Source organism: Streptomyces canus (assembly GCF_030815415.1).
GTDB classification, from domain to species: Bacteria; Actinomycetota; Actinomycetes; order Streptomycetales; family Streptomycetaceae; genus Streptomyces; species Streptomyces canus_F.
On sequence record NZ_JAUSWW010000001.1, the window covers coordinates 6,143,037 to 6,255,999 of the forward strand.

General features: G+C 70.3%; 106 protein-coding genes, 2 tRNA genes and 4 pseudogenes (2 of these 112 only partly in view). 70 read left to right on the forward strand and 42 right to left on the reverse strand.

The annotated features are described in order from the left end of the window. A protein-coding gene (locus QF037_RS28480) for a glycosyltransferase (RefSeq protein WP_307029980.1) crosses the window boundary here: on the forward strand, positions 1–2,120 show its 3' portion. 76 nt of this gene lie to the left of the window's left edge; the window shows 2,120 of its 2,196 coding nt (coding positions 77–2,196); the start codon falls outside the window, past its left edge; its stop codon occupies positions 2,118–2,120. Further along, entirely contained in the window at positions 2,117–3,370 is a 1,254-nt protein-coding gene (locus tag QF037_RS28485; protein WP_373463825.1) for an acyltransferase family protein, read from the forward strand. Before QF037_RS28480 ends, QF037_RS28485 begins: the two co-directional genes overlap by 4 nt. A 149-nt stretch (positions 3,371–3,519) precedes the next feature. Here the strand turns inward: QF037_RS28485 and QF037_RS28490 are convergent, their stop codons facing one another. Further along, positions 3,520–3,756, reverse strand: a complete 237-nt coding sequence (locus QF037_RS28490; protein ID WP_307029985.1) for a helix-turn-helix domain-containing protein — start codon at positions 3,754–3,756, stop codon at positions 3,520–3,522. After that, the gene (locus tag QF037_RS28495) at positions 3,756–4,379 is read right to left on the reverse strand and encodes a DUF2975 domain-containing protein (protein WP_307029987.1); all 624 of its coding nucleotides are present in this window, start codon (positions 4,377–4,379) and stop codon (positions 3,756–3,758) included. Before QF037_RS28495 ends, QF037_RS28490 begins: the two co-directional genes overlap by 1 nt. A gap of 271 nt (positions 4,380–4,650) precedes the next feature. On the opposite strand from QF037_RS28495, the gene QF037_RS28500 reads away from it, so the two are divergent. The 3 genes from QF037_RS28500 (at position 4,651) to QF037_RS28510 (ending at position 8,446) form a co-directional block, all read left to right on the forward strand. Further along, the gene (locus tag QF037_RS28500; RefSeq protein WP_307029988.1) at positions 4,651–5,568 is read left to right on the forward strand and encodes a hypothetical protein; all 918 of its coding nucleotides are present in this window, start codon (positions 4,651–4,653) and stop codon (positions 5,566–5,568) included. A gap of 214 nt (positions 5,569–5,782) precedes the next feature. After that, positions 5,783–7,168, forward strand: coding sequence for a nitrate/nitrite transporter (locus QF037_RS28505; protein WP_307029990.1), 1,386 nt, complete (start codon positions 5,783–5,785; stop codon positions 7,166–7,168). Between the two features lie 123 nt (positions 7,169–7,291). Next, entirely contained in the window at positions 7,292–8,446 is a 1,155-nt protein-coding gene (locus QF037_RS28510) for a uroporphyrinogen-III synthase (RefSeq protein WP_266826338.1), read from the forward strand. Between the two features lie 124 nt (positions 8,447–8,570). On the opposite strand, the gene QF037_RS28515 is transcribed toward QF037_RS28510, so the two are convergent. Then, the gene (locus QF037_RS28515; RefSeq protein ID WP_307029992.1) at positions 8,571–9,173 is read right to left on the reverse strand and encodes an anthrone oxygenase family protein; all 603 of its coding nucleotides are present in this window, start codon (positions 9,171–9,173) and stop codon (positions 8,571–8,573) included. A 198-nt stretch (positions 9,174–9,371) separates the two neighbouring features. Here QF037_RS28515 and QF037_RS28520 point away from each other — a divergent pair, with 198 nt between their 5' ends. The 6 genes from QF037_RS28520 to QF037_RS28545 all read left to right on the forward strand — a co-directional run bounded on the left by QF037_RS28520 (position 9,372) and on the right by QF037_RS28545 (position 16,471). Then, on the forward strand, positions 9,372–9,968 hold the full coding sequence (locus tag QF037_RS28520) for a CGNR zinc finger domain-containing protein (protein WP_307029994.1): 597 nt from the start codon (positions 9,372–9,374) through the stop codon (positions 9,966–9,968). Between the two features lie 318 nt (positions 9,969–10,286). After that, positions 10,287–10,808 carry a sigma-70 family RNA polymerase sigma factor gene (locus QF037_RS28525; protein ID WP_010039908.1) on the forward strand — a complete coding sequence of 174 codons (522 nt, stop codon included), beginning with the start codon at positions 10,287–10,289 and terminating at the stop codon, positions 10,806–10,808. Then, positions 10,808–11,635, forward strand: coding sequence for a zf-HC2 domain-containing protein (locus QF037_RS28530; protein ID WP_307029995.1), 828 nt, complete (start codon positions 10,808–10,810; stop codon positions 11,633–11,635). The genes QF037_RS28525 and QF037_RS28530 overlap by 1 nt, the downstream gene beginning before the upstream one ends. 69 nt (positions 11,636–11,704) lie before the next feature. Then, complete coding sequence (locus QF037_RS28535; protein WP_307029996.1) at positions 11,705–14,146, forward strand: HelD family protein; 2,442 nt, start codon at positions 11,705–11,707, stop codon at positions 14,144–14,146. Positions 14,147–14,444: 298 nt separating this feature from the next. After that, the gene (locus QF037_RS28540; protein ID WP_307029997.1) at positions 14,445–15,857 is read left to right on the forward strand and encodes an NAD-dependent malic enzyme; all 1,413 of its coding nucleotides are present in this window, start codon (positions 14,445–14,447) and stop codon (positions 15,855–15,857) included. Positions 15,858–16,189: 332 nt separating this feature from the next. Continuing rightward, positions 16,190–16,471 carry an HU family DNA-binding protein gene (locus QF037_RS28545; protein WP_007382399.1) on the forward strand — a complete coding sequence of 94 codons (282 nt, stop codon included), beginning with the start codon at positions 16,190–16,192 and terminating at the stop codon, positions 16,469–16,471. A 100-nt stretch (positions 16,472–16,571) separates the two neighbouring features. On the opposite strand, the gene QF037_RS28550 is transcribed toward QF037_RS28545, so the two are convergent. Beyond that, positions 16,572–16,700 (reverse strand): hypothetical protein, encoded by a 129-nt coding sequence (locus QF037_RS28550; RefSeq protein WP_307029999.1) that lies wholly within the window; start codon positions 16,698–16,700, stop codon positions 16,572–16,574. 10 nt (positions 16,701–16,710) lie between these two features. Further along, positions 16,711–18,057 carry a UDP-N-acetylglucosamine 1-carboxyvinyltransferase gene (gene murA / locus QF037_RS28555; protein ID WP_046258926.1) on the reverse strand — a complete coding sequence of 449 codons (1,347 nt, stop codon included), beginning with the start codon at positions 18,055–18,057 and terminating at the stop codon, positions 16,711–16,713. A 254-nt stretch (positions 18,058–18,311) separates the two neighbouring features. On the opposite strand from murA, the gene QF037_RS28560 reads away from it, so the two are divergent. From QF037_RS28560 to QF037_RS28610, 11 genes and pseudogenes are all read left to right on the forward strand, one after another. Next, on the forward strand, positions 18,312–18,884 hold the full coding sequence (locus QF037_RS28560) for a YqgE/AlgH family protein (protein ID WP_266826350.1): 573 nt from the start codon (positions 18,312–18,314) through the stop codon (positions 18,882–18,884). Between the two features lie 29 nt (positions 18,885–18,913). Beyond that, positions 18,914–19,219 carry a DUF3039 domain-containing protein gene (locus QF037_RS28565; RefSeq protein WP_307030001.1) on the forward strand — a complete coding sequence of 102 codons (306 nt, stop codon included), beginning with the start codon at positions 18,914–18,916 and terminating at the stop codon, positions 19,217–19,219. A gap of 205 nt (positions 19,220–19,424) precedes the next feature. After that, positions 19,425–20,726, forward strand: a complete 1,302-nt coding sequence (locus tag QF037_RS28570) for an extracellular solute-binding protein (RefSeq protein ID WP_307030004.1) — start codon at positions 19,425–19,427, stop codon at positions 20,724–20,726. A gap of 41 nt (positions 20,727–20,767) precedes the next feature. After that, positions 20,768–21,727 carry a carbohydrate ABC transporter permease gene (locus QF037_RS28575; RefSeq protein WP_373463826.1) on the forward strand — a complete coding sequence of 320 codons (960 nt, stop codon included), beginning with the start codon at positions 20,768–20,770 and terminating at the stop codon, positions 21,725–21,727. Continuing rightward, a complete protein-coding gene (locus QF037_RS28580; RefSeq protein ID WP_307030008.1) occupies positions 21,724–22,581 on the forward strand; it encodes a carbohydrate ABC transporter permease in 858 nt (285 codons plus the stop codon). The genes QF037_RS28575 and QF037_RS28580 overlap by 4 nt, the downstream gene beginning before the upstream one ends. Position 22,582: 1 nt before the next feature. After that, positions 22,583–24,202, forward strand: a complete 1,620-nt coding sequence (locus QF037_RS28585; RefSeq protein WP_307030010.1) for a beta-N-acetylhexosaminidase — start codon at positions 22,583–22,585, stop codon at positions 24,200–24,202. A gap of 242 nt (positions 24,203–24,444) precedes the next feature. Further along, positions 24,445–25,338 carry an FAD binding domain-containing protein gene (locus tag QF037_RS28590; RefSeq protein WP_307030012.1) on the forward strand — a complete coding sequence of 298 codons (894 nt, stop codon included), beginning with the start codon at positions 24,445–24,447 and terminating at the stop codon, positions 25,336–25,338. After that, on the forward strand, positions 25,335–26,900 hold the full coding sequence (locus QF037_RS28595) for a 2Fe-2S iron-sulfur cluster-binding protein (protein ID WP_307030014.1): 1,566 nt from the start codon (positions 25,335–25,337) through the stop codon (positions 26,898–26,900). The genes QF037_RS28590 and QF037_RS28595 overlap by 4 nt, the downstream gene beginning before the upstream one ends. Next, complete coding sequence (locus QF037_RS28600) at positions 26,897–29,206, forward strand: xanthine dehydrogenase family protein molybdopterin-binding subunit (RefSeq protein ID WP_307030015.1); 2,310 nt, start codon at positions 26,897–26,899, stop codon at positions 29,204–29,206. The genes QF037_RS28595 and QF037_RS28600 overlap by 4 nt, the downstream gene beginning before the upstream one ends. Before the next feature lie 373 nt (positions 29,207–29,579). Then, a pseudogene (locus QF037_RS28605) lies at positions 29,580–29,851 on the forward strand (phosphotransferase); the annotation flags it as partial. 167 nt (positions 29,852–30,018) lie between these two features. Further along, positions 30,019–31,182: an SUKH-4 family immunity protein gene (locus tag QF037_RS28610; protein WP_307030017.1), complete on the forward strand. Its 1,164-nt coding sequence runs from the start codon at positions 30,019–30,021 to the stop codon at positions 31,180–31,182. A gap of 498 nt (positions 31,183–31,680) precedes the next feature. Here QF037_RS28610 and QF037_RS28615 read toward each other — a convergent pair whose 3' ends face one another. After that, complete coding sequence (locus tag QF037_RS28615; protein ID WP_307030019.1) at positions 31,681–32,361, reverse strand: hypothetical protein; 681 nt, start codon at positions 32,359–32,361, stop codon at positions 31,681–31,683. Between the two features lie 367 nt (positions 32,362–32,728). On the opposite strand from QF037_RS28615, the pseudogene QF037_RS28620 reads away from it, so the two are divergent. Next, positions 32,729–33,418, forward strand: a pseudogene (locus QF037_RS28620) (tyrosine-type recombinase/integrase); the annotation flags it as partial. Between the two features lie 54 nt (positions 33,419–33,472). Here QF037_RS28620 and QF037_RS51050 read toward each other — a convergent pair. Further along, positions 33,473–34,141, reverse strand: a complete 669-nt coding sequence (locus QF037_RS51050; RefSeq protein WP_373463827.1) for a DUF6082 family protein — start codon at positions 34,139–34,141, stop codon at positions 33,473–33,475. A gap of 142 nt (positions 34,142–34,283) precedes the next feature. Here QF037_RS51050 and QF037_RS51495 point away from each other — a divergent pair. Next, a protein-coding gene (locus tag QF037_RS51495) for an IS630 family transposase (protein ID WP_444972119.1) occupies positions 34,284–35,359 on the forward strand; the annotation gives its coding sequence in 2 pieces (ribosomal slippage) (positions 34,284–34,743 and positions 34,743–35,359; 1,077 coding nt in all). A gap of 104 nt (positions 35,360–35,463) precedes the next feature. Here the strand turns inward: QF037_RS51495 and QF037_RS28635 are convergent. Further along, a tRNA-Cys gene (locus QF037_RS28635) sits at positions 35,464–35,538 on the reverse strand. 194 nt (positions 35,539–35,732) lie between these two features. On the opposite strand from QF037_RS28635, the gene QF037_RS28640 reads away from it, so the two are divergent. Together QF037_RS28640 and QF037_RS28645 are read left to right on the forward strand one after the other, a co-directional pair. Beyond that, the gene (locus QF037_RS28640; protein WP_307030024.1) at positions 35,733–35,960 is read left to right on the forward strand and encodes a hypothetical protein; all 228 of its coding nucleotides are present in this window, start codon (positions 35,733–35,735) and stop codon (positions 35,958–35,960) included. Beyond that, positions 35,957–36,241 carry a hypothetical protein gene (locus QF037_RS28645; RefSeq protein ID WP_307030026.1) on the forward strand — a complete coding sequence of 95 codons (285 nt, stop codon included), beginning with the start codon at positions 35,957–35,959 and terminating at the stop codon, positions 36,239–36,241. The genes QF037_RS28640 and QF037_RS28645 overlap by 4 nt, the downstream gene beginning before the upstream one ends. 61 nt (positions 36,242–36,302) lie before the next feature. Here the strand turns inward: QF037_RS28645 and QF037_RS28650 are convergent, their stop codons facing one another. Together QF037_RS28650 and QF037_RS51055 are read right to left on the reverse strand one after the other, a co-directional pair. Further along, on the reverse strand, positions 36,303–36,533 hold the full coding sequence (locus QF037_RS28650) for a hypothetical protein (protein ID WP_307030028.1): 231 nt from the start codon (positions 36,531–36,533) through the stop codon (positions 36,303–36,305). Positions 36,534–36,583: 50 nt separating this feature from the next. Further along, positions 36,584–36,742: pseudogene (locus QF037_RS51055) on the reverse strand (hypothetical protein); the annotation flags it as partial. 128 nt (positions 36,743–36,870) lie between these two features. Here QF037_RS51055 and QF037_RS28655 point away from each other — a divergent pair. Together QF037_RS28655 and QF037_RS28660 are read left to right on the forward strand one after the other, a co-directional pair. Continuing rightward, positions 36,871–38,104, forward strand: a pseudogene (locus QF037_RS28655) (RNA-guided endonuclease InsQ/TnpB family protein). Positions 38,105–38,183: 79 nt separating this feature from the next. After that, positions 38,184–38,318: a hypothetical protein gene (locus QF037_RS28660; protein ID WP_307030030.1), complete on the forward strand. Its 135-nt coding sequence runs from the start codon at positions 38,184–38,186 to the stop codon at positions 38,316–38,318. Between the two features lie 9 nt (positions 38,319–38,327). Here the strand turns inward: QF037_RS28660 and QF037_RS28665 are convergent, their stop codons facing one another. The 7 genes from QF037_RS28665 to QF037_RS28695 form a co-directional block, all read right to left on the reverse strand. Further along, positions 38,328–40,604 (reverse strand): non-ribosomal peptide synthetase, encoded by a 2,277-nt coding sequence (locus QF037_RS28665; RefSeq protein WP_307030031.1) that lies wholly within the window; start codon positions 40,602–40,604, stop codon positions 38,328–38,330. Positions 40,605–40,675: 71 nt separating this feature from the next. Continuing rightward, positions 40,676–41,416: a thioesterase II family protein gene (locus tag QF037_RS28670; protein ID WP_307030032.1), complete on the reverse strand. Its 741-nt coding sequence runs from the start codon at positions 41,414–41,416 to the stop codon at positions 40,676–40,678. A gap of 40 nt (positions 41,417–41,456) precedes the next feature. Further along, positions 41,457–42,749, reverse strand: a complete 1,293-nt coding sequence (locus QF037_RS28675) for a M18 family aminopeptidase (RefSeq protein WP_307030034.1) — start codon at positions 42,747–42,749, stop codon at positions 41,457–41,459. Positions 42,750–42,753: 4 nt separating this feature from the next. Next, positions 42,754–49,428 (reverse strand): MupA/Atu3671 family FMN-dependent luciferase-like monooxygenase, encoded by a 6,675-nt coding sequence (locus tag QF037_RS28680; protein ID WP_307030036.1) that lies wholly within the window; start codon positions 49,426–49,428, stop codon positions 42,754–42,756. After that, the gene (locus QF037_RS28685) at positions 49,425–49,913 is read right to left on the reverse strand and encodes an acyl carrier protein (RefSeq protein ID WP_307030038.1); all 489 of its coding nucleotides are present in this window, start codon (positions 49,911–49,913) and stop codon (positions 49,425–49,427) included. Before QF037_RS28685 ends, QF037_RS28680 begins: the two co-directional genes overlap by 4 nt. Further along, complete coding sequence (locus QF037_RS28690) at positions 49,910–53,035, reverse strand: type I polyketide synthase (RefSeq protein ID WP_307030040.1); 3,126 nt, start codon at positions 53,033–53,035, stop codon at positions 49,910–49,912. The genes QF037_RS28685 and QF037_RS28690 overlap by 4 nt, the downstream gene beginning before the upstream one ends. Positions 53,036–53,099: 64 nt before the next feature. Next, positions 53,100–54,419 (reverse strand): MFS transporter, encoded by a 1,320-nt coding sequence (locus tag QF037_RS28695; protein WP_307030042.1) that lies wholly within the window; start codon positions 54,417–54,419, stop codon positions 53,100–53,102. Between the two features lie 232 nt (positions 54,420–54,651). Here QF037_RS28695 and QF037_RS28700 point away from each other — a divergent pair, with 232 nt between their 5' ends. The 5 genes from QF037_RS28700 to QF037_RS28720 all read left to right on the forward strand — a co-directional run bounded on the left by QF037_RS28700 (position 54,652) and on the right by QF037_RS28720 (position 59,775). Continuing rightward, positions 54,652–55,572 (forward strand): LuxR C-terminal-related transcriptional regulator, encoded by a 921-nt coding sequence (locus tag QF037_RS28700; RefSeq protein ID WP_307030044.1) that lies wholly within the window; start codon positions 54,652–54,654, stop codon positions 55,570–55,572. A 160-nt stretch (positions 55,573–55,732) separates the two neighbouring features. Then, entirely contained in the window at positions 55,733–57,523 is a 1,791-nt protein-coding gene (locus QF037_RS28705; RefSeq protein WP_307030046.1) for a DEAD/DEAH box helicase, read from the forward strand. Between the two features lie 352 nt (positions 57,524–57,875). Next, the gene (locus QF037_RS28710; protein WP_046259016.1) at positions 57,876–58,517 is read left to right on the forward strand and encodes an IclR family transcriptional regulator; all 642 of its coding nucleotides are present in this window, start codon (positions 57,876–57,878) and stop codon (positions 58,515–58,517) included. 87 nt (positions 58,518–58,604) lie between these two features. Beyond that, positions 58,605–58,979 carry a hypothetical protein gene (locus QF037_RS28715; protein WP_307030049.1) on the forward strand — a complete coding sequence of 125 codons (375 nt, stop codon included), beginning with the start codon at positions 58,605–58,607 and terminating at the stop codon, positions 58,977–58,979. Between the two features lie 4 nt (positions 58,980–58,983). Continuing rightward, a complete protein-coding gene (locus QF037_RS28720; RefSeq protein ID WP_307030052.1) occupies positions 58,984–59,775 on the forward strand; it encodes a YlbL family protein in 792 nt (263 codons plus the stop codon). 16 nt (positions 59,776–59,791) lie between these two features. On the opposite strand, the gene QF037_RS28725 is transcribed toward QF037_RS28720, so the two are convergent. The 5 genes from QF037_RS28725 to QF037_RS28745 form a co-directional block, all read right to left on the reverse strand. Beyond that, entirely contained in the window at positions 59,792–60,679 is an 888-nt protein-coding gene (locus QF037_RS28725) for a glycine betaine ABC transporter substrate-binding protein (RefSeq protein ID WP_307037412.1), read from the reverse strand. Positions 60,680–60,753: 74 nt separating this feature from the next. Then, on the reverse strand, positions 60,754–61,554 hold the full coding sequence (locus QF037_RS28730; RefSeq protein ID WP_373463974.1) for an ABC transporter permease: 801 nt from the start codon (positions 61,552–61,554) through the stop codon (positions 60,754–60,756). 2 nt (positions 61,555–61,556) lie between these two features. Beyond that, the gene (locus tag QF037_RS28735) at positions 61,557–62,789 is read right to left on the reverse strand and encodes a betaine/proline/choline family ABC transporter ATP-binding protein (RefSeq protein ID WP_307030054.1); all 1,233 of its coding nucleotides are present in this window, start codon (positions 62,787–62,789) and stop codon (positions 61,557–61,559) included. Further along, positions 62,782–63,429: an ABC transporter permease gene (locus tag QF037_RS28740; protein ID WP_307030055.1), complete on the reverse strand. Its 648-nt coding sequence runs from the start codon at positions 63,427–63,429 to the stop codon at positions 62,782–62,784. The genes QF037_RS28735 and QF037_RS28740 overlap by 8 nt, the downstream gene beginning before the upstream one ends. An 18-nt stretch (positions 63,430–63,447) precedes the next feature. Continuing rightward, positions 63,448–63,927, reverse strand: coding sequence for an Lrp/AsnC family transcriptional regulator (locus QF037_RS28745; protein WP_307030057.1), 480 nt, complete (start codon positions 63,925–63,927; stop codon positions 63,448–63,450). 126 nt (positions 63,928–64,053) lie between these two features. Here QF037_RS28745 and hppD point away from each other — a divergent pair, with 126 nt between their 5' ends. The 5 genes from hppD to nthA all read left to right on the forward strand — a co-directional run bounded on the left by hppD (position 64,054) and on the right by nthA (position 67,327). Beyond that, a complete protein-coding gene (gene hppD, locus QF037_RS28750) occupies positions 64,054–65,199 on the forward strand; it encodes a 4-hydroxyphenylpyruvate dioxygenase (RefSeq protein WP_307030059.1) in 1,146 nt (381 codons plus the stop codon). 117 nt (positions 65,200–65,316) lie between these two features. Then, a complete protein-coding gene (locus QF037_RS28755) occupies positions 65,317–66,171 on the forward strand; it encodes a phage baseplate protein (protein WP_307030061.1) in 855 nt (284 codons plus the stop codon). A gap of 20 nt (positions 66,172–66,191) precedes the next feature. After that, a complete protein-coding gene (locus QF037_RS28760) occupies positions 66,192–66,473 on the forward strand; it encodes an SH3-like domain-containing protein (RefSeq protein ID WP_307030063.1) in 282 nt (93 codons plus the stop codon). Further along, positions 66,466–66,753: an SH3-like domain-containing protein gene (locus QF037_RS28765; protein WP_266891786.1), complete on the forward strand. Its 288-nt coding sequence runs from the start codon at positions 66,466–66,468 to the stop codon at positions 66,751–66,753. The genes QF037_RS28760 and QF037_RS28765 overlap by 8 nt, the downstream gene beginning before the upstream one ends. Then, positions 66,743–67,327, forward strand: a complete 585-nt coding sequence (gene nthA, locus QF037_RS28770; RefSeq protein ID WP_307030066.1) for a nitrile hydratase subunit alpha — start codon at positions 66,743–66,745, stop codon at positions 67,325–67,327. Before QF037_RS28765 ends, nthA begins: the two co-directional genes overlap by 11 nt. Here the strand turns inward: nthA and QF037_RS28775 are convergent. Next, positions 67,324–68,775 (reverse strand): tetratricopeptide repeat protein, encoded by a 1,452-nt coding sequence (locus QF037_RS28775; protein WP_307030068.1) that lies wholly within the window; start codon positions 68,773–68,775, stop codon positions 67,324–67,326. The two genes, nthA and QF037_RS28775, sit on opposite strands and share 4 nt — an antisense overlap. Before the next feature lie 92 nt (positions 68,776–68,867). On the opposite strand from QF037_RS28775, the gene QF037_RS28780 reads away from it, so the two are divergent. Next, entirely contained in the window at positions 68,868–70,274 is a 1,407-nt protein-coding gene (locus tag QF037_RS28780; RefSeq protein ID WP_307030070.1) for an FAD-binding oxidoreductase, read from the forward strand. A 13-nt stretch (positions 70,275–70,287) separates the two neighbouring features. Here QF037_RS28780 and QF037_RS28785 read toward each other — a convergent pair whose 3' ends face one another. Continuing rightward, on the reverse strand, positions 70,288–70,761 hold the full coding sequence (locus QF037_RS28785) for an SsgA family sporulation/cell division regulator (RefSeq protein WP_307030072.1): 474 nt from the start codon (positions 70,759–70,761) through the stop codon (positions 70,288–70,290). 209 nt (positions 70,762–70,970) lie between these two features. Here QF037_RS28785 and QF037_RS28790 point away from each other — a divergent pair, with 209 nt between their 5' ends. After that, entirely contained in the window at positions 70,971–72,581 is a 1,611-nt protein-coding gene (locus tag QF037_RS28790; RefSeq protein ID WP_307030074.1) for an RDD family protein, read from the forward strand. A gap of 89 nt (positions 72,582–72,670) precedes the next feature. Beyond that, positions 72,671–73,351: an RDD family protein gene (locus QF037_RS28795; RefSeq protein WP_307030076.1), complete on the forward strand. Its 681-nt coding sequence runs from the start codon at positions 72,671–72,673 to the stop codon at positions 73,349–73,351. A 21-nt stretch (positions 73,352–73,372) separates the two neighbouring features. On the opposite strand, the gene QF037_RS28800 is transcribed toward QF037_RS28795, so the two are convergent. Beyond that, complete coding sequence (locus tag QF037_RS28800; RefSeq protein WP_307030078.1) at positions 73,373–73,663, reverse strand: hypothetical protein; 291 nt, start codon at positions 73,661–73,663, stop codon at positions 73,373–73,375. Between the two features lie 345 nt (positions 73,664–74,008). Between QF037_RS28800 and QF037_RS28805 the strand changes: the two genes are divergently transcribed. Together QF037_RS28805 and QF037_RS28810 are read left to right on the forward strand one after the other, a co-directional pair. Beyond that, complete coding sequence (locus QF037_RS28805; protein WP_307030080.1) at positions 74,009–76,348, forward strand: immune inhibitor A domain-containing protein; 2,340 nt, start codon at positions 74,009–74,011, stop codon at positions 76,346–76,348. 121 nt (positions 76,349–76,469) lie between these two features. Further along, positions 76,470–76,820: a hypothetical protein gene (locus QF037_RS28810; protein WP_307030082.1), complete on the forward strand. Its 351-nt coding sequence runs from the start codon at positions 76,470–76,472 to the stop codon at positions 76,818–76,820. Between the two features lie 18 nt (positions 76,821–76,838). Here the strand turns inward: QF037_RS28810 and QF037_RS28815 are convergent, their stop codons facing one another. Together QF037_RS28815 and QF037_RS28820 are read right to left on the reverse strand one after the other, a co-directional pair. Further along, entirely contained in the window at positions 76,839–77,432 is a 594-nt protein-coding gene (locus QF037_RS28815; protein ID WP_307030084.1) for an isochorismatase family protein, read from the reverse strand. Between the two features lie 75 nt (positions 77,433–77,507). Further along, a complete protein-coding gene (locus QF037_RS28820; protein ID WP_307030086.1) occupies positions 77,508–78,854 on the reverse strand; it encodes a nicotinate phosphoribosyltransferase in 1,347 nt (448 codons plus the stop codon). Between the two features lie 137 nt (positions 78,855–78,991). On the opposite strand from QF037_RS28820, the gene clpS reads away from it, so the two are divergent. The 8 genes from clpS (at position 78,992) to QF037_RS28855 (ending at position 84,988) form a co-directional block, all read left to right on the forward strand. Continuing rightward, positions 78,992–79,309 carry an ATP-dependent Clp protease adapter ClpS gene (gene clpS, locus QF037_RS28825; protein ID WP_142152253.1) on the forward strand — a complete coding sequence of 106 codons (318 nt, stop codon included), beginning with the start codon at positions 78,992–78,994 and terminating at the stop codon, positions 79,307–79,309. Positions 79,310–79,323: 14 nt separating this feature from the next. Next, complete coding sequence (locus QF037_RS28830; RefSeq protein ID WP_307030088.1) at positions 79,324–79,926, forward strand: DUF2017 domain-containing protein; 603 nt, start codon at positions 79,324–79,326, stop codon at positions 79,924–79,926. Between the two features lie 348 nt (positions 79,927–80,274). Beyond that, positions 80,275–81,705: an amino acid permease gene (locus QF037_RS28835; protein WP_307030090.1), complete on the forward strand. Its 1,431-nt coding sequence runs from the start codon at positions 80,275–80,277 to the stop codon at positions 81,703–81,705. Positions 81,706–81,906: 201 nt separating this feature from the next. Beyond that, a complete protein-coding gene (locus QF037_RS28840; protein ID WP_307030092.1) occupies positions 81,907–82,329 on the forward strand; it encodes a M67 family metallopeptidase in 423 nt (140 codons plus the stop codon). A gap of 40 nt (positions 82,330–82,369) precedes the next feature. Further along, positions 82,370–83,392 (forward strand): LacI family DNA-binding transcriptional regulator, encoded by a 1,023-nt coding sequence (locus QF037_RS28845; RefSeq protein WP_307030094.1) that lies wholly within the window; start codon positions 82,370–82,372, stop codon positions 83,390–83,392. Between the two features lie 116 nt (positions 83,393–83,508). Beyond that, positions 83,509–83,604: a putative leader peptide gene (locus tag QF037_RS51060; protein ID WP_310736469.1), complete on the forward strand. Its 96-nt coding sequence runs from the start codon at positions 83,509–83,511 to the stop codon at positions 83,602–83,604. A gap of 149 nt (positions 83,605–83,753) precedes the next feature. Next, positions 83,754–84,032, forward strand: coding sequence for a MoaD/ThiS family protein (locus QF037_RS28850; protein WP_171144370.1), 279 nt, complete (start codon positions 83,754–83,756; stop codon positions 84,030–84,032). A gap of 5 nt (positions 84,033–84,037) precedes the next feature. Beyond that, on the forward strand, positions 84,038–84,988 hold the full coding sequence (locus tag QF037_RS28855; RefSeq protein ID WP_307030096.1) for a PLP-dependent cysteine synthase family protein: 951 nt from the start codon (positions 84,038–84,040) through the stop codon (positions 84,986–84,988). Positions 84,989–85,012: 24 nt separating this feature from the next. Here the strand turns inward: QF037_RS28855 and QF037_RS28860 are convergent, their stop codons facing one another. Next, positions 85,013–85,468 carry a type II toxin-antitoxin system PemK/MazF family toxin gene (locus QF037_RS28860; RefSeq protein WP_307030098.1) on the reverse strand — a complete coding sequence of 152 codons (456 nt, stop codon included), beginning with the start codon at positions 85,466–85,468 and terminating at the stop codon, positions 85,013–85,015. Positions 85,469–85,706: 238 nt separating this feature from the next. Here QF037_RS28860 and QF037_RS28865 point away from each other — a divergent pair, with 238 nt between their 5' ends. Further along, on the forward strand, positions 85,707–86,459 hold the full coding sequence (locus QF037_RS28865; RefSeq protein WP_307030100.1) for an MBL fold metallo-hydrolase: 753 nt from the start codon (positions 85,707–85,709) through the stop codon (positions 86,457–86,459). 74 nt (positions 86,460–86,533) lie between these two features. Here the strand turns inward: QF037_RS28865 and QF037_RS28870 are convergent, their stop codons facing one another. Both QF037_RS28870 and QF037_RS28875 read right to left on the reverse strand, forming a co-directional pair. Beyond that, on the reverse strand, positions 86,534–87,781 hold the full coding sequence (locus tag QF037_RS28870; RefSeq protein ID WP_307030102.1) for a PTS transporter subunit EIIC: 1,248 nt from the start codon (positions 87,779–87,781) through the stop codon (positions 86,534–86,536). Between the two features lie 111 nt (positions 87,782–87,892). Beyond that, a complete protein-coding gene (locus tag QF037_RS28875) occupies positions 87,893–89,185 on the reverse strand; it encodes a PTS transporter subunit EIIC (protein WP_307030105.1) in 1,293 nt (430 codons plus the stop codon). Between the two features lie 125 nt (positions 89,186–89,310). On the opposite strand from QF037_RS28875, the gene QF037_RS28880 reads away from it, so the two are divergent. The 4 genes from QF037_RS28880 to rdgB all read left to right on the forward strand — a co-directional run bounded on the left by QF037_RS28880 (position 89,311) and on the right by rdgB (position 91,539). After that, positions 89,311–89,544 carry a glucose PTS transporter subunit EIIB gene (locus tag QF037_RS28880; protein ID WP_171144364.1) on the forward strand — a complete coding sequence of 78 codons (234 nt, stop codon included), beginning with the start codon at positions 89,311–89,313 and terminating at the stop codon, positions 89,542–89,544. A gap of 78 nt (positions 89,545–89,622) precedes the next feature. Further along, positions 89,623–90,360, forward strand: a complete 738-nt coding sequence (gene rph, locus QF037_RS28885) for a ribonuclease PH (protein ID WP_307030107.1) — start codon at positions 89,623–89,625, stop codon at positions 90,358–90,360. 143 nt (positions 90,361–90,503) lie between these two features. Further along, positions 90,504–90,902: a hypothetical protein gene (locus QF037_RS28890; RefSeq protein ID WP_307030109.1), complete on the forward strand. Its 399-nt coding sequence runs from the start codon at positions 90,504–90,506 to the stop codon at positions 90,900–90,902. A gap of 34 nt (positions 90,903–90,936) precedes the next feature. Then, positions 90,937–91,539: an RdgB/HAM1 family non-canonical purine NTP pyrophosphatase gene (gene rdgB / locus QF037_RS28895; protein ID WP_307030111.1), complete on the forward strand. Its 603-nt coding sequence runs from the start codon at positions 90,937–90,939 to the stop codon at positions 91,537–91,539. A gap of 53 nt (positions 91,540–91,592) precedes the next feature. Here rdgB and QF037_RS28900 read toward each other — a convergent pair. The 3 genes from QF037_RS28900 to QF037_RS28910 all read right to left on the reverse strand — a co-directional run bounded on the left by QF037_RS28900 (position 91,593) and on the right by QF037_RS28910 (position 92,998). Next, positions 91,593–91,677 (reverse strand) — tRNA-Leu (locus QF037_RS28900). Then, positions 91,677–92,351, reverse strand: a complete 675-nt coding sequence (locus QF037_RS28905; RefSeq protein ID WP_307030113.1) for an HNH endonuclease signature motif containing protein — start codon at positions 92,349–92,351, stop codon at positions 91,677–91,679. Before QF037_RS28905 ends, QF037_RS28900 begins: the two co-directional genes overlap by 1 nt. Next, positions 92,348–92,998, reverse strand: a complete 651-nt coding sequence (locus tag QF037_RS28910) for an HNH endonuclease signature motif containing protein (RefSeq protein WP_307030116.1) — start codon at positions 92,996–92,998, stop codon at positions 92,348–92,350. Before QF037_RS28910 ends, QF037_RS28905 begins: the two co-directional genes overlap by 4 nt. 160 nt (positions 92,999–93,158) lie before the next feature. Between QF037_RS28910 and QF037_RS28915 the strand changes: the two genes are divergently transcribed. Further along, entirely contained in the window at positions 93,159–93,686 is a 528-nt protein-coding gene (locus QF037_RS28915) for a GNAT family N-acetyltransferase (RefSeq protein WP_307030118.1), read from the forward strand. Here the strand turns inward: QF037_RS28915 and bcp are convergent. Beyond that, entirely contained in the window at positions 93,683–94,150 is a 468-nt protein-coding gene (bcp, locus tag QF037_RS28920; protein WP_307030120.1) for a thioredoxin-dependent thiol peroxidase, read from the reverse strand. The genes QF037_RS28915 and bcp overlap by 4 nt on opposite strands. Positions 94,151–94,245: 95 nt before the next feature. Here bcp and QF037_RS28925 point away from each other — a divergent pair, with 95 nt between their 5' ends. Genes QF037_RS28925 through QF037_RS28935 form a run of 3 tightly spaced genes read left to right on the forward strand, consistent with a single transcriptional unit; the run spans position 94,246 to position 95,196 of the window. Further along, a complete protein-coding gene (locus tag QF037_RS28925; protein ID WP_307030122.1) occupies positions 94,246–94,575 on the forward strand; it encodes a DUF3618 domain-containing protein in 330 nt (109 codons plus the stop codon). A gap of 44 nt (positions 94,576–94,619) precedes the next feature. Further along, positions 94,620–94,970, forward strand: coding sequence for a GroES family chaperonin (locus tag QF037_RS28930; protein WP_266826473.1), 351 nt, complete (start codon positions 94,620–94,622; stop codon positions 94,968–94,970). Between the two features lie 46 nt (positions 94,971–95,016). Then, positions 95,017–95,196 (forward strand): hypothetical protein, encoded by a 180-nt coding sequence (locus QF037_RS28935; RefSeq protein ID WP_307037832.1) that lies wholly within the window; start codon positions 95,017–95,019, stop codon positions 95,194–95,196. On the opposite strand, the gene QF037_RS28940 is transcribed toward QF037_RS28935, so the two are convergent. Further along, entirely contained in the window at positions 95,190–97,565 is a 2,376-nt protein-coding gene (locus QF037_RS28940) for a transglycosylase domain-containing protein (protein WP_307030124.1), read from the reverse strand. The genes QF037_RS28935 and QF037_RS28940 overlap by 7 nt on opposite strands. A 212-nt stretch (positions 97,566–97,777) precedes the next feature. Here QF037_RS28940 and QF037_RS28945 point away from each other — a divergent pair, with 212 nt between their 5' ends. The 4 genes from QF037_RS28945 to QF037_RS28960 are packed head-to-tail and all read left to right on the forward strand — an operon-like array spanning position 97,778 to position 101,294. After that, positions 97,778–98,578 (forward strand): ABC transporter permease, encoded by an 801-nt coding sequence (locus QF037_RS28945; protein ID WP_307030126.1) that lies wholly within the window; start codon positions 97,778–97,780, stop codon positions 98,576–98,578. Further along, positions 98,571–99,464 carry an ABC transporter permease gene (locus tag QF037_RS28950; RefSeq protein WP_373463828.1) on the forward strand — a complete coding sequence of 298 codons (894 nt, stop codon included), beginning with the start codon at positions 98,571–98,573 and terminating at the stop codon, positions 99,462–99,464. Before QF037_RS28945 ends, QF037_RS28950 begins: the two co-directional genes overlap by 8 nt. An 18-nt stretch (positions 99,465–99,482) precedes the next feature. Beyond that, positions 99,483–100,448 (forward strand): ABC transporter ATP-binding protein, encoded by a 966-nt coding sequence (locus tag QF037_RS28955; RefSeq protein WP_307030128.1) that lies wholly within the window; start codon positions 99,483–99,485, stop codon positions 100,446–100,448. Between the two features lie 33 nt (positions 100,449–100,481). Continuing rightward, positions 100,482–101,294, forward strand: a complete 813-nt coding sequence (locus QF037_RS28960; RefSeq protein WP_307030130.1) for a DUF1707 SHOCT-like domain-containing protein — start codon at positions 100,482–100,484, stop codon at positions 101,292–101,294. 42 nt (positions 101,295–101,336) lie between these two features. Here the strand turns inward: QF037_RS28960 and QF037_RS28965 are convergent, their stop codons facing one another. After that, positions 101,337–102,704, reverse strand: a complete 1,368-nt coding sequence (locus tag QF037_RS28965; protein ID WP_307030132.1) for an SGNH/GDSL hydrolase family protein — start codon at positions 102,702–102,704, stop codon at positions 101,337–101,339. A 188-nt stretch (positions 102,705–102,892) separates the two neighbouring features. Here QF037_RS28965 and QF037_RS28970 point away from each other — a divergent pair, with 188 nt between their 5' ends. Continuing rightward, complete coding sequence (locus tag QF037_RS28970; RefSeq protein WP_307030134.1) at positions 102,893–104,269, forward strand: DUF445 domain-containing protein; 1,377 nt, start codon at positions 102,893–102,895, stop codon at positions 104,267–104,269. Positions 104,270–104,438: 169 nt separating this feature from the next. Then, a complete protein-coding gene (locus tag QF037_RS28975) occupies positions 104,439–105,923 on the forward strand; it encodes an MFS transporter (protein ID WP_307030135.1) in 1,485 nt (494 codons plus the stop codon). A gap of 781 nt (positions 105,924–106,704) precedes the next feature. Here the strand turns inward: QF037_RS28975 and QF037_RS28980 are convergent. After that, the gene (locus QF037_RS28980; RefSeq protein ID WP_307030137.1) at positions 106,705–108,183 is read right to left on the reverse strand and encodes an alginate lyase family protein; all 1,479 of its coding nucleotides are present in this window, start codon (positions 108,181–108,183) and stop codon (positions 106,705–106,707) included. 93 nt (positions 108,184–108,276) lie between these two features. Here QF037_RS28980 and QF037_RS28985 point away from each other — a divergent pair, with 93 nt between their 5' ends. Then, positions 108,277–108,636 carry a VOC family protein gene (locus tag QF037_RS28985; protein ID WP_046263735.1) on the forward strand — a complete coding sequence of 120 codons (360 nt, stop codon included), beginning with the start codon at positions 108,277–108,279 and terminating at the stop codon, positions 108,634–108,636. Here QF037_RS28985 and QF037_RS28990 read toward each other — a convergent pair. The 4 genes from QF037_RS28990 to QF037_RS29005 form a co-directional block, all read right to left on the reverse strand. Next, positions 108,633–109,307, reverse strand: coding sequence for a hypothetical protein (locus QF037_RS28990; protein WP_307030140.1), 675 nt, complete (start codon positions 109,305–109,307; stop codon positions 108,633–108,635). The genes QF037_RS28985 and QF037_RS28990 overlap by 4 nt on opposite strands. A gap of 110 nt (positions 109,308–109,417) precedes the next feature. Further along, on the reverse strand, positions 109,418–109,720 hold the full coding sequence (locus QF037_RS28995) for a hypothetical protein (RefSeq protein ID WP_307030141.1): 303 nt from the start codon (positions 109,718–109,720) through the stop codon (positions 109,418–109,420). Between the two features lie 109 nt (positions 109,721–109,829). Beyond that, positions 109,830–110,138 (reverse strand): hypothetical protein, encoded by a 309-nt coding sequence (locus QF037_RS29000; RefSeq protein WP_307030144.1) that lies wholly within the window; start codon positions 110,136–110,138, stop codon positions 109,830–109,832. Beyond that, positions 110,135–110,338 carry a hypothetical protein gene (locus tag QF037_RS29005; protein WP_307030146.1) on the reverse strand — a complete coding sequence of 68 codons (204 nt, stop codon included), beginning with the start codon at positions 110,336–110,338 and terminating at the stop codon, positions 110,135–110,137. The genes QF037_RS29000 and QF037_RS29005 overlap by 4 nt, the downstream gene beginning before the upstream one ends. 147 nt (positions 110,339–110,485) lie before the next feature. Between QF037_RS29005 and QF037_RS29010 the strand changes: the two genes are divergently transcribed. Both QF037_RS29010 and QF037_RS29015 read left to right on the forward strand, forming a co-directional pair. Then, the gene (locus tag QF037_RS29010) at positions 110,486–111,277 is read left to right on the forward strand and encodes an alpha/beta fold hydrolase (protein ID WP_307030148.1); all 792 of its coding nucleotides are present in this window, start codon (positions 110,486–110,488) and stop codon (positions 111,275–111,277) included. A gap of 31 nt (positions 111,278–111,308) precedes the next feature. After that, positions 111,309–111,863: a GNAT family N-acetyltransferase gene (locus QF037_RS29015; RefSeq protein ID WP_307030150.1), complete on the forward strand. Its 555-nt coding sequence runs from the start codon at positions 111,309–111,311 to the stop codon at positions 111,861–111,863. 13 nt (positions 111,864–111,876) lie between these two features. Here the strand turns inward: QF037_RS29015 and QF037_RS29020 are convergent, their stop codons facing one another. Next, positions 111,877–112,605: a hypothetical protein gene (locus QF037_RS29020; RefSeq protein ID WP_307030152.1), complete on the reverse strand. Its 729-nt coding sequence runs from the start codon at positions 112,603–112,605 to the stop codon at positions 111,877–111,879. 220 nt (positions 112,606–112,825) lie between these two features. On the opposite strand from QF037_RS29020, the gene QF037_RS29025 reads away from it, so the two are divergent. Continuing rightward, a protein-coding gene (locus QF037_RS29025; protein WP_307030154.1) for a hypothetical protein crosses the window boundary here: on the forward strand, positions 112,826–112,963 show its beginning. It continues 201 nt past the right edge of the window; 138 of the gene's 339 nt are visible here — the first part of the coding sequence; the start codon lies at positions 112,826–112,828; its stop codon lies beyond the right edge, outside the window.

The window sequence follows — 112,963 nt, forward strand, 5'->3', positions numbered from 1 at the left end:
TGCTGCTGCCCTGCCTGATCCTCGTCGCCATGATGGCGATGCTGATGCTGCGCGGCTACGTCCACAGCGAGATCCTCGCCGACCACCGCGTCCAGGCCCCCGCCGCCTCCGACCGGGTCCCGGAGGAGATCCTCGAGGGCGGACCGGTCATCGACACCCGCAGCGGCCGCACCCAGAGCCTGAGCCTCCGGGACCACCGCCTCGTCCTCACCTTCGACGACGGTCCGGACCCGCAGTGGACCCCGAAGGTCCTGGACGTGCTGAAGGAGCACGACGCCCACGCGGTCTTCTTCGTCACCGGCACCATGGCCTCGCGCTATCCGGACCTGGTGCGGCGCATGGTCGAAGAGGGCCACGAGGTCGGCCTGCACACCTTCAACCACCCCGACCTGTCCTACCAGTCGAAGAAGCGGGTCGACTGGGAGCTGTCCCAGAACCAGCTCGCGATCACCGGCGCCGCCGGGATCCGCACCTCGCTCTTCCGCCCGCCGTACTCCTCCTTCGCCGACGCCATGGACAACAAGTCCTGGCCGGTCACCGAGTACATCGGCACCCGCGGCTACATCACCATCGTCAACAACACCGACAGCGAGGACTGGCGCAAGCCCGGCGTCGAGGAGATCCTCCGCAAGGCCACGCCCAAGGGCGGCAAGGGCGCGATCGTCCTGATGCACGACTCCGGCGGCGACCGCCACCAGACCGTGCAGGCGCTCGACCGGCTGCTGCCCCAGCTGAAGGCCGACGGCTACGAGTTCGACAGCCTCACCGAGGCCCTCGGCGCCCCCAGCGCGCACACCCAGGTCACCGGAGCCGAGCTGTGGAAGGGCAAGGCCTGGGTCTTCCTGGTCGGCGCCTCCGACAACATCACCGCCGTACTGGTGGTCGCCCTCGCGATCATCGGCTTCCTCGTCATCAGCCGCTTCGTCCTGATGCTCCTCCTGTCCGGCGTCCACGCCCGCCGGGTGCGGCGCCGCGGCTTCCGCTGGGGCAACCCGGTCTTCGAACCGGTGTCGGTGCTGGTACCGGCGTACAACGAGGCCAAGTGCATCGAGAACACCGTCCGCTCCCTGATGGCGAGCGAACACCCCATCGAGGTCATCGTCATCGACGACGGCTCCAGTGACGGCACCGCGCGGATCGTGGAGGCGATGGGCCTGCCGAACGTGCGGGTGGTCCGCCAGCTGAACGCGGGCAAGCCCGCCGCGCTCAACCGCGGTCTCGCCAACGCGCGTTACGACATCATCGTGATGATGGACGGCGACACCGTCTTCGAGCCCTCCACCGTCCGCGAACTGGTCCAGCCCTTCGGCGACCCGCGCGTCGGAGCCGTGGCCGGCAACGCCAAGGTCGGCAACCGGGACTCGCTCATCGGCGCCTGGCAGCACATCGAGTACGTGATGGGCTTCAACCTGGACCGCCGTATGTACGACATCCTGCGCTGCATGCCGACCATCCCCGGCGCCGTCGGAGCCTTCCGGAGGTCGGCTCTGGAGCGGGTCGGCGGCATGAGCGACGACACGCTCGCCGAGGACACCGACATCACCATGGCGATGCACCGCGACGGCTGGCGGGTCGTCTACGCCGAGAAGGCGCGGGCCTGGACCGAGGCGCCGGAGACCGTCCAGCAGCTGTGGTCGCAGCGCTACCGCTGGTCGTACGGCACCATGCAGGCGATCTGGAAGCACCGCAGGGCGCTGGTGGAACGGGGACCCTCGGGCCGCTTCGGCCGGGTCGGCCTGCCGCTGGTCTCGCTCTTCATGGTCCTGGCACCGCTGCTGGCCCCGCTGATCGACGTGTTCCTGATCTACGGCCTGGTCTTCGGCCCCACCCAGAAGACCGTCGTGGCCTGGCTGGGCGTCCTGGCGATCCAGCTGGTCTGCGCCGCCTACGCCTTCCGCCTCGACCGCGAACGCATGACCCACCTCATCTCGCTGCCGCTCCAGCAGATCCTGTACCGCCAGCTCATGTACGTCGTCCTCCTCCAGTCCTGGATCACCGCCCTGACCGGCGGCCGGCTGCGCTGGCAGAAGCTGCGGCGCACCGGTGTCGTCGAGGCACCCGGCGGCGCGGTACCGCGCCAGCGCGCGGGCAGCGGAAGCGACCGGAGGCCGGTGGGATGACCCAGGGAGCCAGTGGGATGACCCACGGACACACACAGCCGTACGAGGCACCCGCCGCGCCCGCGCCGACGGTGCCCGCACCTGCCGGGGCCGCCCCGAAGAAACCGGGCCGCGACCGCTATCTGGACCTGCTGCGCTCGATCGCCCTGGTCCGCGTGGTCGCCTACCACCTGTTCGGCTGGGCCTGGCTGACGGTCCTGTTCCCCTCCATGGGCGTGATGTTCGCGCTCGCGGGCTCGCTGATGGCGCGCTCGCTGAAGCGTCCGGCGTGGGGAGTGATCCGGGGCCGGATCAGGAGGCTGCTGCCGCCGCTGTGGGCGTTCAGCGCGGTGGTGCTGGCGCTGCTGTTCGCGGGCGGCTGGGACCTGTCGAAGGACCCGGACCACAGCGGGGCCTGGGGTCTGATCGAGATGGTCAACTACGTCATCCCGCTCGGCGCCCCGCCCTTCCCGTGGAGCATCGGCTCCCAGTCCGGGCTGCTGGAGAACACCTGGGCCGTACAGGCGGCGGGACCGCTCTGGTATCTGCGGGCCTACCTCTGGTTCGTCGTCGCCTCCCCCCTGCTGCTGTGGGCGTTCCGCCGGGCGCCGTGGCCGACACTGCTCGCCCCGCTGGGGCTGACGGCCGTCGTGGGTACGGGACTGGTCTCCATCCCGGGCGAGACCGGCAACGCGGTCACCGACTTCGCGGTCTACGGCGGCTGCTGGGTCATGGGCTTCGCCCATCACGAGGGTCTGCTGGCCAAGGTCCCGCGCTATCTCGCGGTCTCCTGCTCGGTGCTGCTGATGGCGTTCGGCCTGTGGTGGGCCTCGGGCCATCTGGGCCCCGACGGCTGGGACCTCAACGACATCCCGCTGGCCCAGGCCACCTGGTCCTTCGGTTTCGTGGTGATCCTGCTCCAGTACTCCCCGTCCTGGCAGGAGCTGCCGGGCCGGCTGGCGAAGTGGGACAAGCTGGTCACGCTCTCCAACAACCGCGCGGTCACGATCTACCTCTGGCACAACATGCTGATCATGGCCACGGTCCCGATCCTCGACCGGCTCTACGAGCTGCCGTTCATGCAGGACGACCGTGCGGTGTCCGCGCTGGACTCGACGTACATGATCTGGATGTTCTTCCTGGTCTGGCCGCTGATCGCGCTGGCGATCCTCGGTGTGGGCTGGATCGAGGACCTCGCGGCCCAGCGGAAGCCGCGGTTGTGGCCGGACGGGGCGAAGAAGAAGCGGGCACGGGCGGGGCACCGGGCCTGACCGGGTGCGCCCTTCCTCACCGGTCCGTGTGGCTCAGCGGCGCCTGAGCCACACGGCCGCTGCGACCAGCAGGGCGATCGGGGCGGTGGCGAAGACCGCGACGGCGGCGGCGGTGGCGGTGTCCATGGTGCTGAACATATGGGCCTCCTTCAGGGCTTGCGGTAGCTGAGCAGGTCGCCCGGCTGGCACTGCAGCACTTCGCAGATACGGGTGAGGGTGGTGAAGCGGATCGCCTTGGCCCGGCCGTTCTTGAGAACGGAGAGGTTGACGTTGGTGACGCCCACGCGCTGGGCGAGTTCGGTGACGGTCATACCGCGATCGCTGAGGAGCTTGTCGAGGTGGACCTCGATGTGGTGGTCCTCGTGGTCGTCGCCCGGGCCGGCCATCAGACGACTCCTTCGAGGTCCTCGCGCATGGCCGTGCCCGCGCGGGTGATCCGGGCGAAGGTCAGCAGACCGAGGCCGGTCAGCACGGCGAGGTAGGGGAAGTCCCACATCTGCAGCCAGGAGCCGGCCGAGAAGTCCGCGTCCTTGGACAGTTCCGCGAGCACGGCCGCCTGGGTGTTCGCCTGGACGAGTGCGACGACCAGGCTTCCGGCGAGCAGCCACCAGCCGAGCAGACGGAGCCGGGATGCCGTCAGGGTCGTGTGGACGCCGTCGCGTCCCGCTCCCTGGAGCAGTCGGTGCAACAGGAACAGGCTGCTGATCAGCAGAAGCGTCGAGGCTGTCGTGCCCAGTTCGGCCACGAGACGCAGGGCGGCGCCGGGGTTCTCGGCGCAGTAGTAGGGGACCGAGGCGATCTGCGCCCCGGGCTCGGGGGCGAAGCTGCCGGGGGCGACCGAGCTGGTGGTGGACTCGTCGGTGATGCAGACGCTCCCGCTGCCCCAGCTTCCCCGGACCACCGAGAGGATGAGCCCCGCCGTCGCGAGGCCGACCAGGATGCGCAGCGCTATGGACACCACCGTGGCCATGGGCTCGAGCATCTTGCGGTCATCGGTCACTTCGGTCATGGTTCCCCCGTCGGCTTATCGTTTATCGATGTTATCGAGAAACGATAAGCGCGAGGGGTGCGGGAAGCAAGCCCTGCCCGTTGTGGGTTACTTGTCGAGTGTGCTGACGTCCAGCACCTTCGCAGGCGGCCGGCCTGCCCTCGGTGCGCCGGACGGGCGTGCCAAGGTCCTGTAAACGCAAGGGGGCAGCGGTTTCCCTGCGCCGTACGGGCGTGCGAGACTGCGTCGGTTGCGGAAGTGAACGGGGTGGCCCGGTGGGGAGCGTACGGCTATGAGTAAGCGGCAAGTGCAGAAGATGCTCCGGTTGATGGCGAGCGGAGAGCCCGTGGAGCTCACCAGCGCCATGGCCTCCGTGAAGAAGCTCGGTCGACTTGCCTTCATCGCGCAGCAGTTCGGGTACGAGTACGCCGACGTACGGCAGAGCTCCGGACGCAACGGCGCGCTCATCATGCTGCTCGTCCCGGACCCCAGCCCGCAGGCCCGCACCCGGGCCGCCCAGAACTGGGCCCAGTATCCGAACGCGAGCGACGGGGTCTCCGTGCCGCCGCTCGTGCCGGACGCCTTCGAGCTGCTCAAGGCCCGCATCAACTTCGACCTCACCGGCAAGAACGCCGAGAAGCGCATGGGGTACGGCGCCCTCGGCGTCACCATCGGATGCGTGATCCTCGCGTTCCGGCTCGGCGGAAGCCCCGGCGACCTCGTCGCGGCGGCCGTCACCTGGGTCGTCTTCATGGCGATCTTCGGGATCGGTCTCCTCGTCACCCGTAAGCGCAACGCCAAGTTCGCGGCCCGGCTGCACGCCGCCGGGTTCACGCCCGTCAGCGACGAGAGCGGTCGGGTGCGGTATCTGCCGCCGGGGGCGCAGTACCCCGGGCAGCAGGCCAACCCCTTCGCGGCCGGCCAGTACGCCGGCGGTCCGTACGGCAACGCTCCGGCCGCACCGCCCGCCCCGGGCTACGGCCAGCAGCCGTACCCCCAGCAGCAGCCGCAGCCCTACGGCGCCCAGCCCGCGGCCGCCGCTCCCTACCCGCCGCAGCAGCCGTACCCCCAGCAGCCCCCGGCCCCCGGCCCGTACGCCGCCCAGCCGCCGTATCCCCAGCAGCAGCAGCCGTACCCGCCGCAGCAGCCCTACCCGCCGCAGCAGCCCTACCCCCAGCAGAACCCGAACTGGCAGTCCCCCCAGCACTGACCCGGCACGGCTTCCCACGACCGGCGACCGGCCCGGTGGGAGCTGTTCGTAACGTAAGACGACAGAACCTCTCATCCCGTGCTCGCGCGGGGTGAGAGCAAAGTTCCTTTCCGGTCACCGGGTGCCACAGCCAGGAAACGCGCCCTCCCTACCTTCGGGACATCACCGCTCAGCACGAACGCACCAGAGAGCCCCGGAGCCCCGTGGAGGCGCAATGACAGCCCCTAGCACCGTCCCCGCACCGCCGACCAGGGGCGGCCGTTGGATCCAGCAGTGGGATCCTGAGGACGAGACCTTCTGGAACGAGGGCGGAGAGAAGATCGCCCGCCGCAACCTTTTCTTCTCCGTCCTCTCCGAGCACATCGGCTTCTCGATCTGGACCATGTGGTCCGTGCTCGTCCTGTTCATGGGCCCGGAGTACGGCCTGACCCCGGCGGACAAGTTCCTGCTGACCTCGATGGTCACGCTGGTCGGCGCCGTCGTCCGGGTTCCCTACACCTTCGCCGTGGCCATCTTCGGCGGCCGGAACTGGACGATCGTCTCGGCCGCCCTCCTCCTCATCCCGACCGTCGCCGCGTTCACGGTGATGGAGCCCGGGACCTCGTTCAACACCTTCCTCCTGGTCGGCCTGCTGGCCGGTATCGGCGGCGGTAACTTCGCCTCCTCCATGACCAACATCAACGCCTTCTTCCCGCTCCGGAAGAAGGGGTGGGCTCTCGGGCTCAACGCCGGCGGCGGCAACATCGGGGTGCCGGTCATCCAGCTGATCGCGCTCGCCATCATCGGCGCCAGCGGCGGCCCGCGTGTGCTGCTGGGCATCTACATCCCGCTGATCGTGGTCGCCGCGGTCCTCGCCGCCCTCTTCATGGACAACCTTGCCTCCGTGAAGAACGACACCGGCGCCGCCAAGGACGCCGCGCGGGACGCCCACACCTGGATCATGTCCTTCCTCTACATCGGCACCTTCGGCTCCTTCATCGGCTACGCCTTCGCCTTCGGCCAGGTCCTCCAGGTCCAGTTCGGCCGTACGCCGCTGGAGGCCGCGTACGTCACCTTCATCGGCCCGCTGCTCGGCTCCCTGATCCGCCCGCTGGGCGGCTGGCTCGCCGACAAGTACGGCGGCGCCCGGATCAGCCTCTACAACTACGTCGCCATGGGCGTGGCGACCGCGGTCCTGATCTTCGCCAGCATGGAGAAGTCGCTGCCGCTGTTCGTCACCGCGTTCGTGATCCTCTTCGTCCTGACAGGTCTGGGCAACGGGTCGACGTTCAAGATGATCCCCGGCATCTTCCAGGCCAAGGCCCTCGCCAAGGGGCTGCAGGGAGAAGAGGCCGCCGCCTACGGCCGTCGCCTCTCCGGTGCCTCCATGGGACTGATCGGTGCGGTGGGCGCGCTCGGCGGTGTCGGCATCAACCTGGCCTTCCGCCAGTCCTTCCTCTCCAACGGCTCCGGCACCGGCGCCTTCGTGGTCTTCCTCGCCTTCTACGCCGCCTGCTTCGTGGTCACCTGGGCCGTATACCTTCGCCGCTCGGCCTCCCGGATTCAGGCCTCCTCGGCCACCTCCGAGGCGAAGTCGCAGCTCAGCTACGTCGAGGTGTGACGTAACACTGGCGACATCAAGTCGAACCGAGCCTGTCACGCACCGTTGACAGGCTCGCTCGGCATGCAGGTGCCATCACACCCGGTGTAGGTGCAAACGACTCGAGTGCGGGACGAGAGTTATATGTACGACGAACAGCAGCGACCAGAACAACACGGCCCCCTGGCCGGTTTCACGGTAGGCGTGACAGCCGCGCGCCGGGCCGACGAGCTGGGCGCACTGCTGCAGCGACGGGGAGCCGCCGTCCTGCACGCACCTGCCCTGCGGATCGTGCAGCTCGCCGACGACAGCGAGCTCCTCGCCGCGACCAAGCAGGTCATCGACGAGGTACCGGATGTCGTGATCGCCACGACCGCCATCGGCTTCCGGGGCTGGGTCGAGGCCGCCGACGGGTGGGGTCTGGGCGAGGACCTGCTGGAGCGCCTGCGCGGGATCGAGCTGCTCGCACGCGGACCGAAGGTCAAAGGCGCGGTACGGGCCGCCGGGCTGACGGAGAACTGGTCGCCGGAGTCCGAGTCGATGGCCGAGGTGCTCGACCGGCTGCTGGAGGAGGGCGTCGAGGGCCGCCGTATCGCCATCCAACTGCACGGTGAGCCGCTGCCCGGGTTCGTGGAGGCGTTGCGGGCCGGGGGAGCGGAGGTGCTCGGAATCCCTGTCTACCGGTGGATGCCGCCGGAGGACATCGGGCCCGTGGACCGGCTTCTCGACGCGACGGTCTCCCGTGGCCTGGACGCGCTGACCTTCACGAGCGCGCCCGCCGCGGCGTCCCTGCTGAACCGGGCGGAGGAGCGCGGACTCCTGCCGGAGCTGCTGGCCGCCCTGAACCACGATGTCCTGCCGGCCTGCGTGGGCCCCGTCACCTCGCTGCCGCTCCAGGCCCGTGGCGTCGACACGGTCTCACCCGACCGCTTCCGTCTCGGCCCCCTGGTCCAGCTCCTCTGCCAGGAGCTCCCGGCCCGGGCCCGGTCCCTCCCCATCGCCGGCCATCGCGTCGAGATCCGCGGCCACGCGGTCCTCGTCGACGGTGTCCTGCGCCCCGTGCCGCCGGCCGGTATGTCGTTGCTGCGCGCCCTGTCCCGCCGGCCCGGCTGGGTGGTGGCCAGGGCGGAGCTGCTGCGTGCGCTCCCGGGCGCGGGTCGCGACGAACACGCGGTGGAGACGGCGATGGCTCGCCTCCGCACGGCACTCGGCGCACCGAAGCTCATCCAGACGGTTGTGAAGCGCGGCTACCGCCTGGCCCTGGACCCGGCGGCCGACGCGAAGTACTCGGACACGTAGGCCACGGGCCTGTTCCTCGCCCCTGCCGCCCCTACCCGTCCCGTCCCTGGGGGCTGCCGCCCCCAGACCCCCGCTGTCGGCCCTGAAGGGGCCCAGTCCTCAAACGCCGGACGGGCTGGGTTTCTCAGCCCCTCCGGCGTTTGAGGAGCGGGGGTCCAGGGGGCAGCGCCCCCTGGGAGCGGGGTCGATGGGGCAGCATGCCCCTGGGGATGGGAATGGGCAGGGGCGGCGGGGGCGAGATCAACGAGACGTCAGGCGGGCGTACCGCACCCCCCAGCGCCCGTGCCAGGCACCCCATCGCCACCGTCGACAGCACCGCCCGCACCACGTTCCAGGCCACCCACGCGTCCTCGAACTCCTCCCGGGCCGCAGCGGAGTCCGTCGCACGGTCGAGGGCGTCGTTCAGCGGGATGTTGAAGGCGACCGTCACCAGGAAAGCAAGGGCGTAGGCGACCAGCCCCGCCCACACCCACCGGCGGTACCCCGCACCCCGAGCCTGCCAGGCCGCCACCCCCGTGAGCACCAGCGCCCCGAGGAAGCTGAGCATGAACACCGGGTTCTGGATCACGTCGTTGATGTTCCGCATCACCTCGACGTAGACCTCGTCGTCGCTGCGCGCCAGCCCCGGCATCACCGCGCAGGCGAAGACGTAGAAGGCCCCGGCGATCAGGCCCATCGCGACCGTGGCCGCCCCCAGTACGGTTCCCGCGCTCTTCTTCGTCGTCATGCCCTCCAGTCAACGGCCGGCACATCCACCGGAACATGGTCCAAAGGCGCATCCCCATACGCACACGTCCACGCCTCACCGGTACGAGGGGTTCCGACGGCGAGAGCGGGAAGGCACTGTTGAGAGGGAACCTTTTTTCTCCCGGCCCCTTCTCACCGGCCCCTCACGCGCAGGGCACCTCTAGGCGGTGACAGGCACATGGCACTGGGTACGGCCACGGCCCCGTACGAGCTGCGGTTCGACGCGGGACGGATCTGCCTCGATCTCCTCGCGACCACCCACCCCGTCGAACGGCTCGACTCGACCGAGGCACTGTTCGCCTGGATCACCGGAGCCGGGCTCGTACCACCGGACACCCCGCTGGCCCACGCCGATGCGTCCTGGCTCGTGGGGTTTCGCGAACTTCGCGGGCAGACAGGCCAATTGGTACGCGCGAGACTCGTCCCCGAGCCCCGGCCGTCGTACGACCTCGCGCTCGCCCGCGTCAATGACCTGGCCCGCACCGCACCCCCGGCACCGCGTGCCGTGCAGGGTGAGGACGGCTCGCTCGTCAGGGAGTTGGCGAGCCCTCCCGAACTCGCCGCGCTGCTCGGCGCGATCGCCCGGGACGCCGTGGAACTGCTCACCGACCCCGTCGCGCGGGCGTGTCTGCGGCAGTGCGCCGGCGACAACTGCCCGATCGTTTATCTCGATACGTCCCGGGGTCGCAGGAGGCGCTGGTGCTCCAGTGAGGTCTGCGGGAACCGGGAAAGGGTGGCCCGGCACCGGCGCCGGGCCGCGCTCGCGCGGGCCTGAGGGGACGTTATGTCCCTTCTGTGGAACGGGTGTCGAAGTGATTTCGATTACATGCCGTTTACTCGCGGCGGCACGCGGGCAGTCCCGGCGTTCGAGCCAATGTGGCGGAAATGTAAAGATCGAGGGGTGGGTATGTGCACCCATGTCCCCCTAGTCTCGGCATCCTGAAGAAAACTGTCATGTCACTTTGAACACTCAACGGCCCGCGTCCGTACCCCGTGTTGAGCGACCGGTCGGGGGAACCCCCGGACATCGGAGGTGGGCGTGCGCAAGGATTCCGTCGTGGCCAATGAACGTGGATCGAGGGCCCGACATCGCATGTCCCAGCCCTCGGAACCTGATGAGGAGCTCATGCGTGCTCTGTACAGAGAGCACGCAGGACCCCTGCTCGCCTATGTACTGCGGCTGGTCGCCGGAGACCGCCAAAGAGCAGAGGACGTCGTGCAGGAGACGCTGATCCGTGCCTGGAAGAACGCCGGTCAGCTCAATCGAGCGACCGGATCTGTACGCCCCTGGCTGGTGACGGTCGCCCGGCGCATCGTCATCGACGGCCACCGAAGCCGGCAGGCCCGGCCGCAGGAGGTCGATCCGTCGCCGCTGGAGGTCATCCCCGCGGAGGACGAGATCGACAAGGCGCTGTGGTTGATGACGCTGTCGGACGCGCTCGACGACCTGACTCCCGCACACCGGGAGGTGCTCGTCGAGACGTACTTCAAGGGGCGTACCGTCAATGAGGCGGCCGAGACGCTCGGGATACCCAGCGGCACCGTTCGCTCAAGGGTCTTCTATGCCCTGCGGTCGATGAAGCTGGCACTGGAGGAGCGGGGGGTGACGGCGTGATGAGTGTTTACGGGGGAAACCAGGGATTCGGTAGTGGTGGTTCGGGTATGTCTGGCTCCATGCAGGGTTCTCCGGTGCCGAACGAGCACGAGACCGTCGGCGCCTACGCCCTCGGGATTCTCGACGACGCCGAGGCAACCGCTTTCGAGATGCACCTCGCGACCTGCGAGTGGTGCGCCCAGCAGCTCGACGAGCTCGCCGGGATGGAACCGATGCTGGCCGCGCTCGCGGACCTGCCCGGCTCCGGCACCCCCGCGATCGGCGAGTCGCTGTCCGCCAAGCCCAGTCCGCGGCTGGTGAACAAGCTCGTCGACGAGGTCGCCGAACGCCGCGCCCAGAAGCGCCGGCGCGCCTTCTACATGGTGGCCGCGGCGGCCGCCCTGATCATCGGCGGTCCGCTGGTGGCCGTGGGGGCGACCGGCGACGACTCCGGCGGAAACGTCTCCGCGCACACGACGAGCAGCAGCCCCGCCAAGGAAGCCTTCGACGCCATGGACGACAAGCTGACGGCGACCGACCCCAGCACGGACGTCAGTGCGACCGTCGCCGTGGAGGAGAAGGCCTGGGGCACCCACGCCGTCCTCCAGCTGAAGAACGTCAAGGGCCCGGAGAAGTGCTCCCTCATCGCCGTGGGCAAGAACGGCGAGCGTGAGACGGTCACCTCCTGGTCCGTCCCGACCTGGGGTTATGGCATCGCCAACGCCAAGACCGAGCAGGCCAAGGAGCCGCTCTACGTCCACGGCGGCGCCGCTTTCGACCTGAACGACATCGACCACTTCGAGGTCATGACCTTCGGCGGCAAGCGACTCGTCGAAGTCGACGCGTAGCCGACGTAGCTGCATCGGGTCCCCTTCGCGTACGGTTGACGGCTGCCCAGCACGTCAGAAGGGGGCCCGGTGGCCGCTCAGGCTCAACAGACTGCGGTCGACTCGATTCACGACTCGGTTCGGGATCGAGAGATCAGCGTCGAACAGGAACACCTTGACCGGGTGTACCGGCGTCTCGAGGAGAAGATCCACGAGGCGGAGTTCCTGATGAACGACGCGGCCAAGCGTGGCCAGGTCGGCACCCCCGGCGCACTCGCCGAGCGGGACGCGCAGGTTTTCCGGGCGGGGGTGCACCTCAACCGCCTCAACAACGAGTTCGAGGACTTCCTCTTCGGCCGGATCGACCTGCTCCTCGGCAAGGACGGCAAGAAGGGGCCCGACGGCGCCTACACCGCCGTGGAACCCGCCGACGGCGCCGTGCGGGACGACAACACCGCCGACATCGCCGAGACCCTGCACATCGGCCGGATCGGAGTCCTGGACTCCGAGTACGCGCCGCTCGTCATCGACTGGAGGGCCCCGGCCGCGGCGCCCTTCTACCGCTCCACCCCGGTCGACCCCGGCCGGGTGGTGCGCCGACGGGTCATCCGCTCCAAGGGCCGCCGCGTCCTCGGTGTCGAGGACGACCTCATGCGCCCCGAGCTCAAGGCCCTCCTCTCCGGCCAGGAGCTGGCCGTCATCGGCGACGGCGCCCTGATGGCCGCCCTCGGCCAGGCCCGCAGCCACACCATGCGGGACATCGTCGCCTCCATCCAGGCCGAGCAGGACCTGGTCATCCGGGCGCCCGCGGCCTCGGTGACCTACGTCGAGGGGGGCCCGGGGACGGGCAAGACCGCCGTGGCACTGCACCGCGCCGCCTATCTGCTCTACCAGGACCGGCGCCGCTACTCCGGCGGCATCCTCATCGTCTCGCCGACCCCGCTCCTGGTGGCGTACACCGAGGGCGTGCTCCCCTCGCTGGGCGAGGAGGGCCAGGTCGCCATCCGGGCGATCGGCTCGCTCGTCGACGGCGTGGAGGCCACGCTGTACGACTCCCCGTCCACGGCCCGCGCCAAGGGCTCGTACCGGATGCTCAAGGTGCTGCGGAAGGCGGCACGAGGGGCGCTGGAGGCCGGCTCGGGCAGCAGCGGGTCCGCGGGCGACGCGGGCGGCTCAGGGAGGCGGCGCCGTCGCGGCGAGGCGTCCGGCCAGCTCGCCTTCGGCGCCGGCGACGCGGACCAGCTCGCCTTCGGTGACGACGACACCCCTGACCGGGCCCCCACGGGCCCGGCCTCCCGCCTGCGTGTGGTGGCCTTCGGGCGCCGCCTGGAGCTGGAGGCGCCGGAGCTGGAACGTATCCGCCACACCGCGCTCAGCGGCACGGCCCCCGTGAACCTGCTGCGCCCCCGGGCCCGCAGGCTCCTCCTGGACGCCCTGTGGGCCCGCTCAGGCGCCGGCGGCCGGCACACCGACCCGGAGCTCGCCGCCGAGCTGCGCTCCTCCTTCGACGAGGACGTCAGCAGCGAGGACAGCTTCATCGACTTCCTGAACGCCTGGTGGCCGGAGCTCACCCCGAAGGCCGTCCTCGCCGCCATGGCCGACGAGCGCCGCCTGGGCCGCTGGGCCCGCCGGATCCTCAACCCCGGCGAGGTCCGCAAGGTCGCCCGTTCGCTGCGGCGGGACGGGTACTCCGTGCACGACATCGCCATGCTCGACGAGCTCCAGGCGATCCTCGGCACCCCGGCCCGCCCCAGGAAGCGGCGCGACCTGGACCCGCTCGACCAGCTGACCGGCCTGGAGGAGCTGATGCCGGTCCGCGAGGAGACCCAGCGCGAACGCGCCGAGCGGCTCGCCGAGGAGCGCACCGAGTACGCCCACGTCATCGTCGACGAGGCCCAGGACCTCACGCCGATGCAGTGGCGCATGGTCGGCCGCCGCGGCCGGCACGCCACCTGGACGGTGGTCGGCGACCCGGCCCAGTCCTCCTGGTCCGACCCCGACGAGGCCGCCGAGGCTAGGGACGAGGCCCTGGGCACGCGTCCGCGCCGGCGCTTCCAGCTCACCGTGAACTACCGCAACCCCTCGGAGATCGCCGAGCTCGCCTCCCGGGTGCTGGCCCTCGCGATGCCCGGCTCCGAGTCCCCGAGGGCCGTACGGTCCACCGGCGTCGAACCCCGCTTCGCCGTCGTAAGGGAATCCCTCGCGAGCACCGTCCGCGAGGAGGCCGCCCGCCTCCTCGACCGCGTCGACGGCACGATCGGCGTGGTCGTCGCCATGCAGCGCCGCGAGGAGGCCGCCCGCTGGCTCGCCGGGCTCGGCGACCGGGTGGTGGCCCTGGGCAGCCTGGAGGCCAAGGGCCTGGAGTACGACGCGACGGTCGTCGTCTCCCCGGCCGAGATCGCCGACGAGTCCCCGGCCGGCCTGCGGGTGCTGTACGTGGCGCTCACCCGCGCCACCCAGCAGCTGACGGTCGTGTCGGGGGAGCGCGACCAGCCCGACGCGACCGGGGTGCCCGACCTTCTCAGAGATTGATCGGTATGAACTGTCGAGACGGGAATGGCCTTACGGGATCCGTTTGTTAGCCTGGGTGTGACACCGGCCCGATCCAAGCCCCCGGGCCCAACCTTCGTCCCTCAGAGGGACCACTTGCCGCGAGGCGAGCATGGCGGGTCGGTGTCACTGAATGCGAGAGAGGCCCACGTCCACGGACGTGGGCCTCTCTCGTTGTGAACAAAACGTTCGCAATCCAACGCGGCTAACGCCTACTCGACAGTAGGTGCGACCATCGGACGGCATACAGCGTCACAGTTGAAAGCAGAGGAAGTCGGCCATGGCAACGGCGCCCAGCGTCTCCTACTCGATCACGGTCCGTCTGGAGGTGCCCGCGAGCGGAACCGCGGTCTCCCAGATCACCACGGCCGTGGAGTCCCACGGAGGCTCGGTGACCGGCCTCGACGTGACCGCTTCCGGCCACGAGAAGCTCCGCATCGACGTCACCATCGCGGCGACCTCCACGGCCCACGCCGAGGAGATCGTCGAGCAGCTGCGCGGCATCGAGGACGTCACGCTCGGCAAGGTCTCCGACCGTACGTTCCTGATGCACCTCGGCGGCAAGATCGAGATGCAGTCCAAGCATCCCATCCGCAACCGTGACGACCTGTCCATGATCTACACCCCGGGCGTCGCCCGCGTGTGCATGGCGATCGCGGAGAACCCCGAGGACGCGCGCCGCCTCACCATCAAGCGCAACACCGTCGCGGTCGTGACGGACGGCTCGGCGGTCCTGGGTCTGGGCAACATCGGCCCGATGGCCGCCATGCCGGTCATGGAGGGCAAGGCGGCCCTGTTCAAGCGCTTCGCCGACATCGACGCCTGGCCGCTGTGCCTGGACACCCAGGACACCGACGAGATCGTCGCGATCGTCAAGGCGATCGCCCCGGGCTTCGCCGGCATCAACCTCGAGGACATCTCCGCGCCCCGCTGCTTCGAGATCGAGGCCCGGCTGCGCGAGGCCCTCGACATCCCCGTCTTCCACGACGACCAGCACGGCACCGCGATCGTCGTCCTCGCCGCGCTGAAGAACGCGCTCCGGGTCACCGGCAAGGCGATCGAGAACATTCGCGTCGTCATGTCCGGTGCGGGCGCGGCCGGTACGGCCATCCTCAAGCTGCTGATCGCCGCGGGTCTCAAGAACGCCGTCGTCGCCGACATCCACGGTGTCGTGCACGCGGGCCGCGAGGACCTGGTGTCCGCCGCCGCGGACTCGCCGCTGCGCTGGATCGCCGACAACACCAACCCCGAGAACCTGACGGGCACGCTGAAGGAGGCCGTGCGCGGCGCGGACGTCTTCATCGGCGTCTCCGCCCCGAACGTCCTGGACGGCGCCGACGTGGCCGCCATGGCCGAGGGCGCCATCGTGTTCGCGCTCGCGAACCCCGACCCCGAGGTGGACCCGGCGATCGCCCGCCAGACGGCGGCGGTCGTGGCCACCGGCCGCTCCGACTTCCCGAACCAGATCAACAACGTGCTGGTCTTCCCGGGCGTCTTCCGCGGTCTGCTGGACGCGCAGTCCCGCACGGTGAACACGGACATGATGCTGGCCGCCGCGACCGCCCTGTCCGACGTGGTGACCGAGGACGAGCTGAACCCGAACTACATCATCCCCAGCGTCTTCAACGACAAGGTCGCGGGCGCGGTCGCCGGAGCGGTGCGCGAGGCGGCGAAGGCGGCGGCGTCCTCGTAGGACGATGTGCGCGGGCTGTGAGGATCACCACGGCAAGGCCTTGCATCGGCGCGTCGTGGAACCCGGGGCTCCTGGCCGCCGTTTATCGTGTCGGCCAGGCTCGGGACCTCTCTTCGTGTGACACCCAAGGGTGTTCTCATGATTCCTACGGGTGCCGGATTGGCTTTCGCGCCGCAGGTGGGGGCAGGATGCGTCTCTGGGCGCGAGGGTCTGACGACGGACCCGGGTCCGGGGCCTTACCGAGAACCCTGGCAGCATCGGCATCGCTGTGCCGAATGTGCGGCTACGCCGCGTGGCACGCCCCAACGGCAAAAGAACACGGGAGTAACAACATGAACCGCAGTGAGCTGGTGGCCGCCCTGGCCGACCGCGCCGAGGTGACCCGCAAGGACGCCGACGCCGTGCTGGCCGCGTTCGCCGAGACTGTCGGCGAGATCGTCGCCAAGGGCGACGAGAAGGTCACCATCCCCGGCTTCCTGACCTTCGAGCGCACCCACCGTGCCGCTCGCACCGCGCGCAACCCGCAGACCGGCGACCCGATCCAGATCCCCGCCGGTTACAGCGTCAAGGTCTCCGCGGGCAGCAAGCTCAAGGAAGCCGCCAAGGGCAAGTAAGGCCTGACGGTACGTCCGGTACGACGTACGAGGCGCAGTAACGCCAATGGGGCGGCCCCCTTTTCCAGGGGCCGCCCCATCGTCGTACTCAGAAACCGGGCTATCCGAGCGCCTTGCCCGGCAGTTCGACCTTCGCGCCGAGTTCCACGAGCTTCTCCATGCTGTGTCTATCCGGGGGATAACCCCCGGGCCCCCAGCCGGGGGCGGCGTCGCCCCGGGCCGGAGTCACGAGGCGACGGTCAGCCGAGCGCCTTGCCCGGCAGTTCGACCTTCGCGCCCAGCTCGACCAACTTCTCCATGAAGTTCTCGTAGCCGCGGTTGATGAGGTCGATGCCGTGGACCCTCGAGGTCCCCTGGGCCGCGAGGGCGGCGATCAGGTAGGAGAAGCCGCCGCGGAGGTCGGGGATGACCAGATCGGCGCCCTGGAGCTTCGTCGGGCCCGACACGACAGCCGAGTGGAGGAAGTTGCGCTGGCCGAAGCGGCAGTCGCTGCCGCCCAGGCACTCGCGGTACAGCTGGATGTGAGCACCCATCTGGTTGAGCGCGGAGGTGAATCCGAGGCGGGACTCGTAGACCGTCTCGTGGATGATCGACAGGCCGGTGGCCTGGGTGAGCGCCACGACCAGCGGCTGCTGCCAGTCCGTCTGGAAGCCCGGGTGCACGTCGGTTTCGAGCGCGATGGACTTCAACTGGCCGCCGGGGTGCCAGAAGCGGATGCCCTCGTCGTCGATCTCGAAGGCGCCGCCCACCTTCCGGTAGGTGTTCAGGAACGTCATCATCGAGCGCTGCTGGGCGCCGCGGACGTAGATGTTGCCTTCGGTCGCCAGCGCCGCGGAAGCCCACGAGGCGGCCTCCAGGCGGTCCGGGAGGGCGGCGTGGTTGTAGCCGCCGAGCTGGTCCACACCGGTGACGCGGATCGTGCGGTCGGTGTCCATCGCGATGATGGCGCCCATTTTCTGCAGGACGCAGATGAGGTCCTCGATCTCCGGCTCCACCGCGGCGTTGGAGAGCTCGGTGACACCTTCGGCGAGGACCGCGGTGAGCAGCACCTGCTCGGTCGCGCCCACGGACGGGTACGGCAGCCGGATCTTCGTTCCGCGCAGGCGCCGCGGCGCCTCCAGGAACTGCCCGTCCGCCCGCTTCTCGATCGTCGCGCCGAACTGGCGCAGCACCTCGAAGTGGAAGTCGATGGGCCGGCCGCCGATGTCGCAGCCGCCGAGACCGGGGATGAAGGCGTGCCCGAGGCGGTGCAGCAGCGGGCCGCACAGCAGGATCGGGATACGGCTGGAACCCGCGTGGGCATCGATGTCGGCGACGTTCGCGCTCTCGACGTGCGTGGGGTCCATCACCAGCTCGCCCGGCTCCTCACCCGGACGGACCGTCACCCCATGCAGTTGCAGCAGACCGCGTACGACTCGCACGTCACGGATGTCCGGAACGTTGCGCAGTCGACTCGGTCCGCTGCCCAGCAGGGCGGCGACCATGGCCTTCGGTACGAGGTTCTTCGCACCACGAACACGGATCTCGCCCTCCAGCGGGGTGCCGCCGTGGACAAGCAGTACGTCGTCAGAGCCGTTGACGGTCATGTATCTCGCGTTCCGATTGGTGGGGCAGGTGGCCAGAAGGGAAAGGGTAATCGCCGCCCACCCCCCTTCCGTAAGCCCAAGTGCCGCCCAGTCACGTCATAGCTGTGTCACAACACGTGCCGTGCGGTCCCGGGCACATGGGGTCACCGGGGCGGTTGTGCGCGTGGGGGCGCGTGGTTGCGCTCTGAGCTGCATTCCCTGCCGTACGCGCATTGCCTCCCCGCTCGCGGGGAAGATGCGGGATCATGTCTGGCATGACCGAGGTGTCCTCGCTCACAGGGCGGTTGCTCGTGGCAACGCCCGCCCTGGCGGACCCGAACTTCGACCGTGCGGTGGTGCTCCTTCTCGACCACGACGAGGAGGGCTCCCTCGGTGTCGTCCTCAACCGGCCCACTCCGGTGGACGTGGGCGACATCCTGGAGGGCTGGGCGGACCTCACCGGTGAGCCCGGCGTCGTCTTCCAGGGCGGGCCGGTCTCTCTCGACTCCGCGCTCGGCGTGGCCGTCATCCCGGGCGGCGCGTCCGGCGAGCGCGCCCCGCTGGGCTGGCGCCGGGTGCACGGGGCGATCGGTCTGGTCGACCTGGAGGCACCGCCGGAACTTCTCGCCTCGGCCCTGGGGTCGCTGAGGATCTTCGCCGGATACGCCGGCTGGGGGCCCGGCCAGCTGGAGGACGAGCTGGTGGAGGGTGCCTGGTACGTCGTCGAGTCCGAACCCGGCGACGTCTCCTCCCCGTCCCCGGAAAGACTCTGGCGCGAGGTTCTGCGCCGCCAGCGCAGCGAGCTCGCGATGGTGGCCACGTATCCGGACGACCCTTCGCTCAACTGATGTCTGTGAGCTTCAGTACGCTTGCCTTTATGAGCACTCTTGAGCCTGAGACCCAGCCGCAGCGCGAGCGCGGGACTGGAACGGGGACCCTCGTAGAGCCGGCGCCGCAGGTGTCCCATGGTGACGGTGACCACGAGCGCTTCGCCCACTATGTCCAGAAGGACAAGATCATGGCGAGCGCCCTCGACGGGACCCCCGTCGTGGCGCTGTGCGGCAAGGTCTGGGTGCCGGGCCGCGACCCGAAGAAGTACCCCGTGTGTCCCATGTGCAAGGAGATCTACGAGTCCATGGGTGCCGGCGGGGACGGCGACGGCAAGGGCGGCGGCGACAAGTAGGCCCGCTGCCGGGCCCGCTGCCCGACTGAGTTTCGCGAGGCCCCCGGGGCGCGTTTCGGCGCGCTCCGGGGGCCTTTCGCATGCCCTCACAGGTCACGAAGTGGTTGAGACCTCTTGTGGGCATGTTCATGTAGTCCCTAGCCTCCGTTGTGCAGAGCGAAACTGTCATTGCATATGTTGCAACGCATGCCCGGAGGTCCACTCCATGAAGCGCTCCCCCCGATCCCCCCGCCTGGCCGTTCTGCTCACGGCCCTCGTCGTCACCGCCTGCGCCCCGCAGACCTCCACCAACTCCGCCTCCGACAAGGACGAGAAGTCCGGCACCCTGCGCGTCTGGCTCTTCCAGGAGGTCGGCAACAAGCCCAAGGAGAAGGTGGTCGACTCGGTCGTGACCGCCTTCCGGAAGGCCCACAAGGACACGAAGGTCGACGTCGAGTACATCCCGATCGAGACCCGCGCCCAGCGCGTCAAGGCCGCCTTCAACGACCCGAAGTCCGCGCCCGACGTCATGGAGTACGGCAACACCGACACCGCCGGCTATGTGAAGGACGGCGGACTCCTCGACGTCACGAAGGAGTTCGGCGCCTGGAGCGAGGCGAAGGACACCGACCCGACGGCGAAGCAGTCGGTCACGGTGGACGGCAAGGTGTACGGGGCGCCGTTCTACGTCGGCGTACGCGCCCTGTACTACCGCACGGACGTGTTCAAGAAGCTCGGCCTCGACGTGCCGAAGTCGATGGCCGAGCTGGCTTCCACGGCCCGCAGGATCCGGGCCGCCGAGCCCGAGTTGTACGGCCTGGTCGTCGGCGGCGCCTATACCTACGGCGCGATGCCGTTCGTGTGGGCCAACGGCGGCGAGCTCGCCACCGGCGCAGCGGGCTCGTACACCTCCGCGATCGACAGCGCGGCCGCTCAGAAGGGCATCAAGGCGTACACGTCCCTGTTCTCGGACGACAACTGTCCCGCCGCCAAGTGCGCGGGCTTCGGCGGCAACGACACGATCACCGCGTTCGCGGCCGGCAAGGCGGGCATGGCGATCGGCGGCGACTTCAGCCACACGGCGGTCGAGGCGGGCAAGGTCAAGGGCAAGTACGCGGTCGTCCCGCTGCCGGGGGTCGCGCCCGGCTCGATCGCTCCCGCCTTCGCGGGCGGCAACAACATCGGCGTACTGAAGAGCACGTCGCACCGGACGCTGGCCGTCGAGCTGATGGAGCAGCTGTCGTCGAAGAAGACGCAGACCTCGATGTTCGACGCGATGGGCTTTCTGCCGACATTCACCGATGTGCGGCAGCGGGTGGCGGCGCGGGAGCCGTATGTGAAGCCGTTCGCGCGGACGCTGGGGGCGGGGACGAAGTTCGTGCCGGCGTCGCCGGGATGGTCGCAGATCGACTCGTCGCTGGTGCTGCCGACGATGTTGCAGGAGATCATCAGCGGTAAGAAGGATGTGGCTGCGGCTTCGAAGGATGCGGCCGCGAAGATGGACGAGGCGTTTGGCTCCGCCGGGTGAGCGCCACGCCTACGAGCTCGGGGGCTGCGGAGCGTTCGCGGGTGCGGGCCGTTCGTGGCTTGTCGCGCCCACGCGGCGGTAGCCGCAAATTCAACACAGCCCCGCGCCCCTTGGTGGGTCGGAGTTCGCGGCATCAGAAAGCACCCTGGCTCTACCTCGCCCCCGCCCTCGTCGTTCTCGGCTCCCTGCTCGTCTATCCCATCTACCAGCTCGGGCTGATCTCGCTCTTCCAGTACACCCAGGCCCAGGTCAGCGGTGGTGAACCGACCACCTTCGAAGGGTTCGGCAACTACGCCGAGCTCTTCGGGGACTCGCAGTTCTGGCAGGTACTGCTCGCCACCGTCGTCTTCGCCGCGGCCTGTGTGGTGTCCACCCTCGCGGTCGGGTGTGCCCTCGCCGTGCTGCTCACGCGGGTGCGCGCCGTGCCGCGGCTGGTGTTGATGCTGGCCGCGCTGGGGGCGTGGGCGACCCCGGCCGTCACGGGGTCGACGGTGTGGCTGTTTTTGTTCGATGCGGACTTCGGGCCGGTGAACCGGGTTCTGGGCCTCGGTGACCACTCGTGGATGTACGGACGCTTCAGTGCCTTCTTCCTCGTACTGCTCGAAGTGGTGTGGTGCTCCTTCCCGTTCGTGATGGTCACGGTGTACGCCGGTATCCGCGCCGTCCCGGGCGAGGTGCTGGAGGCCGCGGCCCTCGACGGCGCCTCGCACTGGCGGATCTGGCGGTCGGTGCTGGCGCCGATGCTGCGGCCGATCCTGGTGGTCGTCACGATCCAGTCGGTCATCTGGGACTTCAAGGTCTTCACCCAGATCTACGTCATGACGAACGGCGGCGGCATCGCGGGCCAGAACCTCGTCCTGAACGTCTACGCCTACCAGCAGGCGTTCGCTTCCTCGCAGTACGGCCTCGGCTCGGCGATCGGAATCGTGATGCTGCTGATCCTGCTCGCCGTGACGCTGGCGTATCTGCGACTGCTCCGCAGGCAGGGGGAGGAGCTGTGAATCTTGTACGAGCCCAGGCGCGGTCTTTTGTGAGGCGTCCGTGGCGGTTGGCCGCCGAGGCGTCCGCGCTGCTGATCGCCGTGGTCGTCGCCTTCCCCCTCTACTGGATGGTGCTGAGCGCCTTCAAACCGGCCGGGGAGATCGAGTCGGCCGAGCCGCGGCCCTGGACGCTTTCGCCCTCCCTGGATTCCTTCCGGCGCGTGTTCGGCCAGCAGGATTTCGGTCGGTATTTCGTCAACAGCCTTGTCGTGGCGTGCACGGTGGTGATCGCCTCCGCACTGATCGCGTTTCTCGCGGCGACCGCGGTGACGCGATTCCGCTTCCGCTTCCGGACCACGCTGCTGATCATGTTCCTGGTGGCGCAGATGGTGCCGGTGGAGGCACTCACCATCCCCCTCTTCTTCCTCATGCGGGACTTCGGCCAGCTGAACACGCTGGGCTCGCTGATCCTGCCGCACATCGCCTTCTCGCTGCCCTTCGCGATCTGGATGCTGCGGGGGTTCGTGAAAGCGGTGCCCGAGGCGCTGGAGGAGGCCGCGTACATCGACGGGGCGAGCCGGGCGCGATTCCTGTGGCAGATCCTTTTCCCGCTCGTGTTCCCCGGGTTGGTGGCCACGAGCGTGTTTTCCTTCATCTCGGCCTGGAACGACTTCCTGTTCGCCAAGTCGTTCATCATCAGCGACACGTCCCAGTCGACGCTGCCGATGGCCCTGCTGGTCTTCTACAAGCCGGACGAGCCGGACTGGGGCGGCGTGATGGCGGCGTCGACGGTGATGACGGTTCCGGTGCTGGTGTTCTTCGTACTCGTACAGCGACGGCTGGTCTCGGGGCTGGGCGGAGCGGTAAAGGACTGACGTGACTTCACTTGCGGATCTGATTCCGGCGCCGCGCGCCGTCGAAGGGCCCAGTCCCCGCGGGTTCGTCTTCGGGGTGGACACCGCCCTGTGGGGCGCGCCGGGCACCGAGGGCACGCAGCGGTGGCTGCGCTCCACGGTGGGCGCGGCCCTGGGGCTGTCGCTGCCGCCCGGGCAGGAGGGTGCCGAGAACACCGTCACGCTGCGGCTCGACGACACCCTGGACCCGGAGGGGTACCGACTGAAGGTCACCCTCAACTGGGGCGTCGAGATCACGGGCGGCGGCTCGGCCGGGGTGTTCTGGGGCGCGCAGTCACTGCGTCAACTCCTCGGCCCCGACGCCTTCCGGCGCGCTCCCATCGACCCCGGACTCGAATACGGCGTCCAGCACCAGACCATCGAGGACGCCCCCCGCTTCCGCTGGCGCGGCCTCATGCTCGACGTCGCCCGGCACTTCATGCCCAAGGACGGTGTCCTGCGCTACCTCGATCTGATGGCCGCCCACAAACTCAACGTCTTCCACTTCCACTTGACGGACGACCAGGGCTGGCGGATCGAGATCGAGAGGTATCCCCGGCTGACCGAGGTCGGCTCATGGCGGGCACGTACCAAATTCGGCCACCGGGCCTCGCCGTTGTGGGAGGAGAAGCCGCACGGTGGCTACTACACGCAGGACGACATCCGGGAGATCGTGGCCTACGCCGCCGAGCGGCATATCACCGTCGTCCCCGAAATCGACGTACCGGGACACTCGCAGGCGGCCATCGCCGCGTATCCGGAACTCGGCAACACCGACACCTCCCTCTCCGTCTGGGACACCTGGGGTATCTCTCCGAACGTACTCGCCCCCACTGACAACACCCTGCGCTTCTACGAGGGCGTCTTCGAGGAACTCCTGGAACTGTTCCCGAGTGAGTTCATTCACGTCGGCGGCGACGAATGCCTGAAGGATCAGTGGCGGGCCTCACCCGCCGCACAGGCCCGGATCAAGGAACTCGGGGTCGGCGACGAGGACGGCTTGCAGTCGTGGTTCATCGGGCACTTCGACAAGTGGCTCACCGCGCGCGGCCGCCGGCTCATCGGCTGGGACGAGATCCTGGAGGGCGGTCTCGCCCGGGGCGCGGCCGTGTCCTCGTGGCGCGGGTACGAGGGCGGCATCACGGCCGCGCGCGCGGGCCACGACGTCGTCATGTGTCCTGAACAGCAGGTGTACTTGGACCACCGTCAGCACGAGGGCGCCGACGAGCCGGTCCCCATCGGCTACGTCCGCACCCTGGAGGACGTGTATCGCTTCGAACCCGTTCCAGCGGAGCTGACCTCGGCGGAGGCGGCGCATGTCCTCGGCACGCAGGCCAACCTGTGGACCGAGGTGATGGAGGACCAGGCGCGCGTGGACTACCAGGCGTTTCCCAGGCTTTCGGCCTTCGCCGAGGTCGCGTGGAGCGATCTGCCCGCCCCTGCCGAGCGCGACTTCGACGGCTTCGAGCGGCGAATGGTCCGGCACTACGAGCGACTTGACGCCCTGGGCGTCTCCTACCGGCCGCCCGCCGGACCGCGGCCCTGGCAGCGGCGCCCAGGAGTGCTCGGCCGGCCGATCGCGGGGCCGCCACCGAACAGGTAGGTCTTCCGAACAGGTTACGGATAAAGCCCGAAAGCATCACCGAAGAGTGTCAATCCGTACGCACCGGTGATGCCGTACGAAAACGGACCATCTCCCCGACGACGTGGGCGAATGCCTCCTAGCGGACCCCTGTCTTCGGCCCCGGCGAAGATGTGCCAGAGTTGCCACGTCCGCCCTGTCAGCACGTACCGTACGGCAGCAACAGGTGGGACCAGGTGGGGCAGCGGGAAGGGGCAGCCGGTTTGACCACGCACGCACCGCAGGCGGCGCAGGCCGTCACGCTGCCCACGACGCTGGACGAGGCAGTGACGGCCCTCACCGCCATGCCCGCAGCCGTGCCCGTCGCGGGCGGCACCGACCTCATGGCCGCCGTCAACTCCGGCCAGCTCAGGCCCGCCGCCCTGGTGGGCCTCGGCCGCATCAGCGAGATCCGCGGCTGGCAGTACCAGGACGGGCACGCCCTGCTCGGCGCCGGACTCACCCACGCGCGGATGGGCCGGCCCGACTTCGCCGCCCTCATCCCCGCGCTCGCCGCCTCGGCGCGCGCGGCGGGCCCGCCGCAGATCCGCAACGCGGGCACCCTGGGCGGCAACATCGCCACGGCGTCCCCCACCGGTGACGCGCTCCCGGTCCTCGCCGCTCTCGAAGCGACGCTGATCATCGCGGGCCCGGGCGGAGCCCGCCGGGAGATCCCGGTGTCGCATCTGCTGGCCGGCATGGAGATGCTGCGCGCCGGCGAACTCATCGGCTTCGTGCGCGTGCCGCTGCTGCACGCGCCGCAGGTCTTTCTCAAGGCCACCGGCCGCACCGGCCCCGGACGGGCGATGGCCTCCGTCGCGCTCGTCCTGGACCCCGCCCGGCGCGGAGTGCGGTGCGCCGTCGGAGCCATAGCGCCGATGCCGCTGCGGCCGCTGGACGCCGAGCTGTGGGTCGGCCGGCTGATCGACTGGGACAACAACCGCGCGCTCGTCCCGGAGGCATTGCAGGCCTTCGGTGAGTACGTCGCCGCGGCCTGCATCCCCGACCCGGCCCCGGAGGCGGACGGCTCGGTGCCACAGCTTCCGCCCGGCGTACTGCATCTGCGGCGCACCGTCGCCGCGCTGGCCCGACGAGCACTGGGGAGGGCGCTGTCGTGACCGACGACCGGAACGAAGAGGCCATGCCCCAGGGCGGCGGCCGCTGGGACCCGCTGCCCCAGGGCGACTACGACGACGGCGCGACCGCCTTCGTGAAGCTCCCCGAGGGCGGCATCGAGGCCTTGCTGGCCTCCGACACTCCGCTCGCCGCGCCCGGCCACGGCTATGTGCCGCCGCAGATAACGGTGGCCCCCGACGGCGCCACCGGTGCCTGGGCCGTGCCCGTCGACGGCACCCAGTGGCCCGACCCGAACGCCGTGCCGCAGGGCGGCGTGGACGACCGGTTCACGTACAGCCCGGGCGCGACCGGGCAGTGGAACTTCCAGGAGCACACGGAGGCCGCGGAGATCGCTCCCGCGCCCGGGCACGATGTGACCGGGCAGTGGTCGATCCCCGTCGCCGGTGGTGACCTTCCGGACGAATCGGGCGAGTTCACCACGTCGTCCCTGGTCGAGCAGTGGGGTGGCACACCGCCGGCCACACTGCCCGGCGGCGCGTCCGCCCCGTGGGCGACGCCGACGGGACAGCCGTGGGACTCCGAGCCGCCGGGCGACGGGCACGCGCACGTGCCGAACGGCGCGCACAACGGCGGCCACGCGGTCGCCGACGCTCCGGACCACGCCGTGCCGGACACCCACGCACCCGTGGAGACGAGCGCCGCACCCGCCCCCGCCGAGCCCTCCGCGGACACCCCCACCCCCGGCGCCTCACAGCCCGCTCAAGGCCCCGATGAGGCCGCGGCGGCAGTCGAGGGGCCCGAAGGCGCCCCAGGGGCCGTGGAGACCGCTGAGGCGGTCGCCGAGCCGCACGCGGAGCACACCCCCGCCGACGGCGACGACGAAGCCGGGACGCGGACCGAGGAAGAGCACGCCGCCGCCCCCGAGGCCGCCGACGACTCCGCCGCGGCCCCGGACGAGCAGGCCCCCGCGCCCTCCGGCGAAGAACACCCCCTCGCCTCCTACGTCCTGCGCGTCAACGGCGTCGAACGCCCCGTCGCCGACGCCTGGATCGGCGAGTCGCTGCTCTACGTGCTGCGCGAACGCCTCGGCCTCGCGGGCGCCAAGGACGGCTGCTCGCAGGGCGAGTGCGGGGCGTGCAACGTCCAGGTCGACGGACGCCTCGTCGCCTCCTGCCTGGTGCCCGGCGTCACCGCCGCCGGCAGCGAGGTCCGTACCGTCGAGGGCCTCGCCGAGGACGGGCGCCCCTCCGACGTGCAGCGCGCGCTCGCCAAGTGCGGCGCGGTGCAGTGCGGGTTCTGCGTGCCCGGCATGGCGATGACCGTGCACGACCTCCTGGAGGGCAACCCGGCGCCGTCCGAGCTGGAGACCCGCCAGGCACTGTGCGGCAACCTGTGCCGCTGCTCCGGCTACCGGGGCGTCGTGGACGCCGTCCAGGCGGTCGTCGCGGAGCGCGCGGCACACCACGCCGCGGCGGAATCTGAGTCGGACACGGACGAGGCACGTATCCCCCATCAGGCGGGCCCCGGAGCCGGCGGCGTCAACCCGTCGGCCTTCGAGCCGCGCCATGACCAGGCGTACGGACAGGACGGAGGCCAGGCGTGAGCAACGAAGCCGCCACCGCGACCACCCCCGCGGAGGCAGCCCCCGCCCCCGAGCCGATCCCGCACGGCATCGGCGTCTCCCTGCCGACCGCCGACGCCCGTGCCAAGACCGAGGGCACCTTCCCCTACGCGGCCGACCTGTGGGCCGAGGGCCTGCTGTGGGCGGCCGTGCTGCGCTCCCCGCACGCGCACGCGCGCATCCTGTCCATCGACACGTCCCACGCGCGCGACATGCCCGGCGTACGCGCCGTCGTCACGCACGAGGACGTGCCCGGCAGCCCGGTCCACGGCCGCGGCAAGGCCGACCGCCCGGTCTTCGCCTCCGAGGTCGTACGGCACCACGGCGAGCCCATCGCGGCCGTCGCCGCCGACCACCCCGACACCGCGCGGATGGCCGCGGCGGCCGTCATCGTCGAGTACGAGGTGCTCGACCCGGTGACCGACCCGGAGCAGGCCTTCGAGGCCGAGCCGCTGCACGCCGACGGCAATCTGATCCGGCACATCCCGCTGCACCACGGCGACCCGTCCGTGAGCGGCGAGATCGTCGTCGAGGGCCAGTACCGCATCGGCCGCCAGGACCCGGCCCCCATCGGCGCCGAGGCCGGCCTCGCCGTGCCGCGCCCCGACGGGGGCGTCGAGCTGTACCTGGCCTCCACCGACCCGCACACCGACCGGGACACCGCCGCCGCCTGCTACGGCCTGGAACCCGAACGCGTCAAGGTCGTCGTCACCGGTGTCCCCGGCGCCACCGCCGACCGCGAGGACCAGGGCGTCCAGCTCCCGCTCGGCCTGCTCGCGCTCAAGACCGGCTGCCCGGTCAAGCTCACCGCCACGCGCGAGGAGTCCTTCCTCGGCCACGCGCACCGCCACCCGACGCTCCTCAGATACCGCCACCACGCGGATGCCGAGGGCAGGCTGGTGAAGGTCGAGGCACAGATCCTGCTCGACGCGGGCGCCTACGCCGACACCTCCGCCGAGGCCCTCGCGGCCGCCGTGGGCTTCGCCTGCGGCCCGTACGTCGTCCCGAACGCCTTCATCGAGGGCTGGGCCGTACGCACCAACAACCCGCCGTCCGGCCATGTACGCGGCGAGGGCGCCATGCAGGTCTGCGCCGCCTACGAGGCGCAGATGGACAAGCTGGCCAAGAAGCTCGGCGTCGACCCGGCGGAACTGCGCCTGCGCAACGCGCTCGCCACCGGCGACGTGCTCCCGACCGGCCAGACGGTGACCTGCCCGGCACCGGTCGCCGAACTCCTCCAGGCCGTACGGGACTTCCCGCTGCCCGCGCTGCCCAAGGACACCCCCGAGGACGAGTGGCTGCTGCCCGGCGGCCCCGAGGGCGCGGGCGAGCCGGGCGCCATCCGACGCGGTGTGGGCTACGGCCTCGGCATGGTGCACATGCTCGGCGCGGAGGGCGCCGACGAGGTCTCCACCGCCACGGTGAAGGTCCACGACGGCGTGGCCACGGTCCTGTGCGCGGCCGTCGAGTCCGGCCAGGGCTTCACGACACTGGCCCGCCAGATCGTCCAGGAGACCCTCGGCATCGACGAGGTGCACGTCGCGCCCGTGGACACCGACCAGCCCCCGGCGGGCCCGGGCTGCCGGGGCCGCCACACCTGGGTCTCGGGCGGCGCGGTGGAACGGGCCGCGAAGATGGTCCGCACGCAACTGCTCCAGCCGCTGGCGCACAAGTTCGGGATGTCCACCGAACTGCTCCAGATCACCGACGGCAAGATCACCTCGTACGACGGCGTCCTGTCGACCACCGTCACCGAGGCCATGGACGGCAAGGAACTGTGGGCGACCGCACAGTGCCGCCCGCACCCCACGGAACCCCTGAACGAGTCCGGCCAGGGCGACGCCTTCGTGGGCATGGCCTTCTGCGCGATCCGCGCGGTGGTGGACGTCGACATCGAGCTCGGCTCGGTCCGGGTCGTCGAACTCGCCGTCGCCCAGGACGTGGGACGGATCCTGAACCCGGCCCAGCTCGCCGCGCGCATCGAGGCGGGCGTCACCCAGGGCGTGGGCATAGCGCTGACGGAGAACCTGCGCACCGCGCGCGGGCTGATCCGCCACCCCGACCTCACGGGCTACGCGCTGCCGACGGCCCTGGACGCCCCGGACATCCGGATCGTGAAGCTGGTCGAGGAGCGGGACGTGGTCGCCCCCTTCGGCGCGAAGGCGGTGAGCGCGGTGCCGGTGGTGACCTCGCCGGCGGCCATCGCCTCCGCCGTACGGGCCGCCACCGGGCGCCCGGTGAACCGGCTGCCGATCCGGCCGCAGGCCGCGGTGGTGACGACGCAGTGAGCCAGCAGGATCCGCAGCGGTACGAACCGACGCCGGGCGTCGGGAAGTTGGTGCTATGGATCCTGCTGTTCGCTCTCGCGGCGCTAGCGGTTGTGCTGGGCGGCGTGTATCTGACTTGAACCCTCCCCAGCCGAAGCAGAGGGATTCCTGGCTCAGGACGCCCCTCAGGCCTGCGGCCTGGGGGGTCTTGCTCCATCAACACCGGCCGGGATGGAACCTGCCCGGTTTGTGAGCAAAGCTCGGATGTACCGTCTTGGCTCTCGATCGGTACGGCGTGCACGCTTGGTTCTCGCAACGCACGATTGCGAGCTTGACCAGTCACATCGCGGTCTTGCGCCCAAAAAGCGAAACCCGTTCCCTGCCATGGGCTGCGGTGCTGGGTTTCTGGCTGTCGGCATACGCACCCCTGATCCGCACCCGCCCGCTGTACGTCGTCGTCCTGGCGCCGGGCCCCGAGGCCGTGGCCGCCCGGGAGGCAGGGCGGGGCAAGACGGGGTACGGGGCGCACTGGTCGGTCACGGAGCTGGACCGGGTCTGCGGGCCGAGACGGCGCGGATCGGTCTGTGGCTGGACACCTCGGAGCTGTCGGTGGGGGAGACGGTGGAGGCGATTGTGGCGGAGAGGGAACGCGCGAGGGTCGCCTGACGTCTTCTGAGCCAAGGGGCGTTGTCAGTGGTGCCGCGTAGTGTTCCTGTCAGTGGGGAACGGCGGCGAGACCTGCACTGCTCGGCCCGTCCAGCCCTGCTCGGGGAACTGCCTGCGAACTGCCCCGGGACTGCCTGGGACTGCGAACTTGCACGCACGGGGGAACGATGAGCACGACCGCCACCGCGGTGATCACACTGACCGACGACGACCTGGAACGCCTCGTCACGCACGCCTCGACGCGCCGCTGGCTGGCGGGGCCCGGACTGCCTTCCGAGATCGGCCTGCTGAGCTTCACGGAGCTGGAGCGCGAGGGCCTGCGGACGGTGACCGACGCGACCGGCGGCCCCGAGGGGCGGCTGGCCGAGGAGCTGCGGGACCAGCTGGTCATCGGCGGACTGCTCGACATCGAGGGCCAGGAGACGGAACCGGTCCTGCTCGACGGCGCCACGGGCGAGGTGTCCACGACCGACTTCTGGTACGACACCCCGGAACTCATGGAGCGCCGCCCGCTGGCCCCCTCGCTGGAGAAGCTCGTCCGTTTCGCTTCGGCGGCGGAGGAACTGGCCGAGCTGCGCGGACAGTTCGCCTCCTACGCCGGCCGCTTCGGACCGCAGGTGGCGGCGGAGGCCTCGCGTCAGCTGTTCGCGGTCTTCGAGGAGGGCGCGGACGGTGAGGTGCCGCCGTACTGGCGGATGGCGGCGCTGATCCGCCCGCTGTCCCTCGTCGCGGGTCCGGGCACGCCGTCCGGGTCGGTCCTGGACCTTCCCGCCCGTCTCCTGGACCAGGAGTTCGGGCAGGGCGGCGTCTGGCGCTTCGAGGACGTCGACTTCCCCGCCACGCTCACCCACGAACCGACCCGCCGCTTCCTGCGCGACACCGGCCTGCCCGAGGACGCCGTCCTCTTCCAGCTGGACACCGACGTCCCGCTGCCGACCCTCGCCGAGCACCACGCCGACGCCCCCGGAGCGGAACTCCCCGACGGGGCGGACCACTTGATCCGCCTCGGCTGTCTCGTCGAGGACAACAGCCTGGTCCTCGACGGCAGAACGGGCGCGGTCCTGCACTGGAGCGAGCCCGAGGCCAGGCTCCACCCGCTCAACACCGACGTCTCCACGCTCGCGTTCACGCTCTGGCTGCTGCACCGCGAGCGCGCGATCGACGAGGACCTGGACCACGGACTGTCCGAGGGACCGTACGCCCAGCTGGCGGCCACCATGGTCCAGGTCCTGTCGTCCGTGGACCCGACCATCACCCTCACGGACACCGGCTGGCACTACTGGACCGAGGCGTTCCAGGACGAGGCGGGCGGGGTGCTCAGCGCCGACTGATCCGCCGGGACGACGGGGACCGTCCAGAAGGGCGACACCCTTCCGGAGTGCCGCCCTTGAGTTCTGCCTGGTCGGGCAGGTGGAGGCCGTGGCGGGAATCGAACCCGCGTAACTCGCTTTGCAGGTTTGTCAGGGCTGGCAAGGGCGCGATCCGAACGGGTTCGGCGCTGTTCAGACCCGTACGGATGCTGGACCCGAAAGACTCGGCGTACGGGTCCGAACAGCCGTGTACGGCGACGAACGAGCGGAAAGTGAGACGGACGAACGGGACTCCGAAAGTGAACACGGCCCGGGCGTCTGGGCCAGCGGAGGATGTGAGAGTTGCACTCGCGAGGGCTGCCCCCAACACGCTTTCCAACTGTGCGTATGGCTGTTCGGAGCCGTTCATAGGTGTTCGCTCGGCAGGTCAGAGGGGGGCCGTGTACAGCAGCGGACAGCGGCGTCCGTCAGTGCGCTGGACAACGGTGAGCGATGGAGCAGGTAGCCGGGCGGAAGTGATCAGTCCAACAGCGGCAGCGACGGACGCCGTTCCGCGGAGAGCCCCGAGCGCTCAGGCTCTGGCCACTCGGGAAGGTCGGCAGAGTCCCCACCGTAGGCGAGCACGGTCTGCGAGGCGAGGTCGCAGCACGCTTGGATGAAGCCTTCAGCGCCCATGAGGCGCATCGAGTGCCCGCCGCTCTTCAGGGGCCACAACGCTCCGGAGCGATTCGACACCGCGTATGGGTCCCCGCCGTGGCTCAGGATGTCACGGAGGTTCTTCATGTCGGCGAGGTACAGCTGCACCTCTTGGGTGCCGACGTAAGCCTTCCAACGCGATCGGTTCCCGGGGGCGTTGCCCAGAATTCTCGTACGGACTCCCCAGTCGTTGGAGAAGAGCCGGACCGCCTGCTGGTGCCCGACGTGGCGGAGCTTGTCCGGGTTGAGCGGAAGATGCCGCGTCCGGGACGGATCGAGGGCAAGGACGTCGTTGAAGAAGGCTTCGATGGCCGCGTAGGACATCGTGAAGATTCCCCACCGCAGGGCGTACTGCTTCGTCGAGCGCCCGAGCGACTTGCCGTCCTTCCCGGTCAAGCCGTCGATGTCGCGGTGAAGACCCACCAGCAGCGAAGGGTTTTTTAGCCCGGCGGATAAGGCGTTGGCGGCGTTGATGACAGCGGGAAGGTGAGGGTGTGGAGGCATGTGCGAGATCGTAATTGCCAACCGGACTGTCGGGTGTGAGTAGTGGACGTCACCCGGTAGGCCCGATGCCACGCCCGGGCTTGAGCCCTCGGGTGCCGAGCAGGTGCCATCCGGCGAAGAACACCAGGCAAGCTACGAGAATCGCCGCAGCGAAGGCCAACGCGAGGACGGCGCCGACGGGCCAGAGGCGCATGCCGCGCCGTTCCCGCCGGTTGCGGTCTGACCGCCCGATTTGGCGTACTGCCGCTCCTGCCGCCTCACGCCATGGGGGTGCGAAAGCCCGAGCGTGCCCTCATCGACGCTGCCGCGACCGCGTGCGGTGCGTCCGTGGCCGGCGGCGGGTGGATGGTTGGGGACAACCCCGTCACGGAAGGTCCAGCGCCTGTTGAAAGCCGCTGACCAGCACCGCAACTCCGCACGGTGGGCCGTCGCCCTCGCGCTCGGTCTGCGTCAAGGCGAGGTGCTGGGCTTGCACTGGGCGGACGTGGACCTTGGCGGTGGATTCCTCGTGGTCCGCCGTAGCCGCCACCGGCCGCAATGCGCCCACGGATGCTCCGAGCCCTGCGGACGCAAGGCCGCCGGGTACTGCCCGCAGAAGCGACGGACCAACCCGGAACTGACTGTCACCAAGTCGCGCGCCGGCCGCCGCGCGGTCGGTCTCCCCGAACAGCTCGTTGACCTACTCCGTGCGCACCTCAAGGCTCAGGACGCAGAGAGGGGGGCGGCCGGGAAACGCTGGGAGGAGAACGGCCTGGTCTTCCCCGATGAGTATGGCCGTAGCCCGTCCCACCGTCGTGACTGGACTGAGTGGAAGGATCTTTTGGCTGAGGCGAAGGTGCGGGACGGTCGGCTGCACGACGCGCGCCACACGGCCGCCACGGTCCTGCTCATCCTCGGTGTCCCCGAGCGCGCCGTCATGGGTCTCATGGGTTGGTCGACCACGGCCATGGCTGCGCGGTATCAACACATGGTGGACGCTGTGCGGGCCGACGTCGCGAGGCAGGTTGGCGGGCTTATCTGGAATCCGGGCGAGACCCGGCAGGAAGGTGAGAACTAGTCGCTGATCCCCTTCCGGTCTGTGTCTGCATTCGACCAGACACAGACCAGAAGGCTATTGATCGGCTGCGAAATACGCACTGGCTGGGGTTGCAGGCCCTTCAGTAGCGGCCTGTGTGAATGCTTTATCTACTATCGAGACGAACTGTATCCCTCGTGAGTTTCCCTGCGCTTCATACATATTTCGTCGCGGACCTCTGCTTAATTCCCAGTGCTTCCGAGCCACTTCGCCTCGGAAGTGCCTTAGGAAGAGAACCAGTAGCGCCTCATCGGTGTACTGGTGCAGCCGGTATTGGGAAAACCACTCACTGACGATCAAGTTCACAAAGATTACCTGCCGTGCTTCTTTCAGTGTAAGAGTCGTGAAGGCCGGTGCCCAGCAGGCCATAAGCGTGGGGTCGTTCAAGGACATAAGCGTGAGTTCCCTGTGGAAGACGCGGGCCGCTTCTACGTGGGCGAGCGTTGTTTGCCGGGCCTGGTACGCCAATGCGATAGCAACGCCCAAGACAGCGACTGCCGACAGAAAAGCGGCGTAGATTTGACTTATCTCGCTGAGCTTCCCCCAGTCTGTTCCCGAGGGTGCAATTTTCAGGATTAGGAAGGGAGTTAGCGTCAGTATAAATGTGATCGCAATGCCTGCCGTGACTCGTGTGAACGTCTTTTGGTGCCATGGCCTCTGAGTCATAAGCCCCCCTGTCGCTGTGCTCATCGTGCGTAGAGGCATACCCAGCCAGGCCGTCAGGCGTGCAGATCGCCCGAACTCGGTCCGCAGTAGGCGGAAGAAGGGTCTATATGCTCTGGTAACTGAGACGCTGAGGTTGAAAGGGTGGGGTGACAGCGGGCGTTGGCGGTGCTACATCCTCGTCATGAGGTACGCGGATGGCGGTGGTCTGACCGCCGCGGGGCGGGCGAAGCGTGAAGCGGTGCGCTTCGAGGCCGCAGAGATGTTCGAGCAAGGGGTGCGGCCGCCGGAGGTGGCCCGCCGGTTACGGGTGTCGCGGAAGTCGGCGTACGCCTGGCACGCTGCCTGGCGTCAGGGTGGCAGAGCGGCTCTGGTGTCCAAGGGGGCGGGCGGCTTCCCGTGTCAGCTCAGCGACGGCCAGGCAGAACGCCTGCAGGTCGAGTTGGAGGCCGGCCCGGCCGCGCACGGCTGGATGGAGGACCAGCGGTGGACCCTTGCCAGGGTCGCGGAGCTGATCCACCGCCTGTTCGGCTACCGGTACACCCCGCGCGGGGTGTCGTATCTGCTGCACCGGCTGGGCTGGTCGCCGCAAGTGCCCACGCACCGGGCAGCAGAGCGGGACGAACGGGCCGTCGCCCGGTGGCGGACGGAGCAGTGGTCACGGGTAAGAGGTCGGCCCAACTCCTGGGCGCGTGGATAGTCTTCGAGGACGAGGCCGGGCAGGACCTGAAGCCCGGCAAGGGCCGGACCTGGTCGAGGCGGGGCCGGACTCCACTGGTCAAGGTGACTGGGAAAGGTTCGGGCCGAGTCCTGATGGCCGGGATGATCTGCGTCAGACCCGGCCGCGAGACCCGTCTGATCTACCGGACACAGACGTACCGAGGCCGCACGGGCGAGAAGAAGGGCTTCCGTGCCCGCGAGTTCGCCGAACTGATCACCTCCGCACACCAGCAGCTCGATGGTGCCCCTCTGATCCTGGTCTGGGACAACGCCAGCACCCACCACGCCACAGCCCTGCGGGAGTTCTGCGACCGCAACGGCGACTGGCTCACCATCGTCAAGCTCCCGCCCTACGCACCCGACCTCAACCCCGTCGAAGGCGTCTGGGCCCACCTGAAGAAGTCCCTGGCCAACCTTGCACCCCGCGCGATCGACGACCTCACCCCGCTCGTGAAGAACCGCTTACGCAGCATCCAACGCCGACCAGAGATCCTCGACGGCTTCATCGCCGGGACCGGACTGGGGCTGGAGCCCCCGTAACCCTGTCACCCCACCCTTTCAACCTCAGCGGCAACTGAGACGAGAGCCGGAAGGGCAGCACCCCTCTGGGGGTGCCGCCCTTCGATTTTGCCTGATGAGGCAGGTGGAGGCCGTGGCGGGAATCGAACCCGCGTAACTCGCTTTGCAGGCGAGTCCCTGAACCACTCGGGCACACGGCCGGGTCGGTGGAGTGTGGTGCTCCGTGCCGAACTCGGTGGTACGACCGTACGGGGGCGTCGGGAAGGGGCTCAAGGGAATCACGGGGGCTGCAACGGGACTGCCACACGCCGTTCATGAACGGGGGAGTCCGTCGGTGGTCGTACGGCCAAGGTCTTGGCGTCGGACCGTCTCCCGACAGGGGTCAAGACGGGGTGTGACCCTTACGCTCGCGTACTACAGCGCGTTCCGCGGCCTTGAGCTCCTCGCCGAACGCCTCGCCCGCCAGCCCCTGCAACTCGCAGCCGGGGTTCTCCTCGGGTGGGCGCGGCCGCCGGCGTACGAGACATCGGCAGTGCCCGGCACGGTCGGGGCGGACCTGGTCGCGATGAACGAGGACCTGGCCGCGCTCAAGCGCATCGTCCTCGGCGGGGACCGCAGATGACGGTGCCCGAGATGTCCGTGGCCGTGGAGCTGGAGCAGCTCCGCGGGACAGTCGCCACCAATTTCGCCGAGGTCAAGGGATCTCTCTCCGTGCTCGTCGAGCAATCCAACCGCAACCGGCAGGACCTGCAACAGCTGCGCGAGGACACCAACCAGGACGTTATCGAACTCCGTGCAGAGATCGAGAGTCTGAAGAGGGGCCGCTGGCCGCTCCCGTCTCTCGCGGCACTCACCGCGCTCGGCGCCCTGGCCGTTGCGCTTTACCAAGCCCTCACCCCATGAACGAAGACGCCCCCTGCACGGCCCACAGAGGCCGTGCAGGGGGCTCTTTGCTGTTGCCCTGTCAGGTCAGCCGGAGGTGGCGCAGCATCAGGAGTGCGGCTACCGCGTTCGCCGACCGGACCTCGCCACGCGTGATCAACTCGGGGACCTTCTCCAGGGACACCCACTCGCGGCGCGCTGACTCGAAGCTGTCGCGAGGTTCACCGATGCGCTCGGCCTGATCCGACCAGTACACGCGGCGATGGCTCGTCGAGATGCCCGGCATGGGATCGACCGACAGCAGTAGCTGCATGGGGCCCGGGCGCCACCCGTCTCTTCCTCGAACTCGCGCGCGGCTGCGACCGCGGGGTCCTCGTCCTCGCCGGTGCCACCCGACGGGAGCTCCCACCCCCAGGCGAGGAATCGCATCCTGTGGCAGCGGCGCGGAGCGTCGCCGCATCCTGGTTCCCGGCGCGGAGCGCCGATTGCGAGGGCCCGGCGGAGCCGGCCAAAGGCGAACATGCGTACCTGTGATCGCTGGCGGGGGTGATAGTGGTGGGAGATGGGTGCAGGCGTGCGGGCCTCGCTCGTACGGTCGCTGATCAGTAGGGGCGGGTCACCGCGACAACGGTGCGGGCGGGGGTGAGGGCATGGCGGCCAGGGTGGCAACAGGTGGTGAGGGGGCGGGGCTTGCCCGCTTCACGTACCGGTTGCGGGTGTCGGCCAGCGCTGCATCGCTCCTGGGCGCGGAGTGGGACCGGTGCCGGTGGATCTGGAACGAGGCCGCGGCCAAGTCGAAGGCCGTCCATCAGCACAACGTCGCCCACCCGCAGTCCAAGCGGACCTGTGGTCCGGCCCAGCTGGACAAGATGCTCACCCGGGCACGGGCCGTAACGCCCTGGCTGCGGGTGGGTTCCAGCGTTCCCCAGCAGCAGATCATCCGGGACTTCGGGAAGTCCCGTACCAAGGCGCTCAAGGACGTCATGGAGCGGCTGCCGATGCGGCAGCGGGCCGGGATGCCTGGCTTCAAGAAGAAACACGAGACGCACCCGACGCTGAACTACACTCGGCGCGGCTTCCAGCTGAAGGACCGATGGCCGGCTGCATCTGGCGGGCGGCATCGCGCTGACCGTGGTGTGGTCGCGTCCGCTGCCCGCCGCCCCGTCCAGCGTCCGCGTCTACCAGGACAGCCTCGGCCACTGGTACGCGAGCTTCGTCGTCCCCGCCGCCGTCGAACCGCTGCCCGGGACGGGCGCGGTGATCGGGGTGGACTGGGGCGTGACGGAGATCGCCACCACTACCTGTGACGCCCGCGATCTGCCGCACCCCGAGCACGGCAAGAAGGCGAAGGCGAAGCTGTCGCGGTACGACCGGATGATGGCCCGCCGCACACCGGAGCAGGGACAGCCCGCATCCAAGGGCTACCAGGCGGCGAAACACCTGCGGGCCAAGGCCCACAAGAAGATCACCCGGCAACGCGAGGACACCGCCCGCAAGTGGGCGAAGCAGGTCGTGGCCGACCACGACGTCCTCGCCGTGGAGGACTTCGATCCCAGGTTCCTGGCCAAGTCGACCATGGCGAAGAAGGCCGCAGACGCCGGCATCGGCGCCGCCAAGCAGGCTCTGCTCCATATGGCCCGCAAGCACGGCAGGATCGTGCATCTAGTACATCCCGCGTACACCACGATGGACTGCGGACAGTGCGGTGCGAGAACCAAGCACCGACTCCCGCTGGGTGAACGTACCTACAGCTGCACCGCGTGCGGACACGTCTCGCCCAGAGACAAGAACTCCGCGCGCGTGATGCTTGTCAGGGCGGGTTTGAGCCCTGCTGGTGCCGAGGGCATAAGACCGGGCGGAACGCTGTTCCGCCCGGCAGCCTGAGCCAGGAATCCCTTCTCCTTCAGGGAGGGGAGCATTCAAGACGAGCCTGTTCGGGAAACCAACCCTGGGCGGTGGCACGGTGAGTCATACGGCGACGGAGGCCACCGGCTCGCACCCGGCCGCGTTCGCCGCGGTGTTCCTGCCGATGGCGGCGGTGGCCCTGGTCGGGGCATGGGTGACGACCCGGCTCCGGGAACGGCCGACCACACCCTGAGCCCGAGCGTCACGCACGCCCCGTGCCCCGCCGTATCTCCTCGGCGAACCCCCGCACGGTCGGCTCCTCCAGCAGGGCCGCCAGCGGGATCTCCGCGCCCAGCCGCTCCCTGAGCCGGGTGACGGTCTCGACCACCTTGTACGAGTTCCCGCCCAGGTCGAAGAAGTCGTCATCGGGCTTCACGGAGTCCAGCCCGAGGGCCTCGCACCAGACGGCGGCCACCAGCTCCTCGACGCCCAGCTCCCCGGCCCCCGCGTCCCCCGCGTCCGGTGCGGGCGCCGGGCGCGACGGTGTGGCGCGGGCCGCCCGGGACTCCAGCAGCAGGCGGTCCACCTTGCCGTTCGGCGTGAACGGGAGGGCGTCGAGGAGGTCGACGGTCGCCGGGACCATCGTGGGCGGAAGCCAGCCGCGCAGGGCCTCGCGGACCGACGCCGTCAGCTCGGCGGCCGGCGCGGACGGCACCTCGGGCACTACGAACGCGGCCAGCGCTTTCTCCAGGCCCGTGCCGTGTGCCACCACGACCGCCTGCCGCACCCCCGGGCAACGCCGGGCCGTCGACTCGATCTCGCCGAGCTCGACACGGACACCGCGGATCTTCACCTGCCGGTCGGCCCTGCCGAGGAACTCCAACGCGCCGCCGGGCCGGGCCCGTACGAGGTCGCCGGAGCGGTAGAGCCGCCGGCCCGGTGCCACGGGGGGTGACTGGAGGAAGCGTTCCGCGGTCAGTTCGGGGCGGTCGAGATAGCCCAGGGCCAGGCCCGCGCCGCCGATGTACAGCTCGCCGGGTTCGCCCTCGGGCACCGGACGGCCGTCGTCGTCGAGGACCCACAGCTCGGTGTCCGGGACGGCGGAGCCGATGAGGACCGTGTCGAGGGCGGGGTCGCGCGGGCACGGCCAGGCGGTGCAGTGGATCGTGCACTCGCTGGGGCCGTAGAGGTTGGTCAGGGAGGCCGTGGAGCGGGCGTGGAAGCGGTGCACCAGGTCGGCGGGGAGCGGCTCGCCGCCGGTCAGGACCTGGCGCAGACCGTCGTAGCGCTCGGTCTCGTCGCGGGCCAGCAGGAACAGTTCCAGCAGCGACACGCCGAAGTACATCGTCGTGACGCGGTGGTCGCGGATCAGCGCCGCCAGGTGGTCGACGTCGCGCTGTCCGCCGGGGGCGGAGAGTACGAGCGTGGCGCCGGAGAACAACGGCCAGTAGATCTCCGCGAGATACATGTCGAAGGTGCACGTGGTGTGGTGGACGAGCCGGTCGTCCCCGGTCATGGGGTGCGTGGTCTGCAGCGCGTTCATCCGGGAGACCAGGGCGCGGTGGCTGATCAGGGACGCCTTGGGGCGGCCGGTCGAGCCGGACGTGAAGATCAGCGCGACGGGGTCGTCCGGGGAGCCGTCCACCGGAGTCGGTGTCGGTGCCGGCTGTCCGGTGCGGTACTCGTCGTCCGTCAGCAGCGGGACCGCACAGCCGTCGAGGCGGTCGCGCAGGGCCCGGCTCGTCAGCACCGCGCGCGGCGCGCAGTCCTCCAGCATGCCGAGCGTGCGGGCGGGCGGATCGGCCACGTCGAACGCCACGTGCGCCGCCCCCGCGCAGGCCACGCCCAGCACCGCCGCCACGAACCCGACCGACCGCTCGTGATAGACCGCCACCCGGTCGCCGGGCCCCAGCCCCCGGGCCCGCAGCGCGGCCGCCACCACCAGCACCCGCTCCCGCAACTCCCCAGCACTCACCGCGGCCCCATCGGCACAGACCAGGGCCGTCCGACTCGGGTCCCGCCCCAGACGCTCCAGCAGCAACGCATCGATCCGGTGGGCGGCACCAGCGGCATCCAGGCTGCTCGCCGCGCCTGCCGCGTCCGCCGAACCCGTTGTGCCGCCCGAGCCCGCGGCGTCCGCCGAGCCGCCTGTGTCCGCCGCGCCTGCCGTGCCTGCCGTGCCGCCTGTGCCCGCTGAACTCGCCGTGCCGTCCGAGCCCGCCGTGCTGGCCGCGTCCGGCGAGTTCGCTGCGTCCGCCGAGATCGCCGTGCCCGTCGCACCTGCCGCGACCGTCGTGTCCGCCCCGCCTGCCGCGTCCGCCGAACCCGTTGTGCCGCCCGAGCCTGCGGCGTCTGCCGTGCCGCCTGTGTCCGCCGCGCCTGCCGTGCCTGCCGTGCCGCCTGTGCCCGCTGAACTCGCCGTGCCGTCCGAGCCCGCCGTGCTGGCCGCGTCCGGCGAGTTCGCTGCGTCCGCCGAGATCGCCGTGCCCGTCGCACCTGCCGCGACCGTCGTGTCCGCCGCGCCTGCCGAACCCGCCATGTCCGCCGTACCAGCCGTATCCGCCGCCGTACCAGCCGTACCAGCCGTATCCGCCGTACTCGTCACCCGCGTCACACGAGACCCCAGTGGTCGAGGTTCTCCGCCACAGCCGTCGCCAGGGCCTCCGGCTCGTCCACCAGGAGCAGGTGGTGGCCCGGTAGCCAGACCGTGCGGGTGTGGGGGCCGAAGAGGGACCAGTCGTCGGTGCGTTCCTCCGAGCAGAGTTCGTCCTCGTCGCCGAAGACGGTCAGGAGGGGGACGCCGGGGTCGAAGGGTTCGCAGACGTAGTCCTCGACGGCCCTGATGTCCGCCACGATCGCCGGCAGCAGCAGGCCGAGCATCTCCTCGTTCGCGGCGAGTGCGTCCGGTACGCCGCCGAAGTCCCGCAGGATGTCCAGGACTTCGGCACGGTCGCGGCCGGGGTCGACGTCGCGCAGGAGACGGCGGCCGGGGTCGGGCTTCTCGTTCACCGCCCACTGGGACACCACGACGAGGCCCGCGACACCGGCGGACCCGGAACGTCGCAGCGCCTCCAGCGCGATCACGGCGCCCGAGCACACGCCGAGCACGAGCAGGGGTGCCGTGCCAGGCAGGTCCCGGATCGTGGCGGTGACGTCCGCGGTGAGGGCGTCGAGATCACGCCCGGTCTCCCGGACGCGGGACTCGCGGCCGGGCAGCCGGGCCGTCGCCACCAGCCAGTCGTCCGGCGCGTGCGCGGCGAACGGCTGCCCGCTCGCCCCGCCCGCCCCGGCGTGCGGCACGATCAGCACCCGCAGTACGGCCCGCTCGGGGTCGGCCCCCGCCAGGGTCACATTCCTCGATGACACCTTCTGCCCCCTCTTGTCGGTCGGCTCAGCCCGCCGAGACGAACTCCGTCAGCGCCCGGGTCAGATACCCGGGGTCGTCCGCCCCGCACAGCTCGCGCGAGGAGTGCATGGACAGTCCGGGCACGCCCACATCCACCGTCGTCACGCCCAGCCGGGCCGCGGTGATCGGCCCGATCGACGTACCGCAGGGCATGGCGTTGTTGGACACGAACCGCTGCCAGGGCACCTCGGCCCGGTCCGCGGCGGCGGCGAACGCGGCATAGCCGGTGCCGTCGGTGGCGTACCGCTGATTGACGTTGACCTTGATCACCGGGCCGCCGTTGGGCAAAGGATGGTTGTCCGGGTCGTGCCGCTCGCTGTAGTTGGGGTGCACCGCGTGCGACATGTCGGAGGAGACGCAGACCGTGCCCGCCAGTGCCCGCGCCCAGTCCTCGGCGCCCCCGCCCCGCGCGGTCACCACCCGGCCCAGGACGCGTTCCAGCAGCGGGCCCTGCGCCCCGGTCTCGGAGCCGGAGCCGACCTCCTCGTGGTCGAACGCGGCGAGGACCGGGATACATTCGGCGGCCCCCGGCCAGGACTGCGCGACGGTGGCCAGCGTGGCGGCGCCCGCGTGCACGGAGACGAGGTTGTCCAGCCGTGCCGAGACCAGGAACTCCCGGTCGGCGCCCAGCAGTCCGGGCTTCTGCACGTCGTGCAGCATCAGGTCCCAGCCGAGCACCTCGGCCGGGTCGAGCCCGGCGCCCGCCGCGATCCGGCGCAGCAGCGCACCCGGCTCCGGCCGGCCCAGCGCCCACACCGGCTGGAGCTGGCGCTGCCGGTCGAGGGACAGGCCCTCGTTCACCGTACGGTCGAGATGGATCGCCAACTGCGGTACCCGCAACAGAGGTTCGTCGATCTTGACCAGCTTCGCCGTGCCGTCGCGCAGGGTCAGCCGGCCGGAGACTCCGAGGTCGCGGTCGAGCCAGGTGTTCAGCGGGACCCCGCCGTAGATCTCCACGGCGACCTGGCGCCAGCCGGCCGAGCCGGTGTCCGGGGTCGGCTTGACCCGAAGGTTGGGGGAGTCGGTGTGTGCGCCGATGATCCGGAACGGTGTGTGCGCGGGCGCCCCCTCGGGGACGTACCAGGCGAGCAGCGCGCCGCCCCGTACGACGAACCGGCCACCGCTGTGACCGGTCCACTCGTCGGTCTCCCGCAGCTCTTCGAAGCCGGCCTTCTCCAGGCGCTGCACGGCCTGCGCCACCGCGTGGTAGGGCGAGGAGGCGGCTTCCAGGAAGGCGAGCAGGTCCTCGTTGTGCAGGGGATCGATGGCCTTGGTCATGCGCTTATGCCTCTCCGGAGGTGGTGGGGGCGAGCAACTCGCCGACCGTACGGCCGGGTTCGGCGCACAGGTCGTCGAGGGCGGACAGGTAGGAGCCGAGGATCCGCTCCGCCGACTTCCTGTCCCACAGGTCCGCCGAGTATTCGACATACGCCCGGTAGCCCAGCGACGGATCGCGCCGCGGTGTCAGCCCGAACGTCAGCTCCGTGCGCGCCGCCGGCGGCGCCACGTCGTCCACATCCACCCCGAGTCCGGGGATCTCGATCTCCACGTCGTCGGTGTTCTGGAAGACCAGCAGACACGACACCACCTCGGGCACCTCGCGCACGCCCGCCTCCCGCAGCGCCTGCCACACCTCGGCCGTCGGCAGCACGTTCGCCATGGCGGCCAGCGTCTCCGAGCCGGTGCGGGCGACCAGTTCGGCGCAGGTCTCCTCGGGCTTGACCCGTATCCGGACCGGCATGTTCGTGGAGACCAGCGACACCAGCGTCTCGGTGTCGCTGCCGTCCCGGTTGGCGTACGGCACCCCCACCAGCAGGTCCCGCCGGCCGGAGAGCCGGGCCACGGTGACGCCGAGCGCGGCGGCCGCCACGGCGAACGGCGTCACCCGGTGGATCGCGGCGAACCTCTCTACCCTGCCCCGCAGTTCGGCCGGGGCGTGGGCGCGGACGGTGTCGCCGTCGCCGCTGAGGTGTCCGGAGCGGGGCCGGTCCGTGGGCACCTCCAGGCGGGTGGGTACGCCGGTGAGGTGGTCGACGAAGTGCGCGGCCCGCCGGGTCCGTTCGGTCCCGCCCCGGCGTGCGAGCTGACGGCGGGCGTGGTCGGCGGGCTGGGCCGAGGGCGCGGACAGGGTGGGGGCGGTGCCGGTCGCGGCGGCGGTGTAGAGGGCGGCCAGCTCGCCGAGGAGTACGCCGTGGGACCAGCCGTCGGTGCAGATGTGGTGCACCACGAACATCAGCACCCACTCGTCCGGCGCGACCCGCAGCAGCCGGAGCCGGGGCAGGGTCGGGCGGGTCAGGTCGAAGGGCTCGTCGGCCGCCGCCCGGCAGGCCTGGTCCGCGCGCTGCGCGGCCCGTTCGGCGGGGAGTCGGCTGTAGTCCACGATCCGCAGGGGCGGTGGGGCGACGTCCACGACCTCCTGCCACCAGGCGCCCTCGCCGTCCCGCACATACCGGGTGCGCAGGGAGTGATGGCGCCGCACCAGCCCGGTCAGGGCCGTGCGCAGGGCGTCCGTGTCGACGGGGCCGGTGAGACGGATGCGCGTCGGCACGTTGTAGACCTGCGGCCGGGGCAGGGCGGGCTGGGCGGCCAGCATCCGGGCCTGCTGTTCGGTGACGGGGGCACGGTCCACGACGTCCTCGGCGACTCCGGCGACTTCGGCGACTTCGGCGGTCCCGCTCCCCGTCAGCGACCGGATCAGCGCGCCGAGCGTCGGTTCCGCGAAGAAGTCCGCCAGCGAGAACTCGACGCCGAGGGCGTCCCGGACCCGGTTGTGCAACCGGATCGCGGCGATCGAACTGCCGCCCAGGTCGAAGAAGTCGGCGCTGTCGGAGACGTCGTCGGTACCGAGGACGGACGACCACAGGGTCCGCAGGGTCTCGGACTCGCGCGGGGCGGGCGCTTCCGGGTGGTTCGCTGCCGGGCCGGCGGCGGGTTTGGTGTCCGCCACCGTCACGGCCCGTCCGTCCGCCATGGCCTCCAGCACCCGGTCCAGGTCGGCCAGCAGCCCCCGTACGGTCGACGCGTCGTACAGATCGGCGTCGTAGCGGATCCGCAGCCGTAGTCCGTCGCGGGTGTCCAGGGCCGCCAACGCCAGTTCCAACGGGGCCGATTCGGTGCCGCCGGGGATCTGCTCCGTGGTGAGTCCGGGCAGTCGGAGCCGGGACAGGGGCGCGCCGTCCAGATCCGCCGACACCGTCACCAGCGGGCGCGGATGCCCCGGGGCGGGGTTGACGGCAGCCAACAGGGCGTCCACGTCCACGTGTTGGTGCGCGTCGGCGGCGAACAGGGCGTCCCGCGTGGCCCGTACGGCGTCCCGCAGTCCGGTCGTGTCGGTGAGCGACGCCTTCAGCGGGAGTACGGCGACATGGAAGCCGACGGTGTGCTCGGTGCCGGGGCGGCGCCTCCCGAAAGTCGATCCGACCACGAACTCGTCCTGCCCGGACCGCTCCCGCAGCACCAGCTGCCAGGCGGTGAGCAACGTCGAGAACAGCGTCACACCCTGCCGCCCGCTCCACTCCCGCAACCGCCCGGCCCGACCCGCACCCCAGAAGACCTCCTCGGCCGCCCCCCGCCCGGCGACCCGACGCCCACGCGGCCGGTCCGTGGGCAGGGCGGGGGCGGGAGGCAGGGGGTCGAGATACCCGCGCCACCACTCCAGGTCGGCGGGGTCATAGCCGGTCGGCGGTCCGTCCGGGGTGGTGGGGTGGTGGCCGGGCTGTGGTTCGTTCGGGTGGGGAGGGGTGTGAGCGGCCCGGGGGCCGGTCGGGATGGTTCCGGTGGGTGTGACGAACGCCGGTTCTCGGTGATCCGAGGCCGGTAGGTGTGGCTGCTCCGGGGTGCTGGGGTGGCGGCCGGGCTGTGGTTCGTGCAGGTGGGCAGGGGCGTGAGCGGTCTGTGGCCCGATCGGGGCGGTTCCGGTGAGTGTGGCGGACGCCGGTTCATCCAGGTGGGCAGGGGCCTGAGCGGCCCGCGGCTCGTCCAGGGTGGTTCCCGCCGGTGCCGCGAACACCGGGTCCCGGTCCTCCACCGACGCGCGGTACAGCTCCTCCAGGTCCGCGGCGAGCAGCCCCGCCGAGTGGGCGTCCGTGATGATGTGGTGCAGGCCGAGGACCAGCACATGGTCGTCCGCCGCGAGGCGCAGCAGCCGGGGTGTGAACAGGGGTCCCTCGGCGAGGTCGTACGGCCGTCCGCTCTCCTCCCGCAGAACGGCGGCCACCGCCTCCGGCCCGTCGACGTCGGTCACCGTCAACTCCGGCCGCAGGTCGGGTCGTACGACCTGCTCGACCGTGTCGCCCGCCGCGCGGAAGACCGTCCGCAGGCCCGCGTGCCACTCGACGAGCCCCGCCACGGCCGTGCGCAACGCCCGCTCGGAAAGGGGGCCGCGCAGCCGTACGGACTGGATCTCGTTGTACGCGGCCGGATCGGCGATCAGCCGGGCGGCGAGCCAGAGCCGACGCTGGGCGTCGGTCGCGGGACCACGCCGGACCGTCCCCGGCGGGCCACCAACGCCATCGGCAGAGCCCCGACGGCCGACGACCCGGCGGTGCGCACTCGCGGAGTCGCGCCCGACCACGTCCACTGCGCACCCGCCTGGCGGCACTGCCACCGCCGCGCCCGCCCCCGGCGGCACTGAGTCCGCCGCGTCCGCGCCTGGCGGCACAGTCTTGTCGGTGCTCCGGCTGGGCGGCAAAGCTTCCACCGTGCCCGCGTCCGGCAGGACGGCCTCTGCCGCGCTCACGTCCGGCGGCACAGTCTTGTCGGTGCTCCGGCTGGGCGGCAAAGCTTCCACCGTGCCCGCGTCCGGCAGGACGGCCTCTGCCGCGCTCACGTCCGGCGGCACAGTCTTGTCGGTGCTCCGACTCGGCGGCAAAGCCTCCAGCGTGCTCCGGCCCGGCAGGACTGCCTCTGCCGCCCTCACGTCTGGCGGCACTGTCACCGCCGTGCCCGCGCCCGGTGGCACAGCCTTCTGCGTGCTCCGGCCCGGCGGCACCGCTTCCTCCACCGTGCCCGCGTCCGGCAGGACGGCCTCTGCCGCCCTCACGTCTGGCGGCACTGTCACCGCCGTGCCCGCGCTCGGTGGCACAGCCTTCTGCGTGCTCCGGCCCGGCGGCACCGCTTCCTCCACCGTGCCCGCGTCCGGCAGGACGGCCTCTGCCGCCCTCACGTCTGGCGGCACTGTCACCGCCGTGCCCGCGCTCGGTGGCACAGCCTTCTGCGTGCTCCGGCCCGGCGGCCCCGCCTGCTCCACCCCCGCGCCCGGCCGCAAAGCCTCCTCCACCACCCCCGCGCCCAGCCGCAAAGCCTCCTCCACCACCCCCGCGCTCGGCGGCAAAGCCCCCTCCGCCCCCACGCCCCCCGGCGCCGCTCCCGACGTGCGCCGCCGCAACGCGTCCAAATTCTCCAAGCCCGCCCGCATCCGTTCCGCCGGTATGCCGAAGTCCACCAGGGCGGCGATTTCGTCGACGCCGGCCTCGTGCAGGGTTTTCACGAGGGGGGCGCAGCTCTCGGGTGTGCCGATGAGGGCGCGTTCGTCGCAGTAGCGGTCGTAGGCGCGGCGGAAGAGGTAGTCGAGGTCGTCCTCGCTCGCCGTCGCCACGTCCTCGGGCCCGGCGCCCAGCGCGCTCGCCGCCGACCGCATCTGGAGGGAGGAACGCAGATAGCGGCTCATCGGCTCCAGCGCCTCCGCGCGGGCCGTGGCGTGGTCCGTGCCGAGGTAGGTGTGGAGCAGGACGGTGACCCGGCCGGTGTCGGGGTCGAGGCCGTGCTGTTCGCGGGCCTTGCGGAAGTGGCGGATGTTGTCGGCGAGTTCGGCGACGGTCTGCCCCATCAGGTTGGTGACGATCCCGAGTCCGCGCCGCCCCGCCTCCTCGTACGAGGCACGCCGCCCGGAGGTGGCGAGGAACATCGGCGGCAGCTCCTGCACCGGACGTGGGTGGATCGTCACGTCGACCGGCTCGCCCTCGCCGGTGACGCGCCGTACCGCACCGCCGCGCCACAGCGTCGTCACGTCGTCGAGGTGGGCGAAGGCGATCTCCTTGCGGCGCTCGAAACGGTCCGGGTGGAGTGCGAAGTCCTGGGCGTGCCAGCCGGTGGCGCAGCCGAGGCCGACCCGGCCGCCGGAGAGGTTGTCGACGACCGACCACTCCTCCGCGACCCGCACCGGATCGTGCAGCGGCAGCACCACCGACCCGGCGTTGAGCCGGATCCGGCTGGTCTCGCGGGCCAGCGAGGCGGCCAGGACCGCCGGGTTGGGGAAGAGTCCGCCGAAGGAGTGGAAGTGCCGCTCGGGCAGCCACAGGGAGCTGAAGCCGCGTTCGTCGGCGAAGCGGGCGGTGTCGACGAGCCGGTCGTAGGCGGAGGTGCTGTCGGCGTCGGGGTAGTCGCCGAAGAAGTACACCCCGAAGTCGGGCCGTTTGGCGCGGTGTTCGGCCCGGACCCGGGCGGTGGTGCGCCGGGACGTCGGGAAGAAGCCCGCCTGCCGCAGCTCCCGCAGGGACCCCTTCACCGCGTCCGCGACCCGCTCGGTGTCGGTGTCGGTGTGGGCGGTGGAGAGATAGAAGCTGCGCCACTCCCAGACGTAGATGCCGCGCAACAGCAGGTGCTGGTAGAGCAGTTCCATGTCCGCGCGGTGGACGAAACGGAACATCGACCCGAAGTGGGAGAGTTCCAGGGGGAATTCCTCGTCGGTGAAGAACCGGTTGAGGTCGTCGGCGAGGGCGTCCGTGCGGGCGTTGAGCCGCTCCTGGAGGCCGGGCCCCTCGGCGGCGAGATGGGTGAGGACCGCCTTGGCCGCCGCCATGGACAGCGGGTGCTGAAGGTAGGTCCCGCCGAAGAAGGTGGTCTCGGCGGTGGGGCGGCTCTCGTCGCCGTACCGCCAGAATCCGCCGTCGACGCCGTCCATGATGTCGGCCCGGCCCGCGATCGCCCCGACGGGGAAGCCGCTGCCGAGTGCCTTGCCGTAGGTGGCGAGGTCGGGCACGACACCGAAGTGGTGCTGGGCGCCGCGCGGATGCGGGCGCAGGCCGGTGAGCATCTCGTCGAAGAGCAGCACGATGCCGCGCCGCCGGGTCAGTTCGCGCAGCTCGCGCAGGAAGGCGACCGGGCGCAGGGCGGGGTTGCGGCACTGCACGGGCTCGACGAGGACCGCGGCGATACGGTCGCCGAGCGCCTCGATGGTGGTGAGGGCCTCCTGGCTGCCGTACTCCAGGACGATCAGCTCCGCGACGGCGCTGTCGGGGATGCCACGGGAGACGGGGACGGCGCCGTCGCCCGGTCCGGGGCGGCCGAGCACGGTGTCGATGTGACCGTGGTAGGAGCCGCGGAACATGACGATCCGGTCGCGTCCGGTGGCGGCGCGGGCGAGCCGGATCGCGGCGGAGTTGGCCTCGGTGCCGGAGGCCGCGAACGCGACGCGTTCCATGCCGGTGAACTCGGCGAGCAACTGGGCGACCTCACCCGCCTCGACCGGACGCGGCCCGAACCGCAGGCCGCCGTCCAGGTGTGCGCGCACGGCCTCGGTCACACAACTCGGCTCATGGCCGAGGAGCAGGGAGCCGAAGCCCATCGTGATGTCGGTGTACGTGTTCCCGTCGATGTCCGTCAGGTGCGCGCCGCGTGCGTCGCGGGCCGCGAGCGGGTACAGCGTCTCCTTCGTCGAACGCCGGAACCCGACCACGGCCCGGCTGTCCGCGAGCACCGAGCGCCGGGACTGCGCCAGCTCCTTGGAGGCCCGGGTGCGTTCCGCGAGCCGTCGGGCGAGGCCCGCGGCGTGCGTGCGCTGGGTGTCGGTGGCACCGGCGCCGGCCATGCCGGAGTCGTGGGGGAGGGTGACGCGGGGGCCGTGGACGGAGGGTGCCGGGGGTGCGGGATCCGCCGCGCCCTGCCGTGCCCGTGCGAGCTGCTCGTCCAGTCGGCGGGACAGTGCCGCGGCCCGGTCCGCCGCCGTGCCCGGGCTCATCGGGCGGCCCGCTCGGCGGTGAGCAGGGCGACGGCGTCGGAGAGCTGGGTGATCAACGAGGCCTGCGTCTCGGCCAGCAGGTCGATCTGCCGCTGCAGCTCGGCGACCTCGCCGCGACTGGCGTACTCGGCTGGCCCGGGTGCCTCGGGTGCCTCGGGTGCCTCGGGTGCCTGGGGTGCCGCCCTCCGCGGCTCAGGTGTCTGCCGTACGTCGATGATCTCGGCCCGTGGCTCCGGTGCCGGCCGTGCCACGCGTTCCGCGATGAGCCGTGCCGTCAACTCCGGTGATCCCGCGTCCTCCAGCAGTTCCCGCACGGCCAGCCGTACCCCGAACTCGCCCTCCAACTGCCGCAGCATGCCGATCAGTTGCAGGGAGTCCGCGCCCAGCCCCACGTAGGTCTCCCCGGCGCGCAGCCCGTCCTGGTCGTATCCCAGGTGCTGTGCGGTCAGTTCGCGTACACGCTTGAGTACTGCCTGGTCGGTCACGTCGTTCTCCCCATCGGGTTCTCTCGCGGGTTCGTGCGCGGGTACGGCCGTGGTGGGGGCGGCGGTGGTGGGCCGACCCAGTACGACCGGTGCTCAAAGGGGTAGGTGGGCAGCGGGATACGCCGGCCTCCGCACCCTTCGAGCAGGGCGGCCCAGTCGAGGGGCGCCCCGGCGCAGTGCAGCCGGGCCGCGGCCCGCCACACCTCGTCCGGGGTGCCGCCCGTGGGCACGCAGAGGGTGTCCGGGACCACCCGCCGGGCCAGCCGGGTCAGGGTGGCGTCCGGACCGAGCTCCAGCAGGGCGTCCACGGGGGCCAGAGTGCGCAGTACGGCATGGAAGTCGGCGGTGCGCCGGGCCTGGCGGACGAGGTGGTCGGCGTCGGGCAGCCAGCCCGGGGGATGGGCGACACCGTCCAGACCGCTGACGAACTCGATCTCCACGGGCCGCAGTTCGGCCTTCTCGGCGGCCGCGCGCAGTTCGTCGAGGACCGGGTCGAGGAGAGCGCTGTGGAAGGCGCGGTCCACGGGAAGCGGTGCGCCGGTCAGGCCCTGCTCGGTCAGTCGGCGGTGCGCTTCGGCGATGGCGTCGGGTGGCCCGGCCAGCACCTGGTGTCCGGGCCCGTTGGACACGGCGAGCTCCACGCGCCCTACCTCGGCGGCGAGTTCCCGGACCCGGTCCCGATCGGCGAAGACGGCGAGCATCGCGCCGGGTGCCGTGTCCTGCATCAGCCGGCCCCGCCGGCACAGCAGCCGCATGCCGTCCGCCAGGGACAGCGCCCCGGCGGCACACAGCGCCGCGTACTCCCCGACACTGTGCCCGGCGACCGACCCGGGGCGCACTCCCCAACTCCGCCAGAGCCGCAGCTGGGCGACTTGCAGGGCGAAGATGGCGGGTTGCGCGAAGGCGGTGTCCCAGGGGGTGGGAGGTGCGGAGACCGGACCGGGGGTTCGGGCGGCCCGGTGAGGGTCTTCGGCGACCGGGCCGGGATGACCGGGACGCCGCGCTTCTTCCGCGCCCGGGTCGGTGGGAGCGTCTTGGACTGACCCGACGGGGCTCCTTGATCCGGCGGAGGCGCTGGGCTCGTCGGAGGTGTCCTGCCGGTCGGCGGTGCTCAGTGGGTCGGAGCTGACCGGTCCGCGGGTGATACGTGACCCGTCGGCGGCCCGGGCAGGGTCGTCCTCGCGCCCGCCCGACGGCCTCCCCGCGTCGGTGATCCGGGCGAGGAAGTCCTTCTCGCCCGTCTCCTCCTCGTAGACCCGCGCGCACTCCCGCAGCACCTCGGCGACGACCGGGAAGCGCGCGGCGAGCGCGGCGGCCATGCCGGGTCCTCCCGTGCCCTGGCCGCTGAAGAGGAAGGCGGGGGAGACGGGCCGGTCGGCGGTTCCGGTGAAGGTGCCCGGCCCGTCGACGCGGTAGGCGGGCGCGTCGGCGAGGAACGCGTCCAGCCCCTCGACGAAGGGCGCGGTGACGACCAGCCGGTGGGGCAGATGGCGCCGGCCGAGCGCGGTCGTCGTCAGCAGATCGGCGGGGGCGAGATCCGGACGCCGGACCAACTCGTCCCGGAAGGCCCGCGCATACGCGGCCAGTGCCTCCGGCGTCCGAGCCGACAGCGGCAGCAGCGCGGGCACGTCCCGCCCACCGCGAACCTCTTCCGCGCCCCGCCCGGCGCCGCCTCCTGGCGCGCTCCCGGCCACGCCTCCCGGCACACCCGTGGCCACGCCTCCCGGCATGCCCTGGGCCACGCCTCCCGCCCCGCCTCCGGACAAGACTCCCGGCGCCCTCCCCGGCGCGTCCCCGGACACACGCCCCAGCTCCCTCCCCGGCGCCTCCTCCACGATCACGTGTGCGTTCGTCCCGCCCATCCCGATGGAGTGCACCCCCGCCCGCCGGACCCCGGCGTTCGGCCACGGTGTCGCCCGGGTCGGTACGACGAACGGGCTGCTCTCCAGGGCGAGGAGGGGATTGGCGCGGGTGAAGTTCACCAGGGGCGGTATCACCCCGTGCCGCAGCACCAGGATCGCCTTGATCAGCCCCGCCAGACCCGCCGCGCTGTCCAGGTGGCCGATCGCGGGCTTGGTGGAGCCCAGCGCGCAGAAGGCCGTGCCGTCCGTATGCGCGCGGAACGCCTCGGTGAGCGCGGCGAACTCGATCGGGTCGCCCTTGAACGTGCCGGTGCCGTGCGCCTCCAGATAGCCGAGGGAGTCGGCCGGTACGCCCGCCCGGGACAGCGCGCCGAGTACCGCGTCCCGCTGGCCGGCGACGCCGGGCGCGGCGAACCCCCCTTTGTCGTCACCGTCGTTGGTGACGGCGGAGCCGAGGATGACGGCGTGCACGGTGTCGCCGTCGGCCAGCGCCCGGGCCAGCGGCTTCAGCAGGACCGCCGCGACCCCGTTGCCGCCGACCGTGCCGTCGGCGTCCGCGTCGAAGGCCCGTACCGTGCCGCTCCGGGAGATCGTGGAGCCCTTGACGTGCCGGTGCCCGGTGATCTGCGGGACGTGCAGGGCCGCCGAGCCCACCAGCATCAGCTCGGCATCGCCCGCCAGGAGCGCCTGGCAGGCCAGATGGACCGAGACGAGGGCGCTGGAACAGGCGGTGGCGACATTGACCGCCGGGCCGCGCAGCCCGAGCCGGAAGGCGGCCCGGTTGGCGGCGAAGTCGGGATAGTTGCCGACCTGGACCTGCTTCTGGGCGATCCAGTCGTCGCCCGGCACGTCCGCGAGGTTGTTGGCGAGATAGCTGTGCAGCGAGTACAGCCGGTAGCCGACGCTGCCGTACACCCCGATACGGGCGTCGGAGCCGGCGTAACCGCCGTCCTCCAGGGCGTGGTGGCAGCACTCCAGGAGCAGCCGCTGCTGCGGGTCGGTCACCTCCGCCTCGCGCCCGGTCATCCCGAAGAACGCGGCGTCGAAGCCGTCGACCCCGTCCAGCAGCGCACTGGCGCCGACGAGGTCCGGGTCGTCGAGGAGGTCCTCGGAGGCTCCCGCGGACCGTAACTCGGACCGGCTGAACCGTCGTACGTGTGAGACGCCCGCCTCGATGTCACGCCAGTACTGCTCGGCGGTCCCCGCTCCCGGGAACCTCAGCGCCATCCCGATGACCGCCACGCGTCGGTCGTCCGGCACCCCTTCTCCCCCTTCTGCTCCGGCTCGATGGTTCGACCTCAGCGGTTCGGCGTCCGGGTCCGCTTCACACCTCCGCGCGTGCCTCCGCCCCCGTGCCCTTGCCCTCCGCCTCGGTGTCGGCCGGCGCCGTCGAACGGCGGCGCAGCACCAGGGCCACGAAGAGCACGGCGATCACGATGGCCACACCGTGTGCGACCGCGACGACCGACAGCGGCGAGAACACGTCGAGCGCGGCGCCGACCGCGATCATCCCGGCGCCGAAGCCGAAGCTCTCCACGGTCGCCGACAGCCCGAAGGCCGGGGTGCGCAGGCGCTCCGGCAGGGCTTGCAGATGCTGGGTGTAGGACACCTCGGTCAGCCCGTCGGCGGCGCCCGCGACCAGCGCGATCAGCACGGTCGCGGTCCAGGGCAGCCCGGCGAAGGCGAGGATGAAGGCGCCGGACATCACGATGGTGCCGAGCCCGAAGCCCAGGGCCCCCAGGGCCTGTTCCGAGCGCCGCGGCAGTCGCTGGATCACCTGCTGGGCCACGATGTTGCCGAACGCCCACACACACCAGAACACGCTGACGAACGTGGCCGGGCTGTCGGTGTCCAGTTCCGTCGAGTACACGGGCAGCGCCGCGTTGTGGGAGGACGAGCCGAGCGCGTCGACGCCCCGCAGCAGCACCATCAGGCCGAGCACGGGCGCGCCGGCCAGGACCACGACCGCGGCGGGCAGCCGGCGGCGCTTCTTCCCGGCCCCGGCCGCACTCGCCGTCTCCGCCGCGTCCTCCGCCTCCTCCTCGGCGTCGCTCTTCTGCCGCCGGGTGACGGGCAGTTGGGCCACCGCGACCGCGCACACCAGGAAGGTGGCCATGTCCAGCAGGAAGGCCGCCGTGTAGCCGAGCAGGGAGACGACCACGCCGGCCGACGCGAACCCGGCCACCATCGCCAGCGAACGCCCGCTCACCATCAGCGAGTTGGCCCAGGTGCGGCGCTCCTCGGCCACCATCTCCGGGATGACCGAGCTGCGCAGCGCGACCAGGAAGACCGTGCCGGTGATCCCGCCCACCGCCGAGACCACGAACAGCACCGGGGTACGCAGCGTGTCGGGCGCCGCCACCAGGACCGCCAGCACCGCCGCCTGCACCACGTTCACCCAGAACATGACGGACCGCGCCGACCACCGGGCCAGGATCGGCGCGGCCAGCAGCCCCGCGACGATCCCCGCGGCGAGGCGTACGGCCATGAAGGCGCCGACGGCGAGCGCGCGGTCGGTGACGGCGTAGACGTACAGATTGAGCGCGACGACGTTGAGATAACTGCCGTACGACGACAGGGCGTAGCCCGCGACCAGGACGCGATACCGGCGTTCGCGCACCGAGGCCGTGACGGGTTCCGGCATTCTCGACTTCCTTCGCGGACGGCAACAGGGCGAGGTGCGGGCAGGGTGGCCCCAGGGGCGGAACCCGTCGAACAGAATCTGTCGAACACTAGTCAGGTGGTGCGGAGTTCGACCCGGGGGACGAGGGCGCACGAATGTAATCTGCACACTTGTGAAGCGTGATCATTTCGACCCACGCACGTGTGATTGCCATGAAACGCGGCCGACCCGCCCTTGCCCGCGAGCGCTGGAGGTGTACGGCACCGCGCTGCGCGAGGGACGGGTGCCGGGCGACGAGGTGCCGCGCTGTCTGACGGAGCTCGGACTCGTCGTCGCCGACGCGGACCTGCCCGGCTGGTGTCTGCCGGTGGCGCCGGACGCCGCGCGGTTCGCCGTGCTGTCCACGATGGAGGACCGGCTGGCCGAGCAGCGCCGGGCCCTGCGGTCGGCGTCCGCACGGCTCACCGCCTTCGAGTCGCTGTACGCGCGCGAGCAGCGCTCGGCCCTGCCCGCCCTGGTCCGGCTGACCGAGAAGGCGGTGATCAGCGCGGCCCTGGAGGCGGCGGTGGGGGACTGCCGGCACGAGCTGCTCACCGCCCAGCCGGGCGGCGGCCGCGCGGAGGCGACGCTGCGCGAGGCGCTCGGCCGGGATCTGCGGGCGCTGCGGCGCGGGGTCCGCCAGCGCACCCTGTACCAGCACACCGTGCACGCGCACCGGCCGACCATGGCGTACATCGAGCGGGTCACCGAGGCGGGGGCCGAGGTGCGCACCCTGGCCGAGGTCGTCGAACGGCTGATCGTCTGTGACCGCTCGGTCGCCTTCGTGGCGCTGTCGCGGGACAGCGCGGACGGCGCCCTGCAGATCCGGGACCCCGCCCTGGTCCGCTTCCTGGCCCGCGTCTTCGAGCAGACCTGGGAACGCTCCACCCCCGTGCACCCGGCGGACCCCGCCGAACGCCGCAACCCCGCCGTCGTCTCCGACCTCCAGCAGACGATCCTGCGCGCGGTCGTCGCCGGCGAGACCGACGACTCCATCGCCCGCCGCCTCGGCATGAGCCGCCGAAGCGTGGCGGAGCACATCAGGAAGGTGTCCTTACGACTGGGCAGCGGGAGCAGGGCCCAGCTCGGGTACCTGGTGGCCACGTCGGGTCTGCTGGAGGACGACGGCCGGTGACGGCGCGCGGGGTGCCTGTGTGACCTCGGTCCCACCCACGGGGGACCCGGGCCTGTCCGCACGTTGACCCCGCCGGGCCGCCGGTAGGGTGGCCCGGTTGTCATACGTAGCCGACCCGTCCGCACCGCCAGCCGAGCCGCTCGACCCTTTTACGGAGACCGTGACTACCACCGCCGCCTCCTCCCACCACCTCTCTCCCGCCTTCCCCGGCCGCGCCCCCTGGGGCACCGCCAGCAAGCTGCGCGCCTGGCAGCAGGGTGCGATGGAGAAGTACGTCCAGGAGCAGCCGCGCGACTTCCTCGCCGTCGCCACCCCCGGCGCCGGCAAGACCACCTTCGCGCTGACCCTCGCCTCCTGGCTGCTGCACCACCACGTCGTGCAGCAGGTGACCGTGGTCGCGCCGACCGAGCACCTGAAGAAGCAGTGGGCGGAAGCGGCCGCGCGGATAGGGATCAAGCTGGACCCGGAGTACAGCGCGGGCCCGCTCGGCAAGGACTACCACGGGGTCGCCGTGACGTACGCCGGTGTCGGCGTGCGCCCCATGCTGCACCGCAACCGCGTCGAGCAGCGCAAGACGCTCGTCATCCTCGACGAGATCCACCACGCCGGTGACTCCAAGTCCTGGGGCGAGGCCTGCCTGGAGGCCTTCGAGCCGGCCACCCGCCGGCTCGCGCTCACCGGCACGCCCTTCCGGTCCGACACCAACCCCATCCCCTTCGTGACCTACGAGGAGGACAACGCCGGCATCCGACGGTCCGCCGCCGACTACACCTACGGCTACGGCAACGCGCTCGCCGACCATGTCGTCCGGCCGGTCATCTTCCTGAGCTACAGCGGCAACATGCGCTGGCGCACCAAGGCGGGCGACGAGATCGCCGCCCGGCTCGGCGAGCCCATGACCAAGGACGCGATCAGCCAGGCCTGGCGTACTGCGCTGGATCCGCGCGGCGAGTGGATGCCGAGCGTGCTGCGCGCCGCCGACCAGCGGCTCACCGAGGTCCGCAAGGCCATCCCGGACGCCGGTGCCCTCGTCATCGCCTCCGACCAGGACTCCGCCCGCGCCTACGCCAAGCTGATCCGTGAGATCACGGGGAGCAAGGCGACCCTCGTGCTCTCCGACGAAGCCGCCGCGTCCAAGCGCATCGACGACTTCAGCGCGAGCAACGACCGCTGGATGGTCGCCGTCCGCATGGTGTCCGAAGGCGTCGACGTCCCGCGGCTGGCGGTGGGCGTCTACGCCACCACCATCTCCACACCTCTCTTCTTCGCCCAGGCCGTCGGCCGCTTCGTGCGTTCCCGGCGCCGCGGCGAGACCGCCTCCGTCTTCCTGCCGACCGTCCCCGACCTGCTCACCTTCGCCAACGAGATGGAGGTGGAACGGGACCACGCCCTCGACAAGCCGAAGAAGGAGGGCGAGGAGGACCCGTACGCCGAGTCCGAGAAGGAGATGGAGGAGGCGAACAAGGAGCAGGACGAGGACACCGGCGAGCAGGAGCAGTTCTCCTTCGAGGCGCTGGAGTCCGAGGCCGTCTTCGACCGGGTGCTGTACGACGGCGCCGAGTTCGGCATGCAGGCCCACCCCGGCAGCGAGGAGGAGCAGGACTACCTCGGTATCCCCGGTCTCCTCGAACCCGACCAGGTGCAGCTGCTGCTCCAGAAGCGGCAGGCCCGGCAGATCGCGCACAGCCGCAAGAAGCCGGACTCCGAGGCGGACCTCCTCGAACTGCCCGCCGAGCGCCGGCCCGTCGTCTCGCACAAGGAGATGATGGAGCTCCGCAAGCAGCTCAACACCATGGTCAGCGCGTACGTCCACCAGAGCGGCAAGCCGCACGGCGTCATCCACACCGAGCTGCGGCGGGTGTGCGGGGGACCGCCGAGCGCCGAGGCGACGGCCGGACAGCTGCGGCAGCGCATCGCCAAGGTGCAGGAGTGGGCGACCCGGATGAAGTGACCCCGGGCCCGGTGGGGTGACCCCGGGCACGTCGGGGGCACACATCGGGCACGGCGGGGCGTGCTTCGGCCACCGCGCGCTGTACGTATCAGGACAAACCGGAATCCTCCGTACCAGCCACTGCCCGGATTCTGGACGGAGCCTTCCGCTCAGCGAACCGGCATCGCTACAGTCCCGCTACGCACACGCCCCGTGGCAGCGCCGCCGCGGAGCGCAGCCGTGAAGCGACGCGGTCCGGAAACCGCTCCGGGCCGCCGGCCGATCGGCGGCCTCTGAAGCGCGTCACCGACGGGACTCGTTGACGCATTCCCGCGACAGGGCCGCCGACCTCACCACTGGAGGAGTGGGCGTCGTGACCGCGGAGACCTCTCAGACGCTCGACCGAGGACTACGTGTCCTCAAGCTGCTGGCCGATACGGACCACGGGCTGACCGTCACCGAGCTATCCAACAAACTGGGCGTCAACCGGACCGTGGTGTACCGGTTGCTCGCCACGCTGGAACAACATGCCCTCGTCCGCCGTGACCTGGGCGGACGTGCCCGGGTCGGGCTCGGGGTGCTGCGCCTTGGCCGTCAGGTGCACCCACTCGTGCGCGAGGCGGCACTGCCGGCCCTGCGCTCCCTGGCCGAGGACATAGGAGCCACCGCCCATCTCACCCTGGTCGACGGGGCGGAGGCGCTCGCCGTCGCCGTGGTCGAGCCGACGTGGACGGACTACCACGTGGCGTACCGGGCCGGATTCCGTCACCCACTGGACCGCGGGGCCGCGGGCCGAGCGATCCTCTCCGCCCGCACCCAGCCGCTCCGGGACCCCGGGTACACCCTGACGCACGGGGAGCTGGAGGCGGGCGCGAGCGGCGCCGCCGCACCACTGCTCGGCGTCACGGGCGTCGAGGGCAGCGTCGGAGTCGTGATGCTGGCCGACGCGGTGCCGGAACGCGTGGGGCCACGGGTCGTGGACGCGGCGAAGGAGGTCGCGGAGGCATTGCGCTGACCGTTCGCCGGTTCCGCCGGCCATGAGGGCGGCGCGGACGATGGGGGTGGGCCGGCTCACGCCGCTCGGCGTGGGCGCCACCTCGGCATGGGTTTCAGCGTCGCGGTCGGCATGGGCGCCACCCCCGGCACGGGTGTTCTCGTCGCGGTCGGCATGGGCGTCGAGTCGCTGACGGAGGCGCTGCGGAGCTTCGCCCGCCGCGGGGAGGATCGCATTCCGGCTGCCGGCTGGTCGGCGTCGACCGAGTCGTCCAGGACCAGCAGCAGGCGGCGTCCCTCGGTCAGCCGGTGCACGGTGTCGCGCAGGGCGGCCACGGGGCGCGGGCTGCCGGCCGACGGCGAGGGCACGCAGCACCGCGTGCAGGACCCGCCCGTCGGGGAACAGCTCCGTCACGCGGTGTGCCGCGCTCACGGCGAGCGCGGTCCCGGGACCCGGCCGGAAGTGGTCGTCGCGTTAGATTGATCCCGTGCTCTCTCGCCTCACACGCCCCCAGGCCGTAGCCGTCTGTGCCCTGCCCGTCGTGGCACTGCTCGCCACGGCGGTCTTCGCACCGCTGCCGTTCTCGCTGGCACAGCCCGGTATGACGGCGAACGTCCTCGGCGAGAACAAGGGCACCCCGGTGATCACGATCTCGGGCGCGCCGACCCGGGACACCAGCGGACAGCTCCGGATGACGACCATCGAGGCGACGAATCCGGACACCCGGGTCTCGCTCGGCGATGTGCTCGACGCGTGGTTCGACACGGACCGGGCGGTCATGCCGCGCGACTCGGTCTATCCGAGCGGGCAGTCCACCAAGGAGATCGAGCGGCACAACACCGCGCAGATGAAGGAGTCCCAGGACGCGGCGACGCGGGCGGCGCTGAACTACCTGGACCTGAAGGACGACGACATCAAGGTCTCGCTGAAGCTGGCGGACGTCGGCGGCCCCAGCGCGGGCCTGCTGTTCTCCCTGGGCATCGTCGACAAGCTGGACGGCGACGGCAGCGGCGGCGACCTCACCGGCGGCCGCACCATCGCCGGGACCGGCACGATCGACGCGGACGGCACGGTGGGCGCGGTCGGGGGCGTGCCCCTGAAGACGCAGGCCGCGAAGCGGGACGGGGCGACGGTGTTCCTGGTCCCCGAGGACGAGTGCTCGGACGCGGAGGCGGAGCTGCCGAAGGGGCTGCGGCTCGTTCCGGTGACCACGCTGAAGGGCGCGGTCAGCGCGCTGGTGGCGCTGGAGACGGGGAAGGGCTCCGTCCCGAGCTGCTAGGGCCTGCCCGGCTGCCCTACTTCTCCTTCACGAACCCCTCCTTCTCCATCCAGTCCAGCGCGACCTGGTGCGGATCCTGCCCGTCCACGTCCACCTTGGCGTTCAGCTCCCGCGCGACCGTGTTGTCCAGCTTCCTCGTGACCGGGTCGAGGACCTCCGCGATCGCCGGCCACTTCTTCAGCGTCTCCGAGTTGATCGCGGGCGCCGCGTTGTAGTTGGGGAAGAACTTCCTGTCGTCGGCCATCACCACGAGGTTCATGGACTTGATGCGGCCGTCGGTGGTGAAGACCTCGCCGTAGGTGCAACTGCCCTTCTTCACCTGGGTGTAGATGATCCCGGTGTCCATCTGGGTGATGTTCTTCGCCGGGACGCTCATCCCGTACGCCTTCTCCATACCCCGCAGCCCGTCCGCGCGGTTGGCGAACTCGCCCTCCACACACAGGGTCACGGCCCCGGGGTCCGACTTCGACAGCGCCGCCACGTCCGACAGCGTCTTCGTGCCGTACTTCTTGAAGTTGGCCCGGTTCATCGCGAGCGCGTACGTGTTGTTGAGGGACGCCGGCGCCAGCCACGTCAACCCGTTGCTCAGGTCGGCCTTCCGTACCGCCTCCCACTGCTCCCGCGGGTCGTCGATGGGCTCGCTGTTGCCCTGGTACGTGATCCAGGCGGTGCCCGTGTACTCGTACATCCCGTCCGCGTCACCGGACTTGACCGCCTCCCGGGCCCCGATCGAACCCTGGATGCCCGTCCGGTCCAGGACATCCGCCCCGGCCGCCTGGAACGCGATCCCCATGATCGCGCCGAGGATCAGCTGCTCGGTGAACTCCTTGGACGTGACGGTGAGGTCGGCGCCCTCGAGGGGCAGACCCCTGCCGATGGAACCGGGCTCGACGTCGTCGACCATCGGTGAGCCGCTGGTGAGGCCGCAGGCGGAGGCCAGGACCAGTACACCCGCCGTCGCAAGAACACCCGCGCGCTTCACGACCCCACCTCCAACCCCCGTGGTCTCAGGAGCAGTTCGGCAAGGGTCGCCAGCCAGTCCACCAGCAGGGCGAGGGAGACCGTGAGGATCGAGCCCAGCATCAGCACCGGCATGCGCTGGGTGGTGATGCCGGTCGTGATCAGGACGCCCAGACCTCCGCCGCCGCCGAAGGTCGCCAGTGTCGCCGTCCCGACGTTCAGCACCAGCGCCGTCCGGACGCCCGCCAGGATCAGCGGGACAGCCAACGGCATTTCGACGCGGGCGAGCACCCCCAGCGGGGACATGCCGATGCCCCGCGCCGCCTCCAGCAGCGTCGGATCGTTGGCCTTCAGGCCCGCGACGGTGTTCGCGAGCACGGGCAGCGCGGCATAGATGATCATGCCGATCAGTGCCGCCTTCATCCCCGTGCCCAGCCAGATCACCAGCAGGGCCAGCAGACCGATCGCCGGTGTCGCCTGCCCCATGTTGGCGAACGCCATCGCCACCGGGGTCGCCGGGCGGAACATCCTGCGGGTCAGCAGAATGCCCAGCGGGATCGCGATGACCAGCACGAAGAACGTCGAGACCACCGTCAGCTGCACCTGCTGCCAAAGGGCCTTGGAGACCTGCCCGTTCGACAGGGCGTTCTCAGAGATCGGGTCCAGGTCCGCCTGCTGGAACCACAGCCAGGTCGCCAGCAGCACCGCCACCAGCACGGCGGGCAGAAAGGTCAGCTTCTGCCAGGTGACCCGCCGCCGGGCGGTGACCGGCGGCGGCGCCTCCCGCTCCGCGGGCGCGTCCTCCTCCAGCTCGGGGATGCTCACGCCTTCTTCTCCCCTCCGTCGCCCTCCTGCTCGGCGTGCGTCTGGCGGGCGCGTGCCTCCTCCAGCTGGTGCTGGTGTTCCACGGCGTCCAGACGGTCGGCCTCCAGCAGCTCGTGCACGGAGTTCATGAGCGTCTCCATGTCCACGACGCCGGTGTACTCACCGCGCCGCCCGGTGACCGCGACCCGTCCCGCGTTGTCGGTGAGCACGGCTTCGAGGGCGTCCCGCACGGTCGCGTCCCGGGTCACCGTGTCGTGCACCAGCGTCCCGGCCCGGGCCAGCGAGCCCTTCGCCCGCATCAGGTCCCCGCGCCTGAGCCACTTGTAGGGGCGCCCCCGCTTGTCGAGCAGCAGGATCTCGTTCGTACCGCTGTCCCGGAGCCGGTTGAAGATGTCCTGGAGCGGGTCGTCGACGGTGACCGTCGGATAGTCGGTGATCTCCACGTCCCGTACGCGGGTGAGGTTGAGCCGCTTGAGAGCCGCCCCGGCCCCGACGAACCCGGACACGAAGTCGTCCGCCGGGTTGGTGAGGATCGCCTCCGGGGTGTCGAACTGCGCGATGTGCGAGCGTTCGCGCAGTACGGCGATCCGGTCGCCGAGTTTGATCGCCTCGTCGAAGTCGTGCGTGACGAAGACGATCGTCTTGTGCAGCTCGTGCTGGAGTCTGATCAGCTCGTCCTGGAGATGGTCACGGGTGATCGGGTCGACCGCGCCGAACGGCTCGTCCATCAGCAGGACGGGCGGGTCCGCCGCCAACGCCCGTGCGACGCCCACGCGTTGCTGCTGACCGCCGGAGAGCTGACGGGGATAGCGGCCGTGGAACTCGCCGGGGTCGAGCCCCACCAGGTCCAGGAGCTGCTCGATACGGTCCTTGATCCGGGTCTTGCCCCAGCCGACCATCTTCGGCACCAGCGCGATGTTCTGCGCGACCGTCATGTGCGGGAACAGACCGGCCGACTGGATCGCGTAGCCCACCTTGCGGCGCAGCTTCACCGGATCGATGTCGGTGACGTCCTCGCCGCCGATGCGGATCCGGCCGCCGGTCGGCTCGATCAGCCGGTTGATCATCTTGAGAGTGGTCGACTTACCGCAGCCGGAGGGGCCGACGAAGATGACGATCTCGCCCGCCTTGATCTCCATGGTGACGTTGTCGACGGCAGGCTGCGGACTGCCGGGATACCTCTTGGTCAGGTTCTCCAGTTCGATGGAGGCGCCGGAGGCTTCAGGCACGGATCCCCCTGGGAATGGTCAGCCGTCCGATCAGGACGTACGCGGCGTCGAACAGCAGGGCCAGGACGATGATCCCGAGCGTGCCCGCGAGCACCTGGTTGAGGGCGTTCTTGCTGCCCAGGGAGGCGATGCCGCGGAAGATCTCGTTGCCGAGGCCGGGCCCGGAGGCGTAGGCGGCGATGGCGGCGATGCCCATCAGCATCTGCGTGGAGACCCGGATGCCGGTCAGGATCGGCGGCCAGGCCAGCGGCAGCTCGACCCGCACGAGCCGCGTCAGCCGGGACATCCCGATGCCCTTCGCCGCGTCCACCAGCGACGGGTCGACGCCGCGCAGGCCGACGATCGCGTTGCGCACGATCGGCAGCAGGCCGTACAGGGTCAGCGCGATCACCGTGGGCGGCACACCCAGGCCGACCATCGGGATGAGCAGACCGATCATGGCCAGCGACGGGATGGTCAGGAGGGTCGAGGTGGCCGTCGTGGCGAGGTTGCCGGCCCAGTCGCTGCGATAGGTGACCACACCGATCAGGACCCCGATCACCGTCGCCACGACCATGCACTGGAAGACGGCGCTCGCGTGCTGGTAGGCATCCGTGAGCAGCTGCTGATGGCGGTTGCCCAGGTACTCCCAGAACGTCACGCGGTCACCCCATGGCAGCTAGGTCCTCTCCCGGTCCTCGGCCGCCTGCTCCACCAGCGGGATGATCCGCAGCGGAACGGGGTTCTCCATGACGATCGCCGTGGCGGCCCGGACAATGCCATCAAAACCGACAACCAGGTCGATCACCCGCTGGAGATCGGCGTTCGACCTGGCCACGAGACGGCACAGCATGTCCCCGCTCCCGGTCGTGGTGTGCAGCTCCAGGACCTCCGGCACGCCCGCCAAGTGCGCCCGTACGTCCGCCCCTTGCCCCTGCCGGATCTCCAGCGTGGCGAACGCGGTCACCGGATAGCCGAGCGCGGCCGGATCCACCTGCGGCCCGAATCCCCGGATGACGCCATTCGACTGAAGCCGGTCCAGACGCGCCTGCACGGTCCCGCGCGCCACCCCCAGCCGCCGGGACATCTCCAGCACCCCGATCCGCGGCTCCCGCGCCAGCAGCACGATGATCCGCCCGTCCAGCCCGTCGATCCCCACGAGCGCCGCCCTTCCCGGTGGTCATCCTGTACAGAGAGCCCGCCGAGACAGACCCGGCACTGGTCATATTGCACACCAGAAACGCAAACTATTGCGCACCTTGCCACCACGGAGAAGGCTGCCGCTATGACGCAGACCACTCACCACACTCCCGACACCGCCCGGCAGGCCGATCCCTTCCCGGTCAAGGGAATGGACGCGGTCGTCTTCGCCGTGGGCAACGCCAAGCAGGCGGCGCACTACTACTCCACCGCCTTCGGCATGAAGCTGGTCGCCTACTCCGGACCGGAGAACGGCAGCCGCGAGACCGCGAGCTACGTCCTGGAGAACGGCTCCGCCCGCTTCGTGCTCACCTCGGTGATCAAGCCCGCCACCACCTGGGGCCACTTCCTCGCCCAGCACGTGGCCGAGCACGGCGACGGCGTGATCGACCTCGCCATCGAGGTCCCGGACGCCCGCGCCGCGTACGCCTACGCGCTGGAGCACGGCGCCCGCTCGGTCGCCGAGCCGTACGAGCTGAAGGACGAGCACGGCACCGTCGTACTCGCCGCGATCGCCACGTACGGCGAGACCCGCCACACCCTCGTCGAACGCTCCGGCTACGACGGCCCCTACCTCCCCGGCTACACCGCGGCGGCCCCGCTCGTCCAGCCGCCCGCCCACCGCACCTTCCAGGCCATCGACCACTGCGTCGGCAACGTCGAGCTCGGCCGGATGAACGAGTGGGTCGGCTTCTACAACAAGGTCATGGGCTTCACGAACATGAAGGAGTTCGTGGGCGACGACATCGCCACCGAGTACAGCGCGCTGATGTCGAAGGTCGTCGCGGACGGCACGCTCAAGGTCAAGTTCCCGATCAACGAGCCCGCCATCGCCAGGAAGAAGTCCCAGATCGACGAGTACCTGGAGTTCTACGGCGGCGCGGGCGTCCAGCACATCGCGCTCAACACCAACGACATCGTCGAGACCGTGCGGACCATGCGGGCGGCCGGAGTCCAGTTCCTCGACACCCCGGACTCCTACTACGACACCCTCGGCGAGTGGGTCGGCGACACCCGCGTGCCCGTCGACACCCTGCGCGAACTGAAGATCCTCGCCGACCGCGACGAGGACGGCTACCTGCTCCAGATCTTCACCAAGCCGGTCCAGGACAAGCCGACCGTGTTCTTCGAACTCATCGAGCGGCACGGCTCGATGGGCTTCGGCAAGGGCAACTTCAAGGCCCTCTTCGAGGCGATCGAGCGGGAGCAGGAGCGGCGCGGAAACCTGTGAATGCCAGGTAAATCCACAAGCGCTTTCGCAGAACCTTGAAACCAGTGAACGGGAGTTGACACTCTCTGGTCCTGTGGACGTCATCGGGGCGTCCGCAGGACCCTGGGGACACCGACCGTGACCGACCGCATCGACCTCGACGTACCGGCGACCCGCTGGCTGAAGGAGAAGGCCCTCAAGGAGGGCACGGTCCTGCAGTCCTTCGCCTTCGACGAGGTGCACCAGCACCTGTACGTCCTCCAGGTGCGCCGCGGTGGCATCGGCGCGGGCAACCTGTGCCTCAACAAGCTCGACCACGACGGCAAGCTGCTCGGCAGCATGAACCTCCAGGGCTTCGGGCACGGCGTCAGCATGGGTGTGCACAACGCCGCCGACGGCAAGGTCTGGATCTGGACCGAGGCCGACGCCAAGGGCGGCTACGGCCAGGGCGTCACCCGCTTCCAGTTCAAGAACGGCGCCACCCGCACCGGCGAGGACGTCAAGATACGCAAGCCGATACCGGGGTCCACCAACAACCAGCCCTCGGTCTGCATGGCCTCGAAGCGCATCGCCGTCCGCTACCGCGTCAAGGGCAAGCCGCGCTACCGGATCTGGGACCTCGACGCCTTCGTCGCCCGCGAGTACGACCACCCCGTCGCCGACATCGCCCAGCCCGCCGCGCACCCCGACAAGACGATCCCCTTCCAGGGCTACGCCCTGCACCACGGCCACATCTACCAGCTCGCCGGGACGGCCTACGACGCCGAGACCAACCCGCCCGCCGAGCACGGCAACGCCTACCTCTCCAGCGTCGACATCACCACCGGCGAGCTGGTCCAGCGGCTGCGCACCGAGGCCGGCCGCTCCCTCACCTACCGCGAGCCCGAGGGCGTCGCCGTCCGCCGCAAGGGCGGCACGCGGCTGTATCTGGGCCTCGCCTCCGGGGCGGCCGGGGAACGCAGGTTCTCCCTCTACTACAAGCCGAAGCAGTAAGGCGAACGTACGCTGGCCGCATGGCCAGGATCAACGACGTCGGCGGCACCCAGGGCTTCGGCCCCATCGACACCACCGACGACACCGAGCCCTTCCACGCGGACTGGGAGGCGCGGGTCGTCGGCCTCTTCAACACCCTGCGCGGTCAAGGGCTCTTCAACACCAACGAGTTCCGCGACGCGATCGAGTCGATGCCGCCCGCGGAGTACCTGGCGGCGTCGTACTACGAACGCTGGTTCACCGCGATCTGCGCGCTCCTGGAACGCAAGGGCGTGATCGGGCCGGGTGAGCTGGATGACTGACCGTTTCCCGCCCGGCACCCGGGTGCGCACCTTCCCGCACGACCCGCCGCACCACACCCGGCTGCCCCGGTACGCGCGCGGCAAGCGGGGCGTGATCGTCGAGCCGGAGGGCCCCGACGAACTCCCCGACATCAGCGCACAGGGGCGCGGGGACGCGCCGGTCGAGCAGATCTACGCGGTCCGCTTCGAGGCCCGTGACCTGTGGGGCGAGGGCGACCATCACGTCGTACTGGATCTGTGGGAAAGCTATCTGGAGGAGGACCGTGCCGATGAGCGGTGACCACCACGCCGACGCGACGATCGCCCGCCGGGTCCGCCGGCTGGAGACCCTGCTGGAGGAGAAGGGCGTGATCACCGGCGAGAAGGTGGACGAGGCGATCGACGCCTTCCTCGCCGCGTCGTCACCGGCGAACGGGGCGAAGGTCGTGGCCCGCGCCTGGAGCGACGAGGCGTACAAGGCGCGGTTGCTGGCCGACGGGACCGCCGCCGTGCGGGAGTTGGGTTACATGGACGGCTCCTACCAGCGGCTGCGCGTCGTCGAGAACACGGCGACGACCCACAACGTCATCGTCTGCACCCTCTGCTCCTGCTACCCGCTGCGCCTCCTCGGCCCGTCCCCGAGCTGGTACAAGTCCGAGGCCTACCGCTCCCGCGTGGTCCGTGAACCCCGCCAGGTGCTGCGGGAGTTCGGACTCGAACTGCCCGACTCCACGGACATCACGGTGTGGGACTCCAGCGCCGAGTCGCGCTACATGGTGCTGCCCCGCAGGCCCGAGGCAACCGACGGGCTCGGGGAGGACGAACTGGCGGCGCTGGTCACGCGCAACGCACTGATCGGCACCGCCGCGGTCTAGGACTCCGACTCCGTCTCCGTGTCCGTCTCCGCCTTCGCGTCCATCACCGGCAGCTCCTCGACCGACGGCTCACCCAACGCCGTCAACGCCTCCCGAGCCGTCCGCACCAGCAGCGGCGAGAAGTACGGGTTGATCCGCAACGCCTCCTGGAGATGCCGCCGGGCCGGCCCGTACTTCTCCAAGTTCCGCTCGATCATGCCCCGGTGATACGCGTGCAGCGCACTGCGCACCCCGCCCCCGTGCACCGTGTCCGTCGCCCGCACCGCGTACCGCAGCGCCTCCTCGTCCTGACCGGCCCGGTGCAGCGCCCACCCCAGCGCGTCGGCCACCGCGATCCCGGGCTGGCGCCGCCACTCCGCCCGCAACCGCCGTACGGCCGCCTGCGGATCCCCGTGGTCCGCCTCGAACACCCCGAGCACCAACTCCTCGTCGGCCCCACCCGCCGCGGCACCGCGCACCCGCGCCCGCAACAGGTCGTACTGGACCTGGGCCGCCTGCCGCAGCCCCAGCGACTCGTACAACTCGCCCAGTTCCAGGGCGTACTGCGGATGCGGCTGCTTGGCCAGCGCCATCCGGTACGCGCTCAGCGCCTCCGAGGTCCGCCCCAGCGCCGCCAGCACCCGACCCTGCCCGGCCTGCGCGGCCCGCTGGTCGGGGTCGATGCGCACCGCCTCCTGGAAGTGCCGCAGCGCCGGCTCACGGTCACCGCGCTCCCAGGCCAGCTGCCCCACCCGCTCCAGATACGCGGCCCGTTCCGCGGGGGCCTCGGCGCCCGCCGCCGCGTCGGAGAGCTGCGCCATCGCGTCCTCGCGCCGGCCCCGGTCCCGGTACACGGCCCCGGCCCGCGCCATCACGGCCGGCCCGCCGCGCAGCCCCTGGAGCCGCTCGAGAGTCCGCTCCGTCGCCTTCCAGTCGCCGAGGCCGGTGTAGGCGTCGAGCAGCGGCGGATACGTCGTCCAGCGCTTCGGATCCAGCTTCAGCGCGGCCTCGCCCCACTTCTTCGCGGCCCGGAAGTCCCGCCGCGCGTTCGCCAGCACGGCGAGCCCGCCGAGCGCCTCGGCGTTCCCCTCGGCCCGCACCCTCAGTGACGTACGCAACGCGTTGTCCGCCTTCGGGTAGTACGCCGGTTCCGCCGTCCGCCGCCCCTGCTCGACATAAGCCGCCCCGAGCACCGCCCATGACTCGGCGTCCCGCGGATGCCGCCGCAGATGCGTCTCCCGCTCACCGATCAGCGCCGCGAGGTCCGGCAGCGCGGCCGCCACCCCCGTGGTGACCGCCGCCCGGGCCTGCGCCCCCGGCGCGGGCGGCGCGGGCGCCTTCGGGCCCGGCGGCCGCGAGGGCAGCACCATCAGCGTCCCGCCGAGCACCAGACACCCGGTGACGGCCGCGATCACCGCCCGCCCTGCGACGCGCGAACGCCGGGGGGCCGCCTCCTCATGGTTCTCCATGGCGATCACTGTGCGTCCATACGACGAGCACACCCGGCCAGGCGACGGTTGCCGCAGACGGGGTTCACACCGATGGACCCAGGTGCGACGCTGTGATCATGAGCCGTATCGAAGCGCCTCGCGACGAACAGACAGGGAACCTGGCCGACCGTCTCCTGAGCGGTCTGCCCGCCGAGGCCGTCCTGACCGACCCGGACGTCACGGCCTCCTACGCCAACGACATGGCCAGCTTCTGCCCGGCCGGCGCCCCCGCCGTGGTCGTCCTGCCGCGCACGGTCGAGCAGGTGCGGCACGTCATGCGCACCGCCACCGAACTGCGCGTCCCCGTCGTCCCGCAGGGCGCCCGCACGGGCCTGTCCGGCGGCGCCAACGCCACCGACGGCTGCATCGTGCTGTCCCTGACGAAGATGGACCGCATCCTCGAGATCAACCCCGTCGACCGCATCGCGGTGGTCGAGCCCGGCGTCATCAACGCCACCCTCTCCCGCGCGGTCAACGAGCACGGCCTCTACTACCCGCCGGACCCCTCCAGCTGGGAGATGTGCACCATCGGCGGCAACATCGGCACCGCCTCCGGCGGGCTGTGCTGCGTGAAGTACGGGGTGACGGCGGAGTACGTCCTCGGCCTGGACGTGGTCCTGGCGGACGGCCGCCTGATGTCCACCGGCCGGCGGACCGCGAAGGGCGTCGCCGGATACGACCTGACCCGCCTGTTCGTCGGCTCGGAAGGCTCCCTCGGCATCGTCGTCGGCGCGACCCTGGCCCTGCGTCCGCAGCCGCCCGAGCAGCTGGTGCTGGCCGCCGAGTTCGCGTCCGGCGCCGCCGCCTGCGACGCGGTGTGCCGGATCATGGAGGGCGGGCATGTGCCGTCCCTGCTCGAACTGATGGACCGTACGACGGTCAAGGCCGTCAACGACCTCGCCCACATGGGACTCCCGGAGACCACCGAGGCCCTGCTGCTCGCCGCCTTCGACACCACCGACCCGGCCGCCGACCTCGCCGCCCTCGGCGCGCTGTGCGAGGCGGCCGGCGCCACGCAGGTCGTGCCCGCCGACGACGTCGCCGAGTCCGAACTCCTCCTCCAGGCCCGCCGCCTGTCGCTCACCGCCCTCGAAGCCGTCAAGGGCACCACGATGATCGACGACGTGTGCGTGCCCCGCTCCCGGCTCGGCGCGATGCTCGAAGGGACCGAGCGGATCGCCGAGAAGTACCAGCTCACCATCGGCGTCGTCGCGCACGCCGGCGACGGCAACACCCACCCCACCGTCTGCTTCGACGCGGCCGACCCCGACGAGTCCCGGCGCGCCCGCGAGTCCTTCGACGAGATCATGGCCCTCGGCCTCGAACTCGGCGGCACGATCACCGGCGAGCACGGCGTGGGCGTACTGAAGAAGGAGTGGCTGGCGCGCGAGATCGGCCCGGTGGGCGTGGAGATGCAGCGGCAGATCAAGCAGGTCTTCGACCCGTTGGGGATCCTGAACCCGGGCAAGCTCTTCTGACGTCCGCGCGCGATCACTCCCCGTCCTTCGACTCGTCGCTCGGCCACGGGTCGCGCAGCCACAGGTCGTCGGCGGGTGTCGGGGCGAGCAGGTCCGCCAGGGCCTCGTCGAGACCGAGCTGCTCGCCCTCAGACCCCGGGGGCACCACCCGCAGCGTCCGCTCCAGCCAGGCCGACACCTGGGCCGCGGGCGCCTCCAGCAGGGCGTCCCCGTCGGGCGAGCTCAGCGCCATCAGGACGACACTGCGGCCGTCCACCTTCGTCGGCCACACCCGCACGTCCCCGTGCCCGCACGGCCGGAACACCCCCTCCACCAGGAGCTCGCGGCCGAACGTCCAGTGCACCGGGTGGTCGGAGCCGATGTGGAAGGCGACGTGGACGGCGTACGGGTCGTCGGAGCGATAGCTGAGCCGGGCCGGGACCGGGATACTGCGCTCGGGCGACAGAATGAGTTTGAGCTCCAGCTCGCGCTCTACCACGGTGTGCATGTCGCGTGTTCCCCTCTCGTTTTCTCTCGTACGAGTGGAGAGAGGCGGTGCGGCCGGAACCATTACGCGGGTTCGGAAAACTTTTTCCCGGGGGTTCATGACGTTGCCCAAAAGGGGTGGGTCCGGTGGGACTGGCGGTGGGGGCGCAGCCGGTCTGATAGATGTGGAGCCCCCCATATTCACCCCCGAGCAGATACGGGACGACGGACATGAGCGCCCCAACCCCGGCCCCCGGTGACGACAGGCCCCGCGAAGGGTATTACCCGGACCCGTCCATTCCTGGATATGTCCGGTTCTGGAACGGTGCCGCCTGGGTACCGGGCACGAGCCGGCCGGCCCCGTCGGACGGCGAGGCCCCAGCGCCTCAGGCCCCCGCGCCGGTGGAGGAGACGGGCCCGCACTTCTTCGACGAGGACCCGCCGCCCGCGTCCCACCCGTCCGACGCCCAGCACGGCAGCCGTCCCGAACCCGCGTCCGCCTGGGGCGCCGACCGCTCCCGTCAGTCCGGCTTCGGCGGCGATCAGGACCGCCTGGTCTCCTGGGGCTCGGCGGCGGGCACCGACCCCCGCGTCCCGTCGGACACGACGAGCGGCGACGGCGCGGCGACGATCCCTCCCGCGGAGTCCGACCGGGCGGCCTCGGGCAACACGTTCGTCTTCCGCAGGCCGACACCCGGGGGAGCGGCCCCCTCCGGCCCGGGCGCGACACCGCAGGTCGGCCCCGCGCCGGGCGGCCCCGCGCCGGGCGCCTCCGGCGGCCCGGCCTTCAGCGGTCCGGGTGCGGCAAGCGCCCACGGTTCCTCCGCCTCCGGGCCCGGTGCTTCCGGGGGCCCCGCCTTCGGTGGCGCGGGTTCCTCCGGTGCCGCGACTCCCGGTGTTCCCGCCCCCGGTGGCCCGGTCGCCGACGAGGGCACCATGACCTTCCGGGCGCTCGCCCCGCGCACGCCTCAGCAGGGTGGGGCGCAGGGCGGAGGCACGGGCGGCGCACGGTCCGACGGTGCGGCGGGCGGCTTCGGTGCCCAGCCCGCGGCCACCCCCGGCTTCGGCGCGGGCAAGGCAGCCGCCGACCGTGCCGCCCCCGCGCAGGCCGGTGTCCAGGGCGCCGTCGGACAGGCGGCCTCCGCCGGTCCCTCCGGCCCGCAGCAGGCGGCTCCGCAGGCCCCGGCCGCCGCCGTCCCCCAGCAGTCCACCCCCATGGCCGGCGGCGCCGGTGGCGGTCAGGCCTCCTGGGCCCAGCAGGTGCACCGTCTCGCCGCCCCCTCCGGCGAGGACCAGCCCGTCGCGCCCTGGAAGCCGCCCGTGGAGGACGTCTTCCAGGCCGCCGCCCGGCGCCAGGCCTCCGCCCGCCCCGCGGGGCTCGGCAAGCGGCTGACCGCCCGGCTGCTGGACACCGTCGTCCTCGTCGGCGTCACCGGCGCGGCCGCCGTCCCGCTCGGCACCCGGGCGCTGGACCACGTCAACGAGAAGATCGACGCGGCCAAGCTCTCCGGCGAGACCGTCACCGTCTGGCTCCTGGACGGCACGACCTCCGCCTACCTCGGCATCGTCCTCGCCGTCCTCCTCGTCTTCGGCGTCCTCTACGAGGCGCTGCCCACCGCCAAGTGGGGCCGCACCCTCGGCAAGAAGCTGCTCGGACTGGAGGTCCGGGACATCGAGGGCGGCGAGCCCCCGACGTTCGGCGCGGCCCTGCGTCGCTGGCTCGTCTACAGCGTCCCCGGTCTGCTCGCGATCGGTGTCGTGGGCGTCGTATGGGGCCTGTTCGACAAGCCGTGGCGCCAGTGCTGGCACGACAAGGCCGCACATACGTTCGTAGCGGGATAGCCCCATACGGCACCAGGGCCACCGGATTCCGTACCCCGGACGGCCGCTCGCCGGATGCGGAGCCGTGGGGATCGCGGTCGACTCGGGCCATGAGCAGCGAACCGCCCCCCGGCTCCGGCCAGCAGCCGCCGGAAGACGACCCGTTCAGGAAGCAGCCCCCGTCGTCGGGCGACGAGGGTTCCCCGTACGGCAGTCAGCCCCCGCCGTCAGGGGACGCGGGCCCGCCGTACGGCAGTCAGCCCCCGCCGTACGGAGGCGGCAGTCCCTACGGCGGCGGTGACCCGTACGGCGGTGGCTCGTACCCGAACGACCCGCTCGCCGGCATGCCCCCGCTCGCCGACAGCGGCAAGCGCACGCTCGCCCGGATCATCGACATGATCCTCGTCGCGATCGTCGTCTGGCTGCTCACCTGGGGCTTCGGCGTCAACGAGTACGACGTGGACCCCGACAAGGTCGAGTACGGCAAGTCCTTCACGCAGTCGCTCATCACGGCCGTGCTCTACATCGCGTACGACACCGTCATGATCAGCCGCTCCGGCCAGACGCTCGGCAAGAAGTGGCTCGGGATGCGGGTGGCGAACCTCGAGAACGGCTCCACGCCCTCCGTGCAGACCGCGCTGACGCGTTCGGCGGTGCTGTGGATCCCGTTCGCGTTCTGCTGCGCCTGTGTCTGGACCGCGATCTCGGGCGGCTGGAGCTTCTTCGACAAGCCCTACAAGCAGGGCCTGCACGACAAGGCGGCGAAGACGGTGGTGGTCAGCACCAACTGACCACCGGGGGCCGTCGGTTCATCAGGAGGCGGCGCGCTCGTGCACCGGCTCGGTCGCCAGTACGGTGACCGACGCCGGTACGGGCGTCTGTGCCGTCTCCGCTGTCTCGGTGGCGGGCTTGCGCACCGCGACCACGCGGGCCTTGGGGATGGGGACCGTCATGGCGACGAGCAGCCCGAGGGCGAGCGCCGCGACGGTGATGACCGCGATCCCCAGACCCGAACTCGTCTGTGACAGCAGCAGCATGGCGAGCGTCGAGAAGATCACGGTGAACGAACCGTAGGCGAGCTGTGCGGCAGTCGGACGAGGCATGGCAATCGTGTCCTCGGAAGTGGGGGTCCACGGGGGTGTCGGCCTGGCTTTCCGCCGTTTTGGGGCGTTCCGCCGAATGACTCTAATCGCGTGCATGCCCGAGCGGAACGAACGGTAAGCGTGACCTAACCAACAGTACCGGTGCATGGGGGGCGCACGGAGTCATACCGTCCACGAAGTGGACACGCGCGAGCGCCGGTCGAGGGCGGCTCGGGATGTTCTCGAGATGTTCGTAAAGCGGACGTCGGGTCCGCATAATGCACTTGTCCTGTTCAAGTCAAGGTCTGTCTTTTCTTCTGAACCTCTAGTCAAATGCCGTCACTTGACTAGGGGAGGAAGACTCAGGTGCCCAGCAGACCCTGGACGTTCAGAGCGGCCGCGACCACCGTCGCACTGGCCGCCGCGACGGCGACCATCTCGACCTTCGCCGTCGCGCAGGCCGACACCACCGCGGCACCGGCCGCGGCGCACCGCACCGATCCGCAGCCGGCGAAGACCACACAGGAGCACGACTTCGACGGCCCGCTCTCCCGGACCCAGGAGGCGCAGCGCGAAGAGGCGCTGAAGCAGGTCATATCCGGCGCCGCCACGGTCAAGAACCGTGACGGCTCCCAGGTCGTCGAGCTCAAGAGCCGCAAGGGCGACAGCAAGTACGTCGAGCTGGGCCGCGAGCGGACCGACAAGATCTTCACGATCCTCGTCGAGTTCGGCGATCAGACGGACCCCCGCTACGGCGGCACGCCCGGCCCCGCGCACAACGAGATAGCCGAGCCGGACCGTGCTCAGGACAACAGCACGGCCTGGCAGCCGGATTACAACAAGGCCCACTTCGAGGACCTCTACTTCGGCGACGGCACCGCGTCGATGAAGACCTACTACGAGAAGCAGTCCTCGGGCCGCTACTCGGTCGAGGGCGAGGTCACCGACTGGGTCAAGGTCCCCTACAACGAGGCCCGTTACGGCTCCAACTCCTGTGACACCTGCGCGTGGAACGCGGTCCAGGACGGCGTCACGGCATGGGTCGCCCAGCAGAAGGCGGCGGGGCGCACCGAGGCCGAGATCAAGGCGGACATCGCCGAGTTCGACCAGTGGGACCGCTACGACTTCGACGGCGACGGCGACTTCAACGAGCCCGACGGCTACATCGACCACTTCCAGATCGTGCACGCCGGCGAGGACGAGTCCGCGGGCGGCGGCGCCCAGGGCGAGGACGCCATCTGGGCCCACCGCTGGTACGCGTTCGGCACCGACTCCGGCGCCACCGGACCTTCGGGCAACCTGCTCGGCGGCACCCAGATCGGCGACACCGGTATCTGGGTCGGCGACTACACCATCCAGCCGGAGAACGGCGGACTCGGCGTCTTCGCCCACGAGTACGGCCACGACCTCGGTCTGCCGGACCACTACGACACCTCCGGCGGCGGCGAGAACTCCACCGGTTTCTGGACCCTGATGTCCTCCGGTTCCTGGCTCGGCACCGGCAAGGACACCATCGGTGACCTGCCCGGTGACATGACCGCCTGGGACAAGCTGCAACTGGGCTGGCTGGACTACGACGTGGCGAAGGCCGCGACCAGGTCGAAGCACAAGCTCGGTGTCGCCGAGTACAACACCAAGAACAAGCAGGCGCTGGTCGTCGAGCTGCCCGAGAAGGCGGTCACCACCGAGATCGTGGCCCCCGCCCAGGGCGCCACCCAGTGGTGGAGCGGCAGCGGCAACGGCCTCAGGAACACGCTGACCCGTTCCGTCGACCTCACCGGCAAGTCCGCGGCGACACTGAGCCTGGACGGCTGGTGGGCCACCGAGGCGAGCTTCGACTTCGTCTACACCGAGGTCTCCACCGACGGCGGCACCACCTGGAAGGCGATCGACGGCACCGCGGACGGCGCGGCCCTCCCGCGCGACGCCAGCGGCCAGCCGACGCTCACCGGTTTCTCGCAGACGTACAAGAAGCTGTCCTTCCCGCTCGACGCCTACGCGGGCCAGAAGATCGGCCTGCGCTTCCGCTACTCGACCGACGGCGGCGTGGCAGGGAAGGGCTTCGCGGCGGACCGGATCACCGTGACGGCCGACGGTGCCGCCCTGTTCGCCGACGACGCCGAGACCGCGGACGCGGCCTGGACGGCGAGCGGCTTCACCCGTGTCGGCGCGACCGTCACGGACGACTTCGCGCAGTACTACATCGCGGAGAACCGCCAGTACGTGTCGTACGACCGGACGTTGAAGGCCGGCCCGTACAACTTCGGCTTCTCCACGACCCGTCCGAGCTGGGTGGAGCACTTCCCGTACCAGAACGGTCTGTTGATCTGGAAGTGGGACACCTCCCAGGTGGACAACAACACCAGCGAGCACCCCGGTGTCGGACTGCTGCTGCCGGTCGACTCGCACCCGACGGCGCTGAAGTGGTCCGACGGCACCGCGATGCGCAGCCGCATCCAGGCGTACGACTCGCCCTTCAGCCTGTTCCGCACGGACGGCATCACGCTGCACAACGCGGACGTCGCGAAGAGGATCCCGTCGTCGAAGGGGGTGTCGGTCTTCAACGACCACACCAGCACGTACTACGACGCGACGACCCCGTTCGCGGGCGTGAAACTCACTGACACCAACACCAAGATCAAGATTGTCAAGGAGGCCCTGAACGGCTCGACGATCTCGCTCGAGGTCGGCCGCGCGGTGAAGTAGTCGGCATTTGCGCAGGTCAGAAGCGAATCGGCGGTGACCCCTGGCGGGTCGCCGCCGATCGTGTTTAGGTGCGTCCTGATGGCTTTCTTATTGACACCGGTGCACACGGGGGTGTGACTGCATGGCCGCAGGAGGTTTCTGCAAGCTGCCGACAGGCAGCGTGGTGGTGGCGCTGAACCTGCCCAGACCCGCCACCGACGGCACGGGCTGCGTCCGTGTCCTCGTCCACGCCCGCAACCGCGCACGAGCCCTGACCAGGCTGCGCAACCTGGGCCTGCGGGCGGTCTACCTGCGTGGCAACGCGGCCCCGCCGACCCCGGACGAGGTGACGGCCGTCCTGCATCATCCGGACGGCCTGATATGGCGCACGGCCCCTGACAACGCTGTCGCGGCGGTGCCGGGACCGGAGCTGCCCCAGGAGCTGTGGCACCCGATCAGGGCCCTGATCAGGAGGCCGGCGGCACCGGCCTAGTCACCGGACGCCGGACGCCTACGCGACGACCGGCTTCCCCGACAGTTCCACCCCGGCCCGGCGCAGCTCCTCCAGCGCCCGGTCGGTGGTCTCCTCGGCCACCCCCGCGGTGAGGTCGAGGAGCACCTGCGTACGGAAGCCCTCCCGCACGGCGTCCAGCGCGGTGGCCCGTACGCAGTGGTCCGTGGCGATGCCGACCACGTCCACCTCGACGACCTCCCGCGCCCGCAGCCAGTCGGCCAGCGTGACGCCGTTCTCGTCGGCGCCCTCGAAGCCGCTGTAGGCCGCCGAGTACGCCCCCTTGTCGAAGACGGCGTCGATCGCGCCGGAGGCGACGGCGGGGGCGAAGTTCGGGTGGAAGCCGACGCCCTCGGTGCCGGCGACGCAGTGCGCGGGCCAGGAGTGGGCGTAGTCGGGGTTGTCGGCGAAGTGGCCGCCGGGCGCGATGTGGTGGTCGCGGGTGGCCACCACATGCTGGTAGCCGGAGCCGCCGGCGGCCTGTCCGATCAGCTCGGTGACGGCGGCGGCCACATCGGCACCCCCGGCCACCGCGAGACTGCCCCCCTCGCAGAAGTCGTTCTGTACGTCGACGACGATCAAGGCGCGGCGCATGGTGGGTGTCCTTCGACTAAGAGTGAACTTACGAGCCTAGAGACTTCGACGGCGCTGCGGGAGGGCGCACCAGCATTAGCTACCCGAGCGCCCGTGTACGTACTCCGTCGGAATGACCGGTTCCCCGCGCGACAGCTGGGTCGCCGACAGCGGCAGCCCGTCGCGCGCGGCCGTGTGCCGGTCCCGTACGACGTCCAGCGGCTCGCGGGCCACGACGTCGCCGCTCTTGACCAGTTCGACGAGGAGCTGCCGGTCCACGAGGTCGGCCGGGACGGCCCCGGTGCCGACCACCTCGGTCTCCGCGATCCCGTCCGCGTCCAGCCGCCGGGCCGCCCACTTGCGGCCGCCGATGGAGGTCTTGCCGCCGGAGGACTTCTTCGCGACCGGCACCAGCGGCGCCTTCACGTCGGCGGACTCGGCGCGGGCGACCAGCTTGTAGACCATCGAGGCGGTCGGGTGCCCGGAGCCGGTCACCAGCTGCGTGCCGACGCCGTACGCGTCCACGGGAGCCGCCGCGAGCGAGGCGATGGCGTACTCGTCGAGGTCCGAGGTCACGATGATCTTCGTGTCCCGGGCGCCCAGCTCGTCCAGCTGCTGGCGCACCCGGTGGGCCACGAGAAGCAGGTCGCCCGAGTCGATACGGACCGCGCCCAGCTCCGGTCCGGCCACCTCCACGGCCGTACGGACGGCTTCCGCCACGTCGTAGGTGTCCACGAGCAGGGTGGTGCCCCGGCCCAGCGAGTTCACCTGGGCCCGGAAGGCGTCGCGCTCGTGGTCGTGCAGGAGGGTGAAGGCGTGGGCGGAGGTGCCGACGGTCGGGATGTTGTAGCGGAAGCCGGCCGCGAGGTCGGAGGTGGAGGCGAAGCCGCCGAGGTAGGCGGCGCGGGAGGCGGCGACGGCGGCGAGCTCGTGGGTGCGGCGGGCGCCCATCTCGATCAGCGGGCGGCCCCCGGCGGCCGAGGCCATCCGGGAGGCGGCCGCGGCGATCGCGGAGTCGTGGTTGAGGATCGAGAGGATCACGGTCTCCAGGAGCACGCACTCGGCGAAGGAGCCCTCGACCCGCATGATCGGCGAGCCCGGGAAGTAGACCTCGCCCTCCGGATAGCCCCAGATGTCACCGGAGAACCGGTACGAGCCGAGCCAGTCCAGGGTCTGGGCGTCGACGATGTTCCGTTCACCCAGGAAGCGCAGGACGTCCGCGTCGAACCGGAAGTTCTCGACGGCGTCCAGGACCCGCCCGGTGCCCGCGACGACGCCGTACCGGCGCCCGTCCGGCAGCCGCCGGGTGAAGACCTCGAAGACGCTGTGCCGCTCGGCGGTACCGGCCTTCAGCGCGGCCTGCAACATCGTGAGCTCGTACTGATCCGTGAAGAGCGCCGTCGAGGGAACGTCCACCGGCAGCCCAAGGTCCGCTACGTCCACGAAAGCTCTCCTTAACGTGAATCTCCGGGTCCCCCAGGTCGGCCGGGGGTCCGGGGGTTGTCCCCCGGTGTATGCGGCATACGACGGGATGGTACTCCCTTCTCGTCGGTGTGACGATTTCGGTGATGCGTGGCAGCATGGGCCATGTGACGTCACCCGCTCCCGTAGAGATCGAACGCACCGAGTCGGCGGAAGAGGTCTTCGCCGTACCCGAGCCGGACGTCCCCTGGGTCACCATCGTCCACAACGACCCGGTCAACCTCATGAGCTACGTGACCTATGTGTTCCAGACGTACTTCGGGTACTCGAAGGACAAGGCCACCAAGCTCATGCTCGACGTTCACCACAAGGGCCGGGCGGTCGTCTCCAGCGGATCCCGCGAGGAGATGGAGCGCGACGTGCAGGCGATGCACGGCTACGGTCTGTGGGCCACCCTCCAGCAGGACCGGAAGTAGCTGAACTCACCTTCATGCCTGGACACTTCGAACCGCTCCCCGGCGGCGGCGCGGCCGTCGCGCTCGACGACGTCGAGATCTCCATCATCCGCTCACTGGCCGTCCAGCTCCTGGAGCTCATCGGGCCAGGGCCCGCCGAGGACGCCCCCGACGACCCGCTCGCCGAACTCTTCAACGACGGCCCCAGCGAGCCGCCCTCCGACCCGGTGCTCAGACGCCTGTTCCCGGACGCCTACAGCGACCCCGAGGGCACGCCCGGGCCCGAGCAGGCCGAGGAGCAGAAGGCGTACTCCTCGGAGTTCCGCCGCTACACCGAGAACGACCTGCGGGCCGGCAAGCGGGACAGCGCCCTCGCGGTGATCCGCTCCCTGGACGCGCTGAGCCCGGTGGGCGACGGCGGGGCGGTGCTCAAGCTGTCGCCGGAGGAGTCGCGCCAGTGGCTCGGGGCCCTCAACGACCTGCGCCTCGCGATCGGCTCCCGGCTGGAGATCGCCGACGAGGAGGACACCGACCTCCTCTACCGGCTGCCGGACGAGGACCCCCGCAAGCCGATGGTGATGGCGTACCTGTGGCTGGGCGGGCTCCAGGAAACCCTCGTCACGACACTGCTTCCGTGACCTTCTGGCGCAGTTTGTGACCTTTTTGTGTTCGCTCAGCGGACGCTCAAATCCGGATAACGATCACGTCACCGTGCTGATGGCGTATGCCCACTCCGGTATTTGTTTGTCCGCTTCTTCCTGTGCTCTGCGCCACATCTCGCACAGGTGATCAATATTGCGGCCGTGATAAATCTTCACGACCGCCCGACGAACACCACCCGTATGTTCGCTCGGGTGCGCCACCGAGCCGGTAACCACCGGCCAGGCATGAGCGAACCCGCTCAACTCCACTATCCGGGGGGATCGAGAACCGATCCGAGGCCGACGAGAGGCCCGGTTCGGTATGGAGAAAGGCGCACCACACTTATGACCTCCGCTCAGGTCGACAAAGGCTCGGAGCACACCTCCGAAGAGGGTTACGAGCGTGGCCTCGGCAGTCGCCAGGTCCAGATGATCGCGATCGGCGGCGCCATCGGCGTCGGTCTCTTCCTCAACGCCGGGGCGAACATCGCCAAGGCGGGCCCCAGTCTCATCCTGATGTACGCCGTCGCCGGCGTCATCATCTTCTTCATCATGCGCGCGCTCGGTGAACTCCTGCTCTACCGCCCCGTCTCGGGCTCGTTCGCGGAGTACTCCCGCGAATTCCTCGGCCCGTTCTTCGGCTATTTCACCGGCTGGACGTACTGGCTGCTGTGGGTCGTCACCGGCATGGCGGAACTGACCGCCGCCGCGATCTACATCCACTACTGGTTCCCGGACGTCCCGCAGTGGGCCTCGGCGCTCGGCTTCCTGGTCGTGCTGTTCGTGGCCAACCTGATCTCGGTGAAGCTGTTCGGCGAGATCGAGTTCTGGTTCTCGATGATCAAGGTCACCGCCCTCATCGGCATGATCGTGATCGGCCTCGGCGTCCTCACCTTCGGCTTCAGCGCCGCCGGCGACACGGCCGCCGTCTCCAACCTCTGGGCCTTCGACGGCTTCTTCCCCAAGGGCATCGGCTCGTCCCTGATGACCCTCCAGGGCGTCATGTTCGCCTACCTCGCCGTCGAGCTGGTCGGCGTCACCGCCGGTGAGTCGGAGAACCCCGAGAAGACCCTCCCCAAGGCGATCAACACCCTGCCCTGGCGCATCGGGCTCTTCTACGTCGGCGCCCTCACCGTCATCCTCTGCGTGGTCAAGTGGACCGAGTTCGCACCCGGCGTCAGCCCCTTCGTCAAGGCCTTCGCCATGATCGGCATCCCGGCGGGCGCGGGCATCGTCAACTTCGTCGTGCTGACCGCGGCCCTGTCCTCCTGCAACTCCGGCATGTACTCCACGGGCCGCATGCTGCGCACCCTCGCGGACAGCGGCGAGGCCCCCAAGGCCTTCAACAAGCTGTCCGTCACGAAGACGCCGGCGCTGGCCATCACGGTGTCGGTGCTGTTCATGGGCATCGGCGTGGTCCTGAACTACATCGTTCCGGAGAAGGCCTTCGGCTACGTCGTCTCCGTCGCCACCGCGGCGGGCATCTGGACGTGGCTGATGATCCTGCTCAGCCATGTGCGGTACCGCCGCGCGGTCGAGGCGGGGCGCCTGCCGGCGTCGTCCTTCCCGGCGCCGGGCGGTTCGAAGGGCTCGTACGTCGCCATCGTGTTCCTGCTCTTCGTGACCGGCCTCATCGCGTACGACTCCGAGTCCCGGGTGTGTCTGTACGTGATGGCGGGCTGGGCCGTCGCGCTCGGGATCGGCTGGGCCGTGCTCAAGGCGCGTAATCCGGAGATCGCCGAGCGGCGCGAGCCGGAGTTCGAGAAGGTCGGCTAAATGCTCCGCGGACAGGCCGTGGATTGACTGCGGCGCCGTCGTGGCTGGTCGCGCCCACGCGGCGGTAGCCGCAAATTGACACAGCCCCGCGCCCCTAGGTGGGTGCTGCACCGCTTGTCCAGGACGCCCCGGCGTCCGGCATATGGGCCGTCCCGTACCACCCGTCGGTACGGGGCGGCCCGTCTGCTTATCCTGGCCAGCATGCTGACCATCACCCAGGCCCTCGTCGACCAGATCGTCGCGCACGCGCGCAAGGACCACCCCGACGAGGCGTGCGGCGTCGTCGCGGGGCCGGCCGGCTCGGACCGTCCCGAGCGCTTCATCCCGATGCTGAACGCGGCCATGTCGCCCACGTTCTACGAGTTCGACTCCGGCGACCTCCTCAAGCTCTACCGCGAGATGGACGACCGCGACGAGGAGCCGGTGGTCATCTACCACTCCCACACCGCCACCGAGGCCTACCCGTCCCGCACCGACGTGAGCTACGCCAACGAGCCCGGCGCGCACTACGTCCTGGTCTCCACCGCGGACACCGACGGTCTCGGCGACTTCCAGTTCCGCTCGTACCGGATCGTGGAGGGCGAGATCACGGAGGAAGAGGTCACGGTCGTCGAGGCATACTGATCACCGTACGCCCGATCAAATCGCCCTATCGGAGACGGTGTTGACGCGACGGTTCCACGGACAGCGCCCCACGATCGAGGACGTCGCACGTCAGTCGGGGGTGTCGAGATCCACGGTCTCGCGGGTGATCAACGGCGAGCCCAAGGTGCGCGCCGAGGTCGTCGAACAGGTCCGGCAGGTCATCGCCGAGCTGGGCTACGTCCCCAACCAGGCCGCCCGGCAGCTGGTCACCCACCGCACGAACGCCGTCGCCGTCGTCGCGGACCAGCCGGACGGCCGGCTCTTCCTCGACCCCTACTTCGACCGCCTCCTGCGCGGCATCCGCAGGGAACTCGCCCTGCACGGCGCCCAGGCCGTCCTGCTCTTCCTGGACGAGCCGGACGACCACGCGCGCGTGGCCGACTACCTCGGCGGCGGCCACGTCGACGCGGCCGTCCTGTTCTCCCTGCACCCCGGCGGCCGGCTGCACGAGATGATCGGCCGCCTCGACATCCCCGCGGTCTTCGGCGGCCGCCCCCTCCTGCTCGACGGTGACACCGTGCGCGCCCACGCCTATGTCGACGGCGACAACCGCGGCGGAGCCCGGCAGGCCGTCCGGCACCTCGTCTCCCTGGGCCGCCGTCACATCGCGACCGTCACCGGCCCCCACGACCAGGAGCACTCCGCCGCCGAACGCCTCGCCGGCTACCGCGACGTCCTCCCCGACGCCCCGCCGGAGCTGGCCGAACGCGCCGACTACACCCGCCAGGGCGGCACCGACGCCATGGCCGCGCTGCTCGACCGCCGCCCCGACCTGGACGCCGTCTTCGTCGCCTCGGACCTGATGGCCCAGGGAGCCCTGGAGGCCTTACGCGCCCGGGGGCGCCGCGTCCCCGAGGACGTGGCCGTCGTAGGGTTCGACGACCTCGCCGAGATCGCCGAGGCGACCGATCCACCGCTGACCACGGTCCACCAGGACGTGGGGGAGATGGGGCGCCTGATGGCCCGGCTGCTGTTCGACCGTCCCGCGGACCTCCCCTCGGTCGTCGTACCCACCCGGCTCGTCCTGCGCGCGTCCGCCTGAGCAGCGCGGTCCGAACCGTGCGGTCCGAACAGTGCGGTCTCACTCCCCGGCCGCAATCCGTCCGGAATGTGGGATCACATTCCGGGACCCGGGACGGGAATCGATACGATGAGCCCATGGTTTTTGACGACGTGAGCGAAAAGACGCCGGGCATGCTGCTCGTGGCGCGGCTGCACGTCGACCTGTGCAGGCTCGCCAGCGCCATCTGTTGACGCTGCCCCCTGCCGCCGAACGGCCGTGAGCCGCTGGGGGTACCTCCCGCGCGAGCGCAGCCGAGCGTGGGGGAGCCTCACCCGACGACCTGCTGAAATGCGCTGCCGCGCGCCCACCGACCAGACACTTCCGACAGGAGCCCGCAACCATGGCCATCGAGGTCCGCATCCCCACCATCCTCCGCACCTACACCGACGGCCAGAAGGCGGTGGAGGGCAACGGGGACACCCTCGCCGAGCTCTTCGCCGACCTCGAGACCCGGCACCCGGGCGTCCAGGCCCGCATCGTGGACGGCGGCGAGCTGCGCCGCTTCGTCAACGTCTACCTCAACGACGAGGACGTCCGCTTCCTCGACGGCATCACCACGAAGCTGTCGGACGGCGACAACGTCACGATCCTGCCGGCCGTCGCCGGCGGCATGGCCTGATCCCGATGCGCTACGACTCCCCGCTGGCCGCGGTGGGCAACACCCCTCTGGTGCGCCTGCCGCGGCTGTCGCCGTCCGACGACGTCCGCGTCTGGGCCAAGCTGGAGGACCGCAACCCCACCGGCTCGGTCAAGGACCGCCCGGCCCTGCACATGATCGAGCAGGCGGAGAAGGACGGCCGCCTCACCCCGGGCTGCACCATCCTGGAGCCCACCAGCGGCAACACCGGCATCTCCCTGGCCATGGCCGCCAAGCTCAAGGGCTACCGCATGGTCTGCGTGATGCCCGAGAACACCTCGCAGGAGCGCCGGGAACTGCTCGGCATGTGGGGCGCGGAGATCATCCCGTCGCCCGCCGCGGGCGGCTCCAACACGGCCGTACGCGTCGCCAAGGAACTGTCCGCCGAGCATCCCGACTGGGTGATGCTCTATCAGTACGGCAACCCGGACAACGCGGGCGCCCACTACGCCACGACCGGCCCGGAGATCCTCACGGACCTCCCCTCCATCACCCACTTCGTGGCGGGCCTCGGCACCACCGGCACCCTGATGGGCGTCGGCCGCTACCTGCGCGAGCACAAGCCGGACGTCAAGATCGTCGCCGCCGAGCCGCGCTACGACGACCTCGTGTACGGCCTGCGCAACCTCGACGAGGGCTTCGTGCCCGAGCTCTACGACGCCTCGGTCCTGACGACCCGCTTCTCGGTCGGCTCCGCGGACGCGGTCACCCGTACCCGCGAACTCCTCCAGCAGGAGGGCATCTTCGCGGGCGTCTCCACGGGCGCCGCCCTGCACGCCGCGATCGGCGTCGGCCACAAGGCGCTGAAGGCGGGGGAGAGCGCGGACATCGTGTTCGTCGTCGCGGACGGCGGCTGGAAGTACCTGTCGACGGGGGTCTACACGGCGGCGACGACGGAGGAAGCGATCGAGACGTTGCAGGGCCAGCTCTGGGCGTGACCCCTCGTCACCCTCCTTGACGCGTTACGTCGCCAGGTGACGGACCTGGTCCCACAGGACCGGGTCCACCACACCCACCCGCCGCCGGAAGTCCCACACCGCCACCTCGCGCAGCTCGTCCGTCTCCAGGAAGCTGGCGCGCCCGTGCGCATCGCCCACCGAACCCGGCGGCAACGGGATCACCCCGGCCCGCTCGTCGTGGTACTTGCTGGTGATCTTCGCGACGACCGCACGCCTGCCGCGCACCGCGAGCACCAGACACGGCCGGTCCTTCGCCCCCGGCCCGTCCTCGAAGGGCACGTTCGCCCACCAGATCTCCGCGGGCCGTGGACGCGCGGTGCCGGTCCGCGGCCCGGGACGCCCCGGCGGCCGCGTCCTGCGACCCTCCGGCCTGCGCCCCCGCCCCCATCCGTCCACGAGCGTGGCGACCAGCGCCAGCAGTACCACCGCCGCGAGCGCCAGCCACCAGGACGTGTCCATACGGACGACGTTACCGGCGCACGATCCGCATCGCGCGCCTTCTGCTCAGCCTTACGCGCCCCTGGTCCAGCCGAACCGGTGACAGCACAGGTGAGTTCGCCCACAACAGCCCTTGGCGGAGGAGCGACAAGGGGTTTTGCGCCTTACGCTCGACGGACCGCACGACCCCCGAGTCCCCTTTCCCGATCTTCTGGATTCCTGGATCTCCTGGATTACCGCCAGCGGAGGTTTCTGCTTTATGAAGCTCACCGTCGTCGGCTGCTCGGGGTCGTTCCCGTCCGCGGAATCGGCCTGCTCGAGCTACCTCGTAGAGGCCGACGGCTTCCGGCTGCTTCTCGACATGGGCAACGGTGCCCTTGGCGAGCTGCAGCGCCACTGCGGTCTCTACGACCTCGACGCGATCTTCCTCAGCCATCTGCACGCCGACCACTGCATCGACATGTGCGCGTACTTCGTCGCACGCTACTACCGCCATGACGGCGGCCGCTGCGATCCGATCCCGGTCTACGGACCCGAGGGCACGGAACACCGGCTGACCACCGCCTACGCGGACACCCCGACCGCCTCCTCCATGAGCGAGGTCTTCGACTTCCACACGGTCAAGCCGTCCACCTTCGAGGTCGGCCCTTTCACCGTGCACACCGAGCGCGTGGCGCATCCCGTGGAGGCGTACGGCATCCGCGTCGAACACGGCGGCAAGTCGCTCACGTACTCCGGCGACACCGGTATCACCCCCGTGCTGGACGAACTCGCCCGGGACACCGACCTGTTCCTGTGCGAGGCCGCGTTCACCCACGGCAAAGAGGACATCCCCGACCTGCATCTCAACGGCCGCGAGGCGGGTGAGGCGGCGGCCCGGGCAGGCGCCCGCCGCCTGGTCCTCACCCACATCCCCCCGTGGACCGACCCGCAGGTCAACCTCGCCGACGCCCGCGCGGTCTACGACGGCCCGGTGGAGCTGGCGACGCCGAGGGTGTCGTACGACATCTGAGTCCTGGTACGCACACGAAGGCCCCGGAACCTTCCCGGTCCGGGGCCTTCGTCATGCCGTACGGCGGTCGGAACTCACGCCTTGGTGAGGTCCTCGACCTCCTCCTCGGGCTCGCGGCCCGGGGTGGGGAGGTTCCACTTGGTGATGGCGAAGCGGAAGACGGTGTAGTAGACCGCGGCGAAGACCAGGCCGATCGGGATGATCAGCCAGGGCTTGGTGGCCAGGTTCCAGTTGAGGCCGTAGTCGATGGCGCCCGCGGAGAACGTGAAGCCTGCGTGGACACCGAGCGCCCAGGTGATCGCCATGGAAATGGCCGTGAGCACCGCGTGGATCACGTACAGCACCGGGGCGATGAACATGAACGAGAACTCGATCGGCTCGGTCACACCGGTCACGAAGGAGGTCAGGGCGAGCGAGACCATCATGCCCATCACGGCCTTGCGGCGCTCGGGACGAGCGGAGTGGGCGATCGCGATCGCGGCGGCCGGCAGACCGAACATCATGATCGGGAAGAAGCCCGACATGAACTGACCGGCGGTCGGGTCACCCGCGAAGAAGCGGTTCAGGTCACCGTGCACCACGGCACCCGCGGAGTCGGTGAAGTCACCGATCTGGAACCAGGAGACGGTGTTGACGAACTGGTGCATGCCGATCGGGATCAGCGCACGGTTGATCAGGCCGAACAGACCGGCACCCACCGAGCCCAGGCCGGTGATCCACTCACCGGCGTCGGAGATGACCTCACCGATCGGTTCCCAGACCAGACCGAAGAAGACGCCCATGGCGGTGCCGACGAAGGCCATGATGATCGGGACGAGCCGGCGGCCGTTGAAGAAGCCGAGCCAGTCCACCAGCTTCTTGCGGTGGTAGCGCTGCCACAGCACCGCGGACAGCAGACCCATGAGGATGCCGCCGAGGACACCCGGGTTGTTGTAGGTCGCGGCTATGTCCGCGCCTGCCTGCACCTTGGCCTCCGTCACCGGGAAGGCCTTCAGGACATTGCTGTAGACCAGGAACCCGACCAGCGCGGCCAGCGCGGTGGAGCCGTCCGACTTCTTGGCGAAGCCGATCGCGACACCGATACAGAACAGCATCGGCAGGTTGTCGAAGATCGCGCCACCGGCCGTGGCGAAGACCGCCGTGACCTTGTCGGGCAGGTTCAGCTTGTCCTGCACGTCCGCCTGGCCCAGACGCAGCAGGATGCCCGCCGCCGGCAACACGGCGATCGGAAGCTGCAGGCTGCGGCCGACCTTCTGCAGGCCCTGGAAAAGACCGGATCCCCGCTTCTTCGCGGGGGCCGCCGTGTCGGTGGCGGTGCTCATACGTCCTCCATCGGGTGGTGGTCTACACCACTCAGTGGTGTAGACCTGTTCTACACGATGGAGGCCGATATAAGGAACCCGTCAATTCCGCAACCGGAGGGCTACGTACGGTCAGACCTTCGTGACGTCCTCGACCTCGTCCTCCGGCTCCCTGCCCGGAGTTTTCAGATCGAACTTCGTGATCGCGAAACGGAAGATCACGTAATAGACGACGGCGAAGCACAGACCGATCGGAATGATCGCCCACGGTTTCGTCGCCAGATTCCAGTTGATGATGTAGTCGATCAACCCGGCCGAGAAACTGAACCCGTCGTGCACCCCGAGCCCCCACGTCACCGCCATCGACACACCCGTCAGCAGCGCGTGGACCACGTACAGCAGCGGCGCGATGAAGAGGAACGAGTACTCGATCGGCTCGGTGATCCCCGTGACGAACGACGTCAGCGCGACGGAGAGCATGAGACCGCCGACCTCCTTGCGGCGACTCGGCTTGGCGCAGTGCGTCATCGCCAGGGCCGCCGCCGGGAGGGCGAACATCATGATGGGGAAGAACCCGGACGTGAACTGACCCGCGCTGGGGTCGCCCGCCAGGAACATGCTGATGTCACCGTGCACCTCGGTGCCGTCCGGCTTGGTGTACGTGCCGAACTGGAACCAGATGGGCACGTTGAGGAACTGGTGCAACCCGATCACCAGCAGAGCCCGGTTCGCGATACCGAAGATGCCCGCACCCCAGGCGCCCGCGTCGCTCAGCCAGTCGCTGAAGTTCTCCAGTCCGTCACCGATCGGCGGCCAGATCCACAGACACAGCGCCGCGAACACGATCGCCACGAACGCCATGATGATCGGCACCAGCCGACGCCCGTTGAAGAAGCCGAGCCAGTCCACCAGCTTCGTACGGTGATAACGCGCCCAGAAGAACGCCGCCAGCAGACCCATCACGATGCCGCCGAAGACACCCGGATTCTGGAACGTGAACGCCGTCACCGTGCCGTCCGCCGAGGCCACGCAGCCGATGCCGGTCACCGTCTCCGCCCCGGCGGGACAGTCCTCCGGGAACTGGCGCAGCACCGAGTAGTAGACGAGAAAGCCCGCCACCGCGGCCAGCGCCGTCGAACCGTCCGACTTCTTCGCCATGCCGATCGCCACGCCGACGCAGAACAGCAGGGGCAGCCCCAGCTGGCTGTCGAGCAGCGCGCCGCCCGCCCCCGCCATCACCTTGGCCACGTTCGTCCAGCCGAGCCCGTCGTCCCCGAACACATCCGGCTGCCCGAGCCGGTTGAGGATGCCCGCGGCCGGCAGGACAGCGATGGGAAGCTGAAGACTGCGGCCCATCTTCTGCAGGCCCTGGAACGCCGACTGCCACCGTCGGCGTGCGGGAGAGATCTCGGTCTCGGAACTCATGAGTTGGCGACCGCCTGTCAGGTGGTGTAGACCAGTTACGACGATTGGTTGCTGTGACGTCATCTTTCGGTACATACAGCGCAATCGCTCGCGAAGTTGGGCCAACTGTGCATGAGGAGACCGACATGGCCACCAAAGCTGAGAAGATCGTTGCCGGGCTCGGCGGCATCGACAACATCGAAGAGGTCGAGGGCTGCATCACCCGCCTCCGCACCGAGGTCCACAATGCCGCGCTCGTCGACGAAGCGGCCCTGAAGGCCGCCGGCGCCCACGGAGTCGTCAAGATGGGCACCGCCATCCAGGTCGTCATCGGCACCGACGCCGACCCCATCGCCGCGGAGATCGAAGACATGATGTGAGCCACTGAGCCCACCCCGGAAGGGGCTCCACCCACCGCGGGAGGAGCCCCTTCCGCATGTGCCGCTAGGCTCAGCGCCATGTCTCGAATCGACGGCCGCACCCCCGAACAGCTCCGCCCCGTCACCATCGAACGTGGCTGGAGCAAGCACGCCGAGGGCTCCGTCCTCGTCTCCTTCGGCGACACGAAGGTCTTCTGCACCGCCTCCGTCACCGAAGGCGTCCCCCGCTGGCGCAAAGGCAGCGGCGAGGGCTGGGTGACCGCCGAATACTCCATGCTCCCCCGCGCCACCAACACCCGCGGCGACCGCGAATCCGTCCGCGGCAAGATCGGCGGCCGCACCCACGAGATCTCCCGCCTCATCGGCCGCTCCCTGCGCGCGGTCATCGACTACAAGGCGCTCGGCGAGAACACGATCGTGCTGGACTGCGACGTGCTCCAGGCCGACGGCGGTACGCGAACGGCGGCGATCACCGGCGCGTACGTGGCGCTGGCGGACGCGATCTCGTGGGCCCAGGGCAAGAAGCTGATCAAGGCCGGCCGCCAGCCCCTGACCGGCACCGTGAGCGCCGTCTCGGTCGGCATCGTGGGAGGGGTGCCGCTGCTGGACCTCTGCTACGAGGAAGACGTCCGCGCCGAGACCGACATGAACGTCGTCTGCACCGGCGACGGCCGCTTCGTCGAGGTCCAGGGCACCGCGGAGGCCGAGCCCTTCGCCCGCGACGAACTCAACTCCCTGCTCGACCTTGCCGTTTCGGGCTGCACGGAACTCGCTGTCCTCCAGGGCAAGGCCCTTGATACCGTCCTCGAAAAGTAAAGGACGCACCAAGAAAAGCGGTCGGCAGGGGCAACCCGGCCGCCCGCGCTCGCGTCACTACGGGTACGGGCGTACGGCACACCACCGTACGCCCGGCCAGTACACGGGGGGACCTTGGGGCTGAGCAAGGGAGGACCATCACCATGGCCGAGAGCCGACGCCGTCGAGGTACCGCCATCGCCGCAGTAGTGGCGGCCGTTGGACTGACGGTGGGACTCACGACCGGCTGCGACGCGGTCAACAAGGCCCTGGACTGCGTCCAGACCGCCGAGGCCGTCGCCGACAGCGTGACCGACCTCCAGCAGGCCGTCGAGAACGCGTCCAACGACCCGACCCAGATCGAGGAGTCCCTCGGCTCCATCGACCAGAACCTCGACGAGATCGGCGACAAGACCGACAACGCCGACGTCAACAAGGCCGTCGACAACCTCAACGAGGCGGTCAACAACGTCCGTACGGCGGTGAAGAACGGCGACGAGACGCCCGACCTCAGCCCCATCACGGACGCCGCGGGCGAGTTGACGAAGGTCTGCACGTCGTAGGCGAGCGGTCGATGAGGCCGGGATACTGGACCCCATGACCCGCCTGATCCTCGCCACACGCAACGCCGGAAAAATCACCGAACTCCACGCCATCCTCGCCGACGCAGGCCTGCCCCACGACCTGGTCGGCGCGGACGCGTACCCGGACGTGCCGGACGTCAAAGAAACAGGCGTGACCTTCGCGGAGAACGCCCTCCTCAAGGCCCACGCCCTCGCCCAGGCAACGGGCCTACCGGCGGTCGCCGACGACTCGGGCCTGTGCGTCGACGTCCTGAACGGCGCCCCGGGCATCTTCTCGGCCCGCTGGGCGGGTAGGCATGGGGACGACAAGGCGAACCTGGAACTGCTGTTGGCCCAACTCTCGGACATCGCCGACGAACACCGCGGCGCCCACTTCGCCTGCGCGGCAGCCCTGGCCCTGCCCGACGGCACGGAACGAGTGGTCGAGGGCCGCCTACGGGGCCTGCTCCGCCACACCCCGGCCGGCACGAACGGCTTCGGCTACGACCCGATCCTCCAGCCGGAGGGCGAGTCGCGCACCTGCGCCGAACTGACCGCGGAGGAAAAGAACGCGATCAGCCATCGCGGCCAGGCGTTCCGGGCGTTGGTGCCGGTGGTGCGGGAGCTGTTGGGCTGAGGTGACACGGAAACGGCCTGCGCGTCGATCTTTCGATTCGCAGGCCGTTCATGTGCGGCGGAAGGGATTCGAACCCTCAAGCCCGATCAAGGGCCACAGATCCTAAGTCTGCTGTGTCGCCAGTTGCACCACCGCCGCTAGGCGTTTGCCATCGTACCGGCAGTCGCTCGCGGCTTGGCGCCTCCCCTGCACCAGGTACTGGTGATCGCGTGGCAGTTGGGACACAGCAACCGTAGGTTCTCCCTGCGGTCGTCGCTCCAGTCCCCATTGATGTGATCGACTTCCAGGGTCATGGACTTGCCGAGCCACTCGGGGCCCGTTCCGCACCTGACACACTCCTCAGCCACCCCGACTTCGCTGAGCGCTCGACGCAGGCGCTTCGTCGCTGTCCGATGGTTGCCTTCGTGCTGCACCAGAACCTTCTCGGGACTTTTGGAGTTTGGTGCCGGCCTTCCCCGTTGGTGTGCTTGCCCCAGAAAGTGGTCCGTCGTCAGGTGATCGTGGGCGATCCACTTACGCAGATTCTGACGCTGCGCCCCGTTGTTCGTGCGCCCCAGGCGCCGCAGCACCTCGGCCACGGAGACTGATTCGGCGACCGCCACCCGCAGTTCGTCAGCGGTGGGCCGGGCAGGCCTCCCACAGGGGCGGAAGTGCGAGATGTCGATGCCGAAGTGGGCGAACCGCTTGGTGAGGTACTTGCGGAGGTAGCCGTATGGTCGCGTGCCGAAGAAGGCGATGACCTCGTCCAGGTCGGAACACTGAGCTGATGCTTCGAGCATCCGCTCGCGGGTGTAGTGCGTGCCCCCGCTCATGAGGCTCGCCCCTTGCCACGCCCCCGGTAACTGTCCGTCGTCGAATGACAGTTGGGGCACAGCAGCCGTAGGTTCTCGATCCGATTGTCCCTCCAGCTGCCGTCGATGTGGTCGACCTCCAAGGGGAGCGGCTCCCCGAGCCATACCCCCTCGATCCCACACAGGGCGCAGCACTCGTCAACTCCCACCTCGCGCATCGCCCGTTTGAGTCGGCCGCTCGGAATGCGCCTGGGGTGTGCCGAGGTGTCCTCGACGAGGATCTCCTCGGCCGTCCGGCGGCGCTGGTTGTACCGGTGCCGCTCCGTGCGGACCACCGGCGTGAAGTGCGAGGTGTCGATGCCATAGGCCTTGATGCGCCGCGAGATGTTGGTGTGGTGACCGCCGACCACCTCAAGCCCGAGCCGACGCAGGACCTCATTGATGCTCGTCGACACCGCGACCACTGGCTCAAGGATGCCCCGCGTCCACTTCACCCCCTCCCGCTCGAAGTGCGAGACATCCACCCCGAGCTTCTTCATCCGCTCGTGGACGTATCGCCGCTTCCAGCTCTTCGGATCCACCCCCAACCTCTGGCACGCCTCCGTCAACGTCCGAGCCCCTTGAGCCGCCTCCTCAAGCCGCTCCCTCGGATACGCGCTGGCCCCCATACCGTTCCCCTCCGTTCCCGGCCGCACGTTCGTGGACCGTACGGAGTAACGAACCGCTAATCGGACAGTCACGCATGAAATGCAAAGGACGTTGATAACCTGCAACTCACACGCGAAGCCTTCCGGTCCGGACCCCTTGTCCGCTCGGGAGGCTTTTTTCATGATCGAGAACAGCGGGAACTCCGAACACGACCTCACCGTCCGCCCAGCCACCCCCACCGACCGCCCCACCGTCGAAAGGCTCTGGCTGCTCTTCCGGCACGACCTGTCCGAGTTCGGAGGGCAGCTGCCCAATCCGGACGGCACGTTCCGAGGGGAGCGGCTGGAAGCCGCGTTCAGTGGCGACGAGGACTGGGCCGCCTATCTCTTCCACAGTGGCGCGCACCCCGTCGGGTTCGCCTTCGTGCGGGCGGTCACTCAGCCCGTCCGGGTGCTCAACAGCTTCTTCGTCGTGCGAGGGGCGCGGCGGGCCGGGGTCGGGATGAAGGCCGTTCGGGAGGTCGTCGCGCGGCATCCCGGGGCGTGGACCGTCGCGTTTCAGGACGACAATCCCGCCGCCGTCCGGTTCTGGCGCAGGGCCGGCGAGACGCTCGCCCCCGGTGCCTGGGAGGAGGAGCGCAGGCCGGTGCCGGACAAGCCCGGCCTGGCTCCTGATGTGTGGGTGTCTTTCCGGTACCCGGACCGCTAGATACCCAGGTCCTTGATGATCTTCGCCACGTGGCCCGTCGCCCGGACGTTGTAGAGGGCGTGTTCGACTTTGCCCTCCTCGTCGACGACGATCGTGGAGCGGATGACGCCCATGTAGGTCTTGCCGTAGTTCTTCTTCTCGCCGAAGGCGGCGTAGGCGTCGAGGACCTGCTTGTCCTCGTCCGCGAGGAGGGTGATCTTCAGGGATTCCTTGTCGCGGAACTTCGCCAGCTTCTCCGGCTTGTCCGGGGAGATGCCGATGACGTCGTAACCCGCGCCGGCCAGCACCTCCAGGTTGTCTGTGAAGTCACAGGCCTGCTTCGTGCAGCCGGGGGTCAGGGCCGCCGGGTAGAAGTAGACGATGACCTTGCGGCCTTTGTGGTCCGAGAGGGACACGTCATTGCCGTCGGCGTCGGGGAGGGTGAAGGCGGGGGCCACGTCCCCGGGCTGGAGTCGCTCGCTCATCGGACCAGCCTAACCGGGGGTGCTGACAGTGCGGCCGCCCGGCGAACTGACAGACTGTCCAGAACAGCATCGACAGACACCTCGGAGGCCGTACGGTGGCGGACACGTCGGACACCAGATCCCCGGCGCAGATCGAGGCGGACATCAAGCGCCGCCGCGAGAACCTGGCCGAGACGCTCGACGAGATCGGGGTGCGGGTGCACCCGAAGACGATCGTCGGCGACGCCAAGGCCAAGGTCGTGTCGAACATCGACCACACGCTCGGGCGGGCCTACGTCGGCGTCAATCGGGCCGTCAGCAACACCAAGGCCCAGTTCGTCGACGGTGACGGCGCCCCGCGCCTGGAGCGCATCGTTCCCGTCGCACTCGTCGCCGTCGGACTCGTGGGGCTGCTCGCCCTGGGGACCCGGCGTCGTAAGGGCTGACCCGGGCGCTTACGAATCCCCGTCAGGCAGGTAGGTTCTCAGCCGTGAGCGCCAACAGAAACAGCACCCAGCACGACAAGCTGCCCATCCGGATGCTGCACGACCGTGTACTCGTGCGGCAGGACGCCGGTGAGGGCGAGCGGCGTTCCGGGGGCGGCATCCTCATTCCCGCCACCGCGGCCGTGGGCCGGCGTTTGGCGTGGGCGGATGTTGTCGCGGTCGGGCAGAACGTACGGACCGTCGAGCCGGGGGACCGGGTTCTGTACGACCCCGAGGACCGTGCCGAGGTCGAGGTGCGCGGTGTCGCCTATGTGCTCATGCGCGAGCGTGATCTGCACGCGGTGGCCGCGGACCGGTTCGAGGGGTCCGAGGACTCGACCGGGCTGTACCTGTAGATCCAGCCTGTGGATCCAGCCTGTGGATCCAAGCCGAAAGGGGCCGGTGACCATCGTCACCGGCCCCTTTCGCTGTCCTTTTGCCCGGCTGGTCCCCAGCCTGCTCACCGGGGCGGCGGTGCTCGGCATGGTGGTGCTGGGGGAGCCGGCGACCGCCGCCCGGATCTTCTTCGTGTGCCTGCTGCTCGGCGCCGTCGTCGGGCTGAAGGCGACGTCCGGTCACTGAGTCGTCGGTGGGCCTCCGCCCGCCGTCGTGCCGCCTGTCGTGCCGGTCGTCGTGCCGCCGGTGGTCGTGTCTCCCGTGGTGCCGCCGGTGGTGGTATCCCCTGTGGTGCCGCCCGTGGTGGTCGTGTCGCCGGTCGTCCCGCCCGTGGTGGTCGTGTCGCCCGTCGTGCCGCCCGTGGTGGTGTCGCCCGTCGTACCGCCGCCCGTGGTGGTGTCGCCCGTCGTGCCGCCGTCGGTCTGACCGCCGGTGTCCTGGCCCCCGTCGGTCGTGCCGCCGTCGTCCTCGCCCTCCGTGTCCTCCGGGGGGACGAAGCTCGGTTCCTGCGTCGGCGTCTCGACCACGTCGGCGCCCTCCTGGAGTTCGAGGTCGAACTCGGTGGCGGGCTTGCTCTTCAGGGCGGCCTCGGTGAACTGGGCCCAGATCTCGGTGGGCGCCCCGCCGCCGTTGATGCGCGGCAGGCCCATCACGCCGTACAGGGACTTGTGCTTGGCGGTGACCGGGTCCTGGCCCATCACCGCGACGACAGTGGCGAGGTCGGGGGTGTAGCCGGCGAACCAGGCGGCCTGGTCCTCCTCGGCGGTGCCGGTCTTGCCGGCCGCCGGGCGGCCCGCGGCCTGGGCGGCGGTGGCGGTGCCGTTCTCCACGACGCTCTGCAGGATCGACGTCGTGGTGTCGGCGGCCTGACGGGTGACGGCCTGGGAGCTCTTGTGGTCCGGCAGATCCACGACGTCCTTGCCGTCCCTGGTGATGGTCTTGATCAACGTGTACGCGCCGTGCTTGCCGTGGTTGGCGAGCGTGGCGTACGACTCCGCCATGTCGAGGACGCTGGCGGTGTTCACGCCGAGCGCGATGGAGGGCGAGGCGGTCAGGTCGGGGGTGTCGGAGGGGATGCCGAGGGCGACCGCGGTGTCCTTGACCTTGTCGGAGCCGACGTCCACGGCCATCTGCGCGTACACCGAGTTCACCGACTTGTCGGTGGCGGTGCGCACGGTGATGTCGCCGTACGACACGTCGTCCTCGTTGGCCGGGTCGTAGCTGCCGCCGGTCCAGCCCTGGACGGGGCGCCTGTTGGTGCCGTCGTAGATCGTGTTCGGGGTGATGGTGCGGCCGTCCTGCGTGGTGGACTCGTTCTGGACGGCCGAGGTGAACACGAAGGGCTTGAAGGTGGAGCCGACCTGGAAGTCCCGGCGGGTGGCGTTGTTCGTGTACTGCTTGACGTAGTCGATGCCGCCGTACATGGCGACGACCTGCCCGGTTTTCGGGTCGACGGCGGCGCCGCCCGCGCGGACGTAGGTGTCGACCTTGCGGTTCTTCTTGTCGAGCTTGTCCATCAGCTTGTCGTTGACGGCGTCGACGAAGGCGTCCTGCTTGCTCTTCTGGATGGTGGTGGTGATGCGGTAACCGCCGGCGTCGAGCTCGTCGGAGGTGAGGATCTTGTTGTCGCGCAGATAGTCGTTGACGGCGTTGACGAGGTAGCCGCGCTGCCCGGACATGCCGGTGGAGACGGTGGCCTCCTTCGGCATCGGGAACTTCAGGCCGGCGCGCTCGGACTGCTTCAGCCAGCCTTCCTTGACCATGCCGTCGAGGACGTAGTTCCAGCGGGCCACGGCGGCCGACTTGTTCTCGGGGTGGGCGACGACGTCGTACTCGCTGGGCGCGTTGAGCAGGGCGGCGAGATAGGCGCCCTCGGCCACGGAGAGGTCGGTGGCGTCCTTGCCGTAGTACGCCTGGGCGGCGGCCTGGATGCCGTAGGAATTGCGCCCGAAGTAGCTGGTGTTGAGGTAGCCCTCGAGGATCTCGGCCTTGGACTTCTCCCGGTCCAGCTTGATCGAGATGAAGAACTCCTTCACCTTGCGGGTGACGGTCTGCTCCTGCGCCAGGTAGTAGTTCTTCACGTACTGCTGGGTGATCGTGGAGCCGGACTGGGTGCCCTTGCCGGTGGCGGTGTTCCAGCCGGCGCGCACCATCGCCTTGGGGTCGATCGCCGACTCGGAGTAGAAGTCGCGGTCCTCGGCGGCGAGTACGGCGTGCTGGGCGGCCTTGGAGACCTGGGAGAGGCTGACGTTCTCGCGGTTGACCTCGCCGTCGCGGGCGAGCTGGCTGCCGTCCGCGTAGAGGTAGACGTTGGACTGCTTGGTGGCGAGGGCGTTGGCGGGCGGGATCTTCACCAGCGAGTAGCCGAGGAAGAACAGGCCGATCAGCAGCAGTATCCCGAGGACGAAGGTGCCGAGCACCATGCGCCAGGTGGGGATGATCCGTCGCCATCCGGTCCGCTTGGGCCGCTTCGGCTTCTTCCCACCGGGCTCTTCAGCCGCCTGAGGTTCTCTGGGTGCCCAGCCCTGGTTCGGCTGCTGCGGCTCGTCGCTCATGTCGTGCACGGACTCCTGTTTCACGCTTTTACGTCGTACGTCGCCGTACGCCCTCGTACGTCTTCTGCGTCCCCGGATGAAGACTGTCGCACCATGCGTTCCGTTCCCGATGAGCGGCGCGCGTCCGCCCGGAAAATGGGTGGCATGCGTCACCGCCGGCGGGCTAGGCTCCTGCGCTTCGGTGTCCGGACGGGCCGGGAGGGCTGGGACTGATGGGTTCGGGGCGGTTGTACCTGGCCGTCGCGGCGGGCGGATTCAGACGGTACGCGACCTATCGGGCGGCCACCGCGGCCGGGGTGTTCACCAACACGGTGTTCGGGTTGATTCTCGTCTACACCTACACCGCGCTGTGGGACGAGAAGCCGCACCTGGGCGGGTACGACCTGGCGCAGGCCGTCACCTATGTGTGGATCGGCCAGTCGCTGTTCAAGACGCTCGCCAACGGGGGCGGGGGCGTCGAGAGCGAGCTCATGGAGCGTATCCGCACGGGTGACATCGCGATCGACCTGTACCGTCCGGCCGATCTCCAACTGTGGTGGCTGGCCGCTGACTTGGGCCGGGCGGGGTTCGAGCTGCTGGGGCGCGGGGTGATCCCCTTCGTGTTCGGTGCGCTGGTCTTCGACCTCGCGCTACCGACGGACGTGTCCTCGTGGGTGGCGTTCTTCGGGGCGGTGCTGCTGGCGATGCTGGTCAGTTTCGGGATCCGGTATCTGGTGGCGTTGAGCGCGTTCTGGCTGCTCGACGGCACCGGGGTGGCGCAGATGGTGATGTTCGTCGGGTGGTTCTGCTCGGGCATGATCCTGCCGCTGAACGTCTTCCCGGGCACGCTCGGCGAGGTCGTACGGGCCCTGCCGTGGTCGTCGCTGCTCCAGGCGCCCGCGGATGTGCTGATGGGGCACGCCGATCCGCTGGGCACCTATGCCTTCCAGGCGATGTGGGCGGTGGTGCTGCTGGCGGCCGGGCGGATGGTGCAGAGGGCGGCGACGCGGCGGGTGGTGGTGCAGGGTGGTTGACACCGGCAGGGTGGCCGACACCGGCGGGGTGGTCGAGAGCGGCGAAGTGACCGGAAGCGGCGAAGTGGCCGGGAGCAGCAGGGTTGTCGACGGGCTGCGCGTCTATCGGATGATCTCCGCGATGTGGATCCGCTCCACGATGGCCTACCGGGCCTCCTTCCTCATGACCACGCTGGGCAACTTCACGGCGACCGCGCTCGACTTCGTCGCGATCATGCTGATGTTCTCCCGTGTCGACGCGCTCGGCGGCTACACGCTGCCCCAAGTCGCCTTCCTGTACGGGCTGTCCAGCACCGCGTTCGGTCTCGCCGATCTGCTGCTCGGTTCGATGGAGAAGCTGGGCCGGCGGGTGCGTGACGGCACGCTGGACACGCTGCTGGTGCGTCCGGCGCCGGTGCTCGCGCAGATGGCGGCGGACCAGTTCGGGCTGCGGCGCCTGGGCCGGATCACGCAGGGTGTGATGGTGCTGGTCTACGGGCTGGCCACGGTCGACATCGACTGGACGCCGCTGAAGCTGCTGCTGATGCCGGTGATGATCCTGAGCGGCGCCGGGATCTTCGGTGCGGTGTTCATCGCGGGCGCGGCCTTCCAGTTCGTGGCGAAGGACGCCTCCGAGGTGCAGAACGCGTTCACGTACGGCGGTACGACGATGCTGCAGTATCCGCCGACGGTGTTCGCGACGGAGCTGGTGCGCGGGGTGACGTTCGTGTTCCCGCTGGCCTTCGTCAACTGGCTGCCGGCCACGTATGTGCTGGGCGTGCCGCTGCCGCTCGGGCTGCCCGAGTGGGTGGCGTTCCTGTCGCCGCTGGTGGCGGTGGGGTGTTGTGCGCTGGCGGGGCTGGCGTGGCGGGCCGGGTTGCGGACGTATCAGAGCACAGGGAACTGAGGGGTCGTGGGCGAGGTCATGGGTGAGGCTTTCATCGAGCTGGACCGCGTCGAGAAGGTCTTCGACGTACGCAGGAAGACCGGGTTCCTGAAGCGGGAACGGCGTGAGGTGCGGGCCGTCGACTCGATCTCCTTCCGGGTCGCGCGGGGCGAGATGGTCGGGTACATCGGGCCGAACGGTGCCGGGAAGTCGACCACGATCAAGATGCTGACGGGCATCCTGACGCCGAGCGGGGGCCGGCTGCGGGTGGCGGGCATCGACCCGTCCCGGGAGCGGTCGCGGCTCGCGCACCGGATCGGGGTGGTGTTCGGGCAGCGGACGACGCTGTGGTGGGATCTGCCGCTGATCGACTCGTACAAGCTGATGCACCGCATGTACCGGATCCCCGACGCCCGGTACCGCGAGAACCTCGACCGCTGCGTCGAACTCCTCGAACTGGCCGACCTGTTGGACGTGCCCGTGCGCCAGCTCTCGCTGGGCCAGCGGATGCGCGGCGACATCGCGGCGGCACTGCTGCACGACCCCGAGGTGCTGTACCTGGACGAGCCGACGATCGGCCTCGATGTCATCTCCAAGGCCAAGGTGCGGGGTTTTCTCCGGGAGTTGAACTCCGAGAACGGCACGACCGTCCTGCTGACCACGCATGATCTCCAGGACATCGAGCAGCTCTGCTCACGGGTGATGGTGATCGACCACGGCCGTCTGATGTACGACGGTCCGCTCGCCGGTCTGCACGAGGCGGGGGAGAGCGAGCGGATCCTGGTGGTGGACCTGGAGCGGGAGCTGCCGCCGATCGAGGCGGCGCCCGCCCGGGTGGTGAAGGTGGAGGGCCCGCGGCAGTGGCTGGCGTTCCCGGCGGGGGCGTCGGCGGCTCCTCTGGTGGCGCGGATCGCGGCGGAGTATCCGCTGGTGGACCTGTCGGTGCGGGAGCCGGACATCGAGGCGGTCATCGCCAAGATGTATGCCGAGCGGGCGACCGCATAGTGCGGGAACGTTCGAACTCGTAGGCTTCTGTGTATGACGGACGACGAACTCCCGGACCTTCGCGCCTCCGACGCCGACCGTGAGCGAGTGGCCGAGATCCTGCGGGACGCCCTCGCGGAGGGCCGTCTCGACATGGAGGAGTTCGAGGAGCGGCTGGACGCGACGTACAAGGCGCGGACCTACGGCGAGCTGACACCGATCACCCGGGATCTGCCGACCGGGCCCGGACCGGCGGTGAACCTGTTCAAGGAGCCTGTCGTGGACGGGAGTTGGGCGTCGAGGATCACGGGCGGCGAGGGCTCCTCGACGTGGGGCGTCGCCGTCATGGCCGGGTTTCAGCGCAAGGGGCGCTGGACCGTGCCGAAGCGGTTCACCGGCTTCGCCTTCTGGGGCGGTGGCGAGATCGATCTGCGGGAGGCGAACTTCGCGGACCGCGAGGTCGAGATCACCTGCGTGGCGATCATGGGCGGTATCGAGGTGATCGTGCCGCCGGGTGTCGAGGTCGTCGTGCGCGGGCTCGGGATCATGGGCGGCTTCGACGAGCGCGCCCACGAGGAGCCGGACGATCCGCATGCCCCGCGGGTGATCGTCACCGGGCTCGCCCTGATGGGTGGCGTCGAGGTGTACCGGAAGCTGCCCAGGGCGGAGCGGCAGCGGCTGAAGGAGGAGCGGCGGCTGGAGCGGCTGGAGCGGAAGAACGCGCGCCGGGAGCTGGGCTCTTCCCGCCACGATCCGCTCGACCTCCACGATGTCCACCGTGACGCCATGGACCAGGTCCGCGAGGCGATGGAGGAGCACCGCGAGCTGCGCCGGGAGAGGCGGGAGCGGCGGCGGTACGAGGACTGAGGCCCACGGGGCGGCGGTACGAGGCCGCCGCCCGGCCCCGCCCTACAGCTCCGCCGGCGCCGAGCCCTTCAGGTCCTCCAGGTCGAAGGCCTCCGCCATTCGCGCGTACCCCTTGTCGCTCGGGTGGAGACGGTCCCCCGAGTCGTAGTCGGACCGCAGCCTCCGCGGGTTGTACGGGTCCCTGAGCGCCTCGTCGAAGTCCACGACCGCGTCGTAGACCTTGCCGTCGCGGATCTCGGCGTTGATCCGCTGCCGGACGTCCTCCCTGGCCCCCGTGTACCCCCGGTGGCCCTGGAAGGGCATCAGGGTCGCCCCGACGACCTTGATGCCGCGGGCGTGGGCCTGGCGGACCATCGTGCGCAGGCCGTCGAGGATCTTGTCGGGGTCGGCGAGGTGCGGGTTGCGGAGGATGTCGTTGACGCCGAGGTCGATGACGACGACCTTCACGTTCGTGCGGCCCAGCACGTCCCGGCCGAAGCGGCCCAGGCCGCTCTGGTTGTCGGCGGGGCGGCCGAGGCCGTTGGCGAGGACCTGGTTGCCGCTGATGCCCTGGTTGACGACGCTGTAGCGGGGCAGGTCGCGGCCGGCCTCGATCGCGGTGCGCAGCCGGTCCGAAAGGATGTCCGTCCAGCGGTGGTTGGCGCCCTGGGTGGAGGTGATGCCGTCGGTCAGCGAGTCGCCGAGGACGACGACCGTGCCGTCGGACTCGTTGCTCAGCACGTCCAGCGCGGTCAGGTAGCGCCAGTACGGGGTCTGTTCGGTGTACGCCGTCCCCGTGACGTCCTCGGCGAGGTCGCCGACGGCGACGTAGGAGATCTGGCGGGCGTGCGGGTGGTAGGTGACCGGCCCGGACCGCGTGGGGGAGTACGTGGTGACCAGGACGTCACTGCCGTACGCGATGGCGATGCGGACCGCGTCGCTCATGACCTGGCCGCCGGCCGGGACGACGACCGCGGTGTTGCCGCCGAAGGTGAGGCGCCGCATCGTCTGCGCGGTCGCGGCGGCCGTGTCGCTGCCCGCGGCGACGGCGATCGACGCGTGGGTGATGGTCAGCGGGGACTGGCCGTAGAGGTTGGACAGCGTGATGCGGGCACTCGTACCCCCTATGGCGGAGTGCACGACATTGCGTATCGAGCGGCCCGCCATGCCCTCGGCCTCGGTGCCGGGCTCGGCACCCGCCGGAGAGGTGGACCATGCGCCGACCCAGGTGCCGGTGGAGGCGGGGGCGGCGGGATTGTGTGGGGCGGCGCCCTGCGCGACGGTGTTCCGCTGGTCGGTGCTGCCGTCGTCGGCGGCGACACCGACGTATATGGCGGCGGACAGCGCCACGATCAGGGCGACCATCGCGGAAAGCAGGGCACGGTGCTTTGTGGGGGACACCCCCACACCCCCGGCACTACGCCTGGTCATGCGGTGCATATCTCCTCGGGCAGACGGGAGCCCGAGGCTCCGATGTGATCACCTCATGATGCGTCATGCGGTGAGGGGTGTGTGAACAGACCCCCCATTGGGCCACCGGAGTTCAGGAGTGAGCTCCCCCCTACCTGACAGACGTCGGGAACTCCTGTTCCGTTCCAGGAGTCGGTCAGGAAGGGACAATGTGTACCGGGGATCACGAACGGGTGGAGTGGATGGAACGCACGAAACCAGACGAATCGGATACCGCTGACGCAGGGCAGCATGCCCGCCCGGTCGCCGCCGCTAACCGCGCGATGACCGCGTTCAGCGCCGCCGACGAGGAGAAGCAGCGCGGCGTACGCCGGATGAAGCTCACCGCGGCCGGGCTGCTGCTGTTCGTGGCGGTCGTGTACGTGCTCGCCGAGGTGGCCTCCGGGCAGGGGGCGGGCGCGTGGGCCGGCTATGTCGCCGCGGCCGCCGAGGCGGGGATGGTGGGTGCGCTGGCGGACTGGTTCGCGGTCACGGCCCTCTTCCGCCACCCGCTCGGTCTGCCCATCCCGCACACCGCGATCATCCCGAACAAGAAGGACCAGCTCGGCGTGTCCCTGGGCGAGTTCGTCGGGGAGAACTTCCTCTCCGAGGACGTCGTACGCCAACGGCTGCGGGCGGTGGGCATCGGCAGCCGGCTGGGCGCGTGGCTGGCGGAGCCCGAGCACGCCGACCGGGTGACGGCGGAGCTCTCGGCGGCACTGCGCGGGGCGCTGACCGTGCTCCGGGACTCCGATGTGCAGGCGGTCGTGGGAGAGGCGATCACCCGGCGGGCCGACGCGCAGGAGATCGCGCCGGGCATCGGGAAGATGCTGGACAAGATCGTCGCGGACGGCGGCCACCGGCGGGTCGTGGACCTGGTGGTGACGCGGGCGCACGACTGGCTGGTGCTCCACGACGAACAGGTCATGGACGCGGTGCAGGGCGGCGCGCCCGGCTGGACCCCCCGTTTCGTCGACAAGAAGGTCGGCGAGCGGGTCTACAAGGAACTGCTGCGGTTCGTGACGGAGATGCGGGACATGCCCTCGCATCCGGCGCGCGGCGCGCTGGACCGCTTCCTGACGGACTTCGCGTCCGATCTTCAGTCCGACACGGACACGCGGGCGCGGGTCGAGCGGCTCAAGGGCGAGGTCCTCGGGCGCGGCGAGGTCCAGGACCTGATCGCGTCCGCCTGGACCGCCGTACGGTCGATGATCGTCTCCGCAGCCGAGGACGAGCGCAGTGAGCTACGGCTGCGGGTGCGGGCGTCGCTGCTGTCGCTGGGGGCGCGGATGGCGGTGGAACCCCGGTTGCAGGCCAAGGTGGACAGGTGGGTCGAGGGGGCGGCGGTGTACGTGGTGACGACGTACCGCCGCGAGATCACCCTGCTCATCACGGACACGGTGGCGGGCTGGGACGCCGAGCACACGACGAGGAAGATCGAGGCTCATATCGGACGGGACCTGCAGTTCATCCGGATCAACGGCACGGTGGTGGGTTCGTTGGCGGGGCTGCTGATCTATACGGTGGCGCGGGCGCTGGGAGCGTAGGCGCTCCGCTGGAAGAACGGTGGCAGGGCCGCGGGACGCTCAGGGAGGGCGTGGGGCGGGGGCGTAGGGCGGGCGTAGGGCGGGTGTAGGGCTGGGGCGTGCGGCGGGGCGTAGGGCGGGTCCTTCCTGGGCACTCGGCCCGGGTTCTCACGCGAGGAGGAGGGAGCCCATGACCACTGCCGAGGCCGAGACGGGCCGGACCGTGACATCGAACATCCCCGCGAGACTCGACCGGCTGCCATGGTCGCGCTGGCACTGGACGATCGTCATCGGACTGGGCACCGTGTGGATCCTCGACGGTCTGGAGGTGACCGTCGTCGGCAACATCGCGGGGAGGTTGTCGGAACCGGGGAGCGGGCTGCCGATCTCCTCCGGCCAGGTGACCGGGATGGCGGCGGCCCTGTATGTGGCGGGGGCGTGCGCGGGGGCACTCTTCTGGGGCCGCCTCACGGACAAATGGGGCCGCAAGAAGCTGTTCATGATCACGCTGGCGGTGTATCTCGCGGCGACCGCGCTGACCGCGGTCTCCTCCTCCACCTGGTGGTTCTTCCTGTTCCGGTTCCTGACGGGGTTCGGGATCGGGGGCGAGTACGCGGCGATCAACTCGGCCATCGACGAGCTGATCCCGGCGCAGTACCGGGGGCGGGTCGACCTCATGATCAACGGGAGCTTCTGGCTGGGCGCGGTGGGGGGTTCGCTGCTGTCGATCGTCGCGCTGGACACGTCCGTGTTCGCGAAGGACGTGGGGTGGCGGCTGACGTTCGCGCTGGGCGCGGTGCTGGCGCTGGTGATCCTGCTGGTACGGCGTCATGTCCCGGAGAGTCCGAGGTGGTTGCTGATCCACGGGCGGGACGAGGAGGCGGAACGCATCGTGTCCTCGATCGAGGAGCGGGTGGAGGCGGACCGGGGCGAGCCGTTGCCGCCGCCGTCTCCTGACGCCGAGCTCACGATCCATCAGCGGCGCAGCGTGACGTTCGTCGAGATCGGCCGGACGGTGTTCTCCCAGTACCGACGGCGGGCGATTCTCGGTTTCGCTCTCTTCATCGGACAGGCGTTCCTCTACAACGCGATCACCTTCGGCTTCGGGGCGATCCTCACGACGTTCTACGGCGTCCCGACCGGCAACACCGGCTACTACTTCGCGGTGATCGCTGTCGGCAACTTCATCGGCCCGCTGCTGCTGGGCAAGCTGTTCGACACGGTCGGGCGCCGGGTGATGATCTCGTCGACGTATCTGCTGTCGGGGCTGCTGCTCTTCGGTACGGCGTGGCTGTTCGACCGCGGCGCGCTGGACGCGACGACGCTGACGGCGTGCTGGTGCGCGGTGCTGTTCTTCGCCTCCGCGGGTGCGTCGAGTGCGTACCTCACGGTCTCCGAGATCTTCCCGATGGAGACCCGCGCCATGTCGATCGCCTTCTTCTACGCCCTCGGCACGGCAGCGGGCGGCATCAGCGGCCCCCTCCTCTTCGCCGACCTGACCGGCACGGGCCACGTCGGCGACACCGTGCTCGCCTTCCAGATCGGCGCGGCCCTGATGTGCGTCGCGGGGCTGGTCGCGGCGGTGCTGGCGGTGAAGGCGGAGCAGAGGTCGCTGGAGGACGTCGCGCGCCCGCTGACGGCGGTGGCTTCGGAGACGCGGTCGGCCGCGGTGTGAGTGGGGGGATGCCTGCGGCGGCCCGTGGCGGGTTGGTGGGGATTCGCGTTGCGCACTTCTCGTCGTTGGGGGTCGGTGCCGCACCGGGGGGTGTCCGTCCTCGGTCGGGCGGTGCTGTGGGTTGGGGATGTGCTCTTGGTTGGTCGCCCGACGCTGCGGGCGGACACCCCCCGGTACGTCCCCTGCTCGCCGTTGCGCCGGTGCGGGTGGTGCCCCGCCGGGGGTCGCAGGAGACGGCTCTACGGTGGTCCGCGCGGCGCGGGCCGACCGGTCGGGGGACGGGGCGCGCGATCCCGGTGCCGTGTCTTTCAGCCCGTCCAGCGTTCGAGGACGAGGGCTCGCTATCCCGGTCCTGCACCCATCCGCAGGTGGCCGCGCCCCTCGTGCCGGTCCAGGTACTTCAGCTCGCCCGGCGGTTGAGGAAGAGGGCCTGCTGTCCCGATCACCCACCCACCCGCAGGCGGCTGCGCCTGTCGATGCCGGTCCAGGTATTTCAGTCCGTCCAGCGTCCGAGGGCGAGGATCTGCCGTTCCCATCCCCACCCACCCGCAGTGGCTGCGCCCCTCGATGCCGGTCCGTGTCTTTCAGCCCGCCCGGAGGGGGCCGCGCCTCTCGACGCCGGTCCAGGTATTTCAGCCCGTCCGGCGTTTGAGGACGAGGCCCTTTGGGCCGATGGGGGTCCAGGGGGCGGAGCCCCCTGGGGGCGGGGTCGAAGGGGCGGCAGCCCCTGGAGGATGGGACGGGTAGGGGCGGCGGGGGCGAGGAACCGCCCGGGTTCGTGCTACTCGGCGGTCCCGCGGCCGGCCTTGTCCCGGCGGCGGAGCAGGAGCAGGCCTCCCGCGACGGCGGTGAGCCCCGCCGTGGCGCTCCAGGCGACGACGTCGGTGGACCCCGTGGCCGCAAGGTCCTTGCCGGAAGCCGGAGTCGTGGACGCGGAGGCGGAGGCGGACGCGTCGGTCTGTGGACGAGGGTCCGGTGCCGCACCGGACGCCGTGGCGGACGGGCTTGCGGACGGCGTCGACCGGTCCCGCGTGAACGCCAGCGTCCCGAACCCCAGTTGGTCGTACCCCCCACTGTTGGGCCCATAGTCCCCACCCCCACCCTCCGGCGAGGACTTCGCGGCGATCCGGGTGAGGTACGACGCGGACAACCCCCGCCGCTTGGTGTAGTGGTTGGCGATCAACGCCCAGATCGGACGGGTCATGCCGGGATCGACACCCGCCGCCCCGGCCACCGTCTCCGACCCCGACCAGCCATTGACGGCCCCCTTGGCACGCGTGTTCGCGGTGAACGGCACCTCCCCACCCATGCTCCACTTCGCCACGTACTGCGCCCCCTTGAGGAAGCGGCTGTCGTCATAGCCGTACAGGTCGATGCCCTGGTTCCACGCCATCTCGCAGAACGTGGCCATGAGCCCGACCCCGAGCAGCGCATGGCCCTGATCGCGCCCCGCCTCCAGCCACTCGGCGAGCCCGTCGTCGTGCACGACAGGTATCGCGTTCCTGATCGAGCCGAGTCCGTCTCCGTGTTTGAAGTAGTCGACCGCGCGGCCGACTTGGGCCTTGTCGTCGCAGAGGATGCCGGTGGCCAGTACGCAGGCCATGGCGGCTAGGTCCCAGTTGGTCCAGTAGTTGGAGACCACCGCGCCGTTGTGCTGGACGAGGAAGCTGTCGCTGAGCGGTGCGAAGACCCCGGACAGCATCTCCTTGAAGCGGTCGAGCTCGAAGTCCGGGTGGTCGCGGACGAGTTCGGCGGCGTTGGCGAACTGGTAGCCGTACAGCCCGGCGGCGAGGAACCGGTCCGCGTTGCCGGCGAGCGTGGTGAGCTTGGCGGACCAGGCGTTGAGGATCGCCACGGCGGTGTCGGCGTGGGCAGCGTCACCGCTGACGTGGTACCGCAGGCCGTTCTGGTACGCGGCGTGGATGTCGTTGTAGAGGATCGCGTAGTTCTGGCCGGAGCCGCCGCGGGTGATGGTCGTCTGCGGGTTGGGCGTCCAGCCGCTCTGCGCGTGCCGGTTGGCCGTCAGCCGGGCGTATCCGGCGGTGTAGGGCGCGGCGCCCGCCTTCACCTTGGCCGCCATACGGGCCAGGTCCGTGGTGGTGTGCAGCAGACCCGGGTGCGCGTACGTGGAGCCGGCGGCCGCGGCGGGCGGCGCCAGCAGGGTCGTACCGACACCCAAGGCTGCGACGGTACCGGCGGCTCCGGTTGCCCTGAGCATGGTGCGGCGGCTGATCAGTGAAGTCGAAGTCACGTGCGTCATTCCTCGCGTGCCTGTGGCTGGGGACGGTCAGGAGACGCGAGGGTGGGAGCTGCGATAACAGAAAGTCCGCGGCGACTACGAGGAGACGCACCCATGACCGTCCGCCGGATCATGCCCGACTTCCAGGTCGAGTCGGAGGAGGCGATGAAGGCCAGCCGTGACTTCTACGGCCTCCTCGGCTTCCGCGAGGTGATGGACATGGGGTGGGTGGTCACCCTCGCCTCACCCGCCAACCCCACGGCCCAGATCAGCTTCTTCACCGAGGAGCGCACGGCTCCCGTCGTGCCCGACCTCAGCGTGGAGGTCGAGGACGTGGACGCGGTGTACGCGCAGGTCGTGGCCGCGGGCGCGGACGTCGTACGGGAGTTGCGGGACGAGGAGTGGGGCGTACGGCGTTTCTTCGTGCGGGACCCGAACGGGCAGGTGGTGAACGTGCTGACGCACCGGAGCTAGCCGCCTGCCGGGGCGGGCTCCCAGTCCGGGCAGTACTCGACATGCAGCAGGGGCATCGAAGGGTCCAACAGACCGGAGGTCGGGTGCAGTTCGGCGCACGCGTGCCCGTCGGACCCGCCGCATCGGATGTCCCGGCCGGGCCCCGTGTCGGCCAGGTCGAGGAAGTCCGCGGCGGCGTCCGCGAAGGGCAGGGCGCTGCCGCTCAGCACGAGGGTGTCGGCGGCGGTGGTCAGCCGGACCCGGTCGCGGAACCCGGCGTGATGGGCACCGGGGACGGGACGGTCCTCGGTGGTGGGGAAGTCCGCCCGGCGGAATGCGACCGTGCGCGGGCTGCCGTGCCCGAGCCGCGCCCGGACCGCCTTCCAGCGGGAGGCCGGGAACTGCCGGGAGTGATGCACCAGCAGCAGGTCACGGGCCTGATGCGGCTCGGGCGGAGGGGAACCCACGGGTCGCTCGCCACGATTCCGCAGCGGCACGTGCACCAGTGAGCGGGGCGAGCGTGCGGCCAGCAGCCAGGCCGCGGCCAGCTCCGCGGCGGCCTCCCGGTCCACCCGGAAGTCCAGCCAGTGCCCGGTGTCACCGCACAGCGCACGGCGCAGCCCGGTCGTACGAAGCACCCGGTACTCCTGCGGACCGAGCCGCACCCGGTGCTCCGTGATCCCCAGCCTCATCCTGCCCGTTCCCCCTCGTGTCGGACGAGACGGTACCGGCGAGGGGTCGGTCGGGGCGCGCGATATAAGCGGCGGGTGGCCTTTGCCGGAGAGGTGGCGACCGGGCGCCCTCAGCCCTGCCGGTCCGCCACCGCCCACGACGCCACGGCCACCGCCCCCGCCACCCCGAACACCGCGGGCCAGGCACCCACCTTCTTGGCCAGCGGATGCGACCCCGCGAAGGCGGCGACATACGCGGCCGTCAGCGCACCCGCGGCCTTCCCGCCCGCCTGCTGCCGCCACCGCTGCGCGGCCGCGGCCCCGGCGACCGCCAGCACGACCCCGCCCAGCTGCCGCTTCCCGGTCCAGCGGGCCACCCCGTACCCACCGACGAGCCCGCCCGCCGCGACAGCCGCGCTGGGAACCTTCGCCATGCCTGCCTCCTGAGAACTGATGTGACTCGCGCTACCCGTACCGCGCCTGCGACTCCTGGCGATCACGTTCGATATGTCCCGAGGCTAACGCCGCGTCCGGACGGCACTCCTACTGGCCCTCTTGCCGGCCCTCCTGTCGAGCCTCGCGCTTGCGGGTGCGGAGCTCCGTCGCGTATTTCGAGCCGACGGCGCACCCGGCGGCGGTGAGGGCGAGGCCCAGGGCGGCGGGATTGACGTACCCCGGCACGTCACCGTTGTCGTAGCTTCCGCCGTCGCTGGTCTCGCACACGAACCCGAGCGGGACGTAGCTCACCGACCAGTCGACGATCTCAATGCCCTGTTCGTGCCGCTCCCACCAGCCCGGTGTACGGCAGGACTGCGGCGGGGCCGAGTCCGTGCCCCCGTCCTGCGCCGTCATGATCGCGCCGATGACCCCCAGCAGCCCAGGGCGTAGAAGGCGACCGCGGCGGCACCCGCGAGCGAGGCGACGCTGCGGAGTATCACCGGGAGACCGGATCGCTGTACGCCACGGTCGGCCAGGCGGCCGAAGCCGCGCCCGGTGAGCGCGACGGCCGTGATCGCCGCGATCACGAAGAACAGCATGCTCAGCCAAGCCATCGGGCCCCCTGGTGTGATCTCCTGAACCGCCGAGTCCAACAGCGCTCGATCTCCACGGCTGTGGTGGAGCCCACAATTCCGGCAACAGAGCAGCCACAGAAGACGGGCCGTCACAGAGAACCGGGGGGCACCTTGAGCCACGTCACCATGTCCGACGGCACCCGCATCGCCTACCGCGACCACCCCCGCCCCGGCGCGCCCCGCACGGCCCTCCTCCTGCACGGCCTGGCCGGTCACATGGGGGAGTGGGACGCCCTGATCCCGCGCCTCCTCACCTCTGGCTTCCGCGCGGTGTCGTACGACGCCCGCGCCCACGGCGCCAGCACCCGCCGCCCGCCCGACGTGACCCGCGCGGCCTACGTCGAGGACGCGGTGACCCTGATCGAGGAACTCGCGCCGGGACCCGTGACCCTCATCGGGCAGTCCCTCGGCGGCCATACGGCGATGCTGCTGGCGTCCGCCCGCCCGGAACTGGTGGACGCGCTGGTCCTCGTCGAGGCGGGACCGGCCGGCCCGAGCCCGGACGTACCCGCGCGGATCAGGGGATGGCTGGACAGCTGGCCGACGCCGTTCCGGTCCCTCGCCGAGGCCGAGGCCTTCCTCGGTCATGAGGGGTGGGCGAGAGGGCTGGAGGAACGCGCGGACGGCTGGCACCCGCGCTTCGACCGGGACCGCATGGTCGAGTCACTGGCCGAGCTGGCCGAGAACGCCTACTGGCAGGAGTGGTCGCGCATCACCTGCCCCACCCTCGTCGTCCAGGGCGAGAACGGCACGATGCGTCCGACGGAGGCCGCCGACATGCGGGAGCTGCGCCCGGACACGCGGGTGACGGTGGTGGCGGGGGCCGGTCACGACGTACATCTGGAAGCGCCGCAACAACTGGCGGAGGCCGTAGAGGAGTTCACGAGATCGGTGGGATACGACGCGAACCGCCGCTGACGTGTTGCCGGACGATGACGAGGATCGCGCCATGGATGTCTTCCTGACCACCGAGCGGCTACGGCTGCGCGCCTTCACCGAGACCGACGTTGCGGCCCTGTTCGCGCTGGACAACGACCCCGACGTCATGCGCTACCTCAACGGCGGCAAGCCGACGTCTTTGGAAGCGATCCGCGCCCGTTCCCTCCCGCACCTCCTCCACGACTATCCCTGCCTCGGCACCCGCGGCTTCTGGGCCGCCGAGGAGAAGACGACGGGCGGCTTCCTGGGATGGTTCGAGTTCCGGCCGCTGGAGGAACACAGTGCCGAGGTCGTGGAGCTGGGCTACCGGCTGAACAAGGCCGCCTGGGGCCGGGGATACGCCACCGAGGGCTGCCGGGCGCTGATCGACAAGGGGTTCGGCGAGCTGGGCGTGGAGCGGGTCACCGCGAACACGATGGCGGTGAACCTGGGGTCCCGGCGGGTGATGGAGAAGGCGGGGCTGAGGTTCGTACGGGGGTTCCGCAGTGAGTGGCCGGAGGCGATCGAGGGGTCGGAGCACGGGGAGGTCGAGTACGCGCTCACCCGCGCCGACTGGGGGCGTTGAGGGCGCCCGTGGCTCAGCTCGTGCGCCGCACGTCCTGGCACTCGACCTCCGGGGAGCCGCCGTACGCCTCGATGGTCGTCCTCGTCCCGGTGGTGGTGCCGGACAGGCACAACTGGCCGTCCATCAGGCGCAGGTCGAGGGTGAACTCGACGTGGTCGGAGGCGTGCCGGGGGGTGTGGACGCGCTCTTCGATGTAGCCGAGGTCGTGCAGTGTCCCGGTGACCTGTGCGGGTGTCGGGTCGGGGGTCTTCTTGAGGGCCTTGGTGATGCGGTCGACGTGGAGAGGGGCCTCGCACTTCTCCACGGAGCTCAGTTCCGTCTCCTTCTTGGCGTCCTCCGGGTCACGGGGGGCGCTGGTGGGTATCGGGTCGTCGGGCAGGGGCAGCGGCTCTTCGGGCGATGCGGTACCGCGGGGCTCCCTCTCCTCGGCCGACTCCGCCTCCAACTCCTCCGGCGGAGTCGCGGTCGGGGGATCCGACGGCAGGCACGGCTCGGCGATGTCGAGGAGGAGTTCCATGAACGGGAGGAAGTCGGCGCCCTCGGTCTCCGCAGCGCCCTTGGAGGCGGGGGCGGCGGGGGAGGCTGTGCTCCGGTTCTCGGCCCGGACTGCGGCCCGCTCGGACTCCGTGTCGCCCGCCCGCGCGGTCCCGCAGGCGGCAAGTCCCAGCACACACAGCGCCGCCAGCGCCGTACGGCCGATAACGTTGTTCTTCCTGGTGGGTCCGGTAAGTCGTCGTCTCATGCCCGAAGTCTGTGCCTGATCGACAAGCCGGGCATGAGTACTCCTACTCAAAGCGGACCAGGGAAAGCGGCCCTCACCCCGGCGCATCCTGCAACTTTGCAGGTACCCCCCGAGGTCGAAACGGATCACGCTGGGCAACGACCCAGCACGGGCGACACGGGCCACAGCCCGTGCCAGCTGGGCATCTCGACGACACTCCACGACCATGGGGGAACAACACATGGGTAATCGACTGAAGTTCGGCGCCGTGGCCCTCGCCGCGGCGTTCGGCGCGGTCATCGCCGTGGGATCACCGGCGGCAGCCTCCGACGACGAGTTCTGGACTCGCAGCTGTGGCTCCAAGTACTACGCCTTCAGC

Bases quoted from the DNA above. Each gene is read 5' to 3' on its own strand.
- QF037_RS29015 (WP_307030150.1), top strand. From the start codon at position 111,309: ATGGATGTCTTCCTGACCACCGAGCGGCTACGGCTGCGCGCCTTCACC.
- QF037_RS28680 (WP_307030036.1), bottom strand. From the start codon at position 49,428: ATGAGCCCGGGCACGGCGGCGGACCGGGCCGCGGCACTGTCCCGCCGA.
- rph (WP_307030107.1), top strand. From the start codon at position 89,623: ATGTCTCGAATCGACGGCCGCACCCCCGAACAGCTCCGCCCCGTCACC.
- QF037_RS28785 (WP_307030072.1), bottom strand. From the start codon at position 70,761: ATGCACACCGTGGTAGAGCGCGAGCTGGAGCTCAAACTCATTCTGTCG.
- QF037_RS28990 (WP_307030140.1), bottom strand. From the start codon at position 109,307: ATGAGGCTGGGGATCACGGAGCACCGGGTGCGGCTCGGTCCGCAGGAG.
- QF037_RS28840 (WP_307030092.1), top strand. From the start codon at position 81,907: ATGCTGACCATCACCCAGGCCCTCGTCGACCAGATCGTCGCGCACGCG.
- QF037_RS28985 (WP_046263735.1), top strand. From the start codon at position 108,277: ATGACCGTCCGCCGGATCATGCCCGACTTCCAGGTCGAGTCGGAGGAG.
- QF037_RS28760 (WP_307030063.1), top strand. From the start codon at position 66,192: ATGGCCAGGATCAACGACGTCGGCGGCACCCAGGGCTTCGGCCCCATC.
- QF037_RS28875 (WP_307030105.1), bottom strand. From the start codon at position 89,185: ATGAGTTCCGAGACCGAGATCTCTCCCGCACGCCGACGGTGGCAGTCG.
- QF037_RS28835 (WP_307030090.1), top strand. From the start codon at position 80,275: ATGACCTCCGCTCAGGTCGACAAAGGCTCGGAGCACACCTCCGAAGAG.
- QF037_RS28500 (WP_307029988.1), top strand. From the start codon at position 4,651: ATGAGTAAGCGGCAAGTGCAGAAGATGCTCCGGTTGATGGCGAGCGGA.
- QF037_RS28865 (WP_307030100.1), top strand. From the start codon at position 85,707: ATGAAGCTCACCGTCGTCGGCTGCTCGGGGTCGTTCCCGTCCGCGGAA.
- QF037_RS28530 (WP_307029995.1), top strand. From the start codon at position 10,808: ATGAGTGTTTACGGGGGAAACCAGGGATTCGGTAGTGGTGGTTCGGGT.
- QF037_RS28665 (WP_307030031.1), bottom strand. From the start codon at position 40,604: ATGGCGGGTTCGGCAGGCGCGGCGGACACGACGGTCGCGGCAGGTGCG.
- QF037_RS28725 (WP_307037412.1), bottom strand. From the start codon at position 60,679: ATGGTCGACGACGTCGAGCCCGGTTCCATCGGCAGGGGTCTGCCCCTC.
- QF037_RS28915 (WP_307030118.1), top strand. From the start codon at position 93,159: ATGATCGAGAACAGCGGGAACTCCGAACACGACCTCACCGTCCGCCCA.
- QF037_RS28505 (WP_307029990.1), top strand. From the start codon at position 5,783: ATGACAGCCCCTAGCACCGTCCCCGCACCGCCGACCAGGGGCGGCCGT.
- QF037_RS28830 (WP_307030088.1), top strand. From the start codon at position 79,324: ATGCCTGGACACTTCGAACCGCTCCCCGGCGGCGGCGCGGCCGTCGCG.
- QF037_RS28765 (WP_266891786.1), top strand. From the start codon at position 66,466: ATGACTGACCGTTTCCCGCCCGGCACCCGGGTGCGCACCTTCCCGCAC.
- QF037_RS28515 (WP_307029992.1), bottom strand. From the start codon at position 9,173: ATGACGACGAAGAAGAGCGCGGGAACCGTACTGGGGGCGGCCACGGTC.
- QF037_RS28570 (WP_307030004.1), top strand. From the start codon at position 19,425: ATGAAGCGCTCCCCCCGATCCCCCCGCCTGGCCGTTCTGCTCACGGCC.
- QF037_RS51050 (WP_373463827.1), bottom strand. From the start codon at position 34,141: ATGCCTCTACGCACGATGAGCACAGCGACAGGGGGGCTTATGACTCAG.
- QF037_RS28855 (WP_307030096.1), top strand. From the start codon at position 84,038: ATGCGCTACGACTCCCCGCTGGCCGCGGTGGGCAACACCCCTCTGGTG.
- QF037_RS28800 (WP_307030078.1), bottom strand. From the start codon at position 73,663: ATGCCTCGTCCGACTGCCGCACAGCTCGCCTACGGTTCGTTCACCGTG.
- QF037_RS28890 (WP_307030109.1), top strand. From the start codon at position 90,504: ATGGCCGAGAGCCGACGCCGTCGAGGTACCGCCATCGCCGCAGTAGTG.
- QF037_RS28510 (WP_266826338.1), top strand. From the start codon at position 7,292: ATGTACGACGAACAGCAGCGACCAGAACAACACGGCCCCCTGGCCGGT.
- QF037_RS28995 (WP_307030141.1), bottom strand. From the start codon at position 109,720: ATGGCGAAGGTTCCCAGCGCGGCTGTCGCGGCGGGCGGGCTCGTCGGT.
- QF037_RS28545 (WP_007382399.1), top strand. From the start codon at position 16,190: ATGAACCGCAGTGAGCTGGTGGCCGCCCTGGCCGACCGCGCCGAGGTG.
- QF037_RS29010 (WP_307030148.1), top strand. From the start codon at position 110,486: ATGTCCGACGGCACCCGCATCGCCTACCGCGACCACCCCCGCCCCGGC.
- QF037_RS28980 (WP_307030137.1), bottom strand. From the start codon at position 108,183: ATGACGCACGTGACTTCGACTTCACTGATCAGCCGCCGCACCATGCTC.
- QF037_RS51060 (WP_310736469.1), top strand. From the start codon at position 83,509: ATGGTTTTTGACGACGTGAGCGAAAAGACGCCGGGCATGCTGCTCGTG.
- QF037_RS28695 (WP_307030042.1), bottom strand. From the start codon at position 54,419: ATGCCGGAACCCGTCACGGCCTCGGTGCGCGAACGCCGGTATCGCGTC.
- murA (WP_046258926.1), bottom strand. From the start codon at position 18,057: ATGACCGTCAACGGCTCTGACGACGTACTGCTTGTCCACGGCGGCACC.
- QF037_RS29000 (WP_307030144.1), bottom strand. From the start codon at position 110,138: ATGACGGCGCAGGACGGGGGCACGGACTCGGCCCCGCCGCAGTCCTGC.
- QF037_RS28645 (WP_307030026.1), top strand. From the start codon at position 35,957: ATGACGGTGCCCGAGATGTCCGTGGCCGTGGAGCTGGAGCAGCTCCGC.
- QF037_RS28795 (WP_307030076.1), top strand. From the start codon at position 72,671: ATGAGCAGCGAACCGCCCCCCGGCTCCGGCCAGCAGCCGCCGGAAGAC.
- QF037_RS28940 (WP_307030124.1), bottom strand. From the start codon at position 97,565: ATGAGCGACGAGCCGCAGCAGCCGAACCAGGGCTGGGCACCCAGAGAA.
- QF037_RS28495 (WP_307029987.1), bottom strand. From the start codon at position 4,379: ATGACCGAAGTGACCGATGACCGCAAGATGCTCGAGCCCATGGCCACG.
- QF037_RS28540 (WP_307029997.1), top strand. From the start codon at position 14,445: ATGGCAACGGCGCCCAGCGTCTCCTACTCGATCACGGTCCGTCTGGAG.
- QF037_RS28955 (WP_307030128.1), top strand. From the start codon at position 99,483: ATGGGTGAGGCTTTCATCGAGCTGGACCGCGTCGAGAAGGTCTTCGAC.
- hppD (WP_307030059.1), top strand. From the start codon at position 64,054: ATGACGCAGACCACTCACCACACTCCCGACACCGCCCGGCAGGCCGAT.
- QF037_RS28870 (WP_307030102.1), bottom strand. From the start codon at position 87,781: ATGAGCACCGCCACCGACACGGCGGCCCCCGCGAAGAAGCGGGGATCC.
- QF037_RS28880 (WP_171144364.1), top strand. From the start codon at position 89,311: ATGGCCACCAAAGCTGAGAAGATCGTTGCCGGGCTCGGCGGCATCGAC.
- QF037_RS28905 (WP_307030113.1), bottom strand. From the start codon at position 92,351: ATGAGCGGGGGCACGCACTACACCCGCGAGCGGATGCTCGAAGCATCA.
- QF037_RS28520 (WP_307029994.1), top strand. From the start codon at position 9,372: ATGGCACTGGGTACGGCCACGGCCCCGTACGAGCTGCGGTTCGACGCG.
- QF037_RS28675 (WP_307030034.1), bottom strand. From the start codon at position 42,749: ATGACCAAGGCCATCGATCCCCTGCACAACGAGGACCTGCTCGCCTTC.
- QF037_RS28850 (WP_171144370.1), top strand. From the start codon at position 83,754: ATGGCCATCGAGGTCCGCATCCCCACCATCCTCCGCACCTACACCGAC.
- rdgB (WP_307030111.1), top strand. From the start codon at position 90,937: ATGACCCGCCTGATCCTCGCCACACGCAACGCCGGAAAAATCACCGAA.
- QF037_RS28945 (WP_307030126.1), top strand. From the start codon at position 97,778: ATGGGTTCGGGGCGGTTGTACCTGGCCGTCGCGGCGGGCGGATTCAGA.
- QF037_RS28960 (WP_307030130.1), top strand. From the start codon at position 100,482: ATGACGGACGACGAACTCCCGGACCTTCGCGCCTCCGACGCCGACCGT.
- QF037_RS28975 (WP_307030135.1), top strand. From the start codon at position 104,439: ATGACCACTGCCGAGGCCGAGACGGGCCGGACCGTGACATCGAACATC.
- QF037_RS28560 (WP_266826350.1), top strand. From the start codon at position 18,312: ATGACCGAGGTGTCCTCGCTCACAGGGCGGTTGCTCGTGGCAACGCCC.
- QF037_RS29005 (WP_307030146.1), bottom strand. From the start codon at position 110,338: ATGGCTTGGCTGAGCATGCTGTTCTTCGTGATCGCGGCGATCACGGCC.
- QF037_RS28910 (WP_307030116.1), bottom strand. From the start codon at position 92,998: ATGGGGGCCAGCGCGTATCCGAGGGAGCGGCTTGAGGAGGCGGCTCAA.
- QF037_RS28485 (WP_373463825.1), top strand. From the start codon at position 2,117: ATGACCCAGGGAGCCAGTGGGATGACCCACGGACACACACAGCCGTAC.
- QF037_RS28650 (WP_307030028.1), bottom strand. From the start codon at position 36,533: ATGCAGCTACTGCTGTCGGTCGATCCCATGCCGGGCATCTCGACGAGC.
- QF037_RS28490 (WP_307029985.1), bottom strand. From the start codon at position 3,756: ATGGCCGGCCCGGGCGACGACCACGAGGACCACCACATCGAGGTCCAC.
- QF037_RS28860 (WP_307030098.1), bottom strand. From the start codon at position 85,468: ATGGACACGTCCTGGTGGCTGGCGCTCGCGGCGGTGGTACTGCTGGCG.
- nthA (WP_307030066.1), top strand. From the start codon at position 66,743: ATGAGCGGTGACCACCACGCCGACGCGACGATCGCCCGCCGGGTCCGC.
- QF037_RS28610 (WP_307030017.1), top strand. From the start codon at position 30,019: ATGAGCACGACCGCCACCGCGGTGATCACACTGACCGACGACGACCTG.
- QF037_RS28790 (WP_307030074.1), top strand. From the start codon at position 70,971: ATGAGCGCCCCAACCCCGGCCCCCGGTGACGACAGGCCCCGCGAAGGG.
- clpS (WP_142152253.1), top strand. From the start codon at position 78,992: ATGGGCCATGTGACGTCACCCGCTCCCGTAGAGATCGAACGCACCGAG.
- QF037_RS29020 (WP_307030152.1), bottom strand. From the start codon at position 112,605: ATGAGACGACGACTTACCGGACCCACCAGGAAGAACAACGTTATCGGC.
- QF037_RS28965 (WP_307030132.1), bottom strand. From the start codon at position 102,704: ATGACCAGGCGTAGTGCCGGGGGTGTGGGGGTGTCCCCCACAAAGCAC.
- QF037_RS28565 (WP_307030001.1), top strand. From the start codon at position 18,914: ATGAGCACTCTTGAGCCTGAGACCCAGCCGCAGCGCGAGCGCGGGACT.
- QF037_RS28810 (WP_307030082.1), top strand. From the start codon at position 76,470: ATGGCCGCAGGAGGTTTCTGCAAGCTGCCGACAGGCAGCGTGGTGGTG.
- QF037_RS28815 (WP_307030084.1), bottom strand. From the start codon at position 77,432: ATGCGCCGCGCCTTGATCGTCGTCGACGTACAGAACGACTTCTGCGAG.
- bcp (WP_307030120.1), bottom strand. From the start codon at position 94,150: ATGAGCGAGCGACTCCAGCCCGGGGACGTGGCCCCCGCCTTCACCCTC.
- QF037_RS28615 (WP_307030019.1), bottom strand. From the start codon at position 32,361: ATGCCTCCACACCCTCACCTTCCCGCTGTCATCAACGCCGCCAACGCC.
- QF037_RS28775 (WP_307030068.1), bottom strand. From the start codon at position 68,775: ATGGAGAACCATGAGGAGGCGGCCCCCCGGCGTTCGCGCGTCGCAGGG.
- QF037_RS28525 (WP_010039908.1), top strand. From the start codon at position 10,287: ATGTCCCAGCCCTCGGAACCTGATGAGGAGCTCATGCGTGCTCTGTAC.
- QF037_RS28970 (WP_307030134.1), top strand. From the start codon at position 102,893: ATGTGTACCGGGGATCACGAACGGGTGGAGTGGATGGAACGCACGAAA.
- QF037_RS28715 (WP_307030049.1), top strand. From the start codon at position 58,605: ATGGGTTTCAGCGTCGCGGTCGGCATGGGCGCCACCCCCGGCACGGGT.